The sequence below is a fragment of the Amycolatopsis keratiniphila subsp. keratiniphila genome (assembly GCF_001620365.2).
In the GTDB taxonomy this organism is placed as follows: Bacteria; Actinomycetota; Actinomycetes; order Mycobacteriales; family Pseudonocardiaceae; genus Amycolatopsis; species Amycolatopsis keratiniphila.
This window is the reverse complement of the sequence record NZ_LQMT02000013.1, coordinates 37,917-148,249: the sequence shown is the minus strand read 5'-3', so window position 1 is coordinate 148,249 and position 110,333 is coordinate 37,917. Positions and strand designations below refer to the sequence as shown.

At 69.6% G+C, this 110,333-nt stretch carries 112 protein-coding genes and 2 pseudogenes (1 of these 114 only partly in view); 54 read left to right on the top strand and 60 right to left on the bottom strand.

Features of this window, described 5'->3' with window-relative positions; all coding sequences use genetic code 11:
- The 7 genes from AVR91_RS14490 to AVR91_RS14460 all read left to right on the top strand — a co-directional run.
- Positions 1-970, top strand: partial view of a nitrate reductase subunit alpha gene (locus AVR91_RS14490; protein WP_083737560.1) — the 3' portion only. 2,696 nt of this gene lie to the left of the window's left edge; 970 of the gene's 3,666 nt are visible here — the last part of the coding sequence; its start codon lies off the left edge, out of view; it ends in the stop codon at positions 968-970.
- Positions 970-2,535 (top strand): nitrate reductase subunit beta, encoded by a 1,566-nt coding sequence (gene narH, locus AVR91_RS14485; RefSeq protein WP_063271102.1) that lies wholly within the window; start codon positions 970-972, stop codon positions 2,533-2,535. The genes AVR91_RS14490 and narH overlap by 1 nt, the downstream gene beginning before the upstream one ends.
- On the top strand, positions 2,532-3,143 hold the full coding sequence (gene narJ, locus AVR91_RS14480) for a nitrate reductase molybdenum cofactor assembly chaperone (protein ID WP_063271103.1): 612 nt from the start codon (positions 2,532-2,534) through the stop codon (positions 3,141-3,143). Before narH ends, narJ begins: the two co-directional genes overlap by 4 nt.
- The gene (gene narI / locus AVR91_RS14475; protein ID WP_063271104.1) at positions 3,140-3,865 is read left to right on the top strand and encodes a respiratory nitrate reductase subunit gamma; all 726 of its coding nucleotides are present in this window, start codon (positions 3,140-3,142) and stop codon (positions 3,863-3,865) included. Before narJ ends, narI begins: the two co-directional genes overlap by 4 nt.
- Positions 3,862-4,407, top strand: coding sequence for an HPP family protein (locus tag AVR91_RS14470; RefSeq protein ID WP_063271105.1), 546 nt, complete (start codon positions 3,862-3,864; stop codon positions 4,405-4,407). Before narI ends, AVR91_RS14470 begins: the two co-directional genes overlap by 4 nt.
- A 45-nt stretch (positions 4,408-4,452) precedes the next feature.
- Positions 4,453-4,980 (top strand): EF-hand domain-containing protein, encoded by a 528-nt coding sequence (locus AVR91_RS14465; RefSeq protein ID WP_172843485.1) that lies wholly within the window; start codon positions 4,453-4,455, stop codon positions 4,978-4,980.
- A gap of 87 nt (positions 4,981-5,067) precedes the next feature.
- A complete protein-coding gene (locus AVR91_RS14460) occupies positions 5,068-6,021 on the top strand; it encodes a hypothetical protein (protein ID WP_228709204.1) in 954 nt (317 codons plus the stop codon).
- On the opposite strand, the gene AVR91_RS14455 is transcribed toward AVR91_RS14460, so the two are convergent.
- Positions 5,951-6,586: a helix-turn-helix transcriptional regulator gene (locus AVR91_RS14455; RefSeq protein WP_063271106.1), complete on the bottom strand. Its 636-nt coding sequence runs from the start codon at positions 6,584-6,586 to the stop codon at positions 5,951-5,953. The two genes, AVR91_RS14460 and AVR91_RS14455, sit on opposite strands and share 71 nt — an antisense overlap.
- A 75-nt stretch (positions 6,587-6,661) precedes the next feature.
- Complete coding sequence (locus AVR91_RS14450; protein ID WP_063271236.1) at positions 6,662-6,913, bottom strand: hypothetical protein; 252 nt, start codon at positions 6,911-6,913, stop codon at positions 6,662-6,664.
- A gap of 277 nt (positions 6,914-7,190) precedes the next feature.
- On the opposite strand from AVR91_RS14450, the gene AVR91_RS14445 reads away from it, so the two are divergent.
- The 5 genes and pseudogenes from AVR91_RS14445 to AVR91_RS14425 all read left to right on the top strand — a co-directional run bounded on the left by AVR91_RS14445 (position 7,191) and on the right by AVR91_RS14425 (position 16,891).
- Positions 7,191-9,260 carry a BTAD domain-containing putative transcriptional regulator gene (locus tag AVR91_RS14445; RefSeq protein ID WP_063271107.1) on the top strand — a complete coding sequence of 690 codons (2,070 nt, stop codon included), beginning with the start codon at positions 7,191-7,193 and terminating at the stop codon, positions 9,258-9,260.
- A 60-nt stretch (positions 9,261-9,320) separates the two neighbouring features.
- Entirely contained in the window at positions 9,321-12,968 is a 3,648-nt protein-coding gene (locus tag AVR91_RS14440; RefSeq protein ID WP_063271108.1) for a BTAD domain-containing putative transcriptional regulator, read from the top strand.
- 20 nt (positions 12,969-12,988) lie between these two features.
- On the top strand, positions 12,989-14,248 hold the full coding sequence (locus tag AVR91_RS14435) for an ABC transporter substrate-binding protein (protein WP_063271109.1): 1,260 nt from the start codon (positions 12,989-12,991) through the stop codon (positions 14,246-14,248).
- 11 nt (positions 14,249-14,259) lie between these two features.
- Positions 14,260-15,609 carry a GH1 family beta-glucosidase gene (locus tag AVR91_RS14430; RefSeq protein WP_063271110.1) on the top strand — a complete coding sequence of 450 codons (1,350 nt, stop codon included), beginning with the start codon at positions 14,260-14,262 and terminating at the stop codon, positions 15,607-15,609.
- A gap of 65 nt (positions 15,610-15,674) precedes the next feature.
- Positions 15,675-16,891 (top strand): annotated as a pseudogene (locus AVR91_RS14425) (DUF222 domain-containing protein).
- A 492-nt stretch (positions 16,892-17,383) separates the two neighbouring features.
- On the opposite strand, the gene AVR91_RS14415 reads toward AVR91_RS14425, so the two are convergent.
- The 8 genes from AVR91_RS14415 to AVR91_RS14380 form a co-directional block, all read right to left on the bottom strand.
- The gene (locus AVR91_RS14415; RefSeq protein ID WP_063271238.1) at positions 17,384-18,211 is read right to left on the bottom strand and encodes a carbohydrate ABC transporter permease; all 828 of its coding nucleotides are present in this window, start codon (positions 18,209-18,211) and stop codon (positions 17,384-17,386) included.
- Between the two features lie 2 nt (positions 18,212-18,213).
- Entirely contained in the window at positions 18,214-19,107 is an 894-nt protein-coding gene (locus tag AVR91_RS14410; protein ID WP_083737558.1) for a carbohydrate ABC transporter permease, read from the bottom strand.
- Entirely contained in the window at positions 19,104-19,865 is a 762-nt protein-coding gene (locus AVR91_RS14405) for a DeoR/GlpR family DNA-binding transcription regulator (protein WP_016333429.1), read from the bottom strand. The genes AVR91_RS14410 and AVR91_RS14405 overlap by 4 nt, the downstream gene beginning before the upstream one ends.
- Positions 19,866-19,975: 110 nt before the next feature.
- A complete protein-coding gene (locus tag AVR91_RS14400; RefSeq protein WP_063271111.1) occupies positions 19,976-21,160 on the bottom strand; it encodes an RNA polymerase sigma factor in 1,185 nt (394 codons plus the stop codon).
- On the bottom strand, positions 21,157-21,516 hold the full coding sequence (locus AVR91_RS14395; protein WP_063271112.1) for a YciI family protein: 360 nt from the start codon (positions 21,514-21,516) through the stop codon (positions 21,157-21,159). The genes AVR91_RS14400 and AVR91_RS14395 overlap by 4 nt, the downstream gene beginning before the upstream one ends.
- A 31-nt stretch (positions 21,517-21,547) precedes the next feature.
- Complete coding sequence (gene glmS, locus AVR91_RS14390; RefSeq protein WP_063271113.1) at positions 21,548-23,368, bottom strand: glutamine--fructose-6-phosphate transaminase (isomerizing); 1,821 nt, start codon at positions 23,366-23,368, stop codon at positions 21,548-21,550.
- Positions 23,369-23,410: 42 nt separating this feature from the next.
- Positions 23,411-23,683, bottom strand: a complete 273-nt coding sequence (locus AVR91_RS14385; protein ID WP_063271114.1) for a hypothetical protein — start codon at positions 23,681-23,683, stop codon at positions 23,411-23,413.
- A gap of 58 nt (positions 23,684-23,741) precedes the next feature.
- Positions 23,742-24,818: a M20 family metallopeptidase gene (locus AVR91_RS14380; RefSeq protein WP_063271115.1), complete on the bottom strand. Its 1,077-nt coding sequence runs from the start codon at positions 24,816-24,818 to the stop codon at positions 23,742-23,744.
- 49 nt (positions 24,819-24,867) lie between these two features.
- Between AVR91_RS14380 and AVR91_RS14375 the strand changes: the two genes are divergently transcribed.
- Positions 24,868-26,055: a cytochrome P450 gene (locus AVR91_RS14375; RefSeq protein ID WP_063271116.1), complete on the top strand. Its 1,188-nt coding sequence runs from the start codon at positions 24,868-24,870 to the stop codon at positions 26,053-26,055.
- Between the two features lie 86 nt (positions 26,056-26,141).
- Entirely contained in the window at positions 26,142-26,951 is an 810-nt protein-coding gene (locus AVR91_RS14370; protein ID WP_063271117.1) for a hypothetical protein, read from the top strand.
- Here the strand turns inward: AVR91_RS14370 and AVR91_RS14365 are convergent.
- From AVR91_RS14365 to AVR91_RS14350, 4 genes are all read right to left on the bottom strand, one after another.
- Positions 26,938-27,702: a hypothetical protein gene (locus tag AVR91_RS14365; protein ID WP_063271118.1), complete on the bottom strand. Its 765-nt coding sequence runs from the start codon at positions 27,700-27,702 to the stop codon at positions 26,938-26,940. The two genes, AVR91_RS14370 and AVR91_RS14365, sit on opposite strands and share 14 nt — an antisense overlap.
- Positions 27,703-27,711: 9 nt before the next feature.
- Entirely contained in the window at positions 27,712-28,380 is a 669-nt protein-coding gene (locus AVR91_RS14360) for a papain-like cysteine protease family protein (RefSeq protein ID WP_063271119.1), read from the bottom strand.
- A 151-nt stretch (positions 28,381-28,531) separates the two neighbouring features.
- Positions 28,532-30,109 carry an adenylate/guanylate cyclase domain-containing protein gene (locus tag AVR91_RS14355; RefSeq protein WP_063271120.1) on the bottom strand — a complete coding sequence of 526 codons (1,578 nt, stop codon included), beginning with the start codon at positions 30,107-30,109 and terminating at the stop codon, positions 28,532-28,534.
- A 60-nt stretch (positions 30,110-30,169) separates the two neighbouring features.
- Entirely contained in the window at positions 30,170-30,973 is an 804-nt protein-coding gene (locus AVR91_RS14350; protein WP_063271239.1) for a class I SAM-dependent methyltransferase, read from the bottom strand.
- A gap of 87 nt (positions 30,974-31,060) precedes the next feature.
- Between AVR91_RS14350 and AVR91_RS14345 the strand changes: the two genes are divergently transcribed.
- Positions 31,061-31,522: a peroxiredoxin gene (locus AVR91_RS14345; RefSeq protein ID WP_038511067.1), complete on the top strand. Its 462-nt coding sequence runs from the start codon at positions 31,061-31,063 to the stop codon at positions 31,520-31,522.
- 91 nt (positions 31,523-31,613) lie between these two features.
- Here AVR91_RS14345 and AVR91_RS14340 read toward each other — a convergent pair whose 3' ends face one another.
- Complete coding sequence (locus AVR91_RS14340) at positions 31,614-32,306, bottom strand: MerR family transcriptional regulator (RefSeq protein WP_063271121.1); 693 nt, start codon at positions 32,304-32,306, stop codon at positions 31,614-31,616.
- An 80-nt stretch (positions 32,307-32,386) separates the two neighbouring features.
- On the opposite strand from AVR91_RS14340, the gene AVR91_RS14335 reads away from it, so the two are divergent.
- The 3 genes from AVR91_RS14335 to AVR91_RS14325 all read left to right on the top strand — a co-directional run bounded on the left by AVR91_RS14335 (position 32,387) and on the right by AVR91_RS14325 (position 34,935).
- On the top strand, positions 32,387-32,836 hold the full coding sequence (locus AVR91_RS14335; protein WP_063271122.1) for a DUF6194 family protein: 450 nt from the start codon (positions 32,387-32,389) through the stop codon (positions 32,834-32,836).
- Between the two features lie 18 nt (positions 32,837-32,854).
- Positions 32,855-33,589, top strand: coding sequence for a TioE family transcriptional regulator (locus AVR91_RS14330; RefSeq protein ID WP_063271123.1), 735 nt, complete (start codon positions 32,855-32,857; stop codon positions 33,587-33,589).
- A 188-nt stretch (positions 33,590-33,777) separates the two neighbouring features.
- Positions 33,778-34,935, top strand: coding sequence for a S1 family peptidase (locus AVR91_RS14325; RefSeq protein ID WP_063271124.1), 1,158 nt, complete (start codon positions 33,778-33,780; stop codon positions 34,933-34,935).
- 51 nt (positions 34,936-34,986) lie between these two features.
- On the opposite strand, the gene AVR91_RS14320 is transcribed toward AVR91_RS14325, so the two are convergent.
- Genes AVR91_RS14320 through AVR91_RS14305 form a run of 4 tightly spaced genes read right to left on the bottom strand, consistent with a single transcriptional unit; the run spans position 34,987 to position 37,510 of the window.
- Entirely contained in the window at positions 34,987-35,466 is a 480-nt protein-coding gene (locus AVR91_RS14320; RefSeq protein WP_063271240.1) for a DinB family protein, read from the bottom strand.
- Positions 35,467-35,503: 37 nt separating this feature from the next.
- Complete coding sequence (locus AVR91_RS14315) at positions 35,504-36,442, bottom strand: alpha/beta fold hydrolase (RefSeq protein ID WP_063271241.1); 939 nt, start codon at positions 36,440-36,442, stop codon at positions 35,504-35,506.
- A gap of 13 nt (positions 36,443-36,455) precedes the next feature.
- Positions 36,456-36,920: a DinB family protein gene (locus AVR91_RS14310; protein ID WP_063271125.1), complete on the bottom strand. Its 465-nt coding sequence runs from the start codon at positions 36,918-36,920 to the stop codon at positions 36,456-36,458.
- Positions 36,917-37,510, bottom strand: a complete 594-nt coding sequence (locus AVR91_RS14305) for a class I SAM-dependent methyltransferase (RefSeq protein ID WP_063271242.1) — start codon at positions 37,508-37,510, stop codon at positions 36,917-36,919. The genes AVR91_RS14310 and AVR91_RS14305 overlap by 4 nt, the downstream gene beginning before the upstream one ends.
- Positions 37,511-37,578: 68 nt before the next feature.
- Here AVR91_RS14305 and AVR91_RS14300 point away from each other — a divergent pair, with 68 nt between their 5' ends.
- A complete protein-coding gene (locus tag AVR91_RS14300) occupies positions 37,579-38,148 on the top strand; it encodes a helix-turn-helix domain-containing protein (protein ID WP_063271126.1) in 570 nt (189 codons plus the stop codon).
- Here the strand turns inward: AVR91_RS14300 and AVR91_RS14295 are convergent.
- On the bottom strand, positions 38,145-38,747 hold the full coding sequence (locus AVR91_RS14295; protein ID WP_063271127.1) for a response regulator transcription factor: 603 nt from the start codon (positions 38,745-38,747) through the stop codon (positions 38,145-38,147). The two genes, AVR91_RS14300 and AVR91_RS14295, sit on opposite strands and share 4 nt — an antisense overlap.
- Positions 38,744-39,847: a sensor histidine kinase gene (locus AVR91_RS14290; RefSeq protein ID WP_083737556.1), complete on the bottom strand. Its 1,104-nt coding sequence runs from the start codon at positions 39,845-39,847 to the stop codon at positions 38,744-38,746. Before AVR91_RS14290 ends, AVR91_RS14295 begins: the two co-directional genes overlap by 4 nt.
- 118 nt (positions 39,848-39,965) lie before the next feature.
- Between AVR91_RS14290 and AVR91_RS14285 the strand changes: the two genes are divergently transcribed.
- From AVR91_RS14285 to AVR91_RS14275, 3 genes are read left to right on the top strand one after another with little or no spacing between them, the layout of a single operon-like run.
- Complete coding sequence (locus AVR91_RS14285) at positions 39,966-40,841, top strand: ABC transporter ATP-binding protein (RefSeq protein WP_063271129.1); 876 nt, start codon at positions 39,966-39,968, stop codon at positions 40,839-40,841.
- Positions 40,842-40,855: 14 nt separating this feature from the next.
- Positions 40,856-41,575: an ABC transporter permease gene (locus AVR91_RS14280; RefSeq protein ID WP_063271130.1), complete on the top strand. Its 720-nt coding sequence runs from the start codon at positions 40,856-40,858 to the stop codon at positions 41,573-41,575.
- Positions 41,572-43,005 (top strand): alpha/beta hydrolase, encoded by a 1,434-nt coding sequence (locus tag AVR91_RS14275; RefSeq protein ID WP_063271131.1) that lies wholly within the window; start codon positions 41,572-41,574, stop codon positions 43,003-43,005. The genes AVR91_RS14280 and AVR91_RS14275 overlap by 4 nt, the downstream gene beginning before the upstream one ends.
- 7 nt (positions 43,006-43,012) lie before the next feature.
- Here the strand turns inward: AVR91_RS14275 and AVR91_RS14270 are convergent, their stop codons facing one another.
- The 6 genes from AVR91_RS14270 to AVR91_RS14245 form a co-directional block, all read right to left on the bottom strand.
- Positions 43,013-44,446 (bottom strand): alpha/beta hydrolase, encoded by a 1,434-nt coding sequence (locus AVR91_RS14270; protein ID WP_083737554.1) that lies wholly within the window; start codon positions 44,444-44,446, stop codon positions 43,013-43,015.
- Positions 44,447-44,701: 255 nt separating this feature from the next.
- A complete protein-coding gene (locus tag AVR91_RS14265; protein ID WP_076857347.1) occupies positions 44,702-45,955 on the bottom strand; it encodes an HNH endonuclease signature motif containing protein in 1,254 nt (417 codons plus the stop codon).
- Between the two features lie 224 nt (positions 45,956-46,179).
- Positions 46,180-46,968 carry an ABC transporter permease gene (locus AVR91_RS14260; protein WP_063271134.1) on the bottom strand — a complete coding sequence of 263 codons (789 nt, stop codon included), beginning with the start codon at positions 46,966-46,968 and terminating at the stop codon, positions 46,180-46,182.
- On the bottom strand, positions 46,965-47,915 hold the full coding sequence (locus AVR91_RS14255) for an ATP-binding cassette domain-containing protein (RefSeq protein ID WP_063271135.1): 951 nt from the start codon (positions 47,913-47,915) through the stop codon (positions 46,965-46,967). The genes AVR91_RS14260 and AVR91_RS14255 overlap by 4 nt, the downstream gene beginning before the upstream one ends.
- An 11-nt stretch (positions 47,916-47,926) precedes the next feature.
- Positions 47,927-48,772, bottom strand: a complete 846-nt coding sequence (locus AVR91_RS14250; protein WP_063271136.1) for a DUF4097 family beta strand repeat-containing protein — start codon at positions 48,770-48,772, stop codon at positions 47,927-47,929.
- Positions 48,773-48,823: 51 nt separating this feature from the next.
- On the bottom strand, positions 48,824-49,339 hold the full coding sequence (locus AVR91_RS14245; protein ID WP_043848046.1) for an Arc family DNA-binding protein: 516 nt from the start codon (positions 49,337-49,339) through the stop codon (positions 48,824-48,826).
- 348 nt (positions 49,340-49,687) lie between these two features.
- Between AVR91_RS14245 and AVR91_RS14240 the strand changes: the two genes are divergently transcribed.
- Positions 49,688-50,311: a helix-turn-helix transcriptional regulator gene (locus tag AVR91_RS14240; protein WP_063271137.1), complete on the top strand. Its 624-nt coding sequence runs from the start codon at positions 49,688-49,690 to the stop codon at positions 50,309-50,311.
- Between the two features lie 6 nt (positions 50,312-50,317).
- On the opposite strand, the gene AVR91_RS14235 is transcribed toward AVR91_RS14240, so the two are convergent.
- On the bottom strand, positions 50,318-50,962 hold the full coding sequence (locus tag AVR91_RS14235; protein ID WP_063271138.1) for a helix-turn-helix transcriptional regulator: 645 nt from the start codon (positions 50,960-50,962) through the stop codon (positions 50,318-50,320).
- Between the two features lie 93 nt (positions 50,963-51,055).
- Here AVR91_RS14235 and AVR91_RS14230 point away from each other — a divergent pair, with 93 nt between their 5' ends.
- The 3 genes from AVR91_RS14230 to AVR91_RS14220 all read left to right on the top strand — a co-directional run bounded on the left by AVR91_RS14230 (position 51,056) and on the right by AVR91_RS14220 (position 54,777).
- On the top strand, positions 51,056-53,311 hold the full coding sequence (locus tag AVR91_RS14230) for an ATP-binding protein (protein WP_063271139.1): 2,256 nt from the start codon (positions 51,056-51,058) through the stop codon (positions 53,309-53,311).
- On the top strand, positions 53,308-53,955 hold the full coding sequence (locus AVR91_RS14225; RefSeq protein WP_063271140.1) for a TetR/AcrR family transcriptional regulator: 648 nt from the start codon (positions 53,308-53,310) through the stop codon (positions 53,953-53,955). Before AVR91_RS14230 ends, AVR91_RS14225 begins: the two co-directional genes overlap by 4 nt.
- A gap of 156 nt (positions 53,956-54,111) precedes the next feature.
- Positions 54,112-54,777, top strand: coding sequence for a helix-turn-helix transcriptional regulator (locus AVR91_RS14220; RefSeq protein ID WP_063271141.1), 666 nt, complete (start codon positions 54,112-54,114; stop codon positions 54,775-54,777).
- 51 nt (positions 54,778-54,828) lie between these two features.
- Here AVR91_RS14220 and AVR91_RS14215 read toward each other — a convergent pair whose 3' ends face one another.
- The gene (locus AVR91_RS14215) at positions 54,829-55,410 is read right to left on the bottom strand and encodes a TetR/AcrR family transcriptional regulator (protein WP_063271142.1); all 582 of its coding nucleotides are present in this window, start codon (positions 55,408-55,410) and stop codon (positions 54,829-54,831) included.
- An 80-nt stretch (positions 55,411-55,490) separates the two neighbouring features.
- Here AVR91_RS14215 and AVR91_RS14210 point away from each other — a divergent pair, with 80 nt between their 5' ends.
- Positions 55,491-57,041, top strand: a complete 1,551-nt coding sequence (locus tag AVR91_RS14210; protein WP_063271143.1) for an MDR family MFS transporter — start codon at positions 55,491-55,493, stop codon at positions 57,039-57,041.
- Positions 57,038-57,499 carry a universal stress protein gene (locus AVR91_RS14205; protein ID WP_063271144.1) on the top strand — a complete coding sequence of 154 codons (462 nt, stop codon included), beginning with the start codon at positions 57,038-57,040 and terminating at the stop codon, positions 57,497-57,499. The genes AVR91_RS14210 and AVR91_RS14205 overlap by 4 nt, the downstream gene beginning before the upstream one ends.
- On the opposite strand, the gene AVR91_RS14200 is transcribed toward AVR91_RS14205, so the two are convergent.
- The gene (locus tag AVR91_RS14200; RefSeq protein ID WP_063271145.1) at positions 57,413-58,381 is read right to left on the bottom strand and encodes a DMT family transporter; all 969 of its coding nucleotides are present in this window, start codon (positions 58,379-58,381) and stop codon (positions 57,413-57,415) included. The genes AVR91_RS14205 and AVR91_RS14200 overlap by 87 nt on opposite strands.
- 72 nt (positions 58,382-58,453) lie before the next feature.
- Here AVR91_RS14200 and AVR91_RS14195 point away from each other — a divergent pair, with 72 nt between their 5' ends.
- Entirely contained in the window at positions 58,454-59,368 is a 915-nt protein-coding gene (locus AVR91_RS14195; protein ID WP_063271146.1) for a LysR family transcriptional regulator, read from the top strand.
- 211 nt (positions 59,369-59,579) lie between these two features.
- Here AVR91_RS14195 and AVR91_RS14190 read toward each other — a convergent pair whose 3' ends face one another.
- Together AVR91_RS14190 and AVR91_RS14185 are read right to left on the bottom strand one after the other, a co-directional pair.
- Positions 59,580-60,734, bottom strand: a complete 1,155-nt coding sequence (locus tag AVR91_RS14190) for a serine hydrolase domain-containing protein (protein ID WP_063823079.1) — start codon at positions 60,732-60,734, stop codon at positions 59,580-59,582.
- A 93-nt stretch (positions 60,735-60,827) separates the two neighbouring features.
- Entirely contained in the window at positions 60,828-61,187 is a 360-nt protein-coding gene (locus AVR91_RS14185; RefSeq protein WP_063271148.1) for a nitroreductase family deazaflavin-dependent oxidoreductase, read from the bottom strand.
- Positions 61,188-61,249: 62 nt separating this feature from the next.
- On the opposite strand from AVR91_RS14185, the gene AVR91_RS14180 reads away from it, so the two are divergent.
- Positions 61,250-61,891, top strand: coding sequence for a TetR/AcrR family transcriptional regulator (locus AVR91_RS14180; RefSeq protein WP_211282709.1), 642 nt, complete (start codon positions 61,250-61,252; stop codon positions 61,889-61,891).
- A gap of 1 nt (position 61,892) precedes the next feature.
- On the opposite strand, the gene AVR91_RS14175 is transcribed toward AVR91_RS14180, so the two are convergent.
- A complete protein-coding gene (locus AVR91_RS14175; RefSeq protein WP_063271243.1) occupies positions 61,893-62,528 on the bottom strand; it encodes a TetR/AcrR family transcriptional regulator in 636 nt (211 codons plus the stop codon).
- Positions 62,529-62,607: 79 nt separating this feature from the next.
- On the opposite strand from AVR91_RS14175, the gene AVR91_RS14170 reads away from it, so the two are divergent.
- On the top strand, positions 62,608-63,564 hold the full coding sequence (locus AVR91_RS14170; RefSeq protein ID WP_063271150.1) for a zinc-binding dehydrogenase: 957 nt from the start codon (positions 62,608-62,610) through the stop codon (positions 63,562-63,564).
- Between the two features lie 82 nt (positions 63,565-63,646).
- Positions 63,647-64,708 carry a hypothetical protein gene (locus tag AVR91_RS14165; protein WP_083737552.1) on the top strand — a complete coding sequence of 354 codons (1,062 nt, stop codon included), beginning with the start codon at positions 63,647-63,649 and terminating at the stop codon, positions 64,706-64,708.
- 13 nt (positions 64,709-64,721) lie between these two features.
- On the opposite strand, the gene AVR91_RS14160 is transcribed toward AVR91_RS14165, so the two are convergent.
- Positions 64,722-65,315: a TetR/AcrR family transcriptional regulator gene (locus AVR91_RS14160; RefSeq protein WP_063271152.1), complete on the bottom strand. Its 594-nt coding sequence runs from the start codon at positions 65,313-65,315 to the stop codon at positions 64,722-64,724.
- 72 nt (positions 65,316-65,387) lie between these two features.
- Between AVR91_RS14160 and AVR91_RS14155 the strand changes: the two genes are divergently transcribed.
- The 3 genes from AVR91_RS14155 to AVR91_RS14145 are packed head-to-tail and all read left to right on the top strand — an operon-like array spanning position 65,388 to position 68,871.
- Positions 65,388-66,224 (top strand): arylamine N-acetyltransferase family protein, encoded by an 837-nt coding sequence (locus tag AVR91_RS14155; RefSeq protein ID WP_063271153.1) that lies wholly within the window; start codon positions 65,388-65,390, stop codon positions 66,222-66,224.
- A 2-nt stretch (positions 66,225-66,226) separates the two neighbouring features.
- Positions 66,227-67,810, top strand: a complete 1,584-nt coding sequence (locus AVR91_RS14150) for a phytoene desaturase family protein (RefSeq protein WP_063271154.1) — start codon at positions 66,227-66,229, stop codon at positions 67,808-67,810.
- Positions 67,810-68,871 carry an NAD-dependent epimerase/dehydratase family protein gene (locus tag AVR91_RS14145; RefSeq protein WP_063271155.1) on the top strand — a complete coding sequence of 354 codons (1,062 nt, stop codon included), beginning with the start codon at positions 67,810-67,812 and terminating at the stop codon, positions 68,869-68,871. The genes AVR91_RS14150 and AVR91_RS14145 overlap by 1 nt, the downstream gene beginning before the upstream one ends.
- 158 nt (positions 68,872-69,029) lie before the next feature.
- Here the strand turns inward: AVR91_RS14145 and AVR91_RS14140 are convergent, their stop codons facing one another.
- Positions 69,030-69,473, bottom strand: coding sequence for an SRPBCC family protein (locus AVR91_RS14140; protein ID WP_063271156.1), 444 nt, complete (start codon positions 69,471-69,473; stop codon positions 69,030-69,032).
- Positions 69,474-69,675: 202 nt separating this feature from the next.
- On the opposite strand from AVR91_RS14140, the gene AVR91_RS14135 reads away from it, so the two are divergent.
- A complete protein-coding gene (locus tag AVR91_RS14135) occupies positions 69,676-70,062 on the top strand; it encodes a GntP family permease (RefSeq protein WP_228709203.1) in 387 nt (128 codons plus the stop codon).
- Positions 70,063-70,167: 105 nt separating this feature from the next.
- On the opposite strand, the gene AVR91_RS14130 is transcribed toward AVR91_RS14135, so the two are convergent.
- From AVR91_RS14130 to AVR91_RS14110, 5 genes are read right to left on the bottom strand one after another with little or no spacing between them, the layout of a single operon-like run.
- Positions 70,168-70,569, bottom strand: coding sequence for a hypothetical protein (locus AVR91_RS14130; RefSeq protein WP_063271157.1), 402 nt, complete (start codon positions 70,567-70,569; stop codon positions 70,168-70,170).
- Between the two features lie 20 nt (positions 70,570-70,589).
- Positions 70,590-73,511 (bottom strand): WXG100 family type VII secretion target, encoded by a 2,922-nt coding sequence (locus tag AVR91_RS14125; protein ID WP_063271158.1) that lies wholly within the window; start codon positions 73,509-73,511, stop codon positions 70,590-70,592.
- Positions 73,511-73,822, bottom strand: a complete 312-nt coding sequence (locus AVR91_RS14120; RefSeq protein WP_016333370.1) for a hypothetical protein — start codon at positions 73,820-73,822, stop codon at positions 73,511-73,513. The genes AVR91_RS14125 and AVR91_RS14120 overlap by 1 nt, the downstream gene beginning before the upstream one ends.
- A gap of 5 nt (positions 73,823-73,827) precedes the next feature.
- Positions 73,828-74,091, bottom strand: coding sequence for an acyl carrier protein (locus AVR91_RS14115; protein WP_016333369.1), 264 nt, complete (start codon positions 74,089-74,091; stop codon positions 73,828-73,830).
- Entirely contained in the window at positions 74,084-75,733 is a 1,650-nt protein-coding gene (locus tag AVR91_RS14110) for a fatty acyl-AMP ligase (protein ID WP_063271159.1), read from the bottom strand. Before AVR91_RS14110 ends, AVR91_RS14115 begins: the two co-directional genes overlap by 8 nt.
- 187 nt (positions 75,734-75,920) lie before the next feature.
- Here AVR91_RS14110 and AVR91_RS14105 point away from each other — a divergent pair, with 187 nt between their 5' ends.
- Positions 75,921-77,045: a S1 family peptidase gene (locus tag AVR91_RS14105; RefSeq protein ID WP_063271160.1), complete on the top strand. Its 1,125-nt coding sequence runs from the start codon at positions 75,921-75,923 to the stop codon at positions 77,043-77,045.
- A gap of 70 nt (positions 77,046-77,115) precedes the next feature.
- Here AVR91_RS14105 and AVR91_RS14100 read toward each other — a convergent pair whose 3' ends face one another.
- The 4 genes from AVR91_RS14100 to AVR91_RS14085 all read right to left on the bottom strand — a co-directional run bounded on the left by AVR91_RS14100 (position 77,116) and on the right by AVR91_RS14085 (position 79,634).
- Positions 77,116-77,817, bottom strand: coding sequence for a hypothetical protein (locus tag AVR91_RS14100; RefSeq protein ID WP_063271161.1), 702 nt, complete (start codon positions 77,815-77,817; stop codon positions 77,116-77,118).
- 22 nt (positions 77,818-77,839) lie between these two features.
- Positions 77,840-78,211, bottom strand: coding sequence for a hypothetical protein (locus tag AVR91_RS14095; RefSeq protein WP_037345225.1), 372 nt, complete (start codon positions 78,209-78,211; stop codon positions 77,840-77,842).
- 25 nt (positions 78,212-78,236) lie between these two features.
- On the bottom strand, positions 78,237-78,605 hold the full coding sequence (locus tag AVR91_RS14090; RefSeq protein ID WP_063271162.1) for a roadblock/LC7 domain-containing protein: 369 nt from the start codon (positions 78,603-78,605) through the stop codon (positions 78,237-78,239).
- 189 nt (positions 78,606-78,794) lie between these two features.
- Positions 78,795-79,634: a helix-turn-helix transcriptional regulator gene (locus AVR91_RS14085; protein WP_063271163.1), complete on the bottom strand. Its 840-nt coding sequence runs from the start codon at positions 79,632-79,634 to the stop codon at positions 78,795-78,797.
- A gap of 117 nt (positions 79,635-79,751) precedes the next feature.
- Between AVR91_RS14085 and AVR91_RS14080 the strand changes: the two genes are divergently transcribed.
- The gene (locus AVR91_RS14080; RefSeq protein ID WP_063271164.1) at positions 79,752-80,810 is read left to right on the top strand and encodes an aldo/keto reductase; all 1,059 of its coding nucleotides are present in this window, start codon (positions 79,752-79,754) and stop codon (positions 80,808-80,810) included.
- A gap of 12 nt (positions 80,811-80,822) precedes the next feature.
- Here AVR91_RS14080 and AVR91_RS14075 read toward each other — a convergent pair whose 3' ends face one another.
- On the bottom strand, positions 80,823-81,449 hold the full coding sequence (locus tag AVR91_RS14075) for a response regulator (protein WP_063271165.1): 627 nt from the start codon (positions 81,447-81,449) through the stop codon (positions 80,823-80,825).
- Complete coding sequence (locus AVR91_RS14070; RefSeq protein ID WP_063271166.1) at positions 81,446-82,615, bottom strand: sensor histidine kinase; 1,170 nt, start codon at positions 82,613-82,615, stop codon at positions 81,446-81,448. Before AVR91_RS14070 ends, AVR91_RS14075 begins: the two co-directional genes overlap by 4 nt.
- Before the next feature lie 186 nt (positions 82,616-82,801).
- Between AVR91_RS14070 and AVR91_RS14065 the strand changes: the two genes are divergently transcribed.
- The 4 genes from AVR91_RS14065 to sigJ all read left to right on the top strand — a co-directional run bounded on the left by AVR91_RS14065 (position 82,802) and on the right by sigJ (position 85,989).
- Positions 82,802-83,353, top strand: a complete 552-nt coding sequence (locus tag AVR91_RS14065; RefSeq protein WP_063271167.1) for a GlcG/HbpS family heme-binding protein — start codon at positions 82,802-82,804, stop codon at positions 83,351-83,353.
- 149 nt (positions 83,354-83,502) lie between these two features.
- Entirely contained in the window at positions 83,503-84,078 is a 576-nt protein-coding gene (locus tag AVR91_RS14060; RefSeq protein ID WP_063271168.1) for an ankyrin repeat domain-containing protein, read from the top strand.
- A gap of 96 nt (positions 84,079-84,174) precedes the next feature.
- Positions 84,175-84,984, top strand: a complete 810-nt coding sequence (locus AVR91_RS14055; protein WP_228709201.1) for an RNA ligase family protein — start codon at positions 84,175-84,177, stop codon at positions 84,982-84,984.
- 93 nt (positions 84,985-85,077) lie between these two features.
- Positions 85,078-85,989 (top strand): RNA polymerase sigma factor SigJ, encoded by a 912-nt coding sequence (sigJ, locus tag AVR91_RS14050; RefSeq protein WP_063271170.1) that lies wholly within the window; start codon positions 85,078-85,080, stop codon positions 85,987-85,989.
- A gap of 3 nt (positions 85,990-85,992) precedes the next feature.
- Here sigJ and AVR91_RS14045 read toward each other — a convergent pair whose 3' ends face one another.
- The 6 genes from AVR91_RS14045 to AVR91_RS14020 all read right to left on the bottom strand — a co-directional run bounded on the left by AVR91_RS14045 (position 85,993) and on the right by AVR91_RS14020 (position 91,015).
- On the bottom strand, positions 85,993-86,427 hold the full coding sequence (locus AVR91_RS14045; RefSeq protein ID WP_063271171.1) for an ester cyclase: 435 nt from the start codon (positions 86,425-86,427) through the stop codon (positions 85,993-85,995).
- On the bottom strand, positions 86,424-86,894 hold the full coding sequence (locus AVR91_RS14040; RefSeq protein WP_063271172.1) for a carboxymuconolactone decarboxylase family protein: 471 nt from the start codon (positions 86,892-86,894) through the stop codon (positions 86,424-86,426). The genes AVR91_RS14045 and AVR91_RS14040 overlap by 4 nt, the downstream gene beginning before the upstream one ends.
- Positions 86,895-86,968: 74 nt before the next feature.
- The gene (locus AVR91_RS14035; protein ID WP_063271244.1) at positions 86,969-88,276 is read right to left on the bottom strand and encodes an MFS transporter; all 1,308 of its coding nucleotides are present in this window, start codon (positions 88,274-88,276) and stop codon (positions 86,969-86,971) included.
- A 5-nt stretch (positions 88,277-88,281) separates the two neighbouring features.
- On the bottom strand, positions 88,282-89,430 hold the full coding sequence (gene dgoD, locus AVR91_RS14030; RefSeq protein WP_063271173.1) for a galactonate dehydratase: 1,149 nt from the start codon (positions 89,428-89,430) through the stop codon (positions 88,282-88,284).
- 11 nt (positions 89,431-89,441) lie between these two features.
- Positions 89,442-90,038 (bottom strand): 2-dehydro-3-deoxy-6-phosphogalactonate aldolase, encoded by a 597-nt coding sequence (locus tag AVR91_RS14025; RefSeq protein WP_063271174.1) that lies wholly within the window; start codon positions 90,036-90,038, stop codon positions 89,442-89,444.
- Positions 90,035-91,015 (bottom strand): 2-dehydro-3-deoxygalactonokinase, encoded by a 981-nt coding sequence (locus AVR91_RS14020; RefSeq protein WP_063271175.1) that lies wholly within the window; start codon positions 91,013-91,015, stop codon positions 90,035-90,037. Before AVR91_RS14020 ends, AVR91_RS14025 begins: the two co-directional genes overlap by 4 nt.
- 55 nt (positions 91,016-91,070) lie before the next feature.
- Between AVR91_RS14020 and AVR91_RS14015 the strand changes: the two genes are divergently transcribed.
- Positions 91,071-91,832: an IclR family transcriptional regulator gene (locus AVR91_RS14015; protein WP_063271176.1), complete on the top strand. Its 762-nt coding sequence runs from the start codon at positions 91,071-91,073 to the stop codon at positions 91,830-91,832.
- A 12-nt stretch (positions 91,833-91,844) separates the two neighbouring features.
- Here the strand turns inward: AVR91_RS14015 and AVR91_RS14010 are convergent, their stop codons facing one another.
- On the bottom strand, positions 91,845-93,008 hold the full coding sequence (locus AVR91_RS14010; RefSeq protein ID WP_063271177.1) for a TetR/AcrR family transcriptional regulator: 1,164 nt from the start codon (positions 93,006-93,008) through the stop codon (positions 91,845-91,847).
- Positions 93,009-93,164: 156 nt separating this feature from the next.
- Between AVR91_RS14010 and AVR91_RS14005 the strand changes: the two genes are divergently transcribed.
- The 3 genes from AVR91_RS14005 (at position 93,165) to AVR91_RS13995 (ending at position 97,084) form a co-directional block, all read left to right on the top strand.
- Positions 93,165-94,754, top strand: coding sequence for an AMP-binding protein (locus AVR91_RS14005; protein WP_063271178.1), 1,590 nt, complete (start codon positions 93,165-93,167; stop codon positions 94,752-94,754).
- Between the two features lie 8 nt (positions 94,755-94,762).
- Positions 94,763-95,953 carry an oxygenase MpaB family protein gene (locus tag AVR91_RS14000; protein ID WP_063271179.1) on the top strand — a complete coding sequence of 397 codons (1,191 nt, stop codon included), beginning with the start codon at positions 94,763-94,765 and terminating at the stop codon, positions 95,951-95,953.
- A 270-nt stretch (positions 95,954-96,223) separates the two neighbouring features.
- Entirely contained in the window at positions 96,224-97,084 is an 861-nt protein-coding gene (locus tag AVR91_RS13995) for a poly(ethylene terephthalate) hydrolase family protein (RefSeq protein WP_083737550.1), read from the top strand.
- Between the two features lie 27 nt (positions 97,085-97,111).
- On the opposite strand, the gene AVR91_RS44420 is transcribed toward AVR91_RS13995, so the two are convergent.
- Positions 97,112-99,391: an ATP-binding protein gene (locus tag AVR91_RS44420; RefSeq protein ID WP_063271181.1), complete on the bottom strand. Its 2,280-nt coding sequence runs from the start codon at positions 99,389-99,391 to the stop codon at positions 97,112-97,114.
- Between the two features lie 78 nt (positions 99,392-99,469).
- Here AVR91_RS44420 and AVR91_RS13985 point away from each other — a divergent pair, with 78 nt between their 5' ends.
- Positions 99,470-100,030 carry an RDD family protein gene (locus AVR91_RS13985; RefSeq protein ID WP_063271182.1) on the top strand — a complete coding sequence of 187 codons (561 nt, stop codon included), beginning with the start codon at positions 99,470-99,472 and terminating at the stop codon, positions 100,028-100,030.
- On the opposite strand, the gene AVR91_RS13980 is transcribed toward AVR91_RS13985, so the two are convergent.
- Entirely contained in the window at positions 99,976-100,440 is a 465-nt protein-coding gene (locus AVR91_RS13980; RefSeq protein ID WP_063271245.1) for a cupin domain-containing protein, read from the bottom strand. The two genes, AVR91_RS13985 and AVR91_RS13980, sit on opposite strands and share 55 nt — an antisense overlap.
- A gap of 79 nt (positions 100,441-100,519) precedes the next feature.
- Here AVR91_RS13980 and AVR91_RS13975 point away from each other — a divergent pair, with 79 nt between their 5' ends.
- Both AVR91_RS13975 and AVR91_RS13970 read left to right on the top strand, forming a co-directional pair.
- Positions 100,520-100,969, top strand: a complete 450-nt coding sequence (locus AVR91_RS13975; RefSeq protein ID WP_063271183.1) for a MarR family winged helix-turn-helix transcriptional regulator — start codon at positions 100,520-100,522, stop codon at positions 100,967-100,969.
- Between the two features lie 46 nt (positions 100,970-101,015).
- Positions 101,016-101,630, top strand: a complete 615-nt coding sequence (locus AVR91_RS13970; protein WP_063271184.1) for a carbonic anhydrase — start codon at positions 101,016-101,018, stop codon at positions 101,628-101,630.
- 3 nt (positions 101,631-101,633) lie between these two features.
- Here the strand turns inward: AVR91_RS13970 and chrA are convergent, their stop codons facing one another.
- The 3 genes from chrA to AVR91_RS13955 are packed head-to-tail and all read right to left on the bottom strand — an operon-like array spanning position 101,634 to position 103,938.
- Positions 101,634-102,800, bottom strand: a complete 1,167-nt coding sequence (chrA, locus tag AVR91_RS13965) for a chromate efflux transporter (protein WP_063271185.1) — start codon at positions 102,798-102,800, stop codon at positions 101,634-101,636.
- The gene (locus AVR91_RS13960; RefSeq protein WP_063271186.1) at positions 102,797-103,180 is read right to left on the bottom strand and encodes a VOC family protein; all 384 of its coding nucleotides are present in this window, start codon (positions 103,178-103,180) and stop codon (positions 102,797-102,799) included. Before AVR91_RS13960 ends, chrA begins: the two co-directional genes overlap by 4 nt.
- Positions 103,177-103,938, bottom strand: coding sequence for an arsenate reductase/protein-tyrosine-phosphatase family protein (locus AVR91_RS13955; RefSeq protein WP_083737570.1), 762 nt, complete (start codon positions 103,936-103,938; stop codon positions 103,177-103,179). Before AVR91_RS13955 ends, AVR91_RS13960 begins: the two co-directional genes overlap by 4 nt.
- 99 nt (positions 103,939-104,037) lie before the next feature.
- Here AVR91_RS13955 and AVR91_RS13950 point away from each other — a divergent pair, with 99 nt between their 5' ends.
- The 4 genes and pseudogenes from AVR91_RS13950 to AVR91_RS13940 all read left to right on the top strand — a co-directional run bounded on the left by AVR91_RS13950 (position 104,038) and on the right by AVR91_RS13940 (position 107,908).
- Positions 104,038-104,259: a three-helix bundle dimerization domain-containing protein gene (locus AVR91_RS13950; protein ID WP_063271188.1), complete on the top strand. Its 222-nt coding sequence runs from the start codon at positions 104,038-104,040 to the stop codon at positions 104,257-104,259.
- 90 nt (positions 104,260-104,349) lie between these two features.
- Positions 104,350-104,466 (top strand): annotated as a pseudogene (locus AVR91_RS42430) (DNA-binding response regulator); the annotation flags it as partial.
- A gap of 53 nt (positions 104,467-104,519) precedes the next feature.
- Complete coding sequence (locus AVR91_RS13945; RefSeq protein WP_063271189.1) at positions 104,520-106,820, top strand: phosphoketolase family protein; 2,301 nt, start codon at positions 104,520-104,522, stop codon at positions 106,818-106,820.
- Positions 106,817-107,908 (top strand): acetate/propionate family kinase, encoded by a 1,092-nt coding sequence (locus tag AVR91_RS13940; protein WP_228709200.1) that lies wholly within the window; start codon positions 106,817-106,819, stop codon positions 107,906-107,908. The genes AVR91_RS13945 and AVR91_RS13940 overlap by 4 nt, the downstream gene beginning before the upstream one ends.
- Here the strand turns inward: AVR91_RS13940 and AVR91_RS13935 are convergent.
- Positions 107,891-108,253 (bottom strand): DUF5313 family protein, encoded by a 363-nt coding sequence (locus AVR91_RS13935; RefSeq protein WP_063271191.1) that lies wholly within the window; start codon positions 108,251-108,253, stop codon positions 107,891-107,893. The genes AVR91_RS13940 and AVR91_RS13935 overlap by 18 nt on opposite strands.
- A gap of 6 nt (positions 108,254-108,259) precedes the next feature.
- Positions 108,260-109,180, bottom strand: a complete 921-nt coding sequence (locus AVR91_RS13930) for a LysR family transcriptional regulator (protein ID WP_063271192.1) — start codon at positions 109,178-109,180, stop codon at positions 108,260-108,262.
- 73 nt (positions 109,181-109,253) lie between these two features.
- On the opposite strand from AVR91_RS13930, the gene AVR91_RS13925 reads away from it, so the two are divergent.
- Positions 109,254-110,165, top strand: coding sequence for a DMT family transporter (locus tag AVR91_RS13925; RefSeq protein WP_063271193.1), 912 nt, complete (start codon positions 109,254-109,256; stop codon positions 110,163-110,165).
- The last annotated feature ends 168 nt before the right edge of the window (positions 110,166-110,333 follow it).

Genomic DNA, 110,333 nt, shown 5'->3' with positions numbered 1-110,333 from the left:
GCTGCTGGAGAAGCTGGGCGCCACCAGCAAGGGCATCACCTACGACGTCGGTGAGGAAGTGGACTGGCTACGCGCGAAGAACGGTGTCGCCATGGCAGGTGCCGCCCAGGGCCAGGCGTTGATCGACACCGACATCAAGGCGGCGGACGCCGTGCTCGCGCTGTCGGGCACCACCAATGGACGGCTGGCCACCCAAGGCTTCCGCGAGCTGGAAAAGCGGGTCGGCACCGAGCTGGCTCATCTTTCCGCCGAGCACGAAGGCAAGAAGATCACGTTCGCCGACACCCGGTCCCGTCCGGCGCCGGTGATCACCAGCCCGGAGTGGTCCGGGAGCGAGAGCGGCGGGCGGCGCTATTCGGCGTTCGTGATCAACGTCGAACACGGGAAACCGTGGCACACCCTGACCGGCCGTCAGCATTTCTTCCTCGACCACGACTGGATGCACGAACTCGGCGAGGCCCTGCCGGTGTACCGGCCGCCGCTGGGCGCACAGCACCTCTCCGGCGAGTCGGCCGAAGTCACCGTGCGCTATCTGACCCCGCACAGCAAATGGTCGATCCACTCGACCTACCAGGACAACCTGCACATGCTCACGCTTTCCCGTGGCGGGCAGGGGATCTGGATGAGCCCCGCGGACGCGGAGGCCATCGGCGCCCGCGACAACGACTGGATCGAAGCGGTGAACCGCAACGGCGTCGTGGTGGCCCGCGCGATCGTCTCCCATCGCATGCCGGCGGGCACCGTCTTCCTTTACCACGCCCAGGACCGGGCGGTGAACGTACCGCGCAGCGAGGCGACCGGGAAACGCGGCGGCACGCACAACTCGCTGACCCGGCTGCTGCTCAAACCCACCCATCTCATCGGCGGCTACGCCCAGCTCTCCTTCGGCTTCAACTACCTGGGCCCCACCGGCAACCAGCGCGACGAGGTCACCGTGATCCGCCGCCGTTCCCAGGAGGTGCGTTACTGATGCGGGTCATGGCACAGCTGGCCATGGTGATGAACCTGGACAAATGCATCGGCTGCCACACCTGTTCGGTGACCTGCAAACAGGCCTGGACGAACCGGGCAGGCACCGAGTACGCCTGGTTCAACAACGTGGAAACCCGGCCGGGGCAAGGATATCCGCGCCGCTACGAGGATCAGGAGCGCTGGAAGGGCGGCTGGGAACGGACGGCGAAGGGCAGGCTGCGGCTGCGCGCGGGCGGACGGCTGACCAAGCTCGCGAAACTGTTCGCCAACCCGGAACTGCCGGAGATCTCCGACTACTACGAGCCGTGGACCTACGACTACGCCACCCTGATCGAGGCGCCGCTGGGCGACGACGTCCCCACCGCCGCGCCCCGGTCGGCCATCACCGGCGAACCCGCCCAACCTTCCTGGGGGCCGAACTGGGACGACGATCTCGGCGGGTCCACCGAACACGGCGTCAAGGACCCGATCGCCGAAAAGCTGCGTGAGGAACTCGGCATCCGGATCAAATTCGAGTTCGAGCAGAGCTTCATGTTCTACCTGCCGAGGATCTGCGAGCACTGCCTCAACCCGTCCTGTGTGGCCAGCTGCCCGTCCGGCGCGATGTACAAACGCGCGGAGGACGGGATCGTGCTGGTCGACCAGGACCAGTGCCGCGGCTGGCGGATGTGCGTCACCGGCTGCCCGTACAAGAAGGTGTACTTCAACCACAAGACCGGCAAGGCCGAGAAGTGCACCTTCTGCTATCCCCGGGTGGAGGCCGGGCAGCCGACGGTGTGCGCCGAAACCTGCGTCGGGCGGCTGCGCTACATCGGTGTCCTGCTCTACGACGCCGACAAGGTCACCGCCGCCGCGTCCGTCGAGGACGAGCACGACCTCTACCCCGCGCAACTCGATCTGCTGCTCGACCCGCGCGATCCCGCCGTGATCCGGGCCGCCGAGGCGGCGGGCGTCCCGCACGACTGGCTCACCGCGGCCCGGCGTTCGCCGGTGTACCAGCTGATCCACGACTACCGGCTGGCCCTGCCGCTGCATCCGGAATACCGCACGATGCCGATGGTCTGGTACATCCCGCCGCTGTCGCCGGTGGTCGACGCGGTCAGCGGAAGCGGCCACGACGGCGAGCACCGCGACAACCTGTTCGGCGCCATCGACGCCCTGCGCATCCCGGTCGAGTACCTGGCCGAACTGTTCACCGCCGGGGACACGGCGCCGGTCCGGCGGTCGCTACGGCGGCTGGCCGCGATGCGGTCCTACATGCGGGCGGTGAACCTCGGCCAGGAGACCGACGAGGACATCCCCGCGTCCGTCGGCCTCACCGGTGAGCAGATCTTCGCCATGCACCGGCTGCTCGCGCTGGCCAAATACGACGAGCGGTACGTGATCCCCACCGCGGGCATCGGGCAGGCCCACGACCTGGAGGGCATCGCCACCCGGTGCAGCCTCGACGTCGACGGCGGACCGGGTATGGGCGGCGGCGAGTCCACTGTGGACCTGGTCAGCTGGGACGACGGTGCCCGGCCGGACGCGCTGTTCCCGACCTTGCGGGGGCAGAGCCGGTGAAACTCCTCCGCCCCCGTGCCACGCGGGATACCGCGGCCCTGCGTCAGATCGCCGGCTGGTGCCTGCAATATCCCGACGAGGCGGTCCTCGGCAAACTCGGTCTGCTGCGTGCCTGCCTCGACGAGACCACCGGCCCCGGCCACGACGAACTCGGCCGTACGCTGGCCCACCTCGAACAGGGCGATCCCGGCGGGCTGGCGTCGCATTACGTCGAGGTCTTCGACCGGAAGCCAAGGCGGACCCTGCATCTGAGCTGGTTCCTCGACGGCGACACCCGCCGCCGCGGCGAGACGCTGGCCGCCCTGCGCCGGTTCTACCGCACCCACGGGTTCGCGCCCGCCGAGAACGAGTTGCCGGACTTCCTGCCCGTGATCCTGGAATTCGCCGCCGCGGCGAGCCCCGGCGCGGCCACCCAGGTACTCACCCGCTTCCATCCCGCGCTGGAACTCCTGCACCGCAACATGTCCACTATGGACACTCCGTATCGCGACGCCGTCGCGGCGGTGCTGGCCACCCTGCCCGCCGTCCCCGCGCCGCTGCCCGCCGAACCGCCTGCCGAGCTGGTCGGCCTCGACCCCTTCCCGACCGGTGCCGGAGGTGGCCGATGAGTTCCGGACTGGACCTGTTGCTGTGGGGTGCCGCGCCCTACGCGTCGATCGTGTTGCTGGTGTTCGGCACCATCTGGCGCTACCGGCACGACAAGTTCGGCTGGACCACCCGGTCGAGCCAGCTCCACGAGGCCAAGCTCCTGCGCGTGGCCAGCCCGGTGTTCCATGTCGGGCTGCTGATGGTGATCGGGGGCCACGTGCTGGGCCTGCTCGTGCCGAAGGGCGTCACCGAATTCGCCGGACTCGACGAGCACGGCTACCACCTGGTCTCGCTCGGCATGGGCACCCTCGCCGGGCTGGTCGCGCTCGGCGGGCTCGGTCTGCTGCTGTGGCGGCGGATCCGGGTGCCGGCGGTGCGCGGCGCCACCTCGGTCAGCGACCGGTACATGTACGTGGTGCTCGTGCTGGTGATGCTCGCCGGGCTGGCGACCACCGTGGTCGACAACGGCGTCCGCGGCGGCTACGACTACCGCGAGACGGTCGCGCCCTGGTTCCGCGGCATCCTGACGTTCGATCCACGACCGGAACTGATGGCGTCGGCGCCGCTGGACTACCGGCTGCATGTCGCGCTGGGCATGGTGTTGTTCGCGCTGTGGCCGTTTTCCCGGCTGGTGCACGCTTTCAGCGCACCGGTGCGGTACCTGCTCCGCCCGTACGTGGTCTACCGGCACCGCGCCCCCGGCCGGGTCGGCACCCGCGACCCCCGCCGTGGCTGGGAATGACCCGGATCCGCCGCACCGCCTACGTCGCGCTGAGTTCGTTCGGCTGCATCGTGTTCATCGGGTTCTGCGCGATCCTGTCCGGCGCTCCCCTGCTGTTCCCTTCGCTCGGGCCCACCGCGTTCCTGGTGTTCACGAGCCCGCGGGCACCCGGGGCGAGCCCCCGCAACACGGTGCTCGGCCATCTGGCCGGGGTCCTGTCGGGCCTGGCCGGCCTCGCGGCCACCGGGCTGCTGTCCGCCGCCCCGGACCTGACGCATCCGTCGTGGGCCAGGATCGGGTCCGCCGCGATCGCGCTGGGGCTCACCTGTGCCGCGATGGCCGCGCTGGAGATCCCCCATCCGCCCGCCGGGGCCACCACCCTGATCATCGCGCTCGGGTTGCTGCACACGGCCCCGCAGATCGTCGCGGTGCTGGTGGGCGTGGGTCTCATCGCGTTGCTCGCCGTGGTGGTCAACAGGCTGTTCGGTGTGCCCTATCCCTGGTGGCGAATGCCCGCCGTGAGTGAGCGGCCGTCCCTCGATCGTGGCTCGCCGGGCCCCTGAATGGCCGCTGTTCCGCTACCGCGTCCGGTTCTATCGTTCGGACGCATGGCAAGCGACTTGCAGCGGCGCAAGGTGTCGGGCGTCTTCGCCGCGATGGACGTCGACGGCGACGGTTTCCTTGAGGAGCAGGACTTCCAGGCCCTGGCCGACCGCTGGGCGCGACGGCGCGGGCCGGGTGACGAACGCCGCCTGACCGGCATCATGCTGAGCTGGTGGACGACGTTGCTGGCGGCCTCGGATCTGAACCGCGACGACAAGGTCACCCTCGACGAAGTGCTGCTGGTGGTCGACAAGCTCCCGGACACGCCCGAGGCCGTGACCGCCACGGCCGACGCGATGTTCGAGGCGGTCGACGAGAATCGCGACGGCCTGATCTCCGCGGCGGAGTACCACCAGCTGATCGAGGTGTGGAACGGATGTCCCACCGACACCGACGCCACCTTCCCGCTGCTGGACTCCGACGGTGACGGGATGCTGTCGCGGGACGAGTTCGCCGCGCTGTGGCTGGAGTTCTGGGCGGGTGACGACGCGGAGGCGCCGGGCACGCTCGTCTTCGGCCCGCTGGCGGTCTGACGGCTTTCGGGCGGACCCCGCGTCCATACGGGCCGACCCCGGCCGCCCGGCACGTCGCCACCGTCCTGGCCGCTCAGGATGGCACGCGTGGAAGCCGACTCGATGGTCTCGCGCGCGATCGCGCTGTGCCTGCGGGACCGGTGGACGGAAGCGGCCGAACTGTTGGCGGAGAACGATTCCTGGCCGGGCGAGCTCTTCGGCGGACTGGCCGAGCTCTGGGACGGCCGTTCCGCGCGGTTCGGCGCGAATCTGACCGAGCGCGAGCGATGGCCGTCGAGGACGGTACCGCGATGCCTGGACGACCAGATCGCTTCGTACGTCGCCGCGTTGCTGGTGCTGGGCGAACGAGCACGCGCGGAAAAGCTGCTCGCCGACGAGGCCTTCCCCGAATCCCGTCTGCGGGACAGCGAACGTTCGCTGCTCGCGGCCATGCGCGGCCGGCCCGGTCCGGCGATCGACTTCGCGCACCGGAGCCTGGCCGACGGCTCTGGGCCCGGTTACGACATCGGGGCCTCCGCGATGCACCTGTCGACCGTGTCGGTCCTGCTGTCACAGGGACGGTCCACCGAGGCGCGGGAACTGCTGACCGCCGCCCGCGCCACGGCACCGGCGCTGGCGCATCTGCTCGACATCGCCGAAGCCCGCGTCGACCTCGCGGAGGGCGAAACCGACCGCGCCACCCGGCGCCTCCACGCGGCCACCCGCGGACTGGCCGTCGGCACGGACATCGCCTGGGCCGACCTCGCCGACCTCGCGTTGCAGAGGAACGACCGGGCGTCGGCGAAGCAGGCCCTCGACGCGCTGGAAGCGCTCGCCGCCGCGATGCCGACCGGACGGGTGTTGCTGCATCGGCATCTGGTCCGGGCCTGCCTCGGCGAGGAACCCGCCGACGAATGCCTCTGGCTGGCCCGCGAACGAGACCAGCCACTCGAACTGGCCCTCGTGGCCGGACGCCTGGCGAGCCGTGCGGCTAGATCACCCCGGCCCGGACCGCGTACGCCACGGCGTGCGGCCGGTTCTTCAGCTTCAGCCGTCCGGTGATGCCCTGGATGATGTGCTTGACGCTGCGTTCCGAGTAGCTTAGCTCACCGGCGATCTCGACGGTGTCCTTGCCCTCGGCCATCAGCCGCAGCACGTCGATCTCCCGCGTGGTGAGCCCGGCGGTGTTGACGCCCATCGGGTCGAGCACCTCGCGCTGCAGCCGTTCGACGTGTTTGAGCAGTTCACCGAGCAGGCTCGGCGGGAGCACCCCGCCGCCGGTGGCCGCCGCGCGGACCGCGTGCGCCAGCCGTTCGCCGGTCGTGGCCGAGCGCGGCAGCACCGCCACCACCCGGCATTCGATGGCGGGCACGAGCTCCGCCTCGCTGATCTGGCTCACCACGAGCACCACCGGCTTGCCGTCCTCGGCGGCGAGCCGTCGCAGCCAGAGCACGATCTCCGGCGTGAGCCATTCGGCGGCGAACACCAGTACGTCGGTCTCGGCGCGCCGGTCCCAGTCCCGGATGTCGATCCCCTGCTGCGTGCCCAGCTGGCTGGCCAGCCCCGCCGTCGTGATCGGGTCGGGCGCGTGCACCGCCACGGTGATCTGTCGGGTTTCCGTGTCCACTTCGTCCCCTCCGCTTGTCCGCGGCCCCAGTCGGATGGATGGGACACAGTCTGCGAAGGAGCTCTTCACGAATTCTCAACGAGGCGTGAAGGACTTCGTGGCCTGCTGAAACGCCTCGACGTACTTGGGGAGCTCGTCCAGCAGCTCGCGGAGCCTGCCCTCGGGGCCGGTGTAGTCCGGGTCGGCGAGGAGGGCGTAGCCGTAGGCCAGCGTCCGGCGAAGTTCGGCGACGCGGGCTTCCGCCTCGTCGGCGTCGAGGACCAGCCTGCCGTTCTGGGCGAGACTGAGCAGGACATCACCGGCGAACAGCTCCTGATCCTGGCTCACCGGCACAGCATGCACAGCCACGCATGTCCGCCACCAGCGCCGGAGCACACTTTGCCCCTGCGAACGCCCGGGTTTGCCCACTCGCCCGTCACCCGTCCGGGGCCGCGAAAACCACATGAACGGACATCCGACAGTCCATGTGCCGGCGAAATCCGGTCCTGGCCGGGCAAACCCACACGGTGAGTGTCCGATTGATTGCGAAACCCACATCGGCGCCACTAGGATTTTCGCCGAGCGGGACACTCTTTTCGGCGGTCGGACGCACAGGCGGCAGGTCATGGACGAGGTTTCCTCGCTGACGGTGCGGCTGCTGGGCGGTTCCCCCGCCTGCCACGGCGACGGCGAGATCGCGCTGGGTCCTGCCCAGCGCCAGGCGGTGTTCGCCACGCTCGCACTGCACGCCGGCCAGTTCGTCTCGCGCCGGGAGATCATCGACGCCGTCTGGGGCGAGCGGCCCCCGGACAGCGCAACCGGCATCGTGTACAACTACGTCTCCGCATTGCGCCGCGCACTGGAGCCGGCCGGCGAACCGCTCGTCGCCAGCCGCGCCGGCTACCGCCTCGACCTGCCGAAACACCAGGTCGACGTCCACGTCTTCGAAGCCGAGCTGGACCGTGCCCGCGCACACCGGCTCGAGGGCGCGCACGGGCGGGAGCTGGAGTCGCTGCGGTCCGCGCTCGGGCAGTGGCGGGGCTCCGCGCTCGACGGGATCCCCGGCCCGTTCGCCGAGACCCAGCGTGCCCGGCTGAACGAACTGCGCCTGAGCGCGCTCGAACGCCAGGCCGAGGTCGCGCTGCGGCTCGGCGAGCATCGCGACCTCGTGGACGAGCTCGCCGTGCTGGTCGAGCGGCATCCGCTGCGCGAAGGCCTGCACCGCGTGCTGATCACCGCCCTGTTCCGCTCGGGGCGGCAGGCCGAGGCCCTGGCCGCGTTCGACCGCGCCCGCGAGACGATCATCGAGCGGTCCGGCCTCGAACCCGGCCCGGACCTGCTGGACCTGCGGCGACGGATCTTGGCCGACGATCCGTCCTTGCACGGCAGGCCGGAACCTCCCCGACGGGCGCAGGCCGTCCCCGTCCGGCCGTCCGCTTTCGTCGGCCGCGAGTTCGAGCTCGGGCGGCTGCGACGGCACCTGTCCGCGCTGCTGGACGAAGGCCGCGGCGCGACGATCTGGGTGGACGGCGAAGCGGGCAGCGGCAAGAGCACCTTCCTGGCCGAGGCGCTGGCCACGGCGAGGAGCCGGACACGCTGGGTCGAGGCCGACGAGCTGAGCGGCGCGGTCCCGATGGGCATCGTCGCCGACTGTCTCGGCGGTGAGGCGCTCGACGATCTCGGCAAAACGGTCACCGAACTGTGCGAGGACGGGCCACAGGTGCTCGTCTTCGAAGACCTGCACTGGGCGGACGAAGAAAGCCTGCTCGCCTGGGAGCGGCTCCACCGGTTCACCGCGCATCTGCCGCTGCTGCTGATCGGCTCGGCGCGGCCGCTGCCCCGGCGCCGCACGCTCGACGTCCTCCGCTCGGAGTTCGACGGCGAGATCGTCCCGTTGCCGCCGTTCGACGGCCCGGCCGTCGCCGCGCTCGCCGAAGAGACCCTGGCCAGGGATCCGGGTGAGGACTTCCTCCGGTTCGCCGCCGAGTACACCGCCGGCAACCCCGGCTATCTACGCGAGCTGTTCGCCGAGTTCGCCGACGGCCACGAGCCGGACACCACGCCGCACGGCAGGCTCACCGCCGTGGTGGAGGACCATCTCGCCACGCTTTCCGTACCGGGCAAGCGAACGCTGAATTCAGCCGCGTTGCTCGGCTCGTCGTTCACTGTCGCGGACCTGGCGGGGGTCACCGGCCGCGAACCGCGATCGCTCACCGGAGCGGTGGAGGAGGCGCTCGCCGCGCACGTGCTCGAAGCCGACGGAGAACGTCTGCGATTCCGCGTCCCGCTCGTTCGAGCGGTGTTCGCCGCGAACACCCCGCCCGCCATCCGCGCCGTGCTGCACCAGGAGATCGCCACGACCATGGCGGACTCCGGCGCGCCCGCGGACCGTGTCGCCGAGCAGCTGCTCCAGGCGGGCGACGAGCTGACCGCGCCCTGGATCCCCCGCTGGGTGCTCGACAACGTCCGCGCGCTGTCCGCCGGGACCGCCGTCGAACTGCTCGATGTGCTTTCCCACCAACGGAATCTCACCGAGGAGCAGCACCAGGAGCTGACCGGCGAGCTCGCCGCGCTCCTGCTGCCCGAAGCGGACGCCGCGCCCTCCTGGCCCACCCAGCCCTGGTGCACGCCGCTGCACGCGCTCGCCCGGGTGCGCAACCCGACCGCGCCGAGGACGTCCGGTGGTGGCCACTAAGCTGCGGGGACACACCAGTGATCCGGCCACTTTCGCTGTAAGACGAGAAATGGAGCCGGCGTGACGAACGGGCTGCGCGTCGAGCTGCTCGGGCCGCCTCGTGCCTGGCTGGACGACGTCGAGCTGAAGCTCGGGCCCGCCCGCCAGCGCGCGGTCTTCGCCACCCTGGCGACGCGGCGTGGCCAGGCGATCTCCCTCGGCGAACTGATCTCCGACGTCTGGGGCGGGTCGGCGCCCGCCAGCGCCACCGGCAGCGTCCACACCTATGTCTCCGGCCTGCGCGGGGCGATCCGCAAGGCGGGCGGGGACGCGCACGAAATCCTGCGTTCGTCCGGATCGAGCTATTCGCTGAGGCTGGACGGTGAAGCGCTCGACGTCCACCGGTTCGAAAGGGACGTCGCGGCCGCCAGGGCGGCGCTCGCCGATCAGCGGGGCGCGGCCACGCGGCTCACCTCCGCGCTCGGTCTCTGGCGCGGCGAGGCCTACTCCGGCGTGCCCGGCCCGTTCGCCGAAGCGGAACGCGTCCGGCTCGCCGAACTCCAGCTCACCGCCGCCGAACTGCGTGCCACGGCCCTGCTCGGCACCGGCGATCACCGGGAAGTGGTGGCCGAGCTGACCGCACTGGTGCAGCGGCATCCGTTGCGCGAGTCCCTGCACGAGACGCTCATGCGCGCCCTGCACGCCGGCGGGCGCCAGATCGAAGCGCTCGGCGCGTACCGCGAGGCCAGGCGGATCCTCCGCGCCGAACTCGGCGTCGAACCCGGTGCCCCGCTGCGGGAGCTGCACCAGCGCATCCTCGACGGCAGCGAAAAACCCGTCACCGCACCGAAACCGGTTCCCGTCCGCGTCGTGCCGCCGCCGGTGGTCAAGGCGATCGAACGCGGCGGGCACGGCCACCTGCCCGGCCGTGCCCGGCAGGTGGAGCGGCTCGACGGCTTCGTCACCGACGTGCTCGCCGGTCGCGGCCGCCCGGTCTGGCTCGAAGGCGAACCGGGTATCGGCAAATCGGAACTGCTGATCGCCGGGCTGGCCGGCGCCGCGGCACGTGGCTGCCAGCTCGCCTGGACCGCGGCCGACGAGCTGCAGCAACGGTTCCCGCTGCAGGTGATCATGGAATGTCTCGGCGTGCACCACGGCGCGGCGGATCCGGCGAAGGCCAAGCTGGCCGGTGAGCTGCACGCCGAACCCGCGCACGGCGACTGGGGCCCGACCGACCCGATCTTGTCCACTGTGGACAAACTGCTCACGCTGGTCGACGAGACCTGCGCGGCGGGCCCGCTGGTGCTGGTGATCGACGACCTCCACTGGGCCGACGAGGCCAGTGTGCTGCTGTGGCAGCGGCTGGCCGCCGCCACCCGCCAGCTGCCGTTGCTGCTGGTCGCCGCCACACGCACCGGGCACGGCCGCCGGGATCTCGCCCAGCTGCGTCGCGGGGTCGAAGCGAGGGACGGCGAGATCATGCCGGTCGAGGTGCTGACCGACGACGACATCGCCGCCGTGTTCGAGGCGATCCTGGCGGCGAAGCTCGGGCCGAGCCTGCGCCCGCTGGTCCGGCGCGCGGCCGGGAATCCGCTCTACGCCAGGGAAGTCGCGCACGACCTGGTCCGGAGCGGCACGGTGCGGATCACGGCGGGCCTGGCCGAGGTGACGCTGGGCGGCACCGAGAACGCGCCGCGTTCGCTGCTGGCGGCGGTGGCCAGGACGCTGGAGACCCTCGACCAGGCCACGACCGGGATCCTGCGCACCGCCTCCCTTCTGGGCGCGGAGTTCGCCGTCGAGGACATCGCCACGCTGGCGGGCAAGAGCCCGCTCGAGGTGCTGCAGGAACTGGAGCCCGCCATCACCGCGGGCGTCATCGAGTACGCCGGTGACAAACTCGCCTTCCATCATCCGTTCCAGCGGCAGGCGCTCTACGGCGCCATCGACGAACCGGCTCGTGCCGAGCTGCACCGGCGCGCCGCCGAATCGCTCGCGCGGGCGGGCGCGCCGGTCAAACGGGTCGCCGAGCAACTGGCCGCCGGGCCGGTGCCGTTCGACCCGTGGCTGGCGGGCTGGCTCACCGCGAACCACGTCGCGGTGTCCAACCGCGCCCCGCATATCGCGGCCGATCTGCTGCGCGGCGCGCTCGACAGCGCGGTGCCCACCCGTGAGCAACGGGAGACGCTGATCGCCGCACTGGTGCGCGTGTTGTTCCGGCTCGAACTCACCCCCGAGGCCGAAGCCGAGGAGGCGGTGAAGACCGTCGTGGACAAGGCGGATCTGGCGCAGATGCGGCATTTCCTGGCCGCGCTGCGCTATCGACGGGGCGACACTCCCGGCGCGATCGAGGCACTCGGCGACACCGCGGACGACCCGTCGATCCCGGAACTGTGGCGTACCAGTACACGGACGCTGCTCGCCAACTTCCGCCGCGGAGACCTGTCCGATCTCGACGAGACCGAACGGATCGCGCGGGGCCTGCACGCCGAGGCGGCCGAAGCGGGCGAGCGCTACCCCGCCGCGCACGCGCAGCAGACGTTGTGGCTGGTGCACTCGATCCGCCGGGAGCACGACCGGGCGCTGACCGCGATCGACGCCGCGCTGGAGACCGCCGGCCACGAGGCCGATCTGGCGACGCTGCGGTTCGATCTGCTCGACAACCGGCTCTTCACCCTGCAGAACCTCGACCGGCTCGGCGAGGCCGACGCCACGCTGCACGCCGGCTACGAGACCGCGGCGCGGCACGGACTGCCGACCGGCCCGCAGGTCTCGGCGGCCGTGCACTACTACTGGACGGGGCGCTGGGACGAGGCACTGGCCGAACTCGATTCGGTCACCGAGGACGGCCCGGCGATCACGTTCTACGGCGTGCGCGAGCCGGGTGCCGCCGCCCTGTTGCTGCACGGGGTCGCCGCGCTCATCGCGGGCCATCGCGACGAACGCGTCGCCGTCCGCGCCCATCTGGAAGCGGCCGAGGCGCATTCGCCGTCGAACTCGTCCGAACGCGAGAGCTGCGACTTCTACCTGGCGGCACTGGCGATGGCCGCCGAACAACGCGGCGAACTCGACGACGCGTTACGCCTGATCGCGCCGGTGCTGCGCCCCGATTACGCCCGGATGATGCTGCGCCACCAGTGGCTTCCCGACGTCGTCCGTGTCGCGCTCGCCGCCGGGAACGACGCCGTCGCGGACGAAGCGCTCGCCGTCTGCGCCGAGGAGGCGAGCCAGGAGACCGTGCCCGCCAGGGCCACCGCCGCCGCCCTGCGGTGCCGGGCGCTGATCGACGGCGATCCCGACGGCATGCGCGCCGCGGCCGATCACTACCGCGAGGTCCGCCGTCCCATCGAACTCGCGGCCGCCCTGGAGGACGCCGCCGAACTGCTCGGCCGCGCCGGGTACCTCGAAGAGGCCACCCGCTCGCTCACCGAGGCGTGCGAAGTGCTCGGGCGGGTCGGCGCCACGTGGAGCATCCGCCGCGCGGAAAGCAGGCTGCGGCGCTACGGCGTCCTGAGCCGCGCGGAACGAGGCCCCCGGCACAGCGCGGCACTGTCGCCGCTGGAACTGCGGGTCGCGCGGCTGGTGGCGGCGAAACTGTCCAACCCGGAGATCGCCGCGGAGCTGAGCCTCCCGAGGCGGACGGTGCAGTCGCTGGTGTCCAGGGTGCTGACCAAACTGCACGCCGATTCCCGCCTGACCGTCGGCGACCAGCTGCCGAGACGACTCGCGTGACCGCACGACCGAGGAGAACCATGACCCGCGTATTGGCCGGATTGACGGCACTCGTGCTGCTGCTCAGCGGCTGTTCGGGCACGCCTGAAGCCGGCGGCCCGATCAAGCTCACCGTCGCCACCTTCGGCGAGTTCGGGTACGAAAGACTCTTCGACGACTACGAAAAGGCCCACCCGGGCATCACCGTCGAAGGCCGGGTCGCCGACTTCGAGACGCATCACCGGCAGCTCGCCACCGGGCTCGGCGCCGGACGCGGCAGTGCCGACGTCGTGGCGATCGAAGAGCAGTACCTCCCCAAGTTCCGCCAGTCGACGGACAAGTTCAGCGATCTGTCCGAGTTCGGCGCGCAGGGCCTCCGCGAGCACTGGCCTGCCTGGAAATGGGACCAGGGCACCGCCGAGGGCGGGAAGTTCGTGATGGGCCTCGGCACCGACATGGGCAGTCTCGCCCTCTGCTACCGCCGTGACCTGTTCGCGAACGCCGGCCTGCCGACCGACCGCGACCAGGTGGCCGCACTGTGGCCGACCTGGGAGAAGTTCGCCGAAACCGGGGAACGGTTCAGCGCCAAGGCGCCGGACGGCGTCAAGTTCGCCGACTCGGCGGGCACCGTCTACACGGCGATGCTCAACCAGGCGCAGGAGAACTACTTCTCCAAGGACGACAAGTTCATCGCCGACACGAATCCCAACGTGCGCAAGGCCTTCGAGCTGGCCGGCGGGATGGCGCTGAAGAAGGAGACGGCGGCGGTCACCACCTTCACGCAGCCGTGGACGGTGGCGATCAAGCAGAGCCGGTTCGCCGCCATCACCTGCCCCGCCTGGATGCTCACGCAGATCCAGGAGGCGGGCGGCCCGGAGCTGGCCGGGAAATGGGACGTCACCTCGGTTCCGGGCAAGGCGGGCAACTGGGGCGGCTCGTTCCTGACCGTCCCGAAGCAGGGCGCGCACCGCAAGGAGGCCTACGACCTCGCCGTCTGGCTCACCGCGCCCGAACAGCAGAAGCGGATCTTCCTGGAGAGCGGTTTGCTGCCGAGCGCGCTGGGCGCCTACCAGGACAGTGCCGTGCTTTCCCACACCAGCCCGTATTTCAGCGGTGCGCCGATCGGCAAGATCTTCGCCGCGTCCGCCGAGGCCTTGCGGCCGAACTACCGCGGGCTGCGCGATGGTGAGGTGCGGCCGGTGTACGGGCACGCGCTCGGCCGCGTCGAAGAGGGGAAGCAATCGCTCGACGAGGCCTGGAACCAGGCCGCCACCGAAGGCCGCGCCGCGGCCGCCAACTGAGCGGGGACGGCGTGACACGGGGGTTTCCGGCCGGGTTCCGATGGGGCACGGCCACGGCGGCATACCAGATCGAGGGCTCGACGACGGCGGACGGCCGAGGACCGTCCATTTGGGACACTTTCACCGCGAGATCCGGTCTGGCCACGGGCGACCCGGCTTGCGACCACTACCGGCGCTACCGCGAGGACGTCCGCCTGCTGAGCGAACTCGGCGTGCCGTATTACCGGTTCTCCGTCGCGTGGTCGCGGGTCATGCCGGACGGCCGCACGGTCGAGCCACGCGGGCTCGCCTTCTACGATCGTCTCGTCGACACGTTGCTGGACCACGGGATCACCCCGATGGTGACGCTCTACCACTGGGACCTACCCGAGGCACTGCAAGCGGAAGGCGGCTGGCCGAATCGCGCGCTCGCGGACCTTTTCGCCGACTACGCGCTGACCGTCCACAAAGTACTCGGTGATCGGGTGCGGCAATGGACCACGATCAACGAGCCGTTCTGCGCCGCCTTCATCGGCTACGGCAACGGCGACCACGCGCCAGGGATTCGAAACGAAGGCGCTGCACTGGTCGCCGGACACAACCTCCTCTTGGCGCACGGCAAGGCGACACAGGCGTTGCGGTCCGAAGGCGGCGACCAGGAGGTGTCCATCGTACTCAACTTCGCCCCGGTGCTGACCGATGTGGACGACGCCTCGCACCACGAGGCGGCACGCAAATTCGACTTCCTGCACAACAGGTTCTTCCTCGATCCGTTGCTGGGCCGCGGCTATCCGCCTGAGCTGCTTGCGGACCTGGCCCATGTCGGCACACTGGAACCGGCGATCGCCGACGGTGATCTGGAGATCATCGCGCAGCCGCTGGACGTCCTGGGCGTCAACTACTACGCGCCCGCCCGCGCGGTCCCACTCGACGACCCCGAGACCGACAGCAACTGCCCTCTACCGGGCCTGCGCGGAATGGACGTCCAGCCGCCGCGCGGCGAGCTGACCTCGCTCGGCTGGGAGCAGCGACCGGAGTGCTTCACCGAACTTTTGCTGTGGCTGCACGAACATTGTGGCGGACTGCCGCTCGTGATCGCCGAGAACGGCGCGGCCTTCGAGGACGAAGTCGTCGAAGGCCGCGTACACGACGAGAAGCGCGTACGGTACTTCGCCGAACACCTCGCCGCCGTGCACGCCGCTATCGAGCGCGGCGCCGACGTCCGCGGCTACATGGCCTGGTCGCTGCTCGACAACTTCGAGTGGGCCATGGGGTACACGCAACGGTTCGGGCTCGTGCACGTCGACTTCGAGACCCAGGAGCGGGTACTCAAGGACAGTGCCCTGTTCTATGCGGATGTGGTGGCGCGCAACGGTCTTTAGCAGCTGTTGCCGAAACTGTCGGTGGTCGGTCGTATGTTCTGAGTGTGGACACACTCAACGCCACTGTGGCGCTACTCAAGGAAATCACCTCGTCGGAAGCTCTTCGGGAGGTCAATGCTTCACTGGATACGTTGGGGGACAACGATGCTGTGGATGCCGCTGTCGCAGCTACGGAAGGCATCGCACGCCTGGAGGCTGTCCGGTTCCGCGCCTTGGGCCGGTTGAGCCGGCATCGTGATGGCGCCTCCAGTGTGACGCAGGAGGTCGCGTTGGCTTTGTCCGTTGTGGACGGACACGCTGCCGGGCTGGTCTCCACCGCCGAGGCGTTGACCACCCGACTGCCCCGCACGCTGGGTCTCCTGGATGCCGGGAAGGTGGGTGGTTTCGGGGCGATGAAAGTCGCTGCGGCCACTGCCTGGCTCTCCGACGAGGACGCCCGCGCGGTGGATGCGGTTCTGGAGGGCCGTCTGCCGGACCGGAACTCCGACCAGATCCGGAAAGCGGCTAGTCATGCGGCGATGATGGCCGACCGCGACGGCGCCTCCCGCCGTACCGAACGGAACCGAAGCGGACGTCGCTTGACGGTACGCCACGGCGACACCGGAGTGGCCTCCATCGAAGTCGAAGACGGCCCCGTGGAGAAGGTCGCCGCCGCCTACACCCGCATCGACCGCGAAGCCCGCGCCCTGCGGGCCAGCGGGGAGACACGCACCCTGGATCAGCTTCGTGCCGACGTCGCCCTCGACCTCCTGCTGGGCGGGCAGGGCGGAAAGACCGAACGATCCGAGGTGTTCCTCTACATGGACCTGAATACTTACCTCGGGCTGAATGACGATCCCGCCGAGATGGCGGGGCATGGCCACATCCCGGCGTCACTGGCCCGGGAGATCGCCGGCGGACCGAACACGGTGCTGCGACGGATCATCACGGATCCGTTGTCGGGACAGGTCCTCGACCTCGGCCGGGACCGCTACCGGCCCACCGCCGGTCTGGGCGAGTTCGTTCGGGTGCGGGATCGTGAGTGCCGAAGACCCGGCTGCCACCGCGTCGCCCAGGCCTGCGACCTCGACCATTCACTGCCCTGGCAATCGGCGGCCACACCGCCGATACCGAGCTCATCGATCTGTGTCGCCGTGACCATCGTTTGAAGGACGAACCCGGCTGGAACTACCGGCTGGATTCCGATGGAACTCTCACCATCACCACGCCCACGGGACAGAGCTACGACAGTCCGCCACCACCGCTGCACGAACCCCGCGCCGAAGAACCACCACCGTTCTGACCCGTCGCCGGAAAACGGCGACAGCACGGGACGGCACCTCCACGCACCGACTGGCTCCCTCTGTTCTCAACATCGCTGAAAACTGCCGACAGCACCGAGTACGCGACCGAGATTGGCCACGTCGCCGAAAAACGACCACGGCGCCGCGATCCCCGACGCGTTCTCTTCCTGAGCCATCGCCGAAAAGCGACTACATCCACACGAGCTCACACCAGAAGCTCCCCCGCGCGGCGGAACGACGCCTCCCGGCAACCACGATCGACACTCTCCCGGTTGCCGAAAAATGACCACGGCACCAGACCGCACGTCAACGCCCCGACTTCCTCAACGTCGCCGAAATACGGCATGGCCCGCCGCCCAAGACGAGCGAGCCCCCAGCCGTCGCCGAAAAACGACCACAATGCCGTACACCACCACCCTGCGACCCCAGACGCCGCTGCCAAGCCCCCGTCGGTCTCCGTTGCCGAAACCCGGCAACCAAGAAACCAAGCCTCAAGCCCGCGGAGCACCCCGCATAACCCCGTCGACCACCTTCCGCGCCAGCACGATGAACAGCACGATCACCGGCAGCACCCCGATGGTCGCCGCGGTCAGCATCAGCGAGTAATCCGTGAAGTACCCACTGGCCAGCCGCGACAACGCCACCTGGACGGTCGGGTGCGCGTTCGGGTCGAGCACGATCAGGGGCCAGAAGAAGTCGTTCCACGCGGTCATGAACGTCAGCATCCCGAGCACCGCGGCCTGCGGGCGGATGGCGGGCATCGCGACGTTCCAGAACAACCGCGCCGTCGAGCAGCCGTCGACGCGTCCGGCGTCCAGCAGTTCGCCCGGGATCGCCTCTTCGCACGCCTGCCGCATCCAGAACACGCTGAACGCGCCGACCAGTCCCGGCACGATCACCGCCTCCAGCCGTCCGTACCAGCCGAGTTCGCCGACCACCAGGTACAGCGGGATGACACCGAGCTGCGCGGGCACCATGGCGGTGCCGATGACGACCAGGAACAGCGAGTCGCGGCCGGGGAAACGCAGCCGCGCGAAGGCGAATCCGGCCATGCTGGAGAGCAGCACGTTCGAGACGGTCACCGTGCCGGCGACGATCAGCGAGTTCTGCATCGCCAGCCAGAAGTCGACGGTTCCGAACACCCGCTCGACGTTCTCGAACAGGTTGCCGCCGGGCACCAGCGGCGGAGTCGTCTCCCCGAGGGCCGAATTGTCCTTCGAGGACACCACGAACGACCAGTACAGCGGGAAGATCGACGCGACGACGACGGCCAGCAGCAGGCCGTAGACGACGAAACCGGTCCGTTCTCTCGCCGCCACGGTCACTCACCGCCCCGCATCCGGCGCACGAGCGAGAAGTTGACCAGCGCGAACACGGCCGAGAGCAGGAACAGCAACCACGCGATGGCCGCCGCGTATCCGGCGTCGAACTCGCCGAACCCCTTCTCGTACAAGTACATGGCCAGCGTCTGGAACTGGCGGTCGGCGCCGCCGGTGCCGTTGACGCCGGTTTCGTCGAGCAGCTGCGGCTCGGCGAACAGCTGCAACCCGCCGATGGTCGAGACGACGACGGTGAAGGCGATGGTCGGGCGGATCGCGGGCACCGTGATCGACCAGAAGCTCCGCCAGCGCGAGGCACCGTCGAGCATCGCGGCGTCGTAACGCTCCTGCGGAACGGACTGCATGGCCGCGAGGTAGAGCAGCGCGTTGTAACCGGTCCAGCGCCACATCACCATCGCGCTCACCGCGACGTGCGACGCGAACCGGTCCGACCGCCAGTCCACCGGATCGATCCCCACCAGGCCCAGCACCCAGTTCACGACGCCGTAGTCCTCGGCGAACAGCTGGCTGAACACCAGCGCCACCGCGACCACCGAGACGACGTTGGGCAACAGCACACTGGCCCGCCACAGCGTCCGCGCCCGCAAGGGACGGTCGAGCAGCGCGGCGAGCCCGAGCGCGGCGAACAGTTGCGGGACGGTCGAAAGGACGAAGATGCTGACCGTGTTGAAGAGCGCGTTGTAGAAATGCGGATCCTGGAGCAGGACACCGAAGTTGCCGAGCCCGGCGAACCCGGTGTCACCGTTGACCAGATGCCAGTGGTGCAGCGCCACCCACGCGGTGTAGAGCAGCGGGAAAAGACCGAACACGCCGAAGAGGACGTAGAACGGCGCTGTCATCAGGTATCCGGCGAGCCGCTCGCCCGTACGCTTCAAACGATGATCACCTTGACGCCCGCCCGGCCGATCTCGTCGAGTTCCCGCGGTTCGGCGCCGCGGTCGGTGATCAGGGTGTCGACATCGCAGAGGTCCCCGAACCGGGCGAAGTGGTCGTCGCCGATCTTGGTGTGATCGGCCAGCAGCACCGTCCGCCGCGCGGACGCGATGGCCGCGCGCTTCACCATCGCCTCGGCGGTGTCCGGGGTGGTGAGCCCCCGCTCGACGGAAAGACCGCTGGTACTGAGGAAAGCGACCTCGACGTAGGTGTCCTTGAGCGCGTCGAGCGCCCAGCCGTCGACCGACGCCATGGTGTGGCCGCGCAGCCTTCCGCCGACCACCATCAGCGTGACGCCGGGCCGGTTCGCGAGCGCGCACGCGTTCGGCAGCGAAGGGGTGACCACGGTCAGTTCGCGATCCGAGGGGACGAGGTTCGCCAGCCTGCCCACCGTGGTGCCCGCGTCCAACAGGATCGCGCCCCCGTCGGGGATCTGCTCCAGCGCCGCGGCGGCGATACGGTCCTTCTCCGCGGACATCACCGCGTCGCGGGCGTCGAGCCCCGGCTCGATACCCTGCCGTTCGACGGGGATCGCGCCGCCGTGCACCCGTCGCACCACTCCGCTGCGTTCCAGCGCCGTCAGATCACGGCGGACGGTCTCGCTGGTGATCTCGAAGGCCGCCGCGAGCGTCGCCACGTCGACACGGCCGTTCCGCCTGGCCTGCTTGAGGATGGCGCGCTGCCGCTCTTCGGCGTACAACGGTCACCTCCTGCCGTGGCGGACGAGCGGTCATGGCGACAATAGTTGCTTTCCCACCGGTCCGACAACGGAACCCCCTCCGTCCATTGAGGACAGAGTGTTGCCCGAAACTACGACAGGACTGCCCGCTTGGCCCGCAGGAATGCCCGTTCGGTGTCGTTGGCGGCCAAGGCGATCGCCTCGTCGTAGGCGGCGACGGCTTCCGCGGTCCGGCCCAGACGGGACAGCAGATTCGCCCGTGTGGCGGGCAGATGGTGATACCCCGGCAGGTCCAGTTCCTCGATACCGGCCAGCGCGGCGGCCGGGCCGTGCACCTCGGCGACGGCGACCGCGCGGTTGAGCGCCACGACCGGCGACGGGGCGAGCCGCCACAGCTGGTCGTAGAGCGCCAGCACCTGCGCCCAGTCGGTCGCTTCGCCGTCCGTGTGCACGGCGTTGATCGCGGCCTGCACCTGATACGGACCGGGCCGGTCGAGACGCAGGCATCGCCGCACCAGTTCGTGGCCTTCGGCGATCAGTTCCCGGTTCCACAACGACCGGTCCTGCTCCGCCAGCACCACCAGCTCACCGGAAGGCCCCACGCGCGCCGGCCGCCGCGCTTCGGTGAGCAGGAGCAGCGCCAGCAGCCCGGTCACCTCCGGCTCGCCGGGCATCAGCTCGTGGAGCGCCCTCGCGAGCCGGATCGCCTCCAGGCAGAGGTCCGTCCGCAGCAGCTCACCCGAGGTGGACGTGTACCCCTCGTTGAACACGAGATAGAGCACGGTGAGGACGGAGTCCAGCCGCTCGGGAAGTTCGCCGTCACCCGGCACCCGGTACGGGATGCCCGCGTCGCGGATCTTCTTCTTCGCGCGGACGATCCGCTGGGAGACGGTCGTTTCCGGGACGAGGTACGCCCGCGCGATCTCCCCCACCTCCAGCCCGCCGAGCAGGCGCAGGGTGAGCGCCGCCCGCGCGGGCGGGGAAAGCGCCGGATGGCAGCAGGTGAAGATCATGCGGAGCTGGTCGTCGCGGACCGGCCCCACGTCCCGCGGCTCGTCCGGCGTCTGCAGGAGCAACGCCTGGGCGTGCCGTGCCTCGCGAGTGGATTCCCGGCGCAGGCGGTCGATCGCGCGGTTGCGGGCGGTGGTCACGATCCACCCGCCCGGATTGGGCGGCGTCTTGTCCCACTTTTCCACCGCGGTCGCGAACGCGTCCTGAACCGCCTCCTCGGCGAGCGTGATGTCGCCGAGGAGGCGCGTCAGGGTGGCCACGCACCGGCCGTACTCCGCCCGGTAGATCCCGTCGAAATCCGTCACTGCCGGAGCGACGGGTCGCCGAACGGCCGCACCTCGATCGGCTGCCCGCAGGCCAGCGCGCACTTCCGCGCCCACGCGAGCGCCTGGTCGAGGTCCTCGACCTCGATCACCCAGAATCCGCCGAGCTGTTCCTTCGTCTCGGCGAACGGGCCGTCGGTGATCGTGGTCGTGCCGCCGCCGGGCCGGACGACCGTGGAGACGTCCGAATGCTCGAGCCCGCCGACGAAGACCCACGACCCGGCGGCCTTCATCTCGTCGGTGACCTTGCCCGTCCTGGCGAGCATGGCCCGGACCTCGTCCTCGGGCGCGTCCCGCTCGCTTTCGTCGAGCTGGACGGCGAGCAGGTACTGCCCCATCGCGGACTCCCTCGATCGCTGAGGCCGGAAATCATTCCACGGTGACGGACTTCGCCAGGTTCCGGGGCTTGTCGATGTCGTGGCCGAGGAGCAGCGCGGCGTGGTAGGCCAGCAGCTGCAGCGGGATCGTGAGCAGGATCGGGTCGAGCTCCGGCTCCGAACGCGGCACCACGAACTTCGGCACGTCGAGGTCGCCGAAGTCCACGTCGTCGTGCGTGATCGCCAAGACCTGCCCCTTGCGCGCCTTGATCTGCTGCATCGCGGCCAGGTTGCGGTCGGCGAGGTCGTCGGACGGCACGATCGCGACCGTCGGCAGCTCCTCGTCGATCAGCGCGAGCGGGCCGTGCTTGAGTTCCGAGGTCTGGTAGGCCTCCGCGTGCCGGTACGAGATCTCCTTGAACTTCTGCGCGCCCTCCCGCGCCACCGGGAAGCCCCGGACCCGGCCGATGAAGAACAGGCTGCGCGCGTCCGCGCAGATCTTGGCCTGTTCGGCGATCTGCGCTTCGTTCTCGACGATGGCCGCGACCTGCTTCGGCAGCGCCCGCAACGCCGCGACGATGCGCTGCCCGTCCGCGTTGGACAGGTCGCGGACGCGGCCGAGGGCCAGCGCGATCATCGCGAAGCCGACGGCCATGTTGGTGAGCGCCTTGGTCGAAGCGACCGCGATCTCCGGGCCGGCGTGCAGGTACAGGCCACCGTCGCAGGCCCGCGCGATCGTCGAACCGACGACGTTCACCAGGCCGACCACCCGGCCGCCCTTGCGCTTGACCTCTTCGACGGCGAACGCGGTGTCCGCGGTCTCGCCGGACTGGCTGACCGCGATGTAGAGGGTGTCCGCCTCGATGATGGGGTTGCGGTAGCGGAATTCGGACGCAGCCTCCGCGTCGGCCGGGACCCGCGCCAGGTCCTCGATCATGGTGGCGCCGATCTGGCCCGCGTAGTACGCCGAGCCGCAGCCGAGGATCTTCACCCGCGCGAAGCCGCGCAGATCACGGGGAGTCAGGTTCAGACCGTCCAAACGGGACACTCCGAACCGGTCGTCGAGACGGCCCCGGATCATGCGCTCCAGGCATTCCGGCTGCTCCTGGATCTCCTTGTACATGTAGTGCTGATGCCCGCCGAGGTCGAGGTCGTCGGCCTGGATGTCGATCGCGGTCGCGGCCTTGCCGGTGTCGCTCTCGTCGACGGTGAAGGTGCGGTAGCCGGTGGCCGAGACGCTGGCGAACTCGCCGTCGTCGAGGTGCACCACCTGCGAGGTGTGCCGGACCAGCGCGGACAGGTCGCTGGCGACGAACATCTCCCGGTCGCCGACGCCGATGATCAGCGGCGACCCGTTCCGCGCGACCACGACGCGGTCGGGGTGCTCGGTGTCGGTCACGGCGATCGCGTAGGTGCCGGTGACGCGGGAGACGGCCTCGACGACCGCGTCTTCCAGCGTCTTCGCACCCGAGCGCGCGATCAGGTGGGCGAGCACCTCGGTGTCGGTCTCCGACGACAGCGTCACCCCCGCCTGGGTGAGCTGCTCCCGCAGCGCGTCGGCGTTGTCGATGATCCCGTTGTGCACCACGGAGATCCGGCCGTCTTCGGAGACGTGCGGATGGGCGTTCGCCTCGGTCGCCGGACCGTGCGTCGCCCACCTCGTGTGCCCGATGCCGACCTTGCCCGCGAGCCGCTTGGGCAGCGCGGCCGTCAGGTTCCGCACCCGCCCCACGATCCGGTGCACCTGGGCGCCCTTACCGCCGAGGACCGAGATCCCGGCCGAGTCGTAGCCGCGGTACTCCAGCCGCGTCAGCCCCTCGATCAGGATCGGAGCGGCGTTCTGGCCGCCGATGTAGCCGACGATTCCGCACATGACGAGTCAACCTCACAAAAGAAAACGGACGGGCGTGGTCCGTCAGCCGTAGATGATGCGGCGCAGTTGCCGCTCGGACAGGTCGGGAGGCGCGACGAGACGGCGGCTCAGCTCGCCGGCGATCAGGGGGAAGATCTCGGGGTTCTTCCGGCCCTCCGCCTGCAACCGGGCATGCCGCGACCGGACGTACTGCTCGGCGGGCTGCCGGTAGAACGCCAGGACGTCTTCGACGACACGGGCGGCGATGGCCGTCGACAAACCTGTCGACAAGGCCACCTGCTCGACGATGTCCGCGTCCTCCACGGAGCTCATCATGCACATCCGGCTTCCGAAACGCCAGTTCTTGCCCGAAATCGGGCAAGAACTGGGTTACTCACTGGCCGCAGATCGCCTTCACCAGCTCGGTGACCAGTTCCGCTCGCTCCACCATCGACTCGACCAGCAGGTACTCGTGGTCGGCGTGGGCGCCGCCGCCGACGGCACCGAGCCCGTCGAGGGTCGGCACGCCGATCGCGGCCGTGAGGTTGCCGTCACTCCCGCCGCCGACGGCCACCCCGGCGACCCCGGGCAGGAGCCGTTCCGCGACGGCGAAGAGGCCGGCGGCGGCCGACTCGGGCATCGGCGGCCGATGGATCCCGCCACGCACCTCGACTTTCGCCCCATCGAGACGCGGCGTGAGCGCGGCGAATCCGGCTTCGACCCGCGCCTTCTCCTCGGCGGACTCGACCCGGACATCGACCACGACGGTCGCGGACGCGGGCACGACGTTGCTCGCCGTTCCCGCCGAAGCGACCGTCGGGGTGACGCTGGTGCCGACCTCCGGCCGATCGAGCGCGGCGATCGCCAGCACCTGATGCGCGGCTTCGGTCAGCGCGTTCACGCCGGACTCGGGTTCGAGGCCGGCGTGCGACGCCCGGCCGGTGATGACGACCTCGAACGTGCCGCAGCCCTTGCGGCCGATCTTGAGACCGCCGCCGTCGGCCGCGCCTTCGAAGACGAGCACCGCGCCGCACGCGCGGGCGCGGTCTTCGATGAGCGCCCGGGATGCGTGAGAGCCCGTTTCCTCGTCGGACGTCACGAGGATCTCGACCCCGGAAAGATCGTCGAGCGCGGCCAGGCCGTGGATCGCCTGCACCAGTCCGCCGAGCATGTCGAACACCCCCGGCCCGGTCACCCGGCCGTCGGTCACGGCGAACGGGCGGCGCGCCAGGGTGCCGATCGGGAACACGGTGTCGTGGTGCCCCAGGATCAGCACGCGGGGTTCACCGCCGCCGGACCAGCGGACGTGCGGTCCCGCGGCACTCGCCACCAGGGTCGCCGTCCCACCGAGGCGGGTCTCGACGAGAGCGGCCACCGCCTCGGCCGACGCCGTCAAGGCCTCGATGTCCCCGGAAGGCGACTCGATCTCGACGAGGGTCCGGAGGTCTTCGATCATCGCGTCGGCAGTCATGCGAACACTTTCGCCTATGCCCCGGCGCGGCCGCACCTAGGATCGGGTCATGCTCGAGAACCTGCTCACGCCGGAGACCAGGACCGATCCGTACCCGTTCTACCGTCAGGTCTTCGACCGCGGCCCGGTTCTCGCGGCCGCCGACGGGTTCTTCGTGGTGAGCGGGTTCGAAGAGGCGTCCGCCCTGCTCAAGAATCCCGCGTTCGGCCATGGGGAGCCGGAGGTGCTGCCGGATCCGCACGAGAACGAGCCGGTGGACGAGCAGGGCCGGGTGGTCCGGTCGTTCCTCGCGCTCGACCCGCCCGATCACACGCGGCTTCGGCGGCTGGTCTCCAAGGCGTTCACGCCGAGAATGATCGAGCAGCTCGCCCCGAGGATCGAGGAGCTGGCGAAGGAACTCGTGGCGAAAGCGCTCGAAATGGGCGAATTCGACCTGATGACCGAGATCGCGAAGCCGCTGCCGGTCGTCGTCATCAGCGAGATGCTCGGGGTTCCCCTCGCCGACCGCGAGCGTTTCGAGGGGTGGTCGCACGCCATGGGACGCGCACTCGACCCGTCCTTCCTGATCGCGAAAGAGACCGTCGCGGCGGCGGTCGCGGCCCGGCGCGAGTTCGTCGCCTACTTCCGTGAGCTGGCGAAGGAACGACGGAAGCGGCCGACCGGCGACCTGTTCTCCGATCTGGTGTCGGTCTCCGACGAGGGCGACCGGCTCAGCGAAGGCGAACTGGTGATCACCGCGATGCTCCTGCTGGTCGCCGGGCACGAGACGACGACCAACCTGATCGGCAACGGGATCCTCGCGCTGCTGAACCATCCCGAGCAGCACCGGAAACTGACCGAGGACCGCTCGAAGATCCCGAACGCGGTCGAGGAGATGCTCCGGTACGACTCCCCCGTCCAGCTCACGACACGGCTCGCCCTGCGGGACACGACGATCGGTGACGAGTCCGTCGGCGAAGGCGCCCAGGCGGTCGTCCTGCTGGGAGCGGCCAACCGCGACCCGCGCACGCACGAGAACCCGGACCGTTTCGACGTGGATCGCCCCTCGCCGAGGCATCTCGCGCTGGGACAGGGCATCCACTTCTGTCTCGGCGCCCCGCTCGCGCGGATGGAGGGCCGGACCCTGTTCGAGGCGCTGCTCGGCGCCGGCCGCGCCTTCCACCGGACCGCCGATCCGGTCTGGGTGAAACAGGTGACACTGCGCGGCCTCGAAAGCCTGCGGCTCGAATTCGCCTGAAAGTCCGGTTTTCGACCTTAGGCGGTTGCCGACCGGCGCCGGACTGCGCATGCTTTGCGCCAATTCCGGCGTCGGCGGGGGTGCCCATGTACCAGGAACGCGAGGTCAGATCCGGCCCATTCCATCGCGCGCTCTCCGAGGCGGTGGAACATCGCGGCCTTTCCCTTTCCCGCATCCGCGCGCTCGAAGCGGTTCTGGGCCTGCCACCGGACAGCCTCGTCGTCCTGATCGGCCCGCAGCGGCGGTCACCCGGCGACGACCGCAGGCCCTCCGTGGCCGAACTGCGGCAGAGCTGGGCCGAGACCTGTTCATTGCTGGACGAGCTGAGCGCGTCGCCCGGCGCCGAAGGCAACGCGAAGCTCGACGTCGTGACCGTCGTCGACGTGCTCACCATGTCCGGCGAAGGACGGATCTCGGAGATCACCTCCACCATGGTGGTACGGGCGCGGGAGTCCGGCGCGGACGGTTTCGTGGTGACCCACCAGGACGAGCCCGGCACCGATATGGAGGCCACGACGGTCTTCGCCACCGACGGCTGCCGAAGAGGCAGAGTGCGCCGAAGCGCCACATCGCCGGGGATGGTGTTCGAGCTCCTCTTCGATCGCGGCCTGGCCGAAGGGGAAACGCACACCTTCGCGTTCACGTTGCGGCTGGCCGCGTCGGTCCGTTCGACCTGTTTCCATCGGACGGTGCGGTCACGCATGTCGGCGTACCTGCTCCGCATGCGTTTCGACGGCGGCGCGCTCCCCGCGCGGTGCGTCAAAACCGTGCGGGAGCGCGAAGAACTCGCCCCCGTGGTCAGCGAGCCGCTGCATCCCGGTCCGGGTGCGACGGTCAGCGCCTACTTCGAGGAGCTCGACGTCGGCATCGCGGGGATCGACCTCATCTGGGAGTGAGACGGCGCCGCCACCACACCGCGACCAGCACGGCACCCACGCCTGCCGTGATCAAACCGGCCACGATGGCGACGGGGATCCCGGTGTCGGCAGGCGGGGGCGCCTGCTGCGTGAAGCCGATCCCGCCGCCGCGCTGGTAGTCCGATCCTGGCAGCTTGTCGGCATAACGACCATGTACTTCCCTTTGGTACTCGGAAAGCGGGACGAACTTCCCCACCGGTGACTGAGGCAGGCTCGCCTGCAGCAGCACCACACCATCGGGCCCCCATTCGTACCAGCCGTTGATCTGGGGCTCGTTGAGCAGGACCGCGCCGGGCTTCAGCCGCGCGCTCAGGGCCTCTTCGTCGTTCCCGGAGAACACGCTCGCCGCCACCCACTTCCCCGGTCCCTCCGGCATCGCCTGCACCGTGGCCGTCTGCCCGGAATCCGCGGTGGCCGTCACGGCGACGGATCTGAGCACGCCCGCCGGTGCCCCCTCGACACCCCGGACGAAGTCGGGATTGAGGGTGTAGACCGGGATTCCCTTCTCCCCCATGGTGATCCGTTCCGGTTCGATGTGGTCGACCTGCCGGAAGTTCGATCTCGCGAGTCCGATCGCGTCCGGCTGCCCGGCGACACGCACGGCCGCCGCGAGGTCGCCGTCCGAGGGCGGGACGACGCTCTCGCTCGCCGAGGCGGGCGGCGTGGCGGACAGCAGCGTCGCGACGGCCACCGCGAGACAACCGGCGAACTTCCGGCAGATCGTGGTCATGTCCGCGCCTCAGCCCTTCCGGATGTTGACGATGGTGTCGTTCCAGCGGAACTGGCCGTTGCTGCGGTACTGGTTGTAGTTCCAGGTCTGGTAGCGCTGGTAGGTGGGCCACGGGTCGCCGACCATGATCGACTGGTTCGCCGAGTCGTAGCCGTAGATCACCTCGGCGTGGCCGCCGCCGGAGGTCCAGTAGATACCCGTCAGGTTCAGGATCCCGGCGTCGATCTGGCCGACGACCGAGCTGAAGCCGATCGGGCCGCCCGCGTCCTGCGCGGAGAAGCCGGTGCCGCGGAAACCGCGGACGATCTCGTAGATCTGGGCGGGCTGGTTCGGGCAGTACCCGGCCGAGGTTCCCTTGCCCGCGGCGCAGAACTGGGCCTGGGTGGCGGTGCCGCCCATGGACCGCTCGATACTCGAACCGTCCGCGGCCCAGCACCATTGGTCGTACTGCTGCACCTGCTGGGTGTAGTTCAGCTGCTTGGACGCGGCCGTCGCGGCGACCGTCATCGCGTTCCCGGCCACCGGCGCGATCTCCCGCACCTGAGTGTGGGTCTCGGTCTTGATCAGGCCGCTGGGCCGGTCCCCGTCTCCGGACTGCGCCAACGCGGTGGCGGGCAGCATGCTCAGCGCGAAGACGGCGGCTCCGGTCGCCAGCACGGCCCTCGAAAGGCTCTTCACAGATGTCTCCTTCGACACGGGGATGGGGAGATCACCGTGCGCCGCCCCGGCTTCGGGAACAACGCCCTCACCAGGCGCGAAGGAGCTCCTGTGATCGTTCACGGCCCGCTACCGGCGGAGTACGAGCCGCCGCGCAAGATTCACGGCGCCTTCACAAAGGCCGTGAATCCGCCACGGGTGTCGCGAGCGTGGTGGGCCTGGACCGGCCCCGCAAGGTGACGTCCTCCGTCGCCTTCCACTGCGCGGCCTCGGCTTCGGCGGCCGACTCGATCGCCGTCCACGACGCGAGCAGCCGGGCCTCGACGTTCTTCGCCAGCTCGGTGAGCCTGGCCGCTTCGTTCACCGGATCGCCGATCACCGTGTACTCGAACCGCCGCGGGTCGCCGACGTTCCCGGCGACCACCTCACCCGTCGCCACACCGATCCCGGCCGGGCATTCCGGCACCTCCTCGGCCAGCCTGCGCGCGATCGCCCGTCCGGCGGAAAGCGCGAGGGTCGCGTGGTCCTCCAGCCGCACCGGCGCGCCGAAGATCGCGAGCGCGGCGTCGCCGACGAACTTGTTGACCAGACCGTGGTTGCGGTCGATCTCGTCGACCACCACCGCGAAGAACCGGTTGAGCAGGCCGACGACCTCCTCGGGCGGGCGGCTCGCGGCCAGCGCGGTCGAGCCGATCAGGTCGACGAACAGCACCGACACCGTCCGCACCGTGCCACCGAGTTCGGCCGACGTGCGCATCGCCTCGCTCGCGACGTCCTCGCCGACATGCCTGCCGAACAGGTCCCGCAAACGTTCGCGTTCGGCCAGGCCGACGGCCATCCCGTTGAAACCCGCTTGCAGCAGACCGAGTTCGGTGCCGTCGTAGACCGGGATCTCCACGGTGAAGTCACCGGCCCGGACCCGGCCCAGCGCGTGCTGCACCGACCGGATCGGGTTCACCACGGCGCGCGCGGTGAACACCGTCACCAGCAGCCCGAAGACCAGCACCACCAGCCCGAGGGCGATCACCGAGATGGCGAGCTTCGTCGTCGACACGTCGCCGCGCGCCCACGCCAGCACCGCCGTGACCACCAGCCCCGCCACCGGCACCCCGGTGCCGAGGCACCAGAACAGCAGCATCCGCAGGTTCACGCCGCCGCTGAGCGGCCGCGACGGCAAGGTGCCGGACAACGCCAGCGCCGCGTACGGCCGCAGGATGAATTCCCCGGCCAGGTAGGCGATCGCGCAGACGACCACCCCCGCGAACGCGACGACGAGCAGTTCGGTGAGCACGACCCTCGGCTGCACCAGCGCGGCCAGCACGCCGAACACCACGGTCGCGATTCCCCACAACACCGCCTGGACCAGCGTCAGGCGCAAGGGAACCCGAAGGCTCGACACGCGTTCGTCGTCGGTCGGCGTCCGGCCCTCGGCCGCCCACCGCAACGTCCGCAGCGCGCCGCGGGTGCCCCACAGCGCACCCACGACCACGGCGGAGACCACGTAGACCGGTACCGCGATCGCGGTCACCCGGATGAGGTCACCGGACATCCCGGGAGCGGGCATGAGCAGCGCCGCCAGCCCGACCACGACCAGCGCGCCGATGACGTTGGTCGCGATCAGCGTCCCGGTGAGCAATCCCTGGACGCGACGGCGCAACACGGCCGGGTCCTGGTCGAGCGGACCGAGCAGCCAGGAGCCGAACGGCCCTTGCCCGCGGCCCCGAACAGAGGAGTCGTTGTCTGATCGCACCCGTGTCCCGCCGTTCACCCCGGTTTGAGTGAACGACTGTACACCGAAGGGCCGTCGCCGTCAGCGAACGGTGCCGGAGCCGATCAGCGTGGTGGCGTCGAGTTCGGTCACCCCTTCGGCGCGCAGGGACTCGAGATAGCGCTCGCGCACCCGCTCGACGACGCCGGGCTCCAGATCGGCGAGCAGTCCCCGGAACCCGGAGCCGATGACGACCAGCCAGGCGATCTCCGGTGTCATGGTCAGCCGCAGTTCGTTGACCACGACGTCCACATCGGACAGATTCCGCCCGGAAAGCCACTCGGTATAAGAGCCGGCCTGGTCTATGCGATCGATCAGGCCCGGTTCGCGCTCCGGCGGCGGCGCGGACCCGGTCACCGCCGCGACCGCGCGGCCGAGATGACGGCCCGCGGCCACCATGGACCCGCCGCGCCAGATCGTGAACACCGCCCGGCCGCCGGACCGGGTCCTGGCGATCAGCCGTTCGGTCCCGACCGTCATGTCGGGGAAGAAGAAGATGCCGAGCGCGGACTGCACGACGTCGTAGCCGCCGGTGTCCCACGCCGTCGCGTCGGCTTCGTGCGCGCGCAACTGCGGCAAGCCGGCCGAAAGACGGCGCAGCTCGCCGATCATCGGACCGGAGAGGTCGATGGCGTCCACCACCCCCTCGGCGCCGACCGCGTGCGCCGCCGGAATCGCCGAAGCCCCGGTGCCGCAGCAGGCGTCGAGGACACGGTCTCCCTCGGCGAGCCCGGCGGCCGCCACCGTGGCCGCACCGATCGGCTCCCACAGATACCGCCCGAGCGCGGCGAAATCGGCGGCGGCCGCGTCGAAGGCGCGCCGGGTTCCCACTTTGCGAGAGGACATGCCGCGACGATAGCCGTTTCGCACCTCGGCCACGGACGAGTTCGCGCCGAGACCGATCCGGCGCGCCCGCGGCTCCGAATACCGGATATGGATCAAGGAGACCTCGTCCCGGACTTCACCCTGCCCGACGACACCGGCCAGGACCGCACGCTGTCGGAGTTCCTGTCCACCGGCCCGGTCGTGCTGTTCTTCTACCCCGCCGCGATGACCGGGGGCTGCACGGCCGAGAGCTGCCACTTCCGCGATCTTGCCGCGGAGTTCCGCGAGGTCGGCGCCCACCGCGTCGGGATCAGCCCTGACGGGATCACCAAGCAGCGGGAATTCTCCACCCTGCACGGCTTCGACTACCCACTTCTGTCCGATGTGGACGGAGAAGTCGCCAAACTCTTCGGCGTCTGGCGCCGGTTCAGCCCGCTGCACGCCAAGCGGCGCACCTTCGTGATCGACACCGATCGCCGGATCCTCGCGGTGATCAAGAGCGAGCTGAAATTCGACGTCCACGCCGACAAGGCGCTCACGACCCTGCGGGAACGGACTCCCCGCACCTGACCCTGTCTCGGGCCACGGCCGACGTTGCGAAAGCCACTTTCGCAACCTTCAACGTTGCGAAAGTGGCTTTCGCAACCCCAGCGGCGATGGCCTAACCGTCCTCGCCACTCACGAGGCGGGACAGCGCGGCCGTGCCGTCGAAAAGCGCCCGCGAGCGGGCCGTGATCCCGGCGTCCCTGGCGGAAAGCGCGGCAGCGACGTCCTCCAGCCGCCGGGATCGCCGCAGTTCCGGCATCAGCGCGCGCAGGGGCGCCACGCGGTAGCCGGCCAGCCGCAGCTGATGCACGATCCGCGCGTCCCGCACCTGGGACGGCGTGTACCGCCGCGTCCCCCGCTGATCGCGGCCGGGCACGACGAGCCGTTCCGTGTCCCAATGCCGCAGGGTCGACGGGCGCACGCCGAGCGCCGACGCGAGTTCGGAGACGCTCATCGAGTCCGAGCCGCGCACGTCTTCGATCGGTTCGTCGGAGATCACCCGCACGGCTTCCCTGGCGTCCCGGAGGTCCGCGCGTTCGGCGTCGAGCCCCGCGTGGGCAGCGTCCAGGCGCGCGAGGACTTCGGGGAGCGGATCCCGGTGCACGGCGCGGACGATCTTCTTGGCCTCGACCGGCCCCACGGCGGCGGCGAGCGCGCGGTAGGCCAGCGCGGACCGAAGATGAACCTCGCCGTAGCTCCGGTAACCCGAAGCCGTCCTCGACGCCGCCGGGAGCACACCGTCACGTTCGAGGTTGCGCACCTGCTGGACGGAGTAGCCCGCCACGCGCGCTACCTCCGCCGTACGCATCGATTTGAGACTTGACACCTTCACTCCGTCGGAAACGCACTCAAACCCTCCATAAGCACTTTAATGCCACGCTTGAGCACATGACCATCGAAGAGATCATCGGCCTCGTCTCGGGCCTCGACGGCGTCCTGACCCTCACCCCGGGACCGGGCGACGAGTGGCCGGAGCTCAGCTGGGGCGACGCGTTCTTCTACTACTCCCCCGACGGCGTCGTCCCGACCAACGTCCAGCCCTTCGCGACGATCGTGACCAAGAACTACCCCGGCGACGAGACCTCGCGGCTGGACCGCCCGGACACGTTCCGCGTGAACATCCACGCCGGCAAGAAGGAGTTCGCCCGCGGTCTCGGCCAGAACCCCGACGACACCGACACCCTGATCGCCCACCCCGTGTACGGGAACGCGGGCTGGCTGGCGGTCGTGAACCCGGCGTCGAACACCGAAACGGCCACCCGCGAGCTGCTCGAGACGGCCTATCGGCTGGCCCGTGCCCGTTACGAGCGGCGGGCGGAGTCCTCGCGCGACCGGTAGAGCGAATATCGTGGGGCGGTGGGCCGGAACCTTCGAACCCGTGAGCGGCTCAGGCCGGTCGACCTCGCGCGCGAGCACGGCCTGTCCGCTCAGGCGGTCCGCAATTACGAGGCGGACGGCATCCTCCCCGCCGCCGAACGCGGCCCGCAGGGCTATCGCACGTACACGCCACTGCACGCGCAAGCCCTGCGCGCGTTCCTCGCCCTCGTGCCGGGACACGGCCACGCGACCGCGGCGTCGATCATGCGGGCGGTCAATCAGGACGAGGTCGAGGAGGCGCTCCGGCTCGTCGACGAAAGCCACGCGCAGCTGCTCGACGACCGCCGCACCCTCCAGGCCGTCACGGCCGCGCTCCGCGATCTCGAACCCGTGCCGCAGGAGCGGGGTGAGGTATTCGTCGGCCCGCTGTCCCGGAAACTCGGCGTCCGGCCCGCGACCTTGCGCGAGTGGGAACGCGCGGGCCTTCTCCGCCCCGAACGCGATCCGAGGACGGGTTACCGCGTCTACAACGCGGCCGACGTACGCGACGCGAAGCTGACCCATCAGCTCAGGCGGGGCGGCTACCTCCTGGAGCGGATCGCGCCGGTGCTCGACCAGGTCCGCTCGGCGGGCGGGGTCGTTCCGCTCGAGTCGACACTGAGCGACTGGCACGCCCGGCTCGCGGCGCGGGGGCGCGCCCTGCTCTCCGGTGCCGCCGCGCTGGACGCCTACCTCGCTGACACTTTTGGGACGATGACACTCCCACGCAATTGAATAAGCAGGCAATTCGCGTTTTCCGCATACGAAAGTAGGTCCGTGATCACGGATCCTACTTTCGGCGCTACGACATGCCGTGCGGGCGCTCGTACTGTGCGTCACGTCGAGATGAACCGCCCGGTCCCCTGCGCTTTCCGAACATATTCCGGCGGTTCGTCGTTCCCTCCTTATCGAAGGAAATTCGCATGCGAATTCGCGGACCCGTCATGCTCACCCTGTTCAGCGTCTGTGCCGGAATCGGCGCGCTCGCCGTCCCGGCGACCGCCGCGCCGGTCACCGCCTACGACCAGACGATGCTCGAGACGCTCGCAGCCCAGCTCAAGGTCAGCCCGCTTCAGGCCGCCCAGAAGCTGGACCACGAGAAGAACCTGATCGCCTCGCTGGACAACGTCAGAAACCGTGGCCTCCACACCGACGGCGCGTACTTCGACAACGCGGGCGCCCTCGTGGTGAACGCCGACGCCGGTTCCGCGAAGGAGCTTCGTTCGGCCGGGCTGACCCCGCGCACCGGTGCCCGCGGCGAGAACGCGCTGAACGCCCTGTCCGCCAAGGTCGGCACGGTGATCGGCAAGGACGTCACCCAGGTGCAGTCCTGGGGTCCGGAACTCGCGGCCGACCAGGTCGTCGTCACCGTGCAGCCGGGTGCCGACAGCGCCCTCGTCCGACGGCTCACCGCCATCCCGGGTGTCGCGGTCCAGACCGGTGTCGCCAACGGGAACACCACGCAGGCCGACGTCATCCCCGGCCAGATCATGGACCTCGTTCCCGGCACCAACTGCTCGCTCGGCTTCCCCGGCACCACCAGCAGCGGCAACAACGTGATGCTCACCGCCGGGCACTGTGTCGAAGGCAACCCGGACATCCTGAACCGCAGCGGCGTCCACATCGGCCGCGGCGTGGCCACCCAGTTCCCGTCGGCCGACATGGGCCTGATGGACATCGACGCCGAGGACACCGGCCGCGGCTACGTGGACACCCGTATGGGCACCACGGTGCGGATCACCGGCAGCTCGAAGGCGCCGGTCGGCACCACGCTGTGCAAGGCGGGCAACACCACCGGCTGGACCTGCGGCAAGATCACCGCGTACAACCAGACCGTGCGCTACAGCGGCGAAAGCGTCGCCACCACCGGGCTCGCGAAGTCGACCGTCTGCACCGAGGGCGGTGACAGCGGCGGCGCCTACATCGCGGGCAACACCGCGCAGGGCATGACCTCCGGCGGCCCCGCCGACGGCCACGACTGCGGTTGGAACCAGGGTGCCAACGCCACCGGTTCGTACTCCTACTACCAGCCCGTCGTGGACGCGGCGAACAAGTACGGCGTCACGCTGACCCGTTCCTGACGAACGAAACGACGATGCCGGGGAGCCACCGCTCCCCGGCATCGTCGTTCGCTAGGAACTCAGGATCTGCTCGCGCAGGATGTCGGCGTGGCCGCCGTGCTGGGCGAGTTCCCGCAGCATGTGCAGGTACACCCAGCGCAGCGGGAGCGGGCCGCGCCGGTTCCCGTGGAGCAGGTCGTCCAGGTCGAGGGCCGCTGCCGCCTTACGGGACACCTCGCAGGCTTCGCGGTACGCCTGCCGCACGGAGGCGATCGTGTCCTCCTCGGTGAGGACGAACGATTCGTCGGGCGTCTCGGGGAGGCCGAGCTCGGTCCGCGGCCGGCAGGTGATGCCTTCGACGAACCACACCTTTTCCACGAAGGTCGCGTGCTTCACCAGGCCGAGCAGGGTCGTGCGGGACGGGACGAGCGACCGGCGGGCCTGCTCCTCGGTCAACCCTTCCAAGGACTCGTCGAGAACACGGCGGTGCTCGTCGAGGAAGACCTCGAACTGCTCGCGGAACGGATGGTTGAGCACTTCCAGCGTGGACATGCGCGAAGCATCGCAAAGGTTCTCGATCTCGGGCAAACTACTTCAGGAAGCCGATCAGTTCGGCGCTCACGAACGCCGGATTCTCCTCGGCGAGCCAATGTCCCGCCTTCGGCACCTCGACCGCGCGGGCCAGGTTCGCGACGCGGGGCGCCAAAGTGGCCTTCTGCGGTTCGAGCAGTCCCTCGGCGGTCATCAGCAGAGTCGGGGTGGTGATGGGTTTCGCGCCGGCGTTCGCGGTCGCGTCCTGTCCGAGCGTCCGGTAGAGCTCGAAGCCACCGTGCAGGACCTCCGGCTTGGTGTAGGTGCGGGCGTACTCGTCGATCTCCGCGTCGTCGAACGGCGGCGGCGCGCCGGGGCCGCCGAAGGCCGTCCCCGAGTAGGCGACCTGGGGATAGAACAGGGACAGGTACTCGCGCACGTCGTCGCCCACGACGGCCTCGGGGACCGTCTTCTGCGAGTGGAACGCGATGTGCCAGCTCAAGTTCCGGTACGCGGTCGCGTCGAGCGCGGGCCCCGGCAGCGGCAGGTCGAGATAGGCGAGCTTCGTGAGATCGCCGGGGAATTGCGCGGCGTACTGGAAGGCGACAGCGGCGCCGAGGTCGTGACCGGCGATCCGGGCGTCGCGCAGGCCCAGCCGGCCGGCGACGAGACCGTGGACGTAGCGGGCGAGGGTCGCCTTGTCGTAACTGGGCGGTGAGCCGTCGCTGTCGCCGAGACCGGGCAGGTCGAGGGCGTACACCGTGAAATGTTCGGCCAGCGCGGGCATGACCCGGTGCCAGCCGTACCAGGTCTGCGGCCAGCCGTGCAGCAGGACGAGCGGGGCGCCCTTGCCGCCGGTGACGTAATGCATCTTCACCCCGTCGACGTCGGCGAACTCGTGCCGGAAGCCAGGGGGTGGCGCGGCGGCGGCCGGAGGTGAACCGCAGGCCGTCAGCAGGACGAGGGCCGCGACGAACGCGGCGGCTCGGTGGAACATGGGGATCTCCGTTTCAGCGCCCGGTGGCGCCATCGATCAGTTCGCGCAGGATGTCGGCGTGTCCCGCGTGCCGCGCGGTTTCCTCGATCAGGTGGGTCAGGGTCCAGCGCCGTGATCCCCGGCGGGGTCCCGGCGCGGCGAGGTCGTCCCAGTAGGCGATCTCGTCGTTCGCCTCGGCGACGGTTTCCCGGTAGGCGGCCAGAATCGACGCCGTCGTGTCGTCCGGGCCCGGGTGGAACGACGCCTTCCAATCGGTGACGCGGTGGCCGAGCAGCCAATGCCGTTCCACCTGGGTCAGGTGCTTGACCAGGCCCAGCAGGTTCGTGCCGGACGGCACGCCGGGAGTGCGGGCACGATCCTCCGGCACGCCTTCGGCCTTGGCCATGACGGCGGCGCGGAGATAGTCGAGGAACCCGGTGAGCACTTCCTTTTCCCCGGGGCCGGTCGACGGCGGTCCGGCGTCGCGTTTCCGGCTCATCGCCCGGCCCGCCGGAGGATCAGGATGTGGTCGACGACCGTCGCGGTCCGGCCCGCCGGACCGGTGGCCAGACGTTCGGCCGCCTCCGCTCGGTCGATCGACCAGACCGTTGGGTCGAGGCCCAGCTCGGCCGCAACCTCGCCGGGGGTGGCGAATTCGGCGTCCTGATCCCATGACCACGGCGCGGCGGAACCGTGGTCGACGACGACCAGCCGCCCGCCGGGATTCACCGAGCCCGCGGCGGTGCGCAGCACCCGCGCCCGGTCCAGTTCGAAGGGCGTGTGGAAGTACTGCGCGGACACCAGATCGAAGGTGCCCTCGGGGAAGTCTTCGGCGAGGTCGACGCGGAGCGCCGTGATCGCCTCACGGCGTGCCTGGAGCGAGCGCACGGCCGCTCCGGAGATGTCGACCGCGGTCACGCGCCAGCCTCGGGCGGCCAGCCACAGCGCGTCTCCCCCGGCTCCGCAGCCGAGGTCGAGCGCGGTGCCCGGGGTCAGCGGGCCCGCGATCTCGGCCAGTCTCGCGTTCACCTTCGGCGTTCCGGCCGCCCGCCGTTCGTGGAGTTCGTCCCAGAATTTCGTAGCGCTCATGATCGCCACCTTCGCCGCCAGGCCGCCGGTTTGGCACGAAAACTTGCCGACCTGGCAAGATCGAGGGCATGGACGAGACGGACGAGGTGCTCGACGCGGTCGGCCCCCGGCTGCGCGCGCTGCGCAAACACCGCGGCCTGACCCTCGCCGAGCTGTCGGCGGCGACCGGGATCTCGGAAAGCACCTTGTCACGACTGGAAAGCGGCGGGCGGCGGCCGACGCTGGAACTGCTGCTCCCGCTCGCCCGGGTGCACGGCGTACCGCTCGACGATCTCGTCGGCGCTCCCCGGACCGGTGATCCGAGGATCCATCTCCAGCCGATCCACCGCCACGGCATGACGTTCCTGCCGCTCACCCGGCGCGCGGGCGGGGTGCAGGCGTTCAAGATGCTCATCCCCGGCCGGGACACGCCGGCGGAGCCCACGCCGCAGACCCACGGCGGCTACGAATGGGTGTATGTCCTCAATGGACGGTTGCGGCTGGTGGTCGGCGACCGTGACCTGGTCCTCCCGCCGGGCGAGGCCGCCGAATTCGACACCGCGCTGCCGCATTGGCTCGGCTCGGCCGACGGGCACGCCGTGGAAACCCTCGTCCTGTTCGGGCCGCAGGGCGAACGCGCGCACGTACGGGCGCGTTAAAGCCAGTCGTGCTCGCGGGCGTACCTGGCGGCCTCGTGCCGGGTCTGCGTCTGGGTCTTCTGCATGGCGTTCGAGAGGTAGTTCCGCACGGTGCCCTGCGCGAGATGGAGCCGTCCGGCGATCTCGGCGACCGAATAGCCCTCGCCGGTCACCCGCAACACCTCCAGCTCCCGCTCGGTGAGCGGACAGTCGTCGACGACGGCGAGCGCGGAGACGTCCGGGTCGATCCAGCGTTTGCCCTGGTGCAGCGTGTCGATGACGAACGTGATGTGCGACGGGTCGGCGGCCTTGCTGACGAAACCCTGGACGCCGAGCTTGAGGGCCTTGCGGAGCACACCCGGTTTCGCGTGCCGGGTAAGCATGAGGATGACCTGGCCCGGCCTGGTACGCCGGATCTCCGCGACCGCGCCGAGTCCGTCCACGCCGGGCATTTCGAGGTCGATGACGAGGACGTCGGGCTCGTGCCGCAAGGTGGCCTCGACGGCTTCTTCGCCGTTCTCCGCCTCGGCCAGGACGGTGATCTCGCCTTCGAGCGGGAGCAACGCGGCCATCGCCTTGCGCAGCAGGGCTTCGTCGTCGGCGAGCACCACCGTGGTCATCGTTCCTCCAGGGCCGGGAAGGACGCCGCCGTCACGAACCGCCCGTCTTCCTGTTCCACCGTCAGCTCACCGCCGTCGGCGACCACGCGTTGTTCGAGCGCGGCCAGCCCGCGCAGTTCGGGCAGCGGCGTTCGCTGGGCGCCGTCGTTGACGATACTGATGCTCCATTCCGACAGGGTGATCCGCACGCGGGTCGCCTGCGCGTGGCGCAGGATGTTGGTCGTGGTCTCGCGCAGGACCTGGCCGAGCAGCCTGCCCGCCGCCGGATCGACGTCCGCCTCCCGGTCGACGCGCACGCGGATCCCCGCTGCCTCGAAAAGGTTCCTCGCGTTCTCCAGTTCGGCGGAGAGGTTGAGCCGGCGCTGGGCGTAGGCGAGTTCCTTCGTCTGGGTGATCGTGTCGGCCACGAGCGCGTGGATCTCCCCCAGCTCCTGTTTGGCCCGCTCGGCGTCGATGTCCACCAGCTTCCTGGCCAGCGCGGTCTTGAGCTTCACCACGTGCAGCGTGTGGCCCTGGATGTCGTGCAGATCGCTGGCGAACCGGACGCGTTCCCTGATCACGGCCAGCTCCGCTTCCCGTTCGCGTGACTCCTCGAGTTCCTTGACGACGTCGTAGAACCGCTTGTTGGGGAACATCAGGCCGAGCACGACGGCGGTGATCGCGGCGGGCACGAACACGAAGCTGACCAGCTCACCGGACACATCCTCGTGCGAGACCAGCAGTCTCAGCGCGCCCACCGCGGCGATGTACACGACGAGCGCGACGGCCGCCGCGATCCGGTGGCGTGGCAGTTGCGGGACGACCAGGGAGCCGACGAGGAAGACGCCGAAGAACGCCGAACTGCCGCCGACGAGCAGCACCGAGAACGGCCACACGGCCGCCGTGATCACCAGGCACGGGATCGCGACCCGCAGGACTTCGCCCGCCGCCCAGCGCACGAAGGCGACCAACGCCGCCAGCACCCCCACGCTCAGGACCACCGCGTGCCACCAGGTCCGCGAGTCCGAGGCGACCACGATCACCCCGCCGACGACGAGCAGCGGGACGAACATCGTGAGGTTCAGCTTGCGCAGCTGTCCCTTCGCCTGCTCGGTGTCCACATCAGACATGAGTCCAGTATCGGCGCTCCGGCGGCGGGACGACAGTGACACCACGTCATGGTTTCCTCGTGACGTGGCCGCACTGGCCGGGCCGCGTCCCGGCGGGTGAGATCGAGGTATGACAGCGATCGACGTTGACCGTCTGAACGTGAAATACGGCGACTTCCACGCCGTGAAGGATCTGTCCTTCCAGGTCCGGCAAGGCGAGTTCTACGCCCTGCTGGGCACGAACGGGGCCGGGAAGACCTCGACCTTGGAAACCCTGGAAGGACACCGGAATCCGACGTCGGGCACCGTCCGGGTGCTCGGGAAGAGCCCGCGGGACCGCGCCGCCGTCCGCCCCAAGATGGGGGTCATGTTGCAGGAGAGCGGTTTCTCACCGGATCTGACGGTGAAGGAATCGATTCGCCTGATCGGGGCCCTGACCCGGCGCACGGACCGGCTCGAACGCGTGCTCGGCATCGTCGGCCTGACCCCCAAAGCGGACACGAAGGTGTCGCAGCTTTCCGGTGGCGAGAAGCGGCGGCTCGATTTCGCGACCGCGGTGTACGGCTCGCCGCGGCTGGTGTTCCTGGACGAGCCCACCACCGGCCTCGACATCCAGTCGCGGGACGCGCTGTGGGACGCGGTCGACAACCTGCGTGAGGACGGTTCGACGATCGTGCTCACCACGCATTACCTGGAGGAGGCACAGCAGCGCGCCGACCGCATCGGCCTGATGCACCGGGGCACGTTCCACCGGGAGGGCACGGTCGCCGAACTGACGCGGACGCTGCCGTCGGTGATCCGGTTCTCGCTTCCGCCGTCGGCCCCGGCGCTGCCGTTGCAGGGCAAACGCGAACACGACGGAAGGTTCGTCATCGAGACCTTCGGCCTGCAGAAGGACCTCCACACCCTGCTCCGGTGGGCCCAGGACCACGCGATCGAGCTACCGGACCTCGAAGCCGGACCGACCCGGCTCGACGACGTCTTCCGCGCCATCGAAAACGACTGAAGGACTGAGTTGTCATGCTCTCGATAGCCCGCAGCGAATTGATCCAGATCTTCCGGAACCGGTCGGTCCTGATCACCAGTTTCGTGATGCCCCTCGCGATCTCCGCGTTCTTCGTCTACCAGCACGAGGTCTTCGCCGAGATCGGCAGTCTCGGCTACATCGCGGCGATCGTGATGTTCACCGTCTGCGCGTTCGGTCTCTACACCAGCGCGGTGACCACGCTGGCCTCCCGACGGCAGAACCTGTTCCTGAAGCGACTGCGCTCCACCGCGGCCGGCGACGCGTCCATCCTGGCCGGGCTGGTGCTGCCGGTCACCGTCATCTCACTCGTCCAGGTGGCCGTGATCATGACCGTGCTGGGCGTGGTCACGGACACGCCCGCCAACGTCGGCCTGCTGGTGGCGGCGGTGCTGGCCAGCGTCGCCATGATGATCGGCCTCGGCCTGGCCACCGCGGGTCTGACCAACTCCCCCGAACACGCGCAGGTGACCACCCTGCCGGTCAGCCTCGGCGTGATCGCCGTGGCCAGCTGGGTCGGCATCTCCGGCACCGACGAGCTGACACTGCTCAAACGGCTGCTGCCCGGCGGCTCGGCCACCGAACTCGCCGTCGACGCATGGAACGGCGGCGTGGCTCTCACCGATTCGCTGCTCCTGCTCGCTCCGACCCTCGCTTGGGTCGTCGTCGCCGTCGTCCTCGCGACGCGGCTCTTCCGCTGGGAGCCGCGCCGATGACCGTCCGAAGTGGAGCGAAACTCATACCTGTCCTGGTCGCCGTATTGGTGACCGCGGCCACCCCGGCGATCGCGTCGGCGGCACCGCCGCCGAAATGGGGGCCGTGCCCCGAAGAGGCGGCCGGCCTCGGTCTGGAATGCGGCACCATCCAGGTCCCGCTGGACTACCGGAATCCGGACGGGAAGACCATCGAGATCGCGATCTCGCGCCTGGCGAGCACGCGGCCGGAGAAGCGCCGCGGTGTGCTGCTGACCAACACCGGTGGCCCCGGCGGCGAAGGGCTCGCCTATCCCGCCACCCTCGAGAAGCTGAACATCCCGCAGGAGGTGCTGGACGGTTACGACGTCATCGGGATGGACCCGCGAGGTGTCCACAACAGCACCCCGGTGACCTGCGGACTGTCGCCCGCCGAGCATCCGACCAACATCCCGAGGTACGCGCGGAACTCGGCCGACGTCACGACCGAGGCCCAGCGGGTCGCCGCCGTCGCCGCGAAATGCGGTTCCTCCGCCACCGCGCCGCTCCTTCCGTACATGACCACCGCCAACACCGCCCGCGACATGGACCGCGTGCGCGAGGCGCTCGGCGAGCGGAAGGTGAACTACTTCGGCATCTCGTACGGCACCTACCTCGGCTCGGTGTACACGTCGTTGTTCCCCGAGCGCAGTGACCGGTTCCTGATCGACAGCGCGACCGGCCCCGGCGGCTGGGACGCGTCCTTCTCGCGGCTGTTCGGGCGAGGCGTCGAAGACCGCTTCCCGGACTTCGCCAAGTTCGCCGCTTCGAAGCCCGAGTACGGCTTGGGCAGGACTCCGGCACAGGTGACGGCGAAGTACTTCGAGCTGGCCGCGCGGCTGGACAGGACACCGAGCCCGGACGGCTACAACGGCCAGGTGTTCCGTCATGTCACGTTCGCCGATCTCTACTACGACAAGAGCCTGCCGCATCTGGCGGAGACGTGGCGCGCGCTCGACACCGGGAAACCCGTGCCGACTTCGGCCGTCGCGGGCTATCCGTCGGACAACTACATCGCGAGCCAGCTCCACGTGATCTGCAACGACTCCGACTGGCCGGAGGACGTCGGCACCTATCGGCGCAACGTCGCGATCGACCGGTTCCGGCACCCGCTGTTCGGCGCGGCGGCCGCGAACGTGACGCCGTGCGCTTTCTGGCCGTCCGAGCCGATCGAACCGCCGGTGAAGATCACCGATCGTGGCCCGTCGAACGTGCTGATCGTGCAGAACCTCCGCGACCCGGCGACACCGCTGGCGGGGGCGCGGAAGCTGCGGGAGGCCTTCGGCGAGCGCGCCAGGATGGTCACCGTCGACCAAGGCGGTCATCTGGCGTACCTGTTCAAGGACAACAAGTGCGCGAACGACCTCGCGACGGAGTTCCTGGTGCGCGGGACGCGGCACGATTTCGCCTGCTGATCCGGTGTCACGGGCGGCAGGTCCGGTCGGCGGGGAGCCGTCCGCTCAGCAGGTAGTCCCGCACCGCCGCGTCGACACACGCGTCACCCTTCAAGAACACGGAATGGCGGTAGGCGCCTTCCACCGTCACCAGACTCGATCCGGCGAGCGCCCTGCGCATGGCGAGCTGTCCCGCGTAGGGCGTCGCCGGGTCGCCGGTCGAGCCGAGGAGCAGCGCCGGTGCGGTGTTGTGGATCCGGGTGGCGGGTTCGGCGGGAGCCACGGGCCAGAACGCGCACGGGGTGATGTTGCGGGCCAGCGGGCCGAAGAGGGGTTCGGCGGCGCGATGCTGCTGGATGTCCCGGTAGTAGGTCATCGGATCGCGGTCGGCCGCGCGATCGGCGCAGACGACCGGTGTCCCGGCCCGGTCGGTCGCGGAGCCGGAACCCGTCGTCAAGCCGTCGAGAAGCGCGCTCAACGCGGGCGACGGCGTGGTGGGCAGACCCGCCGCGGCGGCTCGGAGAGTCCGCACGGTGGCGGTGAACTCGGCCTGTGAAGCGGGCCTGTCGTCATAGAGGTGCGCGAAGAACACATAGGGCACGGTGTGACCGTCCACTGTGTACTTCCCGACCGCGAACGGCCTCCGCTCGGCCGAGCGCGCGACGTCCCGCACGGTCGCCAGGACCTCGTCGGCGGTCTCTCCCAGGCCTTGGGCGGTCCGTGCCCAGTTCCGCAGCGCGGCGTCGAGCGACGGCGCGGTCGGGCGGAGCAGGCCGGGCCCGTACGCCTCGGGATCCACCGCCGAGTCGAGCACGAACCGGTCGGCCCGCGAGCCGAACATCTGGAGGTACACCGCGCCGAGGTACGTCCCGTAGGAGGCGCCGATGTAGGAGATCTTCCGCTCGCCGAGTGCCTCGCGGACCAGGTCCATGTCCCGTGCGGTGTTGCGGGTCGACGCTGCCCGCAACAACGCCGGGTCGTTGCCCGCACAACCGCGCGCCAGTTCTTTCGCGAGGGCCACGCTCTCGCCGAACGTCTTCAGATCGGGCCCGGCCGAGCGGGTGAACGTGTCGGTCTTCCAGTCGCACCGCAACGGCGAACTGCGCCCGACGAACCGGGGATCCATGCCGACGAGGTCGTACCGCGCGGCGATCTCCGGCATCAGCGCGCCCGCCAGGACCAGTTCCCTCGCGGGACCGCCCGGCCCTCCGGGGTTGAGCAGCACCACGCCGCGGCGGCGCGCGGGATCGGTGGCCTTCATCCGCGCCAACGCGAGGGTGATCCGGCGCCCGTGCGGACGGCGGTAGTCGACCGGTACGGCGACGTCGCCGCACTGCGCACCCGCCTTGTCCAGCTCGACGCCCACGCTGTCACCGGGACCGGTCGCGCAACCGTGCCAGGTGATCGACGGGGCCGCGGCGGCGGTCGCCGGTGCCAACGCGGCGGTGACGAGCAGTGCCACCAGGACTGCTGTTCTCCTTGGCAACGCGAACTCCCTTATGTCGAAGGAAAACTCCTCGGGTGCAGGTTAGGGAGCCGGCTCGTGCGGGGGCGTCCGTCTGCGGTCGGAGGTGCCTAGCCCGCTGGGGGGCTTTTCTTGCGGCAGGTCCTGACGTTCGCGACCGACTGTGTGGATTTCGGTGCGTTGGATGACCCGAAATCCACACGGTCATGCCGAGGCGCCCGTCGCCTGGGTGGCTGGCGGGCTCCTCGGGGCCTAGAGGTGATGCAGGGTGTTACGTCGGGGATGTCGGAGCGGATCCCGGTACTGGGGTGGGATGAACTCCGGTAACCCATCGGCCGCCATGCGTACTTCCCAGTCACCGTGGTGGATCAGCCGGTGGTGGAAGCCGCAGAGCAGCACGAGATTCCGGAGGTCGGTGGGCCCGCCGTCTGCCCAGTGGTGAATGTGGTGGGCGTGGCAGTTCTTGGGTTTTCGGTGACAGCCGGGGAACGCACAACCACCGTCGCGGATGTTCAACGCGCGCCTCTGGCCGGGTGTGACGAACCGTCTCAGGCGCCCCATATCCAGCGGTTCACCCGAGCCGCTCATCACCACCGGCAACATCAGGCAGTCACAGGCGGCGAGCCGGGCTTCCCGCGCGGTCATCGTCCCCACGAAGTCCAGGCACGCGGTGCCGAGACCGGATTTGAGTTCCTCCAGTCCGATGGTGACGTGTACCAAGGTCCGGTAGCCGCTGGTTCCCGGCTGATCGGGGCAGGCGATGGCCAGGTCGAGGAGTTCGGCCCAGGCGTCTCCCATGCGTTCGCATTTCATCCGCAGATCCGCCTGGCCGAACTCGTCCACCGGCCGTGGCTGGGCGTGTGCTTCCAGGGCGGCGGCGGTGCGGGCCCCGGTCTCGTCGTCGAGGAGGCCGGTGAGTTTCCAGAAGCCGTCTTTGCGGCGCTCCAGGGTGATTTCCCGGCGCGGCTCTTTGGGTTCAGGGTCTTTGGGTTCGTTGCCGTCTGGGTTCAGCCAGCCCAGCAGTTTCGCCTCAGCCTCGGAGAGCTGGCGGGGACCGGCGTTCGGGGCAAGCTCGGCCAGGATCTTCTCCGCAGTCTCCCGATCCTCAGCGGAGGTGTCGGCGGGGAGCCTTTTCAAGATCTCCAGGATCTGATCGATCCGTTCGTCCCCGACCAACCCCTGAGCGGCAACGGCGGCGGTGGCAGGAGCAACGGGCGGAACCTCGGTGCCATCCAGAGCGAGGGTGGGGTTCAGGGCGAGAGCCCGCTTCACCACCGCGCCCGCTTCACCGCGCGACAACCCCGCGAGCTCCGCGAACCAGCTCGCCGTGCTGCCATGCCCGTACAAGTCTTTCGCGCCCCGATTCTCGATCTCTGCCAGAAACTGCCCCAACCCGGCAGTGGCCATGCGAATCGCCTGCAAGAACTGCTGCACGCCTTGGGCAAGCTCCAGTTTGCCGGCGCGCCACAGCTCCTGCGGCAGTTCGGGGAGAAAGGTCTCGGACACTTCTCCATAATACCGCAACACGTCGAACACGTGTTCGTAATTTTCAGCAACAAGCCAACTCGCGTCGACAACACTGACGGGTGAAACAGTCACTAACGCCGAGTCACCCTGAGCGACTCGCATTTAGCCGACTAAACGCGAAAGCACCCATCGCATTTAGTCGGCTAAATGCGCCCCGGACCGAAGAAACCCGGCCCGGGGCGACCCCCAGTATCACCCCAAGATCAGCGGTCACGTTCCTTGGCGAACAAGGACTTCGACCACCCATACCCGACCGCCGAGAGCAGAACGCACCAGCCGACCGCGAGCCAGCCGCTACTGCCGATCGGAGTCCCGAGCAGCAGGCCGCGAATGGTCTCGATGACCGGAGTGAACGGCTGGTAGTCGGCGAACCAGCGCAGCCAAGCGGGCATCGAATCCGTGGGCACGAAGCCACTGCCGAGAAACGGCAGCAACATGAAGATCATGGGCGTGTTGCTCGCCGTTTCCACGCTCTTGGCCGCCAGGCCCAGCGCCACCGAAAGCCAGGTGAGCGCGATGGTCAGCAGCAACAGCACGCCGACGACGGCGAACCATTCGCCGACACCCGCCGTCGGGGAGAAGCCGATGAGCAGTGTGACCCCGAAGACCACGGCGAGCGCGAACGCCGTTTGGATGAGCGCGCCGACGACGTGCCCGGTCAGCACCGAGGCCTTGCTGATCGCCATCGTGCGGAACCGCGCGATGATGCCCTCGGTCATGTCCGTCGCCACCGAGATCGCGGTGCCGAGGGCTGCGCTGCACACGGCGACGAGCAGGATGGCGGGCGTGACGTAGCCGACGTACTCGGCTCTGCCGCCTCCGCCGCCGAGACCGTTCCCTAGCGTGCCACCGAAAACGTAGACGAACAGCAGCAGGAACACGATCGGCTGGCCGATCAGCATGAGGGTGAGCGACGGATACCGTTGCATATGCCGGATGTTGCGGCGCAGCATGGTCGTCGAGTCGCGCACCGAAAGGGCAAGGGTGCTCATCGGGCCATCTCCTTGGTCGCTTCGGTCCGGTGACCGGTGAGGCTGAGGAACACGTCGTCGAGGTCCGGCGTGTGCACGGTGAGGCTGTCGACGGCGACGGCCTCGTCGTCGAGCCGGTCCAGGACGGCGCGCAGGGCGGCGACGGTGCCGTCGGTCGGCACGCGGAGCGCAAGGGCTTCTTCGTCCGAAGTGGACACTCGAAGCACGCGGGTCGCGTCACGCAACGAGACCGCGTCGGGGAACTTCAGTTGCATGTGCCCGCCGGGCACTCGCCGCTTCAGTTCGTCGGGCGTGCCGAGTGCGACGATCCGGCCGCCGTCGAGTACGGCGACCCGGTCGGCGAGCTGATCCGCCTCCTCCAGATATTGGGTGGTGAGGAAGATCGTCACGCCACCGTCGACGAGGTCACGGATGATCTGCCACATCGTGCGGCGGCTGCGTGGGTCGAGGCCGGTGGTCGGTTCGTCGAGGAAGATGACCTTGGGGTCACCGATCAGGGTCATCGCCAGGTCGAGTTTGCGGCGCATACCACCCGAGAAGGTGGACGGCGTCTTCTTCGCGGCATCGGTCAGCTCGAAGCGTTCCAGGAGTTCAGCGGCGCGCCTGCGGCCCTCGCGGCGCGGCAGATGGTGCAGATCCGCCATCAGAAACAGGTTCTCCTCGCCGGTGAGCAGATTGTCCACCGCGGAGAACTGTCCGGTGAGCCCGATCGAGGCACGGACACCGTCCGGGTCGGCGGCGAGATCGGCTCCGGCGATGGTCGCGCCGCCGGCGTCCGGAGTGACCAAAGTGGACAGGATGTTGACCGTGGTGGTCTTGCCGGCGCCGTTGGGGCCGAGCAGCGAGAAAACCGTGCCCGCCGGGACATGCAGGTCGATACCGTCCAGGACGACCTTGTCGCCGTAGGACTTGCGCAGTCCCGTCGCGGAAATGGCCGGGTTTCGCATGAGGATTCCCTTCAGGAACGGTGGACGAGGATGTCGCCGACGGAGGTGCCGGCGTGGACTTCGACCTTGTCGGTCGTTTCGCCGGGCGCGGTGGCGGCGGTCATGTCGTTGACGACGCGGCCGAAGCCGGTGTTCACGTCGAGCCAGGCGGCACTGCCCTCACGGATGCCGATCTCGACGTCCCCCAGCGACGTTTCGAGCGTGAGCGTGCCCCTGACCGCGTCGAGCACGCGGACGGAACCGTTGGCGGTCTTGGCTTCGACGCCGTTTTCGGCCTTGTCGACAGTGATGTCGCCGTTGGCCGAGCGGAGGCGGATCGAGCCAGTGGCGGCCCCGATGGTGGTGGGCCCGTTGGAGTTCTTGACCACCGCGGTGCCGTCGATCGCGCCGACGTGCACGCGGCCGGAGCTCGTGCTGATGTCGGCGTTGCCGTCGGCGTGCTCGACGACGATGTTCCCGGACGCGGTGTGCAGTTTCAGCTCACCGGCCCGGTCCAGCCGGATGTGCCCGGTGCCGGATTTGTAGCGGCAGGCGCCGATCCGCCCGGTCGCGGTCAGGTCGCCGAGGCCGGTGCTCCCCTGCACCCGGGAGCCGGCGGGCAGTTCGATGGTCACGTCGATCGACCTCGTCCGCCTGGAGAAGTCGAGCAGGCGCATCTTCGGTGCGCGGACGGTCAAGGTGCCGCCGGAGAATTCGACGACGGTGCGCTCCGCGGCGTCGACGTCGGATTCGTTGTCCTTGTCGAGCGGGGCGACTTCGACGACCGTGTCGGCGCGGTCGCCGGCGACGATCCGGACGTTGCCGACGACCGGATCGAGGTCCGCGAGAATGGGTTCCGGAGTGGCGAAAGAAGGCATGGTCGTCCCCTCAGAGGTGGTGTGATCGGTGTTTGTGCCGGTCTAGGAGGTCTAGCTGACCCAGCCGGTGTAGCGCTGAGCGCCGCGATGGCCGCTCGTCGGAGCGGGCGGCGTGGCCCACTCCGACGGCTGCAACGCCGCGGACGCGGCTCGCACGAGCCACGCGTTGACCGAACGGCCTTGCGCGGCCGCGGCCTCCTCCACGCGGGTCTTGAGGTTTTCCGGGAGCCGGAAGTTGATCCGGGCCGTGGCCCCTTCCTCGTCCGGTACCGGCGGCTCCGGCGCGGCAGGCGGGGCAGGCGCTGCGGGGGCGGCCTGGTCGACCGCGGGAAGCGTGACGGCGAAGCTGGCTTCCCCGGCACGCAGCCGGACCTCGACCGAACCCGGCGCGAGGTCACGGGTGATCTCGTCCGACGCGGCGGACAACGCGTCCAGCAGCGCGAGACGAATGGCCGACGCGAGCGGCGCGGTCAGGCGTTCGGCGAGCGCGCTCGCCTCGGCTCCCCCCGCCTCGGCGGCGACGGCGAGTTCCCGGCGAACGTTGTCCACAAAGGGCGTCAAATCCATGACGCCATCATGGCACCACGATGGCGCCAATGCAAGGCCACTTTGGCGCCACATGGCGCCAAAGTGGCGTCCGTGCAGGTCAACGCCAGTTTTGCCCCTTTGGCCAGTCTCGGCTGGCGGGGAAAGCAGGACACGGCGGAACGCGTTGCCGGGGTCGTTCAGGCCGGGCGAGAATCGCCACGAGCCGCGCGGAAAGGAAGCGACCCGCCGTCGAGTGTGGGGGTCACCCGAGGCGGGCCGCTACCCGGTTCCCACCGTACAAGAGGTCCGTCCGCGTATGCGGGCAACGCTTTTTGTCCTTGCGGCCCTTGACAAATCGAAGATCCACAGTGGACGGAAGACGGACACATGCGAGCAATTCGGGTGAGTGTCTGCGCCCTGGACCCCATCACGAAGGCCGGCCTGGTCGATCTACTCGGGACACGCGCGTCCGTGGTGGTGACCGAGGGCCGGGCACGGGCCGAAACCGATGTCGTCGTCGCCGCTTTCGACCGGCTTTCGGCCGACGCGGTCACCGCGTTGCGTGCCGTCGCCGCGGAATTCGGCAAGCCGATCGTGCTGGTGACCGATCGGATCGAGGAGGGCGGCCTCACGGCGGCGGTGCTGTGCAAGGTGGTCGCGATCCTGCCGAGGTCGGCGATGACCGACTCCCGGGTGGCCGACAGCGTCCGCGCCGCCGCGTCGCACGCCGTGGACCCACCGCGGGATCTCCTCGGCAGGCTCGCCGACCACGCCGAGCGGCTCCACCGGGAGATGCTCGCGCCGAACGGTCCGGCGGGCGCCGCGCTCTCCTCGCGGGAGATCGACGTCCTCCGACTGATGGCCGACGGGTTCGACACCCAGGAGATCGCGGCCGAACTCGCCTATTCGGAACGAACGGTGAAGAACGTCATCTACGCGGTCACCGATCGGCTGAGGCTCCGGAACCGGTCGCACGCGGTGGCCTACGCGATCCGGGAAGGGGTCATCTGAGAGCGCTCAGATGAGACCTTCGCGGAGCGCGTACGCCACGACGTGGGTGCGGTTGCGCAGATTGAACCGGCTGAGCAGGCCGTGCAGGATGTTCTTCACCGTCCGGTCGGAGTAGGCCACCCGCCGGGCGATCTCGCCGGTGTCGAATCCCTCCGCCAGCAACCGGAGCACCTCGGTCTCGCGGGGCGACAGACCGCTGAGCGTGAGCTCGCGCGGTTTGAGGACTTCCTTGTGCAGCCGCGACATCCCGTGCAGGAGACGGCCGAGCTGATCGGCGGGCAGATCGCCCCGGCCGGCGTGGGCGTCGGCGACCGCGCGCAGCAACCGTCCCGGCGTCGCCTCGGAGCGCGCGACGACGACGGCGAGCCCGCGCTCCACCGCGGCCCACAGCTCGGCCTGGTTGGGGTGATCGGCCACCAGCACCAGCCGGGCCGGTCCGGCCGGGATACGCCGCGGGTCGTCGCCCGCGACCGCGACGAGGACGTCGGCCTTCGCCGGGTCTTCGCGCAAGGTGATGCCGGGGCCGCCGCCGAGCGCGCTGCGCAACCCCGCCAGGACGAGCGGATCACCGGCGTGCACGGCGACCCGGATCTCCCGCCGCTCCCCGGTCCGGACGACCGGCCGGACGGGCGTCGTCATGATCGTCGACATGCCTTCCAGGTAACCGGCCCCGGAGAAGGCGGGACAAGCGGAAGCAGGGGGCAGCTTTCCGCCAGCGCAAGCCTGCCGGTTGAATGGACCGCGGTGGAGGCGAACGAGACGCGGTCGGTGTTCGGCAAGCTCCTGCTCGAACACCGGCGGGCCGCGGGATGGACGCAGGAGCGGCTGGCCGAGACCTCCGGGATCAGTGTCCGCGCCCTGCGCGAGCTGGAGCGCGGCCGCGCGCGGGCCGCCCAGCAACGCTCCGCCGAGGTGCTGGCCGACGCGCTCGGCCTGACCGGCGGTGACCGTGAATTCTTCCTGACCGTCGCGAAACAGGGGCGGCGCCGCAATCCGGCGCTGGCCGCCCAGGTCGCGGCGACCTGCGCGCTGCCCGCGCCCACCGCGGATCTGTCCGGCCGCGAAAGCGAGCTGCAACAGCTTTCCGCGAAGATCGCCGAGGGCGGTGGCGTGGTCGCGATCGTCGGACAGGCCGGGGTCGGGAAGACCGCGCTCGCGGTGACCGCGGCGGATCTGTGGCGCGCGGAGTTCCCGGACGGGGGCTACGCGGTGGATCTGCGCGGGATGGACGAGGAACCGTTGAGCGCCCGGGCCGCGCTCGACCGGCTGCTGCGCGCGATGGACGTCGCGCCGGGACAGGTGCCCGCCTCCGAAGCCGACCGGTCGGCGTTGCTGCGGATGCTGCTCGACGGACGGAAGGTCCTGCTGCTGCTCGACAACGCCTCGGACGAGGCGCAGATCCGCCCGCTGCTGGTCGCCGGGCCCGGCTCACTCACCCTGATCACCTGCCGCCGCACGCTCGCCGGTCTGGAAGGCGCCCGTTGGCTGGGGCTCGAACCGCTGTCGGACGACGGCGCGACCGGCCTGCTCGCCAAGATCATCGGCGCCGACCGGATCCGCGCGGAGCCCGCCGCCGCCCGCGAGCTCGTCGAACTGTGCGGGTATCTGCCGCTCGCGGTCCGGATCGCGGGCAACCGGCTCGCCACCCGGCCGCGGTGGTCGCTCGCCCAGCTCGCCGACCGGCTGCGCGACGAAAGCACCCGGCTGCGCGCGCTCGCGGCGGGTGACCTGCAACTGCGCTCGGCTTTCGATCTGTCGTATCGCGCGGTCTCGGCCGAGGCACGACGGCTGTTCCGCCGTCTGGCGACCGTCCCAGGCTCCGACTTCGGCCTGGAGCTCGCGATCGTCGTCTCCGGCGCGGCCCCCGCCGACGTCCGGGATCATCTCGACGAACTCGTCGACGCCAGCCTCCTTCAGACGACGGCGGAACCGGAACGCCATCAGTTCCACGACCTGATCCGCCTGTTCGCGGAGGAACGGTTCGAGGCGGAGGAGGACGCCGCGGCGCGCGAACTCGTGCTCGCCCATCTGCTCGGCAAGGCGGCCGAAGCGGCCAGGTTGTTCTATCCCAAGGCATCCGAGACCGGCCGGTTCTCCTCGCGGGAGGAGGCCGCCCGCTGGCTGGACGTCGAAGGCGGGAACTGGGTCGCCGCGCATCGGCTGGGGGCGCGGCGGGGGCGGCATCAGGAGGTCCGCGACCTCGCGATCGCGCTGCACTGGTACTCCGACGGACGGAGTGCCCAGCAGCCGTGGTGGGAGATCTTCTCGCTCGGCGCGGCCGCGGCGAGCGAGCTCGGCGACGCCGCGGCCGAGGCGAAACTGCTCAACTTCGTCGGCTGGGCCGCCAGTATCTGTCTCGGTGACGACAAGGAGGCCGTGGCGCGGCATCGCCGCGCGCTGGACATCGCCGTCCGGATCGGCGATCAGGTCGAGCACACCTGGGCGTGCATCTACCTCGGCCAGGTGCTGCGGCTGACCGGGCAGGGCGACGAAGCGTTCGAGTTCGCGAAGCGCGGGTACGAGCTGGCGCACGAACTGCCGTTCTGGGACGGGCAAACCACGGCGCGGAACATGTACGGGCGCGCGCTGCTCAACGCCGGACGGCATACCGAGGCGCTCGCCGTGCACCGGGCCGTGCTCTCCGACGCCGAGCGGCTGGCGGGCGACACGTACCCCGATTTCCATCGGCTGCTGAAGACCCTGACCGTGCGCGCCATCGGCGACGTGCTCGGCGATCTCGCCGAATGGCGGGAAGCGGCGAGCCAGTACCGCACCAGCCGGTGGCTCGCGTGGGAAGGCGGTTTCGGCGGCCTGGAGGTCGTCAGCGCGATCCGCGAGGGGCGTGCGTGGCGGGAGGCAGGCGCCTTCGACGAGGCGAGGGAATGCCTGACGCTGGCCGTGGAACTCTCCCCCGGGCCGTCGTTCGCCGCGTGGCGGGAACAGGCTTCGGCCGAATTGGCGCTGCTACCCTTCGGGCCGACGGAGCGGGAGGGCCGATGACCAACGCGGACGGGCAGAGCCCGCGGGAGCGCTATCGCGACCAGGTGCGCGCGGAGATCAAGCAGCACGCTTGGGAGCAGATCGCCACCGCCGGGGTGCCCGCGTTGTCGCTCAACGCGATCGCCAAACAGGTGGGGATGAGCGGTCCCGCCCTGTACCGGTATTTCGCCAGCCGCGACGACCTCGTCACCGCGCTCATCCGCGACGCGTACCGGAGCCTCGCCGACACCGTCCGGGCGGCGTTCGACGGCGGTGCCGACTTGGCCGGCCTCGCCGTCACCATCCGGGACTGGGCCCGGAGCGACCCGCAACGCTACTTCCTCATCTACGGCACGCCCGTCCCCGGCTACCACGCGCCCGACGACACCACCGCCATTTCGAGCGAGGTCATGGCCGTGCTGATCGAAGCGTGCCGCGCGATCACCGTGGACGGCCCGGAAACCCCGTTCGACGAACATCTGGACAGTCACCGCGACTGGGCGGGCGACGATCCGGCCCCGTCCGCGACCCTCCACCGCGCGCTCGCCTTCTGGACCCGCCTGCACGGGGTGCTCTCGCTCGAACTCGCCGGCCATTTCACCGGAATGAAATTCGACCCCGATCTGTTGATCTCGGACGAACTGGACGACCTCACGAACCGGTGACCGGCCGATCGCCGTCGCAGTGAACCTTTCCCGCCTCTCGGGCGTCTTGCGTTGTGACGTTGCCGCGATTGACATGCAACGTTGTAACGTTATAGCTTCTAAGTACCGCAAGAGCTACTAACATAGTTGTCCGGGCGCTTCGGGGGGACTTCGAGCATGATTCACGGGGAGAAGATCAACAGGAGGACCGAGCGCGTCAGAGTCGCCGTGCACGCCCCGGATCTGCTGGCCGGGCTGGGCACGACGAGCATCCTCGGCGCCGACGAGCGGCTGGACGTGCTGCCCGACACCGACCTCGGGGCAGCCGAGGTCGTCGTGACCGTCGGCGACTCGATCGGCGACGGGGTTTTCGCCTTCCTGCGCCAGGTTCGCGCCGCGTCGACCCTCCCGGCACCACCGAGATGCGTGATCGTCACCGACCACTTCCCGGTCCAGGTCCTGATGACGGCCATCGAATGCGGCATGGCCGCCCTGCTGCCGCGACGCGATCTCGACGGCGAGCATCTCGTGCGCACGATCCTCGCGGTCAGCCAGGGCGCGGGCGCGTTGCCGCCTCGGCTGCAGGGCAGCCTGCTCTCCCAGCTCGAACGGATCCAGGAGGACCTGCTGGTCCCCAACGGTCTCGCGTTGTCCGGGCTGTCCGACCGGGAACGCGAAGTGCTCCGCCTGCTGGCCGACGGCCACGGCACGGAGGAGATCGCGGCCAAACTCGCCTATTCGGAGAGCACGGTGAAGAACGTCCTCCACCGGGTGATGTCGCGATACGGCCTGCACAACCGTACGCATGCCGTCGCCTTCGCGCTGCGCACCGGCTCGATCTGACGAAGCGTCCGAAGTGGACGAATTCTCCGCCGGGACCGCGTACGCCCTCGGTCACCGCAGCTGAACGCGGCCCAGCAATCGATCGACCAGTTCGGGCAGCGGCTGTTCCTCGGGGCCTTCCAGCCACAACACGTTCCCCGTCCGGAGCGCGGCGAGGAAGGTCGCCGCGGTGAGCCTGGCCAGCTCCTGGTCGAGACCGTGCCCCCTGGCGAGCAGTACCTCGATCAGGTCGCGTTCGAGGGCGAACTGGTCGCCCGCCTGCCGCGCGAGCAGCGACGGATGCCGCCGCAACAACCGCAGCTGCGCCACCCACTCGCGGTCGGGGACGGGATGCGCCCGGTACAGCTCCCGGCACGCCGCGCGCAGCGCCTGCCAGGGCTTCTCGCCGGGCGGCCTGCCTTCGACCAGTGACACCAGGAGCCCGGTGCGCTCGCGGTCGGCGTGCAGGATCGCGTCCTCTTTGTTCGCGAAGTAGTTCGAAAACGTCCGCCGGGACACGCCCACCGCGTCGGCGATGTCCTCGACGGTCACACCGTCGAGACCGTGCTCCATCGCCAGCCGGAGCGCGGCCTCGTGCAGCGACTGCCGCGTCGCCGCCTTCTTGCGGGTGCGGAGCGTGTCGAGGGTGTCCACCAGGACAGCGTAGCGTCGGGAATAAAGTTCCCACTGTGCAAGTTTGCACAATGAGCAACAAAGTCGCTCGAAAGGATGCCATGAAGACCGAGGCACCGTCAGAGGCGATGGGACACCGCCAGGTGCTCGAATCGCTGTCCGGTCTGCTGCTCGCGCTGCTCGTGGCGATGATCAGCTCGACGGTCGTGTCGACCGCCCTGCCCTTGATCATCGGCTCGCTGAACGGCACGCAGACGCAGTACACGTGGGTGGTCACCGCCACCCTGCTGGCGGCGACCGCCACCACGCCGATCTGGGGCAAACTCGCCGACCTGTTCAACAAGAAGACGCTGGTGCAGATCGCGATCGTGATCTTCGTGATCGGCTCGACGATCAGCGGGTTCAGCCAGAACACCGGACAGCTGATCGCCGCCCGCGCGTTCCAGGGCATCGGCGTCGGCGGCCTGCAGGCCTTGGTCCAGGTCGTGATCGCGGCGATCATCCCGCCGCGTGAACGCGGCCGCTACAACGGTTACCTCGGGGCGGTCATGGCGGTCGCCACGGTCGGCGGACCGCTGCTCGGCGGCCTGATCGTGGACGTGCCGTGGCTCGGCTGGCGCTGGTGCTTCTTCGTCGGCGTGCCGATCGCGGTGGCGGCGTTCATCGTGCTGCAGCGGACCCTGAAGCTGGAGACAGTGCGCCGGGAGAACGTCCAGGTCGACTACCTCGGCGCCGGGCTCATCGCCGCGGGCGTGAGTGTGCTGCTGATCTGGGTCTCGTTCGTGGGCAACGGCTTCGGCTGGCTGTCCTGGCAGACGGCCGTCATGGTGGCGGGCGGCGTCGTGCTCCTCGTCCTCGCCGTGCTGGTGGAACGGAAGGTCCGCGAACCGGTCGTCCCGCTGCACATCATCACGCAGCGCACCCCGGCGCTGGCGATCGTCGCGAGTCTCGCGGTCGGGATGGCGATGTTCGGCGGTGCGGTGTTCCTCGGCCAGTACTTCCAGGTCGGCCGCGGCTACTCCCCCACCGAAGCCGGTCTGCTGACCATTCCGCTGATGGGCGGCGTGCTCGTCTCCTCGACCGTGTCCGGACGCCTGATCAGCCGCACCGGACGGCTGAAGCCGTACATCGTGGCCGGCACGATCACCCTGGTGATCGGCTTCCTCGGGCTGGGCACCGTCGACCACGCCTCACCGTTGTGGCTGGTGGGCATCGCGATGGCGGTGGTCGGCGTCGGGGTCGGCATGACGATGCAGAACCTCGTCCTCGCCGTGCAGAACACCGTGCCGCTGCGGGATCTGGGCGCGGCCAGCGCTTCGGTCACGTTCTTCCGGTCGCTCGGCGGCACCATCGGTGTCTCGGTGCTGGGCGCGGTGCTCGCGAACCGGGTCACCGCCGATCTGTCCACCGCGCTGCACGTGCCGGCGGGTCAGGCGTCGACGGGCAGCGTCAGCGCGCTGAACCTCAAGGCGCTGCCGCCGGAGGTCCAGACGATCGTGCACACCGTGTACGGCGACGCGACCGCGCACATCTTCCTGATCTCCGCGGCGGTGGGCGTCGTCGGGGTGATCGCGGCACTGCTGCTCAAGCCGCTCACCCTGCGCACCACGCTCGACGTGGAGACGGAGCCGGAAGTCCCGGTCGCGCGATGAACGGGGCCTTCGAGTCCACTGTGGAGCGTTTCGGCCCGCCCCGGCACCACACGGGGCGGGCCATCCTGGCCGGCGTCGACGGCTCCGACACGGCGATGCGGGCGGCCGCCTTCGCCTTCGGCATGGCCCGGCGCGAGGGCGGCAGGCTGATCGTCGCCTTCGTCTGCCGTCCGGCGCTCGGCCCCGCGGTCGCGGCGTCGGTGGAACTCGACACGGCGGCACAGCTCTACGAAGAGCTCCGTGAGCAGATCCGCGCGGCGGCAGAAGAGCTGGAAGTGCCGGTCAGTTTCCTGAAGATGTTCGGCGATCCGTACACCGCGCTCCGCGACACCGCCGACCGCAGCCAGGTCGACACCGTCGTGGTCGGCGCCTCACAGCAGGCCGGCCACCGGTTCGCGGGGTCGGTCGCGACCAAGCTCATCCGGACCGGGCACTGGCCGGTGCTGGTCGTTCCCTGACGACCGGCCAGCGAGGAACGACACGGCCCCCACCGCCGCGACGACGAGCGCACAGCCGGCCAGCTGCAGCGGTGTCGGCCACTGGCCGAGCAGCGCGGCCCCGAACAGGATCGCGGCGGCGGGTTGCAGCATCAGCACGGCGGACCCGCCACTCGCGGGCAGCGCGGACAGCGCGCGCCCGATCAGGAGCCAGCCGAGCACCTGCCCGGTCACGGCCAGCACGAACAGCCAGAGCAACGCCGACACCGGCGGCGTGGCGTCGAGGTTCCCGGCGAACAGGCCCGAAAGCCCGCCCACGCTCGCCGAAGCCGCGGTCGCGGTGGCGAGCATCGTCGTGCGGCCGCCGCCGTCGGTTCCGGCGCGGCGCAACAGGATCAGGTACCCGGCGTAGGCCACGCCCGCCAGCACCGCCATGACGGTGCCGTACCAGGGATCGCTGCCCGCGGCACCGCCGTCCGCCAGTCCCCCGGCCAGTGCCGTACCCGCCAGCATCACCGGGATGGACAGCCAGAACGCGCGCGGCGGCCGTTCGCCGAACCACCGCAACCCGGCCAGCGGGACGAGGACCACCTGGACGTTCACCAGCGCCGTGGCGACCCCCGCGCCGACGGAAAGGATGGCCTCGCTCCAGAGCACCATGTCGATCCCGAGCAGGACACCGGCCAGCACGTGCCGCCGTCGCGCGGCCGGGGACGGACGTCGTCCTCGTTCACGGGATCGCGCCAGGATCACCAGGATCGGCAACGCGAACAGGCAGCGGAAGAACGTCGCCGTCGTCGAGCTGACGCCGGACAGCGCGACGAGCGGGGCGGACAGGGCGATCGCGAGGGCTCCGAGCACTCCTTGTACCCGCGGATCGATGAGGATTCGGTTGTGCCGCATGTCTTCGATTCGATCGCACGACGACCGCGAGGACCAGCGAGATCCTCTTACCCCGAGGGTTAAGCTCGGCTAATGAGTGGCGATCTGTCCAATGTGGAACGGCTGCGGATGCTGCACGCGGTGTGGCGCCGGGGATCGCTCGCCGCGGCGGCGGAGCTGCTGCACGTGACGCCGTCGGCGATCTCCCAGCAGCTGACCAAACTGGAACGGGAGGCGGGCACCGGGCTGCTCGTACGGCACGGGCGCGGCGTGCGGCTCACCCCGGCGGGGCTGCTGCTGGCGCAGCGTTCGGACCGGGTGCTCGCCGAACTCCGCGCCGCCCGTGCCGATCTGGACTCCCTGACCGGCGAGACGACCGGCGTCGTCGAAATCGGCGCCATTCCCTCCGGGGTGCACACGTTCATCACGCCAGCGCTCACCGGCCTGGCCGTCCGCCATCCTGGTATCGAGGCGCGGCTGCACGAGGTCGAACCCGAAGTGGCCCTTCCCGCACTGGCCGACGGCGTGTTCGACGTCGTGGTGGTCGAAAGCTGGGAGAACCTGCCGCTCACCCGGCCGCCCGCCACCCGCTGGACCGAACTGCGCGACGACTCGGCGATGATCGTGCTCCCGGCCGGACATCCGCTGGCGGGCTCGGATTCGGTGCGCGCCGAAGATCTCGCGGACGAGATCTGGGTCGCGTGGGCGCGCCCGACCCTGGCGAACGCCTGGATCCGCCAGACCCTGCGCGAACGCGGGATCGAGCCGATCGTGCGGCATACCGTCAGCGGTTTCGGCACGCAGTTCGCCGTCGTCGCCGGGCTGGGCGCGGTCACGCTGGTGCCGAGCATGGCCACCACGATCGCGCCGCCGACCGTGGTGTGCGCCCCGCTCGAACCGGCCCTGCACCGGCAGCTCTACGCCGTGCAGCCGCAGGGGGAAACGCGGCCCGCGGTCGCGGAATGCGTCGAGGCGCTGGTGGAGGCCGCGAGATCCTGGGGCTCGTGAGTGTCGCGTGACCGGTGGGACAACGCCGAGGGGTTGCGAAAGCCACTTTCGCAACGTTGAAGGTTGCGAAAGTGGCTTTCGCAACCTCGGCCGCGGCCGGGCCCGGTGGCGCCCTGGCGATCATGTCGCGAAAGCCACTTTCGAGACATCTGACGTCCCGAAAGTGGCTTCCGCGACACACCTCCACAACCTTCGCCGACCGTTAGCCAGGTCAGCGGCCGCAGAGCGCGTGGTCGATCACCGGCTCGATCGGATGCACCTCCGGCAGCGGCGCGCCGGGGTTGTACGGCGTGAGCGTGTTCAGCGAGACCATCACGCTGCGCTTGCCGTCCTCGGTCACGCCGTTCCCCGTCAGATAGCCGGGCAGCGCACCGCCGTGACCCCAGTAAGCGCCGCAGGAGCTGGTCGTCTTCTGGAGGCCGAGGCCGTACTCGCCGAGCCCCGCCGCGGGCACGGTCTTCTTCATTTCGGCCAGCAGCGCGGGTTCGAGCACCTTGCCGCCCAGCAGCGCCCGCAGGAACTTGTTGCCGTCCTCGGTGGTGCTGTTGATCGAGCCGTCCGCTCCCCCGCCGATCGACGGATTCATCAGCGTCACGTCCACCCGCCGTCCGAGCTGCGGCGGGTTCGAGCCCTCGACGACGAACCGGTCGTAGCCCCGCGCGTGCGGCGCCGGGATGAACGGCGACGTGTGGGGCAGGGTGGTCTCGCGCAGGTCCAGCGGACGGACGATCCGGTCGATGATCGCCTGCCGCCAGTCCCGGCCGGTGACCTTCTCGGTCACCAGTCCGGCGAGCACGTAGTTGGTGTTGGAGTAGCCCCAGCTCGTCCCCGGCGCGAACTCCGGCGGCTTGCCGACCGCCAGTTTCACCGCATCGGACGCGCTGAGCTCGTCGAACCGGTGACGCAGGAAGCCCTTCTCGGTGAAGAGGTCGAGTTCCGCCATGTAGTCGTGCAGGCCGCTGGTGTGCTGCAGCAGCTGCCGGATGGTGATGGCCTTGCCGTCGTTGCCGTTCCCGCTCACCATCCCGGGCAGCCACCGGTCCACGGTGTCCTCCAGGGAAAGCCGTCCCTCACCGACGAGCTGGAGCATCGTCGCGGACAGGAAGGTCTTGCTGAAACTGGCGATCCGGAAGTGGCCGTTCCACGGCATCGGGGTCCGGGTCCGCAGATCGCCGTGACCGCTGCGCACCTTGACGCTTCCCTTGTCCGTGCTCACTTCCACGAGCGCACCGGGCGAACCGTTCGCCACCAGCGTGTCGGCGTCGCGCTGCAGGGTCCGGTGCAGCGATGGCGCCGCGGACGCGACGGCCGGGGAAACGAGCGTTGCCGCGCAGAGTACGGCGATGACCACTGAAGTTCGTTTCATACCGGCAAAACTACGAAGCCGCGGGCCCGCCGGGCATCGGCTTGGAGGACGATGTCGCCTCCCTCCCTGGTACTAATGGAGCACAGGGGATCCTCAGGGTTTGAGGTCCATCCGGAGGAACACGGCGAGGCGGAGGAACTTCGGCGGCCGGGTCACGCCGTCGGGGAATTCGTCCGCCCCGACGAGCCTGGGGCCGACGAGATCCACTTCCCGCCCGTCGATCCGGAGCCGCGCTTCGCCCGCGGCCATGATGTTGCGCACCCAGTCCGCGTCCGGGCCGTACACCGGCACGAACAGGTAGCCGCCGTCGACGGGATGCGCGTCGAGCGGCGTGTGGCGGGTCTTTCCCGAGGTACGACCGGCGTGGATCAGCACCGGGTACTTCCCGCCGGCGATCGCACGGGGGTTGAAGACCCGTTTGTTGACGTGTCCCCACCATCTCGGCATCGGCATCGCGCTCTCCTTTCGATGACCTTACACCCGTAAGGCTGGCTTACACCTGTAAGGTTGTCAACGTGCCGCCTCGCCGATCACTGACCAGGGAACGTGTCCTGGAAGCCGCGATCGAAGTCGCCGACCGCGGCGGCGTGGAGGCGATGACGATGCGCCGCGTCGCGCAGCACCTCGGCGTCGAGGCCATGTCGCTGTACCACCACGTGCCGAACAAGGACGCGATCCTCGACGGCGTCGTCGACGCGGTGTTCGCGGCGATCGAGCTGCCCGGCACCGAAACCGGGGACTGGCGCGAGGCGATCCGCGTACGCGCTTCGTCCGCACGCGCGGTGCTGTCGCGGCACAGCTGGGCACTCGGTCTCGTGGACTCCCGCCGGAATCCCGGTCCGGCGACGTTGCGCCACCACGACGCGGTCTTGGGCGTGCTTCGGCGGGCGGGCTTCACGCTCCCGATGGCGGTGCACGCCGTCTCGCTCATCGACAGCTATATCGGCGGTTTCGTGCTGCAGGAAGCGAATCTCCCGGCGAGCGAGGAGGTCGCGGAGGTGGCGGACGACATCCTGGAACACCTGCCGCCGGGCGAATTCCCCTATCTGGCCGAGGTGATCACCGGCCACGCCCAGCAGCCGGGCTACGACCACAGGAGCGAATTCGACTACGGCCTCGACCTCATCCTGGAAGGTCTCGAAGCCCGCCGGAAATGACTCAGCGGGTCAAACCCGGCATCGCGAGGGCCAGCCGCGCCACCGGCGGCAGCGGCGACGGCTCGGGCACGGCCCGGAAGGCCTGGATCGCGAGCGCGGCGAACCGCCGGGACGCCGCGACCTGCGCGGTGGCCGAAGCAGCCTGGATCCCGTTGTTGGCCATGAGCATGAGGATCAGATCGTCGAGGACGAAGTCGGGACGCAGTTTCCCGGTGTCCTTGGCCCGGCCCGCCAGCTCGGCGATCGCTTTGAGCGCGTAGTCGCGGTCCGCGGTGAAGTCCACCGCCTTCGGAAAGGCCGAGACGAAAGCTGCCGTGAAACCACGGTCGCGCGAGTGCAGTTCGCAGATCTTCTCGATCACGGAACAGAAGCCGCGCCACGGATCCGGGTCGGCGAGCCCGTCGTCGACGACGGCGTGACAGGCGCGCATCTGCTCGGCGAAGGCCTCCGTCGCCAGGATCTCCTTGGTCGGGAAATGGCGATACAGCGTGGCGGGGCCGACTCCGGCGCGGCGCGCGACTTCCCGCAGCGGCACGTTCAGCCCTTCGGTGGCGAACAGCGCGCGGGCCGCTTCGAGGATGCGTTCGCGGTTGTCCAGGGCGTCGGAGCGCGGGATCCGAGGCAATCGATCGGTCACCACTCTCACTTTAGCCAAAACGGACGGGGGCGTCCGTTAACGTCCGCCGTATCAGTGACCGACGACCAGGAGACGAAAGATGCGCGCAGTCGAGATCCGGACGTTCGGCGGCCCCGAGGGCCTCGCCGTGATCGATCTCCCCTCCCCCGTCCCCGCCGAGGGAGAAGTGCTGATCGGCGTGGAAGCGATCGGCGTCGGCGGCGTCGACACCGTGATCCGGAGCGGCGCCCTCGCCGGTTTCGGTTTCCGGGAGGGGCACATCCCCGGCAACGAGGTCGCGGGCACCGTCACCGCGGTCGGCGGCGGCGTCGATCCGGCCTGGGTCGGGCGGCGCGTCTGGGCGTTCACCGGCGAAAGCGGGGGCTACGTCGAACAGGTCGCCATTCCGGCCGGGAAGGTTCTGCCCCTCCCCGAAAACCTGCCCGCGGCCGACGCGGTGGCGCTCGGGACCTCGGGCATGGTGGCGCGTTTCGCGCTCGCCCACGCCCATTTCGCGGCGGGTGAATCGGTGCTGGTGCGCGGAGCGGCGGGCAGCATCGGGATCATGGCCGTGCAGCTCGCCGCGAGCGGAGGCGCGAGCGCCGTGGCGGTGACGACGTCGTCGGCCGGACGCGGCGACCGCCTGCGCGAACTGGGCGCGACCCACGTCCTCGATCGTTCCGGCGCGGGCGACGGCCCGGCGGGTTACGACGTGATCATCGACATCGTGTCCGGTGTGGACATGCCGTCCTTCTTCGACCGGCTGAACCCGAACGGCCGTCTGGTCGTCGTCGGCGTGGTCGCGGGAATGCCGCCGTCGGACTTCGGCACGAAGCTCATGGCGTCGTTCCGGAAGTCCCTGTCGTTCGCCGCCTTCAGCGCGGACTCGATCCCCGAGCCGGATCGGCTGGCGGCGAGTGCGGACCAGTTCGCCGCGGCGGCGCGCGGTGAACTGCGTTCCGTGGTGCACGAGCTGCTGCCGCTCGAGAAAGCCGTTCTGGCGCACCGGAAGATGGACGACGGCGAGGTGTTCGGCAGGATAGTGCTGATCCCGTAGGCAGGTCCATTGTGGAGCGCCCTGTCACCCGGTCAGTGCAAGTTTCCCCATCGCGTGCGCACTCGCACTAGGCTGCCCACTCGTGCCCGATCCGATGCCAGAGGGACCCGGCTTCACGGCGGTCGGCCTGCGGCCGCTCTCCGAAGGCGAGGGCACCGGCGCGTACTGCGTGAACGACGCGGGGACGATCGTGGGCGAGTCGGGTTCGCGTCCGGTCTGGTGGGACGGCGACGGCGCGCCCACTCCCCTCCCGGTCCTCGACGGCTGTTCCGGCGGCCGCGCGGTCAGCGTCAACGCCGCGGGGTTCGCCGTGGGCTCGCTCTACGTCGGCGAGCATCTCCGGCCGGTGTGCTGGCTGCCCGGCGGCGGGGTGCGCGCGCTCGAACTCCCCGACGGCGCGATCTCCGGCACGGCCTGCCGGGTGAACGCTCGCGGATCGGTGCTGGGCAACGTGATGTGGCCGGGCTACCGCTGGCGGGCGCTGCGCTGGGGACCCGGCGGCGAGGCGGTCGAACTCGGCGCCCTTCCCGGCGACGGCGAGACACAGGGGCACGACCTGAACGGACTGGACGAAGTCGTCGGTTCGGCCAAGAACGGCACGGGCACCCGGACGGCGGTGCGCTGGACGTCCGCCGGGAAGATCGGCAAACTGCCGCCGCCGCGCCGCGCGACGGCGTGTGGGATCACCGACTCCGGCGCCATTCTCGGCGACGGGGTGGTGTGGAACCGCGACGGCGGCACAGTCCTGCTGACCGGTGAACCGGAATTCGCCGCGGGACAGGTCGTCCGGATCAGCGGGCGGGGGGCCGCGATCGGCTGGGGCGTGACCCCGGACCGGCGGAGCACCTGCGCGCGCTGGGATCCCAGCGGACGTCCCACCGTGCTCCGGCCCTTGCCGTCGGACGACGCCAGCACGTGTTTCGACATCGACGACGCCGGGACGGTCGTCGGCGAATCCGCCGGGCAGGGCACGGTGCGCCCGGTCCGCTGGGACGCGGACGCGACACCGCTCCCGCTTCCGTCGCCTCGCGGGCTCACGGCGATCGTGGCCCAGCACATCAACGCCGGCGGCACCGTCATCACCGGCTACGGCTTCGCCGCGGACAGTTCCACTTATCGCGGGATCGCCTGGCACCGCTCGTGAAGGCGACGGCTCGTCACGCTGTCGCGAGGTCGATGGCGCGCCGCATCGCCTCGTCGAGCGGGGTCCCGAGCCGGAGGGACGTCAGTCCTGCGGCGAAGATCGCACCGGTGACCGCACCGACCATGGCCGCCGCGTCGATCTCGTCGAGCTCGCCGTCGCAGGCGCGACACAGGGCGCTCGAAAGCCGCTGCTGAGCGTCGAACGCGCGCTGCAGCATCGTCGCGCGCAACGACGGCACCGACGTGATCAGCTCCAGGCGGATCCGTTCCGGCTCACCCGCCGGATCACGGAGCCCGGCCCCCGCCTCGGCCAGCATCCGGAGCATCGCCCGCCGCAGAAGCCGGGCCGGCGGCTCGCCCGCCTCACGCGCCGTGAACACGTCCAGCCCCGTGTCCAGGATGCGCGAGCCGTCTTCGGTGAGGACGAGGTCCTCCTTCGTGGCGAAGTGATTGAAGAACGTCGCGGGTGACACCTCGGCGGCCCCGGCGATCTCGGCGGTGGTCGTCTTGTCGTAACCCTGCCGCTCGAAGAGCCGGTACGCGGTTTCGATCAACATCTTCCGAGTGCGCTGTTTCTTCCGCTCGCGCAAGCCCGCCGGTTCGGTCATGACGCCAGCATACTGGATGGACTCTAAAAGTAGAGCTACTCTAATTTTAGAGTCACTGAAAGGAGAGGCACCATGACCATCGACGCGTTCCTCGACCGGCTGGAGTACCGCGAGCCCGTCCGGCCCGATCCAGCCACCTTGCGGAACCTGCACCGCGCCTGGCGGCTGCGAGTCCCCTACGAGAATCTCGACGTCCAGCTCGGCAGGCCGATCCTGCTCACCCCGGACGCGTTGACCGACAAGTTCGCGCGCCGAGGCCGTGGCGGCCTCTGCTACGAAATGAACGGAGCGCTCGCGCTCTTGCTGAAGGCGGCCGGATTCGCGGTGACCATCGTGGAGGCCGCCGTCCTGCGCTCGACGCGTGGCGAAGGTCAATGGGGCAACCACATCGCCCTGCTGATCGACGTCGACGGCGAGTCCTGGCTCGCCGACACCGGGATCGGGGACGCGTTCCTCGAGCCGCTCCCCTTGCGGGAAGGCACGCACCGGCAAGGAGGACTGCCGTTCCGGATGGAACGTCTCGACGGCGGGACCTGGCGGATGCACCACCATCCCGGCGGCACGATCGACTCCTTCGACTTCCGCATCGCGCCCCGTGAGCTCGCCGAGTTCGCCGAACGCGCCGGGACCAGGTCACCGGACTCCGTGTTCGCGAAGGTGCTCGTGGCGCAACATCATCGCGACGGCCGCGAGCTCGCTCTTCGCGCGCGTACGGTCAAGCGCGGCGACGGAGACCGCCACACCCTGTCCTCTCTCGACGAATTCGCCGAGACCTTGCGGGAATTCCGGGTGCCGCTGGAGGACATCGGCGCCGGCGAGCTGGCCGCCCTGTGGGCCAGGACCGAGGAACAGCACGAGACCTGGCTGGCCGTTCAGGGATTGAACCCGCGCGTCCGGGGTATGCCCTGATCATGGAAGTCGACGCCGTCGTGGTCGGGTCGGGGCCGAACGGCCTGGTCGCGGCCAACCTGCTGGCCGACGCGGGCTGGGAGACGCTGGTCATCGAGGCGACGCCGAAGCCCGGCGGCGCGGTCCGCACCGAAGAACTCACCGCGCCGGGCTTCCGGAACGACGTCTACAGCGCCTTCTACCCGCTCGGAGCGGCGTCACGGGTGCTCACCGGGCTGGGCCTCGAGGATCATGGCCTGCGGTGGCGGCACGCACCGGCGGTGCTGGCGCATGTGCTGCCCGACGACCGGTACGTCCTGCAGTCCCGCGACCTCGAACGCACCGCGCGCTCCGTCGCGGAGTTCGACGAACGCGACGCGGACAACCTGCGGGCCGAACACGCGAGCTGGCAGCGCCTGCGCGAGCCGCTGCTGGACGCGATCGTGCGGCCCTTTCCGCCGGTGCGGCCGGGGGCACGGCTGCTCAAGACGCTCGGCACCGCGGAGTCGCTCCGGCTGGCGAGGATGCTGACGCTGACCGCCCGCGGCCTTGGCAAGGAGAAATTCGACGGTGAGGGCGCGCGGCTGCTGCTCGCGGGCAACGCCATGCACACCGACCTCGGTCCGGACCAGGCCGGCAGCGGCGTGTTCGGCTGGCTGCTGACCATGCTCGGCCAGGACGTCGGGTTCCCGGTCCCGGAAGGCGGGGCGGGGCGGCTGACCGACGCGCTGGTGAACCGCCTGACCGCCAAGGGTGGCGAGATCGTCTGCGGCACGCCGGTCACCGAAGTGACCCTCTCGGCCGGCCGGGCGGTGGGTGTCCGCGACGCGGACGGACGGCGGGTCCGCGCCCGCCGGGCCGTGCTCGCCGACGTCCCCGCTCCGGTGCTGTACCGGGACCTCGTCGGCGCCGAGCATCTGCCCGCGCGGCTGGTGTCGGATCTGGACCGGTTCGTCTGGGACGACGCCACGATCAAGGTGGACTGGGCGTTGTCCTCACCCATTCCTTGGAACGCGAGCGAAGTCGGGCAGGCGGGGACCGTCCACATCGGAGCTGACCTCGACGGGCTCGCCGGGATCGCGAACGATCTCGCCTGCGGGCGGGTGCCCAGTGATCCGTTCCTGCTGCTCGGGCAGATGACCACCGCCGACCCGACCCGTTCCCCCGCCGGTACCGAATCGGCCTGGGCCTACACCCATGTGCCGAGAGGCGAAACCTGGCCGGACTCCCGGTTGCGGCGCCACGCCGACCGGATGGAAGAGGTCATCGAGAAGCACGCGCCCGGTTTCCGCAGCCTGATCGCGGGCCGCGCCATCGCCGGACCCGCCCAGTTGCAGGAAGGGAATCACAGCCTGGTGGAAGGCTCGATCAACGCCGGGACCGCGGCGATCCAGCAGCAGCTCTTCTTCCGGCCCGTCCCCGGTCTCGGCCGGGCCGACACCCCGATCGACCGGCTCTTCCTGGCCTCCGCGTCGGCGCATCCCGGCGGGGCGGTGCACGGTGCGCCCGGCTCGAACGCCGCCAGGGCCGCCCTCGCCAGGGACGGCTGGGCCGGTTCCGTCTACCGGGCGACGGTGCGTGCCGCGCATCGCGCCGTCTATCGCTGATGAAGATCGTCGTGACCGGCGCGAGCGGGAACATCGGGACCGCCTTGCTCCGGAATCTGAGCGGAGAAGGCCACGACCTGATCGGAGTGGCACGCCACTGCCCCGATACGACCGTCGCGCCGTACTCGTCGGCCCGCTGGGTTCAGCAGGACATCGGCGCGAACGACGCCTGGGACGAGCTGACCGGGCTCTTCCGCGGCGCGGACGCGGTCGTGCACCTCGCCTGGGCGATCCATCCGCGCGCGGACGATCCGGCCATGCGCCGCACCAACATGGCGGGCAGCGCGAACGTCCTGCGCGCGGCCGCCGACGCCGGCGTGGAGCACATCGTCTGCGCGTCTTCGGTCGCCGCCTACACCCCGGCCGACCGCTGGCACGAGGTCGACGAGGACTGGCCCTGCGGCGGGCTCGCCGAAAGTGCCTACAGCGTGGGAAAAGCGGCCTTCGAGACGCAGTTGGACGAGTTCTGCCGTCGTTACCCGGACATCGGGGTGGCCAGGATCCGCCCATGCGGCGTCGTCCAGCCGGACGCGGCGGCCGAGTTCTCCGGCTGGCTGCTCAGCCCGCTGGCGCCGCCGTTGCCGCTCGGCGGCGATTGGCTCCCGGTGCCCTTGTGGCCGGGACTGCGGATGCAGGTGGTGCACGCCGACGATGTGGCGCGAGCGATCCGGGCGATCCTCGACCGGCGCGCGACCGGGGCGTTCAACCTCGCCGGTGAGCCGGTGCTGAAAAGCCGCGACCTCGCACGGCTGGCCGGCGGGATCAGGATCCCGGTACCACTGAAGCTGCTGACCTCGCTGGCTTGGCCGAGCTGGCGCCTGGGGCTGCAACCGCTGCATCCGTCCTGGTTGCGTCTGGCCGATCGAGCGTCCCTTGTGGACACTAGACGCGCGCGGGAGGAACTCGGCTGGCGGCCGCGGCACGATCCGGCGGCCACGATCACCGAACTCCTCGCCGCCATCCGCGCCGGGCGCCGCGGCGGCAGCCGCCCCCTCGACCCGCCGCGCGACCGGATCCGGCTCGGGCGGCCGAGCCACCAGGACCAATCGGCCGGCCAGTGAGGGACGGTGGCGTGTTGCGAAAGTGGCTTTCGCAACGGTGACTGAAGTGGTCGCCCGCTCCGACGCAGGCTCGATGCGCCCCCATAGCCTGGTCACACGTTGCGAAAGCCACTTTCGCAACGTTAGAAGTTGGGAAAGTGGCTTTCACAACACCGATCTCAGACCGCGGCACGCCCCTTGGCGAGATCCGCGAGACGTCGCAGGGATTCGCGGTTCCGCGGGACCAGGAAGAGCGCCTGCGCCGCCTCCGGCAGCACCCGGCCCGGCCCGCGGGTCGCGTGCTCGGACATCAGGACCTCCGTGGTCCCCGGCTCGGCTTCCCGCAGTTCCAGCCGGATCCGGGCGGTGCCGAACGGCCAGGCGCGCGCCTCGAGTTCCAGCAGGCGTGGCGGATCGGCGACGAGCACCTTGGTCACGTCGTCGAGCAGTACGGGCCAGGACCCGACGCGGTGATGGATCCGGGTTCCCCGCGCCGGCCAGCCCTCGTCCACGTCACGGATATGGGAGGCGCCCACCACCCAGGCCGCGTAGGTCCACCCATCGGCGAGCACCTCGAACACGCGCTCAGGAGAAGTGTCTACCGTCATCTTCACGTCGACCATGAACCATCCCGCCCTGCATCCGGCCAGCCTCGCCTAACCCGAGCCGGATACCCTGCGGCGGCAAGGGCAAACCCGGACGAGCTCAGCCCACCCGGTCCAGCACTGCCCGCGTGTACCCGCCGGTGTCGGCCGTGCCGCCGAGGTCGGCGGTGCGGACGCCGTCGGCCAGCGCGCCGAAGGCGGCGGCCAGAAGCGGGTGCCGATGGTGTTCGCGGTCTCCCTGTCGACCGTGTTCACGTCGATCTACTCCGACGTGGTCCTGGTGCTCACCGCGCCGCTCGCCCGGCGCGCCCTTCCCTCGGCCGAAGTCAACGCGGCCGTCGGCAAGGCGCTGGCGCTGGCCGGCCCCATCCTCGTGCTGTCCGGGCTTTCCGGCTCGGTCGCCGAAGTGATCGGCAAATCGGGCCTGCACATCGCGATGGGATCCATCTCGATCTCCGCGATCACCGCGGCGGGCATCCTCGCGCCGATCGCGGGCTCACTCGGCGTCCCGGTGGTGCTGGTCGCCCTCGCCGCCTGTTCCGGCGCGCTGTTCCTCCCTCACGTGAGCAGCAACTTCTTCTGGATGTCCCAGTCCCTGCTCGGCTGAGCACCCGGGGCACGTTCAAGACGCACACCGTCGCCATGTCACTGGCATCGGTGATCTCGCTCCCGATCGTGCTGGTGCTCGGCCTCGTCGTCTGACGGCACGAAGTCAGTCACGCCAACGGTTGTTGAGGAAGGCGTCGTCCTCGTCGTCGGCCGGTGCCGGGCGGGCGCGAGGAGCACGCCGGGGCGTGTCCCGTCCGGCGGGGACGGGAGGCGGCTCCGAGCCGAACGGAGCCGCCATGTCCACGGAGTCGTCTTCGAACGCCGACGTGTTGCCCGGCTGCGCGTGCGACCGGTCGGTGCTCCAACCGGACTTCGTCTTGCGCTGCCCCAATTCCCGCCGATGCTCGACGTACCGCTGGGCGGTCTGGACCTGTTTGGTCATGAACTCCTGCGAGCTGGCCTTGATCTCGTCGGCGCGCTGATCCCGCAGTGCCCGGCGCTCCGACTGCTCGCGGACGAGACCGTCCAGGGTCGCCCTCATGGCGGCGGTGTCCTCGGCGCTCATCTGTTCTCCCCTGCCCCGGCTCACCGCTTGCGGGTGACCGACTGATCCTCATCGTCCAGCAACGACCCGGTGATCCGGCCGGTGGGTTCGTTGATCCGGTCGAACACCTCGCCCTCGATCCGGTACGCGCGGTTGGTCCGTTCCTGGTCGCCGCCCTGGCCGCCCGCACCGCCGGCCCCCATGCCCATCGGGGGCATCGCGCCGCCGAACGACTGGCCCGTCGTGCCGCTCATCGGAGCGGACGGGGCACTCGCGGCCACGTGCTGCGGCTGCTGTGTCCCGCCACCGGTGTGCACGCCCTCGGTCAGCGGCTGGCCGGCCGCCGGGCTCGCGGATTCGAAGGGCATCGACGGTGCCGACGCACCTCCACCGCCGAAACCGCCGCCACCGGAACCTCCGACGTCGCCCCCGCGGATCCCGTCGGGGACTGTCCCGCCGCCACCCTCATGCGGGGTGGACGCCGGCTTGGAGTCGGGCTGCACCGTCCCGGTGACGGGAGTCGACGGATGCGACGCCTTGTCCGTGGCCGGTTTGTCCTCGCCGAGGGTGTACGTGGTCGGCTTGCCGGTGCCGTCGTCGACGGTGACGACCGTCGGCCCGGACGGACCGTCGGGTCGCTCGGCGGTGATCTTCACATCGCCGTCCTGGATGTGGATCTTGCCGTCCGGCCCCGGACGATGGACGCCGTCCTTGTCCGGCTTCCCGTCGTCCGAGCCGGGAGTGGAGCCCAGCTTGGAGTCGTCGCCGTCGCCGGTCCAGTCGAGCTTGAAGTCCTTGGCGGGCCCGGAGCCGTCCCCGATCTTGATCTCCATCTCGCCGTCTTTGTCCGGCTCGGTCATCTCGAAGGTCTTGTCGCCCTGCTTGACCTTGAGAGTCTCGCGCTCGCCGTCCTCGGCCTTGTCGCCGTCCTCACCGGGTTTGTCACCGGCCAGCTTGTCGCCGCCTTCACCGGGCAGCTCTTCGCCGAGCTTGTCCAAGGCTTCCGAAGCCTTCTTCTTCGCCTCGTCCGCGGACTTCTCGGCATCCTTCGAGTCGCTGTCCTTGGCATCGCCGTCGCCCATGCCGCCAGGGGCGTCACCCAGCTTGTCCAGCGCGTCGGAGGCCTGCTTCTTCGCTTCTTCAGTGGCCTTCTCGGCCGCGGCCTTGGCATCGGCCGCCGCGTCCGTGTTGCCACCGCCGCCGGGACCACCGCCGCCCGGACCGGAACCGCCGAGATCGCCACCGGTCGGACCGTCGCCGAGTTTGCCCAGCGCCTCGGAAGCCTGCTTCTTCGCGTTCTCGGCGGCGGCCGCCGCCTGCTTCTTCGCCTCTTCGGCGGCGGCCTTCTGCTCGTCGCCGTTCGACGGCGGCGGGACCGAGCCCGAAGGCGACGTCTGGTCCTTCTTCTCGTCCGGTCCACCGCCCGGACCGCCGCCGGGCGATCCTCCGCTCTCGGGGATGTTCACGTCCGGGACCGGCGGGGGCTTCTGCGCCGACGGGCCGGTGCCACCACCCGGACCGGAACCACCCGATCCGGGACCGCCGCCCATGCCACCCTCCGCACCGCCGCCCGGCCCACCACCGGTGCCGCCGGTGAAGTCCGGGCCCTTGCCCGAACCACCAGGCCCGCCACCGGTCTCACCGCCGGGTCCACCGGTCCCCGAACCACCGGGGCCACCGCCGGAACCACCCTGGCCACCGGTGAAGTCCGGCCCTTGGCCGCCGGGTCCGCCGCCAGTTCCGCCAGGCCCACCGCCCGTGCCACCGGGTCCGCCCGCACCGCCCGCGCCGCCCTTGTCGCCCGCGCCTTCGAACTCGTTCTTGACCTTGCCCATCACCTTGTCGAGTTCGTCGTAGGCCTGGTTGACGAAATCCTTGGTGTCCTTGCAGGACTTGACGAAGCCCTCGTAGATGATGGTCCACATCTCGGGGATGAACTGCCGCTGGATCCACTGCTTGGCGAGGTTCTGGCCCTGCTTCTTGAACTCGTCGTCGTCGCAGCAGCCGTCGTTGTTCAACTGCTGGACCAGGTTGGAGCCGAAGTTGACGTCCATCCAGCCCGCGATCGCGCCGAGGTCCTCCTTGCCGCTCTTCTCACCGGCGGCGATGGCGACGACCTTCTGCGCCATCGGGAAGTCCGCCTTGCCGACGATCTCCTTGTAGAGATCGATGACCGTGTCGGCCTTTCCCTTGCACAGCTTGAACACCGTCGCGCTGGTGTGCAGCGTCGCTTCGCTCGCGTTGTTCAGCGTCTGCGAGAGTTTCGTGGCCTTGGGGAGGATCTTCTCGTTGTAGTTGTCCGACGAGGCGTCCGCGGCCTTGCCGGTCCACGTCCCGTAGAGGGTGTTCAGCTGCGAACCGGTGTCGTCGATGGTCTTCTGGACGGTCTTCGAGCCGGTCTTGAAGTGGGCGGCGTCGTCGACGAAGTTCTTGAAGTTGATGCCGCGCTGCTCGTCGAACGGCTTCTTGATGTCCTTCTCGAAATCGAGCGCGCGGGTGGTGCCCCGGCAGTCTTCCGGGAGCTTCCCCAGCAGGGAGCCGAAGGTTTCGAAGACCTTGAGCGCCGGTGCGGCGGCGTCGAAGATCTCGTCCGACGTCTTGGTCCCCGCTCCCTCGGCGGTGGGTTCCTTGGTGTCGTCGAGTTTCTTGTTGCCCTCGTCGACGGCCTTCGTCTCCGCCTTCCGGTTGAAGCTGGCCTGATCGCCCGCGCCCTTCGCGCTGTTGTAGACCTTGTCGAGGTCGTCGTCGTAGGGCAGGAACGGAAGGGCGTTGTAGGACGCCGCGTACCTCTCGGCTTCCTTGCGCTTCTGCTTGATCTCCTCCGGCTCCTGGTCCGCCGTCCACGGCGGGGGCGCCGGATGCGTCCGCATCCACGAGCCGATGAGCTTGGTCTTCTGCTCGGCGGGAACGGCCGGGTCGTCGAGGACGGCCTTGACGTCGGTCCAGGTGGTCTTGGTCGCCACTAGCGCATCCCCGTCTTGGTGATCTTGTTCTTCTGCTCGTCCTCGTTGGTGCCGTACGCGGTGCCCGCGGTGCCGAGGTTCGTGCCGAACGAGCCGAGCGTGGTGCTGTACCCCTGGACCGAGGCCCACAACGCCGCCACCCCGTCGGTGTACTTCTTCGCGTGGTCGCCGTGCGCCTGGCCGAAACCGGCCGCGTTCACCGGAGTGCTCGACAGATCCGGATTGTCTTCGAGCAACTGCTCCGTCAGCTTTCCGATGTTCTTCGACGCCGATGAAAGCGCATCGGTCGCCGCGGTGAAGCCCCCGCTCATTCTTTTCAGCGCCTTTCGTCGGATCCGTCGGCTTTACCGCCGAGTGCCTCTTCGAGCACTTCGGCCACCGACCCGATGTCGGTGAACCGGTCCAGCTGGTCCAGATCGATCCTCACATCGTGGTAGATCTCCAGCGCCGACAGGAGTCTTATCCGTCCCTTGGAGTCGATACCCAGCTCTTCGAGCGGCGCGTCGGACTCGATTTCGGCGGGATCAAGCCGAAAAGTCTCACTGACGACCTTCACGACCTCCGCGCGGTGATCACCCACGGGGCCGACTATAACGCGCCCTCGCCGCGGCTCGCGCGACCTTGCCACTGGAAGTGCGCGGAAGGTCACCGGAGGGAACCAGACGGACAGATCGCAACGTCAGATCATGTTCCCGTGAAACGGCGCGCAATACCACTCTCGTCACTTCTTTGACATCCTCGTCGGCGTTCTTTGCCCATTCGGCTACCAACATCGCCCCTTCGCCCCTTTCGTCCGAGACACCGAATGCGGCGACGCGGTCGCGGCGGATCGCCGGATGCGCTTCACCCGCCACCGCTTCGATGTCCTGCGGGTGGAAATTGCGGCCGTCGATGACGATGAGGTCCTTGAGCCTGCCGGTGATGTAGAGGTCGCCGCGGTGGAAAACGCCGAGGTCACCCGTACGCAGCCAACCATCGACGCCGTCGAGTTCGCCCCCGAACGCGGCGGCGTCACCACGGCCCCAGTATCCCGACGCGACGTTCGGCCCGTGGATCCAGATCTCCCCGACGACACCGTCAGGCCGTGCCACGCCTTCGCCGACGATCCGGACCCGTTGGCCGAGCGGGCGCCCGACCGAGACGAGTTCCTGGCCGTCCGGCACCTCGATCGCCTGGCCCTGCGCCAGGGATTCCCTGTCGAATACCGCGCTGCGCGGCCCTTCCGCGCCCGCGCTCGCGACGTACACAGTGGCCTCGGCCAGACCGTAGGACGGACGGTGCGCTTCGGCGCGGAATCCTCGCGGCCCGAAGGTTTCCAGGAAGCGCGCGACCGTCCGCGGCCGGACCGGCTCGGCGCCGTTGAGCGCGACCCGGACGTCGGAGAGATCGAGGTCTTCCCCCGCTTCGTCGGCGGCTTCGACGGCCAGGTCGAACGCGAAGTTCGGCGCGGCGGTGAACACGGCCGGGTGATCGGCGAGCTGTCGCAGCCAGCGCACGGGGCGATGCACGAATTCGGCGGGCGACATGAACACCGATCGCGCTCCCGCGTGGACCGGCAGGCACAGCAGCTGGATCAGGCCCATGTCATGGAAGAACGGGATCCAGCCGGCGCAGGTCGTGCCCTCGTCGACGGCGTAGGCCCGGCTCGCCTGCCAGCAGGCGGCGGCCACCGCCCGATGCGGGATCACGGCACCGGCGGGCTCGCGGGTCGACCCGGACGTGTACTGCAGATACGCGGGGCTTTCCGGCGAGACGGGGAGCGGATCGATCCCCGGCCCGGAGAGTTCGTCCACCACGATCAGGTGATCCGGCTCGCCGGCTTCGCGCACTTTCGCGACGGCGGCCGAAGAAGTCAGCCAAACCCTTGCGCCGCAGTCCGCCAGCACCCCGGTGAGCCTGCCTCGCTGGGAAGCGCTGCCCGGCGCCATCAACGGGACGGCCACCAGCCCGGCGGCCAGCGCACCGAAGAAGGCCAGAGGGTAATTGAGGTCCTGGCCGGTGAGCACGGCGACGCGATCACCCGGCCGTGTGACCAGGCGCAGCGCGCCCGCGACCACTCGCACCCGGGCGGCGAACTCCGTCCAGGTGACCGTGCTGTCCACACCGGCACTGTGGTCCTGGTGCGTGAACAGGGGACGCGGGTCGGCCTCACGGGCGAACAGCCGCTCGACGATCGAGGTGCGCAGCACCTGCTCCGGCACATCCTCCGGCGACGCGGTCATGTCCCGCAACGTACTGGAACCGGCGCGAGAGCGCGCGGAGGGCCCATTCGATCGACTGTCCTAAGTAGACGACATTCGCTCTTGGGAATTCCGGACAGAAGACCGGACATTCCTCGCTCTTTCCCCGGCCGCGGCCCCACACTCGGCGGGCAGTGTGTTTCTTTCCCCCGGCCTTGGAGGAGTAACCATGCGTCGAAGAATCGCCCTGGCACTCGGCGGCGCCGCCGTCCTGACCGCGAGTCTCACTTCCGCCGCCCTCGCCCCGGTCGCGCAGGCGTCCCCCGGATTGCTCGCCGCGATGCAGCGGGACCTGGGACTCACCGCCGCGCAGGCCTCGACCCGGCTCACCCAGGAAATGACCGCCTCGCGGGTGCTGCCCGACGCGCAGCGGGCCGCCGGCGCGGCGTTCGGCGGCGCCTGGTTCGATCCGGCGCGAGGCACACTCGTCGTCGGCGTGACCGATCCTGCGGCGGCGTCCGCCGTCCGGGCGGCAGGCGCCGAACCCACCGCGGTCGCGGTCAGCGCGGCGCGGCTCGACGCGGCCAAGGCCGAAATCGACTCGTCGGCCAAGACCCGGCCCGCCCCCGCCGCCGTCAGCGGCTGGCGCGCCGATCCGCGCAGCGGCAGCGTCGTGGTCGCGCTGCGACCGGGCGCACACGGCTCCGACGTCGACGACTTCCTGGCCAGGGCAAGGAAATCCGGTCCGGTCACGGTGGTCACCGCGCCCAAGGCCGAGCCGTTCGCCGCCGGCACCGTCGGCGGCGACCCGTACTACATCAACGGGAACACCCGCTGCTCGATCGGGTTCAGCGTCCACGGCGGATTCGTCAGCGCCGGCCACTGCGGCGGCACCGGCAGTTCGGTCGTCGGCTGGGACGGCTCGGCGATGGGCAGCTTCGCTGGATCTTCCTTCCCCGGCAACGATTACGCGTTCATCCGGATCGGCAACGGCTGGTGGACCGCACCGGTCGTCCTCGGCTGGGGCACCGTGAGCGACGCGCTCGTCCGGGGTTCGTGGGTCGCGCCGGTCGGCACGTCGGTGTGCAGGTCCGGCTCGACTACGCACTGGCACTGCGGCACCGTCCTGGGGCACAACGAGACGGTCAACTACTCGCAGGGCGCCGTCCACCAGATGACCCGCACCAACGTCTGCGCCGAACCCGGCGACTCGGGCGGCTCCTTCATCACCGGTGACCAGGCGCAGGGAGTCACCTCCGGTGGCTGGGGCAACTGCGGTTCCGGCGGGGAGACCTGGTTTCAGCCGGTGAACGAGATCCTGCAGAACTACGGTCTGTCGCTCGTCACCGCCTGACGTAGGACGTGAAGGCCTCCTTCACTACCTTCAGGGTAGGTAGGGAGGCCTTCACGGACACGCGATCGGCCTACCGCCAGTGCCTCGGCGGGAGTTGCACCTCGACTCCCATGATCGTCGCGGCCGACCTGCGGCGAAGCCACCGACCCCGGGGCCTGACGCCGATCAAGTCACCGGTGAAGGCCTCGCGCTGCGCAAGTGTCACCGCGTGCCAGCGCATCTTGAACACCGGCCGGACCGGTGCGATGAACGGCCGGACCGGCTCGTGGGCGCGAGCGAACGCGGCCTCGAAGTCCCGGACGGGCACGTACCCCAGTTCCAGGTCGATCAGTGGCTCCGGTCCCCCGGCCCGATGACGGCATCGCGCGAGGATCCGCGCGAACTCGTCCACCGCGAGCCGCACGGCACCGGGCACCTGGTTCTGCCAGCGGCCGAGGAACGGCGCGTTGATCGCCCCCGCCGTCAGCTCGTCCGGCAGCACGATCACCGCCCGGACCGCGGTTCCGGCGAACTCCATGTGCAGCCGCGTCCACCTGCCGTCGGTGTCGAGGAAGAACCGCGGTGGCGGCATCCCGGCATCGACCTGCCGGATCCGCTCTTTCACCGCGACGAACGGTTCGGTGTCGACGGCGCGGCGGCCGTCCGGCAGCACGAACACGAATTCGAGCCGATGGCCGATGAGCTTCAACCCCGCCGGGAACAACGAGCCGAGACCGCCGATGAGCGCCGAGCCGGCGACGAGTGCGTGGTGACTGGACGCGACTCCGGTCATCGCCGGCTTCCCCCGTTCGTCTTCAGACCTGCAACTCCGTCTCGACGCGCTTGAGATAGTGCCGGGCCAGCGCGAGATTCGCCTGGTCCCGGTCCAGCACCAGGTACAGGAAGAGGGAACTCCTGGCGTTCACGGAATCCAGCAGCCGGATCAGATGGTATTGGCGGTGCAACGTGATGAGGATGTCCTCGATACTGTCGTTGAGCGACAGCGCGGACATGACCCGCATCTTCGATCTGACGACATCGGTGTTACCCGCCGCCGCGACCTCGAGATTGAGCCAATCACCTCCCCCACTGGTGCCGAGCGACATCCCGCTGTCGTAATCGACCAGCGCGACACCGACCGCTCCGGCGATCGACATGCATTCCTTGAGCGCGTTTTCGATGTTCATCCAACTCACTTTCCTGGTTTGCCGGCTAAGCGGCCAGTATCGAGCTGATCCTGTCGATGACGGGACGGCATTCGAAAAGAAGGCGGCCGACATTCAACCGCTTGTCCCCCATGATGACCATGAGTGCCATCCGGTCGATGGCGTAAACGGCCATGTAGCCGTCACTGCTGAACACGACGGTCTGCCGGAGGGTGCCCTTGCCCGTCACTTCGGCCGCCTGGCGCGCGATCCCGAGATTCGCGGCGGCGAGCGCGGAAACCTCCGCGGGGTCGATGTCCTTCGCCGCGTCGGCGACGATCGGTATTCCGTCGACAGCGGCTATCACCGTGTCGGTCACTCCGGCGACATTTTCCCGCAGGGTCCGCAATTCGGCGATCAGTGCGTCGAAATCCACTACCCGTACTCTCTTTTGAAAGGTTTTTCGACCGCGATGGACCGTACCACCGAAATCAGCGGTCACCTATGCGTCGGACAGCCCTTTTACAGGCATCACGCGATCGGCTCAAACACCTTCCGTGTACACACCAGGTCATGGGTTTCTTCGTACCGTCGACACCTGAAATCGGCGCGGTACGCGAATCGCCTACCGCCGTGGGAGGGCGAACAACCGGTCCAGCGCGGAGCGGCTTTCCTCGGTCATGGCGCGGTAGATCACCAGTCTCTGGTCCTGATCCTCGAGCGGCGTGAGCACCTCGTAGTCCAGTTCGACCACACCCGCCTCGGGATGCCGCATCACCTTGCGCCCGCGGCCGTTGACCTTGACGTCACGTTTCGCCCACAGCCGCGCGAATTCCTCGTCGGCGGTGAATTCGGTGATCAGCTCGGTCAGGGCCTGATCGTCCGGATGCGCGGCCCAGGCGGCGCGCAGATGGGCGATGCCTTCCCGCACGACACGTTCACGATCCGCGTAGAACTCGCGGATCTCGGGATGCTTGAGGCACAACCACATCGCGTTTCGCTGGGCAGGCGGCAAGGCGCCGAAATCCACCAGCAGTCTCGCCATTTCGTCGTTCCAGGCCAGGATGTCGTAGCGGTGGTTCAACACCATGACGGGCAGCGGCGACAGATCCGCGACCAGCCGGGCCAGCGGCGGAGCCGCGGTGGTGGCGAGCTTGTCGGCGTTGCGGGGACGCTGCCTGGCCAGATCGAAGAGGTAGGCGCGTTCGTCGGGAGCCAAGCGCAACGCCTTGGCGAGCGCCTCCACGACATCGGCCGAGGGCCGAAGCCCACGCGCCTGCTCCAGCCGCACGATGTAGTCGACGCTGACCGCCGCCAGCTCGGCGAGCTCTTCGCGGCGCAGCCCCGGGGTCCGCCGGGACCGGCGGCGTGACGGCAGGCCGAATTCCTCCGGGTCCAGGCGTTCACGCCGGGTCCTCAGGAATGCGGCCAGCTCCTGTGTCGTGTCCACGGTCGAGGTCGTCATGCCCCGTCCAACAGCCAGGGTGGGACCCGTGTTCCCAGGAAGAGTCCTCCCTTATCCCCACCTCGCGGCGATCGCAGACTCGGCTTCGACAACGGAACACGAGCACAGGAGGACCCGATGTCGCTCACCCTCGACACCTATCGGCTGTTGGGCCGGTCCGGGCTGCGGGTTTCCCCGCTGGCACTGGGCGCGGCGACCTTCGGCACGGACTGGGGCTGGGGAGCCGAGCAGGACGAGGCACGCAAGCTGTTCGACCGCTACATCGAACGCGGCGGCAACTTCATCGACACCGCCAACACCTACACGAACGGCAGCTCCGAGCGGCTGCTCGGCGAATTCGCCCGCGACCGTCGCGAAAGCCTCGTATTGGCGACGAAGTACACGACCCTGCGCCGCCCCGGCGATCCGAATTCCGGCGGCGGCCAGCGCAAGAGCCTGTTCGCGTCGGTGGAAGCCAGTCTGCGGCGACTGGGCACGGACTACATCGATCTGCTTTACCTGCACGTATGGGATTTCACGACGCCGGTCGAGGAGATCCTCCGCGGGATGGACGATCTGGTCCGGCAGGGCAAGGTCCTGTACGTCGGGATCTCCAACACCCCGGCCTGGGAGGTGTCGCGGATGCAGGCGATCGCCGACCTGCGCGGCTGGTCGCCACTGATCGCGCTGCAGATCGAGTACAACCTGATCGAGCGCACCGGGGAACGTGACCTGATCCCCATGGCCCGCGAGATGGGCCTGGGCGTGGTCCCGTGGTCGCCGCTGGCCGGCGGGGTGCTCACCGGGAAGTACAGCCGAGCCGACATGTCCGCGACGCCGTCCGAAGACGGCACCCGCAAGGACTTCAACCTCGCCTTGGGCACACTCACCGAGCGCAACTTCGCCATCGTGGACGTCGTGAAGGAGGTCGCCGCCGAACTCGGCCGCACCCCCGCCCAGATCGGGCTGGCATGGACCCTGCGGAACCCGGGTGTGACGGCTCCGATCATCGGCGCCCGCACCACCGGGCAGCTGGAGGACAACCTCGGCGCGCTGGATGTCGAGTTCACCGCCTCGCAGTTGGCTCGCCTCGATGAGGCCTCCGCGATCGAACTCGGCTACCCGCACGAGCTTCTCGCCAGGGAATCGATCCTCGCGCTGACCCGGGGCGACATGACGATCGAACCACGCCGCTGATCCTCGTCACGGTCAGTTGCGGATGATCCTCCGTTCCGTGGCGACGGCCACCGCACCGGCACGGCTGTCGACGCCGAGTTTGTCGTAGATGTGGACGAGGTGTGTCTTCACCGTGGCTTCGGAGATGAACAGGCGCGCGGCGATCTGCCGGTTGATCAACCCTTCCGCCACCAATTGCACGATCTCGGTCTCACGAGGGCTCAGCGCGGGTGCCGGGGCCCGCATGGCCCCGAAGAGCCGGGCCGCGACCTGCGGCGCCAGAGCGGTCTCTCCACGCGCGGCCGCGTGAATGCCCTTGAAGAGATCCTCGGGCGGCCCCGCCTTGAGCAGGTAGCCGGTGGCCCCGGCGGCCACCGCCCTGGTGATGTCCAGTTCGGCGTCGTAGGTGGTGAGCACCAGCACCTTCGGCGGATCCGGCAGGGCGGTCAGCCGTTCGGTGGCGCTCACGCCGTCCGGGCCATCGCCGAGCTGCAGGTCCATCAGCACGACGTCCGGCTTCCGGGCGGACGCGAACCGCACGGCCTCCTCGGCGCTCGCGCACTCGCCGATCACCTCGAAGCCGGGCTCGCCGGCCAGCAACGCGGCGATACCCGCCCGTACCACCGGATGGTCGTCGACGATCAGCACCTGGACGGTCATCGAACCTCCCTGATGGGCACCGCGACGGCGAGCGCGGTGCCCTCTCCCGGTGCGCTCTCGACGACCATCTCACCACCGAGTTCGGCGACCCGCTCACCGATCATCCGCAACCCGTTCCCCCGCAAGCCGCTCGCACGGGTCGAATCCGGGGCGAAGCCGACACCGTCGTCCCGGATGTCGAGGACGACCTTGTCGGCCAGATAGGTCAGCGTGACGGCGGCCTTCGTCGCCCTGGCGTGCTCGCTGACATTCGCCAACGCACTCTGCGCGACCCGGAGCAGACATGCCTCGACCTCGGGCTCCAGGGGATGCGGATCCCCGCTGATCTCGAAGCGCACCGGGTGCGTGACGGCGAACCCGACCTGCTCGGCGAGCGCCCGCAGGGTCTCGTCGAGGTCGGTGCTCTCCAGCCGCGGCGATCCGAGGCCTTTGACGAACCGGCGCGCTTCGTCGAGGTTGTCCCCCGCCGCTTCGACGGCACGGGACACGTGGGCCTTGGCCAGTTCCGGATCCGTTTCCCACGACCGCTGCGCCGCTTGCAGCAGTATCCGCAGACTGGAAAGCCCCTGCGCGAGGACGTCGTGGATCTCTCGTGCCAATCGCTCCCGTTCCTCCACCATTCCGGCCACTCGCTGGCTCTCGGCGAGGTCGATCCTGGTGCGCAGGAGCTCCCCGACGGTCTGGCCCAGTTCGAGCCGGTCCCGGTCGAGTTGCAGGAACGTCATCGTGGCCATCAGCGCGACCGCGATGGGCGCGAGCACGATGCTCGGATCGAATCCGTCCGCGATCCTCAGCTGGGCGAGGATGGTCGCGACGGTGAGGAGCACGACCACCGCGATCATCATCCGCGGGCGCAGCATCTGCAGGCAGACGAAGAACAAGGGCACGGCGCACCAAGCGAAACTCGGCGCGGCCACCACCAGCGCCAGCCAGACCGCGATCACCGCCGTCAGCCACACCGGACGCCACCGGTCGAGCGCCTCCCAGCTCAGCACACCCGCCACGTAGACCAGCGCGAGCGCGCCGGTGAGCACGAGGATCAGCGGGGTGGCACCGCTCAATCCGTGCCCCGCGACGAACCGGGCCACGGACGCGGCGAGCAGCAGGAAGAACCCGGCGTGCATCGCGGCGTTCAGCCCGGTGGTCTCGCCCAGATGCGGTTTCATTCCGGCCCTCCCTTCCTCGCCGATGATCGTATGCGGGGAGGCGGGGTGCTCCGCATCAATCGTTCGGTTGATGCCCGCACCGACCGCTCGGCGCCCGATCGATATCCGCTCGCCCGATTCGCCGCGGCCCGCCAGGCGGGAAAGTCGAGGGAGAACGAAACACCCCCTCACCGCAAAGGAAATCCGATGAACGCCAAGCTTCCCCGCACTCGTCTCGTCCTGGGCATGACGGCCGGCCTCGCGACCGTCGCGCTGGCCACCGGCGTGGGCGCGGCGCAGGCACAGCAGGACCGCAAACCGCAGCAGCCCGCCGCAGCGCAGGCCGTCGTGCAGACCAGCGTGCTCGGCGTCGACGCCGCGACCCGTGCCGCGCAGGCCGCGCTGGACGCCGCAGAGAAGGAGGGCCAGCGGATCACCGTCGCCGTGATCGACCGGTCGGGAGACGTCCGCGTCCTGCTCAAGGGCGATGGCGCCGGGCCGCAGACCGAAGAGTCCGCCAAGCGGAAAGCCTTCACCGCGGTCTCCTTCGGGCAGCCGACCTCCGCGCTGGCCAAGAACGCCCAGAGCGACGGTCCGACCATCCGCGACATCCCGGGCACGCTCTTCCTCGGCGGCGGTGTGCCGGTCGCCGCGAACGGCGGCCCGATCGCCGGGATCGGCGTCGGCGGCGCGCCCAGCGGCGACCTCGACGAGAAGTTCGCCACCGCCGGCCTGCGCGCCATCGGGGAACTTCGCTGATGATCGGTGAGCGGGCGATCGTGGCTCTGCTCGCCGCCCTCGTGCTCGGTGCCTGCTCCCCGCAGGCACCGAGCGCACCACCCCCGACGGCACAGGGCACCCCTACCACGCCACCCGCTTCGTCCCAGCCGCCCCGACAAGGAGTCCCCGTGAGCCAACTCTTCGAAGCCGACCCGAACCGGGTCCGGCAGGCCATCGAAGCCGGCGCCGACCTGGAGACCCGTGACGATCGCGGCCGGACCCCGCTGCTCGTCGCCGTCACCGAAGACCGGCTCGAGGTGGCCGAGATCCTCGTCAAGGCGGGCGCCGACCCGAACGCGCTCGACGGGCGGCACGACACACCGTGGCTGGTCACCGGGGTCACCGGCAGTGTCCCGATGGCGAAGCTGCTGCTCCAGGCCAAGCCGGACCTGACCATCACCAACCGGTACGGCGGCGTCTCGCTGATCCCCGCCTCCGAACGCGGGCACGCCGAGTACGTGCGGCTGGTGGCCGGCAGTGGGATCGACGTCGACCACGTGAACGACCTCGGCTGGACCGCGCTGCTGGAGGCGGTCGTCCTCGGCGACGGCGGGCCGCGTCACCAGGAAGTGGTCCGCGCCCTCGTCGCCGCGGGCGCCGACGTGAACCTCGCCGACAAGCAGGGCGTCACTCCCCTCGCCCACGCCCGGGCCAAGGGACAGACGGCCGTCGCCCGGATCCTCGGCGAAGCCGGGGCGCACTGACTCCGGAGGGACAGTCCGCGAACAAGGCCCTGACCTCGTCATTATTTTCTGTTATGCCAATTGACACAAGGCCCCAGGGCTGGCTACGGTTCGGCCGTGGAGCAGGCACGAGGACGGGGCAGGCCGCGCAAGGACCCAGCGGCACTGGCCCGATGGACGCCTCCTGAAGGGTGGTCACGGCTGGTCGCGTGGATCTCCCCTGAGGAAAAGAAGGCGCTGAAGCACGTGGCCGTCGAAGCCGACGTTTCCGTGGCGGAGCTGATACGGGCGCTCGCCGGCGGGCTGACCGCCGGTGTCGTCAGTGCAGAGGAACTCATCGGGCACGTCGTGAAAGGCAAGACAGTCATGGAGAAGATCCCCACGCTTTTCGAGCGAGACGAGCGCTTCCACGTCGTCGACAGGCCACGTGCCGAGTGCGCCTGGGTATTCGACGGCGCCGGGGTGGGAACCGAGAAACTCGACGGCACCAACGTCCGGCTGACCGTGCGCTCGGGACAGCTGGTCCGGGTCGAGCGGCGCCGCAACCCGAGCAAGGCGCAGAAGCAGCAGGGCATCGTGGACGGCTGGTACGTGGACACCGACAGCGAATCCGCCGACGACAAGTGGATCCTCGCGGCGGCGGGGAACACCGATGTGTCCGGGTGGCCCGATGGGGAGCATCCGAGCGAGGCGCTCGGCCCTCGTATCCAAGGCAATCCCCTCGGTCTGGAAGAGCACCGGTGCGTCCCGTTCGATCTCCAGGCGCCGTCGTTGCCCGAGGTACCGCGCAGCTACCACGAACTGCGGGACTTCCTCGAAACGCTGGACAGCCGGTTCTCGCCCGGGCACGTGGCGGAGGGCGTCGTCTTCCACCATCCAGACGGACGCCGGGCCAAGATCAAGCGCAAGGACTTCCCCGCGCGGTGACGGCCTAGCCCACCGGCGCCGGAGGTGACCTCACATCCGGCGCCGGTGTCTCGTCGTACCCGGGACACCACACGCGACCAGGGGGCGGAACCCATGAACGAACCAACGCTCGACCCGGGACTCAAGGCGATCGTGAGTGAGCGGCGTCAGCTGATCGGGCTCGCGTATCGCCTGATCGGTTCCCTTTCCGAGGCCGAGGACGTGGTGCAGGAGACCTACACCCGTTGGTACGCCTTGTCCCCCGCGCAGCGGGAAGCGATCGAGTCCCCGGGAGCCTGGCTGACGACGGTCGCCAGCCGGATCTGCCTGGACCTCCTCGGGTCGGCACGCGCGCGGAGGGAACGCTACGTCGGCGAGTGGCTTCCCGAGCCGCTGCCGGGACACGTCGAGTGGGCGACGGGGCGGCCGCCCGCCGTCGACCCGGCCGATCGGATCACTCTCGACGAGTCGATCAACATGGCGTTCCTCGTCGTGCTCGAGTCGCTGACCCCGGCCGAGCGGGTCGCGTTCGTCCTGCACGACGTGTTCCGTTACGCCTTCGCCGAGGTCGCGGAGATCGTCGGCCGCAGCCCGGCCGCCTGCCGCCAGCTGGCGTCCTCGGCACGCCGCCGTATCCGTGCGACGCGCGTCGCGCCTGCCCCGGTCGCCACGCAGGCCGATCTCGTCAGGGAATTCAAGAAAGCTTGGGAGGCCAAGGACATCCAAGCCCTCATCGGTCTGCTCGATCCCGACGTGAAGGCGGCCAGCGACGGCGGTGGCGTCGTCAGGGCGGCGCTGCATCCGTTCGAAGGGAGCGACGAAGTCGCTTCCTATCTCATCACGTTGGCGCAGTGGACGTCCGGACTCGATCTGGTGGAGCGGGACGTCAACGGTCTGCCCGGCCTCGTGCTCGAACAGGCAGGACAGACCGTCGCCGTCTTCGCGTTCCACGTCTCCGGAGACCGCATCCAGCACATCTGGGGGATGCGGAATCCGGAGAAGCTCCGTCCCTGGTCCGGAGCCTGACCGCTACGCCGCGAGGGCGCCGAGTTGCCGCAGCTGGGTGAGCACGTCCACCACACCCCAGATCTCGGCGACCCGCCCTCCGGCGAAGCGGAGGATGAAGATCTCGTTGTAGGAAACCGTCTTCCCGGTGGCGGGCAGTCCTCGGTACTCGCCTTGGTGGGTACCGGTGACGACGTTCCGGCAGACGATCCTGTCCCCGTCGGCGAGCACGTCCTCGGCCGTGACCCGCACGTCGGGGAACGCACGGAGCAGCACCGTCCACACTTGTTTCAGTGCCTGCGCCCCGGTCGTCTCCATCGGCACCGGTGCGTGGAACACCACGTCCGGCGCGACGACCTCGTCGATCGTCTTCTCGATGAGGGCCAAGTCGCCGGTGTTGGTCGCCTCGTGGAAGCGGCTGAACGCCGCCCGGTTGCGTGCCGTCTCGGTGACGGTCATGCGAACTGCCCCGCCCGGTAGTCGCCACCGGGGTTCTGGACGATGGCGTTCACCCGGTTGAAGGCGTTGATCAGCGAGATCACCCCCACCAGCGCGGCGAGCTGGTCCTCGTCGAAATGCTTGGCGGCGTTCGCCCACGCCTCATCGGTGACTACGCCGCCGTCGGCCATACGGCAGGCCTGCTCGGTCACCTCCAGCGCGGCACGCTCGGCCTCACTGAAGACGGACGCCTCACGCCAGACGGCGACCAGGTTGATCCGCACGTCCGTTTCGCCCGCGGCGGCGGCTTCCTTGGTGTGGATGTCCAGGCATACCGCGCAGCCGTTGATCTGGCTCGCGCGCATCCGGACCAGCTCCTGGATCGTGAGCGGCAGGGGCGAGTCGGCCAGCCCCCTTCCTGCCGAGATCAGGGGCCTCATGAATTTTCCGCCGACCGGGTTGGCGAAGTAGTCGAGCCGCGCGTTCATCGCGTTCTCCTTGCGGTAGTGGATGTTTCTGCCCTACCGACGACGCGGCCGCGTGAAATGTGAGGTGTGGCCCGTCACACCCGCGCGGATTCCGCCGGTATCCGCGCGGCCACGCGCTCGACCTTTCCGACCAGGAAGACGTAGGACAGGATCCCGGCGACCGTGATCACGGTCATGTAGGCGAAACCGGGCGCGAAACTGTCGTCGGTGACGATCAGGCCGATGACGATCGGCGTGGCGATCGACGACAGGTTCCCGATGAAGTTGAACATCCCGCCGGTCAGCCCGAGCAACCGCCGCGGCGCCAGCGCGGAGACCAGCGACCAGGTGATCGAGGCGAGCCCGTTGCCGAAGAAGGCGATGGACAGGATCACGATGACCATCGCGGTCGAGTCGGTGAACCCGGCCATGACCATCACGGTGCTCAGCAGCAGCCCGGCGATGATCGGGCCCTTCCGCGCCACCCCGAGCGAAGCGCCGCGCCGCACCAGGAAGTCCGACAGGACACCGGAAACCAGCACACCGACCAAAGCCGCGATGAACGGGAGCGACGCCAGGAAGCCGGACTTGATGTAGTCCATTTCCCGGTATTCGACGAGATACGTCGGGAACCAGGTGAGGAAGAACCAGAGCGTGGACGTCAGGCAGAACTGTCCGAAGTAGATCCCCCACAGCTTCCGGCTGCCCAGCACGGTCGCCAGATCCGCACGCGTAATCCGCGCCCGCTCCGGTCGTTCGCGCGGCAGGTCCACCAGGCCGCCGCCGGAGCTGATCAGCTCCACCTCGGCCTCGTTGGCCCGCGAGTCACGCGGTTCGCGGTACTTCGCGTACCAGAGCACGGCCCAGAGGATGCCGACCAGACCGGTGGCGATGAACACCCAGTGCCACGAAAGCACGGTCTGCAACCAGGACAGCACGGGCGTCAGGAGGGCGAGGCCGATGAACTGGCCCGAGGTGTAGAAGCCGATCGCCGTGGCGCGTTCGCGTTCCGGGAACCAGACGGTCGCGATCTTGCTGTTGATCGGATAGGCGGGCGCCTCGAAGACGCCGACCATCAGCCGCAACGCGATCAGCGCCACGAACCCGCCGATGATCCCCATGAAGAACGTCGCGAGCGACCACAGGATCAGGCAGGCCGGATAGAGCAGCCGCGGCGGGATCTTGTCGACGAGCCAGCCGCCGGGCAGTTGCAGCGCGGCGTAGGTCCAGCCGAAGGCCGACAGGAGGATGCCCTGTTCCGCTTTGGACAGATCGAGTTCGCCTGCGATTGCGGGCATCGCGATCGACAGGTTCGACCGGTCGAGATAGTTGATGACGACGGTGATGAACAGCATCACCGCGATGAGCACCCGGAACCTGGTGGGACGCACGGCAGTGGTCATCACGCTCACCATTCCGCGAAGGAGCCGTCGGCGTGCCGCCACACCGGATTCCGCCAGCGATGGCCCTCGGCCGCCCGTTCGGCGACGTACTCCTCGTTGATCTCGATGCCCAGCCCCGGCCCGCGGGGGATGACGACCTGTCCCCCGTCGTAGGCGAACACCGACGGATCCGCCAGGTAGTCGAGGAGGTCGTTGCTCGTGTTGTAGTGGATGCCGAGGCTCTGCTCCTGGATCGTCGCGTTGTAGCAGCCCGCGTCGATCTGCAGGCAGGCCGCCAGCGCGATCGGGCCGAGCGGGCAGTGCAGCGCCAGGCCGACGTCGTACGCCTCGGCCATGTGCGCGATCTTGCGTGCCTCGGTGATGCCGCCGCAGTGCGACGGGTCCGGCTGGATGATGTCGACGGCGCCCGACGCCAGCACGGTCTTGAAATCCCACCGCGAGAACAGCCGCTCGCCGAGCGCGATCGGGATCGGCGAGTTGCGGAGGACGTCGGCGAATCCGTCGACGTGCTCGGAAAGCACCGGTTCCTCGACGAACATCAGCCGGTAAGGCTCCAGTTCGCGCAGCAGGACCTTGGCCATCGGCTTGTGCACGCGGCCGTGGAAGTCAACCCCGATACCGATGTTCGGTCCCACCGCCCGGCGCACCGCGTCCACATTGGCCACGCAGCGGTCGACCTTGTCCCAGGTGTCCAGATAGGACAGTTCCTCGGTCCCGTTCATCTTCACCGCGCTGAACCCGCGGTCCACCACCTCGCGGGCGGCGCGGGCGGTCTCGGCCGGACGGTCGCCGCCGATCCACGAGTACACCTTGATCGCCTCGCGCACCCGGCCGCCGAGCAGTTCGTGCACGGGGACGCCGAGCGCCTTGCCCTTGATGTCCCACAGGGCCTGGTCGATCCCGGCCAGTGCGCTCATGTGGAGACCGCCGCCCCGATAGAACCCGCCGCGGTACAGCACGGTCCACAGATCCTCGATCTGCGAGGGGTCTTTGCCGATCAGGTAGTCGGAGAGCTCCTCGACGGTCGCGGCCACCGAAGCGGCCCGGCCCTCGAGGACCGGTTCGCCCCAGCCGGTGACACCCTCGTCCGTTTCGATCTTCAGGAACGACCAGCGCGGCGGCACCTGATATGTCGTCATTGACACGATCTTCATGGTTCTTTTTCCTATTCCTGGTGCCAGATCTCGGAAAGTGCGCGGGCACGGACGCCGACCGCGTCGGCGGTGTCACCCGGCCGGTAGAGGCAGGAACCCAGCCCCGCCCCGGCCGCCCCGGCGGCGGCCCAGGCCGCCAGGTTCGTTTCGTCGACCCCGCCGACCGGCAGCAGTCCGGCTTCGCGCGGCAGCACGGCGCGCCACGCCTTCATGCCCCCGATCCCGACCGCGTCGGCGGGGAACAGCTTGAGATATCGGGCGCCCGCGGCCAGCGCGGTGAACGCCTCGGTCGGTGTGGCGACCCCGGGGTACGGCGTCATCCCCTCGGCCACGGCGGCGGAGATCACTGCGGGATCGGTGTTGGGCGCCACGATCAGCCGCGCCCCGGCCGCCTTCGCCCGGCCGACGTCTTCGGTGGTGAGCACGGTGCCCGCGCCGATCTCGCACCGGTCCCCGAACGCGTCGGCGAGCAGGCGGACGCTCGCGAACGGTTCCGGCGAGTTCAGTGGCACCTCGATGGCGGGGAATCCGGCGTCGACGAGCGCCCGGCCGACGCCGACGACCTCGGCCGGGGTCACCCCGCGCAGGATCGCGATCAATCCGGTCACGGTTTCAGTGTCCTTTCGAGACGGTCTTCGAGCAGTCCGGCGGCCGTCGCGATCCGCCACAGCCCTCGGGCGGTGACCTCTTCGGACAGCACGGTGGCCTCCACTCCCCTGTCGGCGAGGGCGGTGGCGTAGCGACGGCAGAGTTCGTCCGCGCCGCACAGCACCACGCGGGTGTCGTTGTCACGCAACAGATGCGAGACCTCGTCGGCGATCAGGACACCGGAGAGGTAGTCGGGCAGCGACGCCGGTTTTAGGACGCCGTCGAGCACGAGCGGGCGGGCACCGAACGCCTCCGTGGCGAGCCCGCGCGAACGCCGTCCCGCGGCCAGTCCCCGGGAGAAGGCCTCGTCGTCGGCGACCGGATCGGCGGCCGTGCGGGCGAGGATGCCGTGTGTGATCAGCAATCCGTACAGTTCGCCGGTCATCGCGGTGGTGAAGCCGGTGACGATCCCGTCCTCGACGCGGACCCATTTGCTGTGCGTGCCGGGGAGTACCACGGTGAGCGGTCCGCCGGGACCGCCGAGCGTTTCGAGTACGCCGACCAACTGGGTTTCCTCGCCGCGGATCACGTCGCCGGGGTGCGCACCGGACGGGATCCGCAGTCCCGGCACGAGATGGAGCACGCCGCCGCGGTGGGACACCGGGACGAGGGACGGGAAGTCGAGGCTCGCCGGGACGGTGCGGTAGCCGGAGTCGGCCCAGCCCTGCGCGCTGCCCACCATGCCGGCGGCGAGGGCGGGCAGCCCGGGGACTTCCGTGAGCCAGTCTCCGCAGGTCTTCCGGAAGGCGGACTCGTAGGCGGCCTCCCTGGCTCGCGGGTCATCGAGGTCCACGTCCTCGGTCGTGGTCAGCAGTCCACGCCCGGCGCTGCGGGCGGCCAGGATCCCGCCGTCCGCGCCGAGCAGCCAGGCACGCTGACCGGAGGTTCCCCAGTCGAGCGCGATCAAGGCGGGTTCGGTGTCGGTCACGAGCGACATCGTGCGGTCGCGTTCCCGATAATGCGATCGCCGTCCCTATATGTAGGATTCCGGTATGTCCGACACGGCACCGCCCGGCACCCAGACCCTCGCCCGCGGCCTCGCGCTGATCCGCGCGGTCGCCGGCGGCGAGACCGACCTCCGCGGGCTGGTCGAGGACACCGGGCTGGGCCGCAGCACCGCGCACCGGCTGGTCCAGCTGCTGGTCAGCGAGGGATACCTGCGCAGTGGACGGGACGGTTACGCGCTCGGGCCCACCTTGATCGAGCTGGGTTTCCAGGCACTGCACGGCAGTCCGCTGCCGGTGGTCGCCCGGCCGGTGCTGGAGGAGCTGGCGGAGCAGTTGCGCGACACGGTGCATCTGGCCGTCCGCGACGGGGATTCGGTGCTGTACCTGGACAAGCTGCCCGGCTCACGGGGTGCGGAGATGCGCTCGCGGATCGGGCACCGGATGCCGTTGACCCGCACCGGTGTCGGTATGGCGCTGCTGCTGGACTCCGCGCCGGAATGGCGGGACCTCTACCTGGCCGAGACACCCGTGGAACCCGGCAGGGTGCGCCCGGAGGACGTCGACGCGTTCCTGGCGCGCATGCGCGAGTACGCGGAGTCCGGGGTGGCGATGGACCTGGAGGACAACGAACCGGGGATCCGCTGTGTCGCGGCGCCGATCCGGGACGCCACCGGCGCGATCGCCGGGGCCATCAGCGTTTCGGCGACCCGGCCGTACATGCCCGCCGCCCGGATGCGCGGCCTGAACCGCGTCGTCGGCCGCGCGGCCCGGCAGGTCTCGGCAGGCCTCGGCCACCGCGAGCCCTGAGCCGTCGGCGCGTCAGATCCCCAACGCTCCGACGAGCAAGGCGCTGACGGCGTCACGGTTGGCGGGGACGTCCTCCCAGCGCAACCTCCGTCCCGCTTCGACCACCACCCCGAAACCGGCGTGCACGAGCACCCTCGCCTGACGTTGGTCGAGTTCCGGCCGCGCCGACCGCAAATGCCGTTCCCAGACGGCGATGTGCTCGCGCTGCGCGCCGACCAAAGGACGCTGCAGGGCCGCGGGCAGACCCGCGAGTTCGGCGTTGGCGACGCTGGTGAGCGCGGTGTGCTCGAAGCTGTAGGCCACGTAGGTCCGCGCCAGCGCGAGCAGCGCCTCGCTCGGGCCGTCGACGTCGCGAAGGTTCTGCTCCACCGCCTGGGCCAGGATTCCCGCGGCCTGCAGACAGGCGGCGGCGAGAATGTCGGCCTTGCCGGGGAAATACCGGTAGAGCGCGGACGGCACCAGCCCGACGGCTTCGGCGATCCGGCCGTTCGTGACGTTGGCGAATCCGTCCCGTTCGAACAGCGGGATGGCCGCCTCGATGATCTCCGAACGCCGGGTGCGGGGCTCCGTGCCGGACGGCAGCTCGACGGCGTGCGTGCCAGGGACGCCCGTCGTCGGATCGGTCGCGGCCACGCGCAGAGCGGACTCGACCAGTACCTCTTCGACCCGGCGCTGGGCGATCGAGGTGCGGTGCATCGTGATCGACCCGATCACGCCGAGGGCGGCCACCGCCCGCAAGCCCTCGTCGGGAAGCGGGTACTCGCGCCGCACCGCCTCGGCCACCCGGTCCACGACCTGCCCGAACTTCAGCGCGAGCGACTGCCGGTCCGCACGTTCGAGGTACCGGGATTCCCAGCGGTACAGGCCACTCGACGCGCGATGGACGACCGTCCCCTGCGTGACGGCGGCGAGCACGTCCGCCAGCGGGGCGCCGGGCGCCACCTCGTCGAGCGTGGCGACGAGCCGATCGGCCATGACGTTCGCACACGCGGCGAACAACGCGTACTTGTTCGGGAAGTGCCGGTACAGGGCCGCCGCGGTGATTCCCACGTCGGCGGCGATCTCCTCCATCGACGCCGCGTGGTAGCCGTGCTCGCTGAAGATCCGCCCGGCCGCGTCGACGATCTGCTGCTTGCGGTTGCGCGGCCGGGTGGCCGCGCGCGGGGACAGGACCATGCGGGAAGTCAACCACGAACCGGATCACCACCAGGGGGAACGGAGTGCACGGTCGGCGTCGCGATGTGATTTTCGATTAACTTATCGCTTCTCAACCGGCCACTTGGCAGGCATACTGGCCTCGCGACCAGTCCCGCTCCGACACTGAGGATGGCCATGTCGACCGCTTCGGCTCCCGCCTCGTCCTTCCGGCACCACTGGATGGCGCACGCGGCCACGCACGCGATGATGCGACCGGGCAAGCCCGCGCTGCGGTACCTCGGCGAGACGACCACCTGGGCGGACCTGTCGCGACGGTCGTTGAGCCTGGCCGCCGGCCTCGCCGCCCGCGGTGTGACCGAAGGCGATCGCGTGGCGACGCTGACCTTGAACCACCCGTGGTTCGTGGAGACCGTGTTCGCGGCGAACAGCCTGGGCGCCATGGCCGTCCCGCTCAGTTTCCGGCTCGCGCCGGCGGAGCTCGACCACATCCTGGCCGACTGCACGCCGTCCGCCGTCGTCGTCGACGCGCGGTTGCTCCCCCTGCTCGACGCCGCGCCGAACGCCGCTTCGATTCCGACGGTGCTCGTCATCGGCGAGCCGGACGACGCCGACGGCCGCACGGAGTACGAGGAATTCCTGACCGCGCGCGAACCGCTGGAACTGCCCGACGTCAGCGAGGAATCGACGGCGCTGATCATGTACACCTCGGGCACCACCGGCACACCGAAAGGGGTGATGCTGTCCCATCAGAACCTGCAGATGCAGGCGCTCACCTGCATCCGGGCGATGAAGATCTTCGACGACACCGACGTCGCCTTCCTGACCGCGCCCTTCTTCCACATCGCCGGACTGGGTTCGATCGTGGCGAACTTCCTGGTCGGCGGGGTGGTCGTGATCCACCCGCTGGGCGCCTTCGATCCGCGCGCGGTGCTCGACGCCTACGAGCGCGAGGGCGCCACCGTGGTGTTCAACGTCCCCCAGCAATGGGATCTGATCTGCGCCCAGCCGGACATCGCCGAACGGGAGCTGAAACTGCGGATCATCAGCTGGGGCGCGGCTCCCGCGTCGAAGGCGACGCTGCTCGCCATGGCCGAGAAGTTCCCCGCCGCCCTGAACGTGGCCGTGTTCGGCCAGACCGAGACCTCACCGATCACCTGCGTGCTCAGCGGCGAGGACTCGATGCGCAAACTCGGCTCGGTCGGCAAACCGATCCCGACCCTCCAATACCGCGTCGTGGACGACGAAATGAACGACGTCGCGCCGGGCGAAGTGGGCGAGATCGTCTACCGCGGCCCCATGGTGACCAAGGGCTACTGGCGGAAACCGCGCGAGACCGCGGAAGCCTTCGCCGGCGGCTGGTTCCATTCCGGCGATCTGGTCTCACAGGACGAAGACGGTTTCATCTGGGTGGTCGACCGCAAAAAGGACATGATCATCAGCGGCGGCGAGAACATCTACTGCGCCGAACTGGAGAACGCGATTTCCGCGCATCCGTCGGTGCGGGAGGTCGCCGTGATCGGACGGCCCGACGAACGCTGGGGGCAGGTGCCGGTCGCCTTCATCGCCGCGACGGATACCGAACCGTCCTTGGCCGAACTGGTCGAATTCCTCGACGGCAGGCTCGCGTCGTTCAAATTGCCCAAGGATCTCGTGGTGCTTCCCGAACTCCCGCGCAACGCGGGCGGGAAAGTGGTCAAGGGTGCGCTTCGCGACCTGGACGGAAAAACGATCGAATCACTCATCGGAACCTACCAAGGAAGTTAGGTAAGTAAATGAGCGATCTCAGCAGGAGGAATGTCCTGTCCCTCGGCGTCGCGCTGGGCCTGGTGGGCGCGGCGAGCGTCGCCCCCGCCTGGGGCGCGACTCAGACCGGTTCCGCGGCCGACCCCTGGTGGGTCTGGGACGACGAGATCGACCGCATCATGGCGGGGATCCTCGAAGCGGGCCAGGTGCCCGCGGTCAACACCGCGATGCGGTCATGGGTGGACAACAACGACCCGCTCCCCGGCGGACTGCCCGCCGATCTGGCTGGCTACCTCCAGCGCGTCAACCGGTTGCCGTCCTGGGCCGACCCCGCGAAACTGCGCCGCGCGGCCGATTTCAACCGGCGCAAGGACACCTATCTGTTCATGTTGTACGGGCTCGGCAGCGGCATCATGAGCACGGTCATCCCGCGTGAGGCCAAATCGGTCTACTGGTCCGCGGGCGGGGCCGACATGCAGGACCGTGCGGCCAAGACGTTCACCTTCGGCTACGACCTGAGCGACCTGAACGCCTTCGAGCCCGACGGCCAGTTCGTGGTCACCGCCAACAAGACGCGGCTGGTGCACGCCGCGGTGCGGCATCTGCTGCCGCAGTCACCGTACTGGAAGGCCGTCGCGGACGAGCGGATCCCGATCAGCAACGGCGACATCCTGGTCACCTTCCACAGTCTCGGCACCTACGTGCGCCGGAAGCTGCGCGAATGGAAGGTCCCGATGTCGGCCGCCGACGAGGACGCCTTCCTCCACATGTGGCAGGTCGCCATCCACCTGCTCGGCGTGCGGGAGGAGTTCATCCCGAAGACGTGGGCGGCCGCGGAGGCGCAGTCGGCGCAAGTGCTCACCCCGATCCTTTCCCCTTCGCACGAAGGAAAAGAGCTCGCGGAAGACCTGCTGGGGCTGACCGCGCAGGTCGACCTGGGCGTCACCAGGGGCTTCCTGAACGAATTCGTGCGGTACGTGCTGAGCGACGCGATCGGCGACTGGCTCGGGTTGCGCCGCGATTACGCGTCCGCGACCCTCATCCGCACCGCGTGGCCCGCCTACATCGCGTTCCGCGAGGGGCTCATCCCGATCATGCCCGCCGGGTTCTACATGTTCGACCAGATGGTGCGGGCGCTGGCGATGTTGTTCCTCAACAAGGGAACTTCACCGACCACGACGCTGATCACCATCCCCACGGGGAACCGGTCGGGCACCTGACCGCTTTGCCGCGCGAAGGCTTCCGCCGAGTACGTGAAGGCCCCCTTCATTGCGTCTAGCGCAGTGAAGGGGGCCTTCACGTACTTGCGGCCGCCGGTGAGCGGGCGAGCGAATACCGATCCACCGTCACCATTCCCGAACCTGAAATCCGCCCCCATGTGACAGTTTTTCATTTCTCAGTAGTTTCCACGACGCGCGCCCCGCCGGGCTCCCGCTATATCTGGGAAACCGTTCCGGCTCCGGAACGGTTCTTCCGAGAGGACATGCGCGATGAAGCGTGGATCACGATGGGGCGCCGCTGTGCTCAGTGCGGTGACCGCACTGCTCGTGGCGGCGGCACCGGCTGAAGCCGAAGAGAATCCCTATGCCCGGGGCCCGGCTCCGACGAACGCCAGTATCGAGGCGGACCGCGGATCGTTCCAGACCGCCACCGAGAAGGTCCCCGCCGGACAGGGTTTCGGCGGCGGGACGATCCATTACCCGACCGACACCGGCCAGGGCACCTTCGGCGCGATCGCGATCGCGCCCGGCTTCTTCGAAACGGAGAGCGCGATCGCCTGGTACGGCCCGCGCTTGGCCTCCCAGGGATTCGTCGTCATCACGTTCTCCACCAAGAGCACCTGGGACACCCCGGACCTCCGGTCCGATCAGCTGCTCGCGGCTCTGCGCTACGTGACGGACAAGAGTCAGGCCAAGGACCGTGTCGACCCGGGCAGGCTCGCCGTCATGGGCCATTCGATGGGCGGCGGCGGGTCGTTGATCGCCGCGCAGAAAGCCCCCACGCTGAAGGCCGCCATCCCGCTGACGGGCTGGAATCCGAACACGGTGTTCTCCGACCTGAAGGTCCCCACGTTCGTCGTCAGTGCCCAGAACGATTTCATCGCCCCGGACGGCTCGCATTCCCGGCCGTTCTACCAAAGCCTTCCCGAATCCCTGGACAAGGCGTACCTGCTGCTGGCCGGCGCCGGTCACATGGCGCCGACGAAGCCGAACGTGACCATCGCGAAGTACAGCCTTTCGTGGCTGAAACGCTTCGTCGACGAAGACACCAGGTACGACCAGTTCCTGTGCCCGCTCCCGGCGAACGACCCGAAGATCGCCGTGTACCGGGGAACCTGCCCGCTCGGCTGACACTCGCGGCCGCTGTGACCCCCGGGGTCACAGCGGTCCGCGGCCGGCCTGCTCGACCCAGACGGCCAGCTGGGTCCGGTTGGCGAAGTCGAGTTTGTGCGAGATGTGCTGCAGATGCGTCTCGACCGTGCGCCGGGCGATGACCAGTCTCGCCGCGATGTCCCGGTTGCTCAGCCCGGCCGCGACCAGCCGCGCGATCTCCGACTCACGCGGCGTCAGCGGCGGGAGGTCGGCGGGTTCACCGGCGGAAAGGGCCCCGGGGCCGGCCAGGGCGTCGTGCGGGTTCCGTCGTCGTCCGTCGGCGAAGGCCAAGTCGAACCTCTTGGCCCCCAAGGCATTCCTGGTGGCTTCGTGGAAGGTTCGGTGGGTCGCGGTGACGGCCACGTCGGGCTCGGCGTTGCAGCGCTCCCAGAGCGTGGCCGCGGTCCCGAACAGTTCCGCCGCGTGGACCCACTCCTCGCGCCTCGCCGACACCCAGGCGAGACCGTCCAGCCGGTAAGCCGCGGACATCATGTCCGACGTACGGAGGTCGATCTCCAGCGCGGAGCGGATGAACCGCTCGCCGTCGTCGAGAACGCCGCCGAAGCAGACTTCGACGACTCCCAGCCCGTACAGGGCCATGGAGCGATACCGGTACTCCCCCGCCTCCTCGCACAGACGGAGCATCGAGCCCAGCAGCTCCCGGGCACCCGGCAGGTCACCTCGGTAGGCCAGTGCGACCCCTTGGATGAACATGGGATGCATCTGGCGGCGCACGTCGCCTCGCTCACCGAACAGCCGCACGGCCTCCGCCGCGCGGACCATGGTGTTCGGTTCCGCGGACAGCATCCTCACGAAAGCACACGCATGGGCGATGTAAGGAGCGGCTTCGTCGTCCCCGATCGCCTCGGCGGTGGCCAGCCGCTGCCGCGCGCCCGGCAGATCCGCGTGCAGCGCGGCGCAAAGGGCGCCGACGGCCAGGCCGCGGGCCCGCCCCCGGGTCTCCGGCGGCATCGTCTCGAGCGCGCGATCGATCCAGTCGCGCAGTTCCCAGGCGGCGCCGCGGGCCACCCAGTACTCGATCACGCCGATGGCCATCCCCAACGCCGCCGCGCCTTCGCCGGGGGTGCGGAGCGACCACGACAGCGCCTCGCGGATGTCGGCGTGCGCCGCCGTCAAGCGCTCGTACACCTCCTCCTGTCCCGGCCCGAACCACGTGGCGCCTGCTTGGTCGATCAGCCGGGCGTAGTGGTCACGATGCTTCCTCGCCACGGCGAACTCGTCACCGGATTCGGCGAGCCGGTGCCCGCCGAATTCGCGGAGCAGCCGGAGCATCCGATAGTGGACCCGGTCCGTGCCGTCGATGCGGGCCAGCACCGATTTGTCGACCAACCCGTCCACCGCGTCGAGCACGGCCAGCGAGTCCAGCCCGCCGTCTTCGGCGCAAACGCTCTCGACGGCGGACAGGTCGAACTGCCCGGCGAACACCGAACAGCGCGCCCAGACGATCCGCTCGGTCTCGGTGCACAGGGAGTGGCTCCACTCGATGGTGGCGCGCAGGGTCCGATGCCGCTCGACCGGCATCCGGAGGCCGGTGGCCAGTACCTCCGAGCTCTTCTCGACGCGGTCCGCGATCTGCGACGGCGACAGGGCCCGGATCCTGGCCGCGGCGAGTTCGATCGCCAACGGCAGGCCGTCGAGCCGTCGGCAGAGGCGGACGACGTCCGCGACGTTGCTCTCGGTGACCTCGAACGCGGGCAGCACGCCGGCGGCACGCTCCGCGAACAGCCGCACGGCACCGAACGTGAGCGCCTCTCCCGGTGCCTCGACCTCTTCGCCGGGCACCGCCAGGGGCGGGATCGCCAGCACGTGTTCCCCGGCCAGTCCCAGCGAGCAGCGGCTGGTGGCCAGGACGACGAGGTCCTGGCAGTCCCGCAGCAACGCCGTCACCAGGTCCGCGCTGCCGTCGAGGACATGTTCGCAGTTGTCCAGCAGCAGCAACGACCGTCGTGTCCGCAGGTACGAAACGACGGCCTCAAGGTCGGTGTGTCCCGCCGTGTCGTGCAGGCCCAAGGCGTCGGCGACCGTGCGCGCGACGAGACGTTCATCCCGCAGTTCACCCAGCCCGGCGACCGCGACTCCGCCGGGGAAGGCCCGGGTGAGCGAGCTGGCCACCTGCGCGGCCAACCGGGTCTTGCCCACACCACCCGCTCCGGTCAAGGTGACCAGACGGCCCGTGCCGAGCAGCCGGCGCACCTCGTCCTCGTCGTCCGCACGGCTGACGTAGCTCGTCAGGGGCCGCCGCCCGACCTCGCTGTCGTTCGTCATGATCCCCCCATCGAAGCATGCTCGCCGGACGATGTGGGCTGTTCGCACCACAGCCTGGGGTTTCACGCACAATGCCCTATGACCGGTGGGCTGGACATCGCCAAGGAGCAAGTCGAACGAGCCTTCGGGCCGAAGGTCGCGAGACGGCTCGGCGCGTTCGACGACGGGACGCTGTACGTCTCGGCGGGTGGGTGGGCGGAGCTGGCGGCCTGGCTCGTGGATTTCGTCGTCTACCTGCTGTGCGCGGGGATCGGTTTCGTCGTGTTCGCGGTCGCCACCCGGAACAGCGCGATCCCCGACAGTGCGCCCTTGCTCACCCTGCTCGGCCTGCTGATCGGCGTTCCGGTGCTCTACGGCCTGTTCTTCGGCAACGGCCGTGTTCTCGGTGCCGCGCTCACCGGCACCCGGCTCGTCCGGGTCAAGGACGGCGGGCGGATCGGCGCGTCGGCCTGCTGGGCCATGTTCGTGCGGACGGTGCTGTTCCCCCTTCTTCTCGTCGCGATGGTGCTTTCCGGTTCGGGCGGCGTCGGCTCGGTCCGGCGGCTCAGCATCGACGACGAGGCCACCCGGCGGGTGCGCGAGCGTTACGGCGTGTCCCATTCGGGCGCGTCGACGAAGTGCACGTCGTACCGCTCGTGAAGGCGCTCGACCTCTTCCGGTGCGACGTTCCCGCGCAGGATCTCGGGCAGGATCCGGAAATAGCCGAACCGGTCGACGCCGGGCGCCAGCGTGATGAGGACGTCCGCGCCGAGCTCCGGCGGCGCGGCGAACGCGTGCCGGACGCCCGGCGGGATCACCACGTACCCACCGCGCTCGACCGTGATCGTTTCGTCGCCCACCAGCATCCGCAGCGCCCCGTCGAGCACGTAGAACGCCTCCGCGGATTTCCGGTGATAGTGCGGTTTCGTCCCGGGCTCGCCGGGGCGTAGCGACAACCGGTTCGCACCGAGCAGCCCACCGGTGTGCTCGCCGTCGGCCAGCAGCCGCAACGCGGGCCGCTCGACGACCTCCGCGTCCTTCTCCCGCATCACCCAGGCTTCGTTCGTCATCTTGGTCCCCATCTAGTTGAAGTCTTCAACCAAAGCTAGACCGAAGTAGTTGAAGACGTCAACTGTTACTGTGTGCGCCGTGACCGACTGGCTCGACCCGGACCAGCAGCGCGACTGGCGGGCGTTCATCGAAGGATCCGTGCGGTTCGTGGACCTGCTCGACCGGCGGTTACGTGACGAGCACGGGCTTTCGCTGGCCGAGTTCGAACTCCTGGTACGGCTTTCCGAAGCCACCGGCCGGTCGATGCGCATGGCGGACCTCGCGAAATCCGCGTACTACTCGCGCAGCCGCCTTTCGCACCGCATCAACGGGTTGGAGGCCCGCGGCCTGGTGCAGCGGGAATCGACGGCCGACGACGGCCGCGGCGTGCGGGCCAGGCTCACCGACAAGGGATACGAGACCTTGCGCCGCGCGGCGCCGGACAACCTCCGCACCGTCCGAGAACACTTCGTGGACGTGATCGACCCGGAAGACCTCCAGGCGGTCGGCCGTGCCATGCGTGCCGTCTCCGGCAGGCTCGATCAGTGACGCGGCCCACCTGCCGGAGCCGGTGGCAGCCGGTAATGTCCGCTCCATGAGCGACGCGCCGACCCCTTCCGAGGCCTTCGACCTTTTGCTCGCCGGTAACCGGCGTTTCGTGGCCGGCACTCCGGAGCACCCGAACCAGGATGCCGTCCGCCGCACGGAAACCGCCCCCGAGCAGAGCCCCTTCGCGGTCCTTTTCGGCTGCTCCGACTCACGGCTGGCCGCCGAGATCATCTTCGACCGCGGTCTCGGCGACCTGTTCGTCGTCCGCACCGCGGGCCATGTCGCCGGTTCGGAGGTGCTGGGCAGCATCGAGTACGCCGTCAGCATCCTCGACTGCCCCTTGGTCGTCGTCCTCGGTCACGACTCCTGCGGTGCCGTCGCCGCGACCCGCGAAGCGCTGAAGGACGGGCTCGGCACCAACGGCTTCGTCCGCGATGTCATCGAACGGGTCACCCCGAGCGTCCTCGCGGCCCGCGCCGCCGGGCTCACCAGCAACGACGACATCATCGACGAGCACATCCGCCACACCGTCGACCTCCTGGTCGACCGCTCCCGGCTGCTCGCCGAGCAGATCGACGCCGGGAAGACCGCCGTCGTCGGGCTGTCCTACCACCTGTCCGACGGCAACGCGCGGGTCGTCACCACCCGGGGACTGGGCTGAACCTCAGCTCGGCAGGAGCGCTCCGGCGAGCGCGAGCACGGTTCCGGCCGCCGCCGCGGCCAGGATCGTGGTCACCACTCCGCGCCGGAACACGAACAGCAGGACCCCGGCACCGGCGAGCACGGCGTACTGCCAACCCTGGGTCAGGCTGAGCGCGAGCGGGATCGCCGAGCCGAGGATGGCGCCCACCGCGGCCGGACCGGCGCCGTCGAGGAACGCCCGGACGTTCGGGTTACCGCGCAGCCGGTCGAAATGCTTGGCACCGAACAGGATGAACAGGAACGACGGCGCGAAGGCGACCAGCGAGGCCAGTAGGCCGCCGGCGAGCCCGGCCGCGGCGTAGCCGACGACGGCGACGGTCTGCACCACCGGGCCGGGGGTGACCTGGCCGAGCGCGACCGCGTTCAGGAACTCGCCCGCGGTCATCCAGTGGTAGGTGTTCACCGCGTCGTCCTGCATGAGCGGGATGATCACGAAACCGCCGCCGTAGGACAGCATCCCGACCTTGAGCGCCACCCATGCGACGGACGCGAACACACCCGCGCCCGCGACCGCGGCGGCCCAGGATTGGGCGGGGACTGCGAACAACGCGGCACTGGACTCGCCGCGGCGTGCGCGGTTCACGGTCAGTTCGGCCACGCCGCAGCCCAGCAGGACGAGCACCAGCCACGGGCCGAGCAGGGCGGCCGACACGACACCCGCCAGGACGTACAGGGCCCAGCGCACGCGGCCCGTCGAGGCCGCGCGTCGCCAGCCTGCCGGGATCAGGCCGACCCCGGCGTGCACCGCGACGGCGGCGACCGCCGCACCCGCGCCCGCACCGGCCCCGCGCACCCAGGCGGGCGGGGAACCCGTGAGGAACAGCGCGGCCAGCGCCAGGATCACGATCAGGCCGGGCACGATGAACGCCGCACCCCCGACGAGCGCCCCCGCCCGGCCGCGTACCCGCCACGCGGTGAAGATCGCGAGCTGCGTCGACGCCGGGCCGGGAAGCAGGTTGCACGCGGCGATCGCGTCCTCGAACTCCTGATCCGACAACCACTTCCGACGCTGCACGCACAATGTGCGCAGCAGGGCGATGTGCGTGGGCGGCCCGCCGAACCCGATGCAGCCGATCCGGCCCCATTCCCGCAGGACGGTGCCCAGGCTCGGCTCGAGGTGCGGCGTCAACGGGCCGCGGGCTGGAACAGTTCGACCGGGTTGCCCGCCGGGTCGTCGAACACGATCTGGCGGCCACCCGGCCCGGTCACGACGTCACTGCGGAACGGGACGCCGTTTTCGCGCAGCCTCGCGACTTCGGCGTCGATGTCGTCGACGATGAGATGGATACGGTTCCACCCACCCGGCACCGGTTTCGTGCCGTCCGGCATCACGCGCCCGGCCGAACTCGCCGGACCGCTGAGCAGCAGCCGGAGATTCCCGCGCACCACGTCGGCGAACGCGGGCAGCACGCTGGATCGCACGGTGAAACCCAGGTGCCCGGTGTAGAACTCGACGGCGGCCGCGACGTCGTCGACCAGGTAACGCACACTCACCAAATCCGAAGTCATGTCCTGTTCACCTCATCATCGCGATACTTCACGCCGAACCGGGCGGCCAGGAACCCGATCCTGCGGTCCAGTTCGTCGGCGAGCCGACGGAAAGCCGGATAGCTCTCGGGTTCCTTGGCCGGATCCGGCAGGCTCCAGTGGACGACGCGCGGATGTCCGGGGAACTCCGGGCAGACCTCGCGGACCCGGTCGCAAAGGCTGATCACCCAATGGAATCGCCTGCGCCGGTGATCGTCCACATGGGACGGTTCGTGGGTCAGGGCGATGCCGCGCTCGGCGAGGACGCGTACGGCGTCGGGATGCAACGGTTTCGGATGGCTGCCCGCGCTGGACACCTCGACCCTCGAACCGGCCCGGTGGCGCAGCAGCGCCTCCGCCATCGGCGACCGCCCGCTGTTCCCGGTGCACACGAACAGCACCTTGAGCCGGGGCTCGGCCCGCTTCACGTCCATCACGATCGGTGCCAGGGCGGGATGCAGCGAACTTCCCGCCTCGGTGAGCGCGTCCGCGCACCGCTCCAGATCGAGGTGGTAGTAGGTGTCCCGGCCGTCGAAGCTGCTCCTCCGCGCCGTGACCAGCTCCGCGGCCCGCAGCTTGCGCAGGTGATAGGACACCAGGTTCTGTGGCTGCCCGACCAGGTCGACCAGCTCCCGCACGCGACGGTCGCCGTGCGACAACTCGCGCAGCAGCCGCCAGCGCAGCGGATCGCTCGCCAGCCGTACGAACGGCGGCGGATCGGCCGTCTCGAAGGTCGCCACCGTCGGAAGATACATCAACTCAGGTTGATATATCTAGACCTCGGCGCCAGGAGCCCGTTATCGTCACTGGGTGCCGTCTCCCGAGAACGTGGAGTTGTCATGACCGCAGATCCGCCGCACCTGCCGCCCAGCGACGAGAACCTCGAGAAACTGGTCGATACGCTGACCGAGCGCTTCCCCGCCGGCCGCGAAGAGGTCGGAGCGATCGTCCACCGGAACTTCACCGAACTCAGTTCCCATGCCCCGGTGGACGCCTACCTGCTCCAATTGACCGAAGGAAAGGCCGCGGACGAACTCCGCGCTCGTTACCCGGCGCACTGAAGCCGAGACAGAGCCGGCGCCGTGCCGGGTTGCGGACGTCACGCGACTGTGCCGGACGCCTTCCCTGTGCGACGGGAACGCGAAAGCGCCAGCCCGCTCAGAGCCGCGAAGACGCACATCAATCGCGCCATGGCCGAACTCCACGCCCGCGACCGCGCGCAACTCGTCGTGCTCGCCTACGAATCAGGCCTGGTCGCACCGGGTTAGCCGTCCCGGGTCGCCGGGTACCCGTCGGAAAACCCCCTCGGAAAGGAGGACCGGTGCCTGGCGGAACAGAAGTCGGGACGCTCCGGCGGTACCGGCGGGCGTGCGACTACCTCGCCGCGGCGATGATCCATCTCAAGGACAACGTCCTGCTCCGTGAGCCGCTACGGCCGGAACACCTGAAACCCAGGCCGCTCGGGCACTGGGGCACCTGCCCCGGCCTGACCCTCGTGTACGCCGGGCTGAATCGCCTCGTCTCCGAAACCGGGCAACGGACCCTGCTGATCACCGGCCCCGGCCATGGCGCGCCCGCCATCCACGCCAACCTGTGGTTGGAGGGGACCCACGCCGAATACGATCCCCGGCTGTCGCTCGACGAACGCGGGCTCGCGGATTTGGTCGCACGGTTCTCCTGGCCCGGCGGCTTCCCCAGCCACCTCTCCCCCGAGGTTCCCGGCGTCATCCACGAGGGCGGGGAACTCGGTTACGCCCTCGCCACGGCATTCGGTGCCGCGTTCGATGATCCGGACCTGCTGGTCGCCTGCGTGATCGGTGACGGCGAAGCCGAGACGGGGCCGACCGCCGCCGCGTGGCACAGCCCCAAATTCAGCGGCCCGGGTGACGGCAGGGTGTTGCCCATCCTGCATCTCAACGGCTACAAGATCGCGTCACCGACAATCTATGAAGCGATGTCCGACGACGAACTCGTCGCCTATTTCACCGGCTGCGGCTGGCATCCGACCGTCGTGGACGTCCGCGGCACCGACGATCCGGACACGCCACTGGCCGAAGCGCTGGCCCGGGCACACGAACACGACACGGGCCAGCCGCCGATGATCGTCCTGCGGAACACCAAGGGGGCGGGCCTGCCGTCGGCCACGCCGGACGGGACTCCGCTCGAAGGCACCTTCCACGCCCATCAGGTCCCCCTGTCCGGCGCCGCCGACGATCCGCGTGAGCTCGCCGAACTCGAACGCTGGCTGCGGTCCTATCGGCCGGACGAACTCTTCGACGAGAACGGGGTCCCGGCCGCGGACATCCTCACGGTCCCACCCGCTCCCGAGTTGCGGCTCGGCCGCGTCCCGCAGGCCAACGGCGGCCTGCTGCGCCGCGACCTGCCCCTTCCCGAGGTGGCGAAGTATTCCGTGGCCGTCGACGAACCCGGCGCCACCGACGCCGGCGCCACCGAAGTGCTGGCCGAGTGGCTGGCGGAGATCGTCCGGCGCGCGCCGGACACGTTCCGCGTCGTCTGCCCGGACGAACTGGAGTCCAACAAGCTGGGCGCGCTGCTCGAAGCGACGCCGCGGCAATTCGACCGAGAGGTCTCGGGGTACACCGAACACCTCGGCCCCCGCGGCCGCGTGCACGAAGTGCTTTCCGAGCATCTGTGCCAAGGCTGGCTGCAGGGCTACCTGCTCACCGGACGGCACGGCCTGTTCCCCTGTTACGAAGCCTTCGTGTCCATTGTGGACAGCATGGTGAACCAGTACGCCAAATTCCTCAAGATGTCCGGCGAGGTCGGCTGGCGCGCGCCGGTGGCGAGCCTGAACTACCTGCTCACCAGCGACGGCTGGCGGCAGGAGCACAACGGCTACAGCCATCAGGGGCCCGGGTTCATCAACCAGATGCTGACCAAGAAGGCCACCACGTCCCGGATCTATCTCCCGCCGGACGCGAACACGCTGCTGGAGACGATGCATCGCTGTCTCGGCTCGACCGGGCTGATCAACGTCGTCGTCGCCGGAAAACAGAGCGGCCCGCAATGGCTGTCACCCGACGAGGCCCGGGCGCACTGCCGCGCGGGCGCAGGCGTGTGGTCGTGGGCGGGCAACACCGAAGATGCGGCCGACGTCGTCCTCGCTTGTGCAGGCACGACTCCCACCGTGGAAACCCTCGCCGCGGCTCGGTTGCTGCGGGAAACGGCGCCGGAACTGCGGGTGCGCGTGGTGAACGTGGTCGATCTGCTCTCCCTCTGCCCACCGGGACGGCATCCGAACGGGATGTCCGATGAGGCGTTCGGGGACTGCTTCGGCGATCGGACACCCGTGGTGTTCGCCTTCCACGGCTACCCGTCCGCGGTGCACGAGGTGCTGCACGGACGCCCGCGGACCGACCGCTTCCATGTCCACGGTTATCTGGAGGAAGGCACCACGACCACACCGTTCGACCTGCTCGCGAGCAACCGGATGACCCGTCACGACCTCGCCGCCGACGCCGTCCGCCGGGCGGCGGGCTGGGCGTCGGCAGGCGGGGACCTCGCCCGCGAACTGTTGCGGCGGCGGGACTCCATACTGCGACAGTCCTATCAGGACGGTGAAGATCCGGACGAGATCACCGGCTGGCGGTGGCACCCGTGAAGATACTGACCGTCAATCCCGGATCGGGCAGTCTGCGGCTGCACGTGGTCGACGGCGAGGACGTCGCCGACTCGGCGGAGATCGGGAAACCACCGGCGGACGCCACCGAAGACGTGCGGTCGTTCGTCAAGGACGTGCGGGTGGACGCGGTCGCGCACCGGCTCGTGCACGGCGGGGCGGCGCTCGTCGCGCCCGCCGTGGTGGATTCCCGGGTCCGCGAGGCGATCACGAAGGCGAAATCACTGGCACCGGAACACGTTCCGAACACGGAAGCCCTTCTGGAGTTGCTGACCGGACTGCTGCCGGACGTGCCGCACGTCGTCTGCCCGGACACCGCCTTCCATCAGGGTCTGCCCGAGGTCGCCCGGACGTATCCGTTGCCCGCCCGCTGGCGTGAACGCTGGGACCTGCGCCGGTACGGGTTCCACGGGCACTCGTTCGCGTGGGCGGTCCGGCGCGCCGGCGAGCTGCTCGACCGCCCGCCGGACGGGCTCGGCCTCCTCGTGGCGCATCTGTCCGGTGGCAGCTCGGTGTGCGCGGTCTCCGGCGGGCGCAGCGTCGACACGTCGATGGGCTTCACCCCGCTCGAAGGCGCGATGATGGCGAAACGGTCCGGCAGCGTCGATCCCGGCATGCTGTTGTGGCTCCTGCGGGAAGGGCATGTCGGCTTGGAGGAACTCGAAGACGGGCTCTATCACCACTCGGGGCTGCTCGGGTTGTCCGGTACCTCGGACGACACCCGGGAGCTGGTCCGGGCCAGTCGTTCCGGTGACGCCGGGGCCAGGTTCACCATGGCGGTGTTCGAACATCGCGTCCGCCGCGAACTCGCGGCCGTCGCGGCGAGCCTCGACCGTGTGGACGCGCTGGTGTTCACCGGCGACATCGGCTGGGACCAGCCCGAAGTCGCCGAGGCCGTCGCGCGTGGTCTCGGAGTGCTCGGAATACAGGGCGATCTGTCCACCGACCGCTCACAGGACGCGATCATCAGCGGCCGGGACGCGCGGATACCGGTGCTGACGGTGCGGTCACGGGAGGAACTGTCCCTGGCCGCGGCGGCCGCCACCGTGACGTCACGGCCAGCTACCTGAGCCTCCCCGGGCGGCCCTGGCCGCTTTTCCGGTGCCACGCGGGAAACCGTGTTTGCCGAGCCGGACCTCGGCCAGCTCGTCCGCGCTGGTCATCGTGAAGAACAGAGCCAAGAACAGGCTCAGCATCAACGCGCCCAGCACCGCGGGCACGGGCAGCGGGGTGAGCGTCACCAGGAGCACGAACGCGATCGCGAGCCACGGCAACGCCTCGAAACAGATCCGGAGGGCGAACCTCAGCAGCCACGTACGCGAGGTCGCGTCGTACAGCACCCACTCGCGGTATCGCTCCGGCAGCCGGCGTCCGTAGACGTATTGCACCCACCGGATCGGCCCCGGCCTGTCCATCGCGCATCACCTCCCGTCCAGGAGGGGTACCCGGTTCACCGCTTCCTGACGCGAGACCAGCGCGGCCAGCAGGGCACGGATCGGCGGGCCCTGGTCGTCGGTACGCCAGGCGACGCGGATTTCCCGGTGCAGCACCGGGCGGGTGCGGACGAAGCGGACGCCGTCCGGGGTGGGCCGCTGCGCCATCTTGGGGACGAGCGCGACGGTGAGCCCGGCGGCGACCAGCGCGAGCTGGGTGGGGTACTCGGCGACGGCGAACCGGATGTCCGGCTCGGCGCCGAGTCCGCGCATGGTCTGCGTGAGCGCCACGTGGGCTTCCGTGCCCGCCGGGCAGCAGGTCCAGGCCTGCCCGGCGAGATCGGCGAGATCGACGACGGACCGGCCGGCGAGCGGATGATCCGCGGCGAGGGCGACCTCGGCCGGTTCCCGGACGAGCGTGCGCACGGCGACTCCCGCGGGCAGGAGCGGCGGCCGGACCTCCCAGCTTTCCATCAGCAGCACCGTGAGCTCGTCGGTGAGCAGCCGGGGAAGCAGGTCGACCACCTCGCCGTCGCGCAGGGACACCGTGAGCCGTGGCCGGTTCGCGACCAGTTCGGCCAGCACGTCCGGCAGCAGCTCCCGGATCGCGCTGCCGACGGCCCCGATCCGCAGGGGGCCGGCTACTTCCCGGTCCAGCGCGGCGAGATCGGCTTCGGCCGCGGCGACCTGGGCGAGCACCCGTGCCGCGTGCTCGGCCAGCACCTGGCCCGCGCGGGTGAGCCGGATTCCGCGACCAGCGGGCTCGAGCAGCGGATGCCCGGTCTCCTTCTCCAGCTTGTTCAGCTGCTGCGACACGCCGGACGGCGTGACGTGCAGGATTTCCGCGGCTCGGGCGACGGATCCGTACTTCGCGACCGACGCGAGCGCTTGCAGCCGACCCAGGTTCATGAAGCGATGCTACCGATTTCCCCGTAGGAACATTCACTTCTGCTATGTGACCGGACTCGGCATAGTGAGCGTCATGAGTGTTCAGGCGCCCGACCGGCACCGGACGGCCGCGCTGCGGATCAGCGGAGGCGCGGCGTGCACCTCGGTGTCGGCCGGGTTCGCGAAACTGTCCGGCGCGAGCCCGGGCACCACCGCGTTCCTGCGCTGCGCCATCGCGCTGACGGTGCTGGTCCCGCTGTCGGTCCGGGAATGGCGGCGGATCGGACCGCGGCCGTGGCGGCTGGTGCGTTTCGACCTGGCGGCGGGGGCGCTGCTCGGCATCGATTACGTCTTTTGGGTGGCCAGCATCCAGGACGTCGGCGCGTCGATCTCCACGGTGCTGCTCAACATCCAGGTGGTGGTGTTCCCGCTGCTCACCTGGCTGTTCCTGGGATCGGCCCCGTCCAGGCGGTTCCTCGCGCTCGCGCCGGTCATGCTGATCGGCGTGACCATGGCGGCCGGCGTGATCGGCCAGGCCGAGCCGGGCACGGATCCGGTCGGTGGCATCGTTTTCGGCACCATCGCGGGTATCGCCTACGCGGGGTACCTGTTCTTCATGCGGCAAGGCAGCGGCCAAGGCCATGTCGTGTTCCCGGTGTGCGCTTCCACCGTGGCGGCGTGTGCTGCGGCGGTCGTGGTCGGCAGTGTGTGGACGGGGATCGACCTGGACCTCGACCTGGCCGCGTGGCTGTGGCTGATCGCGCTCGCGCTGGTCGGGCAGGTGCTCGCCTGGCTCCTCATCGCGGGAGCCCTTTCCCAGCTGGCGCCTCAGGTGAGCGCTTCGCTGCTGTTGCTGCACCCGGTTCTGGCCGTCGTTTTCGGTGTGTTCGCCCTGCACGAACGGCCGACTGTCACGCAGCTGGGCGGATGCCTGCTGGTCGTCGTCAGTGTTTGGGCGGTGAGCCGGACTCCGCGGCGGGACCGTGTTTCCGCCGCCGGCGCGTGACGGCTTCACCCCCTTCCTTGCGCCTGGCGCAAGGAAGGGGGCCTTCATGTACTCGGGAGGGGCCTTCACGCGTGGTCGCTGTGACTGCTGTGGTTGCTGGGGCACCTGCGGTGATCCTCCGGGTCCGTGAAGGCCTCCTTGAGGGACTCTGGGTCCCTCAAGGAGGCC

What these genes read in the sequence shown, in the direction of transcription:
- narH (WP_063271102.1), top strand. Translation starts at nt 970, where the DNA reads ATGCGGGTCATGGCACAGCTGGCCATGGTGATGAACCTGGACAAATGC.
- narI (WP_063271104.1), top strand. Translation starts at nt 3,140, where the DNA reads ATGAGTTCCGGACTGGACCTGTTGCTGTGGGGTGCCGCGCCCTACGCG.
- AVR91_RS14470 (WP_063271105.1), top strand. Translation starts at nt 3,862, where the DNA reads ATGACCCGGATCCGCCGCACCGCCTACGTCGCGCTGAGTTCGTTCGGC.
- AVR91_RS14465 (WP_172843485.1), top strand. Translation starts at nt 4,453, where the DNA reads ATGGCAAGCGACTTGCAGCGGCGCAAGGTGTCGGGCGTCTTCGCCGCG.
- AVR91_RS14445 (WP_063271107.1), top strand. Translation starts at nt 7,191, where the DNA reads ATGGACGAGGTTTCCTCGCTGACGGTGCGGCTGCTGGGCGGTTCCCCC.
- AVR91_RS14435 (WP_063271109.1), top strand. Translation starts at nt 12,989, where the DNA reads ATGACCCGCGTATTGGCCGGATTGACGGCACTCGTGCTGCTGCTCAGC.
- AVR91_RS14395 (WP_063271112.1), bottom strand. Translation starts at nt 21,516, where the DNA reads ATGGGGCAGTACCTGCTCGCCGTCCAGCTCGACGAAAGCGAGCGGGAC.
- glmS (WP_063271113.1), bottom strand. Translation starts at nt 23,368, where the DNA reads ATGTGCGGAATCGTCGGCTACATCGGCGGCCAGAACGCCGCTCCGATC.
- AVR91_RS14385 (WP_063271114.1), bottom strand. Translation starts at nt 23,683, where the DNA reads ATGATGAGCTCCGTGGAGGACGCGGACATCGTCGAGCAGGTGGCCTTG.
- AVR91_RS14380 (WP_063271115.1), bottom strand. Translation starts at nt 24,818, where the DNA reads ATGACTGCCGACGCGATGATCGAAGACCTCCGGACCCTCGTCGAGATC.
- AVR91_RS14375 (WP_063271116.1), top strand. Translation starts at nt 24,868, where the DNA reads ATGCTCGAGAACCTGCTCACGCCGGAGACCAGGACCGATCCGTACCCG.
- AVR91_RS14370 (WP_063271117.1), top strand. Translation starts at nt 26,142, where the DNA reads ATGTACCAGGAACGCGAGGTCAGATCCGGCCCATTCCATCGCGCGCTC.
- AVR91_RS14365 (WP_063271118.1), bottom strand. Translation starts at nt 27,702, where the DNA reads ATGACCACGATCTGCCGGAAGTTCGCCGGTTGTCTCGCGGTGGCCGTC.
- AVR91_RS14350 (WP_063271239.1), bottom strand. Translation starts at nt 30,973, where the DNA reads ATGTCCTCTCGCAAAGTGGGAACCCGGCGCGCCTTCGACGCGGCCGCC.
- AVR91_RS14345 (WP_038511067.1), top strand. Translation starts at nt 31,061, where the DNA reads ATGGATCAAGGAGACCTCGTCCCGGACTTCACCCTGCCCGACGACACC.
- AVR91_RS14340 (WP_063271121.1), bottom strand. Translation starts at nt 32,306, where the DNA reads ATGCGTACGGCGGAGGTAGCGCGCGTGGCGGGCTACTCCGTCCAGCAG.
- AVR91_RS14335 (WP_063271122.1), top strand. Translation starts at nt 32,387, where the DNA reads ATGACCATCGAAGAGATCATCGGCCTCGTCTCGGGCCTCGACGGCGTC.
- AVR91_RS14325 (WP_063271124.1), top strand. Translation starts at nt 33,778, where the DNA reads ATGCGAATTCGCGGACCCGTCATGCTCACCCTGTTCAGCGTCTGTGCC.
- AVR91_RS14320 (WP_063271240.1), bottom strand. Translation starts at nt 35,466, where the DNA reads ATGTCCACGCTGGAAGTGCTCAACCATCCGTTCCGCGAGCAGTTCGAG.
- AVR91_RS14315 (WP_063271241.1), bottom strand. Translation starts at nt 36,442, where the DNA reads ATGTTCCACCGAGCCGCCGCGTTCGTCGCGGCCCTCGTCCTGCTGACG.
- AVR91_RS14310 (WP_063271125.1), bottom strand. Translation starts at nt 36,920, where the DNA reads ATGAGCCGGAAACGCGACGCCGGACCGCCGTCGACCGGCCCCGGGGAA.
- AVR91_RS14305 (WP_063271242.1), bottom strand. Translation starts at nt 37,510, where the DNA reads ATGAGCGCTACGAAATTCTGGGACGAACTCCACGAACGGCGGGCGGCC.
- AVR91_RS14300 (WP_063271126.1), top strand. Translation starts at nt 37,579, where the DNA reads ATGGACGAGACGGACGAGGTGCTCGACGCGGTCGGCCCCCGGCTGCGC.
- AVR91_RS14295 (WP_063271127.1), bottom strand. Translation starts at nt 38,747, where the DNA reads ATGACCACGGTGGTGCTCGCCGACGACGAAGCCCTGCTGCGCAAGGCG.
- AVR91_RS14285 (WP_063271129.1), top strand. Translation starts at nt 39,966, where the DNA reads ATGACAGCGATCGACGTTGACCGTCTGAACGTGAAATACGGCGACTTC.
- AVR91_RS14280 (WP_063271130.1), top strand. Translation starts at nt 40,856, where the DNA reads ATGCTCTCGATAGCCCGCAGCGAATTGATCCAGATCTTCCGGAACCGG.
- AVR91_RS14275 (WP_063271131.1), top strand. Translation starts at nt 41,572, where the DNA reads ATGACCGTCCGAAGTGGAGCGAAACTCATACCTGTCCTGGTCGCCGTA.
- AVR91_RS14260 (WP_063271134.1), bottom strand. Translation starts at nt 46,968, where the DNA reads ATGAGCACCCTTGCCCTTTCGGTGCGCGACTCGACGACCATGCTGCGC.
- AVR91_RS14255 (WP_063271135.1), bottom strand. Translation starts at nt 47,915, where the DNA reads ATGCGAAACCCGGCCATTTCCGCGACGGGACTGCGCAAGTCCTACGGC.
- AVR91_RS14250 (WP_063271136.1), bottom strand. Translation starts at nt 48,772, where the DNA reads ATGCCTTCTTTCGCCACTCCGGAACCCATTCTCGCGGACCTCGATCCG.
- AVR91_RS14245 (WP_043848046.1), bottom strand. Translation starts at nt 49,339, where the DNA reads ATGGATTTGACGCCCTTTGTGGACAACGTTCGCCGGGAACTCGCCGTC.
- AVR91_RS14240 (WP_063271137.1), top strand. Translation starts at nt 49,688, where the DNA reads ATGCGAGCAATTCGGGTGAGTGTCTGCGCCCTGGACCCCATCACGAAG.
- AVR91_RS14235 (WP_063271138.1), bottom strand. Translation starts at nt 50,962, where the DNA reads ATGTCGACGATCATGACGACGCCCGTCCGGCCGGTCGTCCGGACCGGG.
- AVR91_RS14225 (WP_063271140.1), top strand. Translation starts at nt 53,308, where the DNA reads ATGACCAACGCGGACGGGCAGAGCCCGCGGGAGCGCTATCGCGACCAG.
- AVR91_RS14220 (WP_063271141.1), top strand. Translation starts at nt 54,112, where the DNA reads ATGATTCACGGGGAGAAGATCAACAGGAGGACCGAGCGCGTCAGAGTC.
- AVR91_RS14210 (WP_063271143.1), top strand. Translation starts at nt 55,491, where the DNA reads ATGAAGACCGAGGCACCGTCAGAGGCGATGGGACACCGCCAGGTGCTC.
- AVR91_RS14205 (WP_063271144.1), top strand. Translation starts at nt 57,038, where the DNA reads ATGAACGGGGCCTTCGAGTCCACTGTGGAGCGTTTCGGCCCGCCCCGG.
- AVR91_RS14200 (WP_063271145.1), bottom strand. Translation starts at nt 58,381, where the DNA reads ATGCGGCACAACCGAATCCTCATCGATCCGCGGGTACAAGGAGTGCTC.
- AVR91_RS14195 (WP_063271146.1), top strand. Translation starts at nt 58,454, where the DNA reads ATGAGTGGCGATCTGTCCAATGTGGAACGGCTGCGGATGCTGCACGCG.
- AVR91_RS14190 (WP_063823079.1), bottom strand. Translation starts at nt 60,734, where the DNA reads ATGAAACGAACTTCAGTGGTCATCGCCGTACTCTGCGCGGCAACGCTC.
- AVR91_RS14185 (WP_063271148.1), bottom strand. Translation starts at nt 61,187, where the DNA reads ATGCCGATGCCGAGATGGTGGGGACACGTCAACAAACGGGTCTTCAAC.
- AVR91_RS14170 (WP_063271150.1), top strand. Translation starts at nt 62,608, where the DNA reads ATGCGCGCAGTCGAGATCCGGACGTTCGGCGGCCCCGAGGGCCTCGCC.
- AVR91_RS14160 (WP_063271152.1), bottom strand. Translation starts at nt 65,315, where the DNA reads ATGACCGAACCGGCGGGCTTGCGCGAGCGGAAGAAACAGCGCACTCGG.
- AVR91_RS14155 (WP_063271153.1), top strand. Translation starts at nt 65,388, where the DNA reads ATGACCATCGACGCGTTCCTCGACCGGCTGGAGTACCGCGAGCCCGTC.
- AVR91_RS14150 (WP_063271154.1), top strand. Translation starts at nt 66,227, where the DNA reads ATGGAAGTCGACGCCGTCGTGGTCGGGTCGGGGCCGAACGGCCTGGTC.
- AVR91_RS14145 (WP_063271155.1), top strand. Translation starts at nt 67,810, where the DNA reads ATGAAGATCGTCGTGACCGGCGCGAGCGGGAACATCGGGACCGCCTTG.
- AVR91_RS14140 (WP_063271156.1), bottom strand. Translation starts at nt 69,473, where the DNA reads ATGGTCGACGTGAAGATGACGGTAGACACTTCTCCTGAGCGCGTGTTC.
- AVR91_RS14135 (WP_228709203.1), top strand. Translation starts at nt 69,676, where the DNA reads ATGGTGTTCGCGGTCTCCCTGTCGACCGTGTTCACGTCGATCTACTCC.
- AVR91_RS14130 (WP_063271157.1), bottom strand. Translation starts at nt 70,569, where the DNA reads ATGAGCGCCGAGGACACCGCCGCCATGAGGGCGACCCTGGACGGTCTC.
- AVR91_RS14120 (WP_016333370.1), bottom strand. Translation starts at nt 73,822, where the DNA reads ATGAGCGGGGGCTTCACCGCGGCGACCGATGCGCTTTCATCGGCGTCG.
- AVR91_RS14110 (WP_063271159.1), bottom strand. Translation starts at nt 75,733, where the DNA reads ATGACCGCGTCGCCGGAGGATGTGCCGGAGCAGGTGCTGCGCACCTCG.
- AVR91_RS14105 (WP_063271160.1), top strand. Translation starts at nt 75,921, where the DNA reads ATGCGTCGAAGAATCGCCCTGGCACTCGGCGGCGCCGCCGTCCTGACC.
- AVR91_RS14100 (WP_063271161.1), bottom strand. Translation starts at nt 77,817, where the DNA reads ATGACCGGAGTCGCGTCCAGTCACCACGCACTCGTCGCCGGCTCGGCG.
- AVR91_RS14095 (WP_037345225.1), bottom strand. Translation starts at nt 78,211, where the DNA reads ATGAACATCGAAAACGCGCTCAAGGAATGCATGTCGATCGCCGGAGCG.
- AVR91_RS14085 (WP_063271163.1), bottom strand. Translation starts at nt 79,634, where the DNA reads ATGACGACCTCGACCGTGGACACGACACAGGAGCTGGCCGCATTCCTG.
- AVR91_RS14080 (WP_063271164.1), top strand. Translation starts at nt 79,752, where the DNA reads ATGTCGCTCACCCTCGACACCTATCGGCTGTTGGGCCGGTCCGGGCTG.
- AVR91_RS14075 (WP_063271165.1), bottom strand. Translation starts at nt 81,449, where the DNA reads ATGACCGTCCAGGTGCTGATCGTCGACGACCATCCGGTGGTACGGGCG.
- AVR91_RS14070 (WP_063271166.1), bottom strand. Translation starts at nt 82,615, where the DNA reads ATGAAACCGCATCTGGGCGAGACCACCGGGCTGAACGCCGCGATGCAC.
- AVR91_RS14065 (WP_063271167.1), top strand. Translation starts at nt 82,802, where the DNA reads ATGAACGCCAAGCTTCCCCGCACTCGTCTCGTCCTGGGCATGACGGCC.
- sigJ (WP_063271170.1), top strand. Translation starts at nt 85,078, where the DNA reads ATGAACGAACCAACGCTCGACCCGGGACTCAAGGCGATCGTGAGTGAG.
- AVR91_RS14045 (WP_063271171.1), bottom strand. Translation starts at nt 86,427, where the DNA reads ATGACCGTCACCGAGACGGCACGCAACCGGGCGGCGTTCAGCCGCTTC.
- AVR91_RS14040 (WP_063271172.1), bottom strand. Translation starts at nt 86,894, where the DNA reads ATGAACGCGCGGCTCGACTACTTCGCCAACCCGGTCGGCGGAAAATTC.
- AVR91_RS14035 (WP_063271244.1), bottom strand. Translation starts at nt 88,276, where the DNA reads ATGACCACTGCCGTGCGTCCCACCAGGTTCCGGGTGCTCATCGCGGTG.
- dgoD (WP_063271173.1), bottom strand. Translation starts at nt 89,430, where the DNA reads ATGAAGATCGTGTCAATGACGACATATCAGGTGCCGCCGCGCTGGTCG.
- AVR91_RS14020 (WP_063271175.1), bottom strand. Translation starts at nt 91,015, where the DNA reads ATGTCGCTCGTGACCGACACCGAACCCGCCTTGATCGCGCTCGACTGG.
- AVR91_RS14015 (WP_063271176.1), top strand. Translation starts at nt 91,071, where the DNA reads ATGTCCGACACGGCACCGCCCGGCACCCAGACCCTCGCCCGCGGCCTC.
- AVR91_RS14010 (WP_063271177.1), bottom strand. Translation starts at nt 93,008, where the DNA reads ATGGTCCTGTCCCCGCGCGCGGCCACCCGGCCGCGCAACCGCAAGCAG.
- AVR91_RS14005 (WP_063271178.1), top strand. Translation starts at nt 93,165, where the DNA reads ATGTCGACCGCTTCGGCTCCCGCCTCGTCCTTCCGGCACCACTGGATG.
- AVR91_RS14000 (WP_063271179.1), top strand. Translation starts at nt 94,763, where the DNA reads ATGAGCGATCTCAGCAGGAGGAATGTCCTGTCCCTCGGCGTCGCGCTG.
- AVR91_RS13995 (WP_083737550.1), top strand. Translation starts at nt 96,224, where the DNA reads ATGAAGCGTGGATCACGATGGGGCGCCGCTGTGCTCAGTGCGGTGACC.
- AVR91_RS44420 (WP_063271181.1), bottom strand. Translation starts at nt 99,391, where the DNA reads ATGACGAACGACAGCGAGGTCGGGCGGCGGCCCCTGACGAGCTACGTC.
- AVR91_RS13985 (WP_063271182.1), top strand. Translation starts at nt 99,470, where the DNA reads ATGACCGGTGGGCTGGACATCGCCAAGGAGCAAGTCGAACGAGCCTTC.
- AVR91_RS13980 (WP_063271245.1), bottom strand. Translation starts at nt 100,440, where the DNA reads ATGACGAACGAAGCCTGGGTGATGCGGGAGAAGGACGCGGAGGTCGTC.
- AVR91_RS13970 (WP_063271184.1), top strand. Translation starts at nt 101,016, where the DNA reads ATGAGCGACGCGCCGACCCCTTCCGAGGCCTTCGACCTTTTGCTCGCC.
- AVR91_RS13960 (WP_063271186.1), bottom strand. Translation starts at nt 103,180, where the DNA reads ATGACTTCGGATTTGGTGAGTGTGCGTTACCTGGTCGACGACGTCGCG.
- AVR91_RS13950 (WP_063271188.1), top strand. Translation starts at nt 104,038, where the DNA reads ATGACCGCAGATCCGCCGCACCTGCCGCCCAGCGACGAGAACCTCGAG.
- AVR91_RS13935 (WP_063271191.1), bottom strand. Translation starts at nt 108,253, where the DNA reads ATGGACAGGCCGGGGCCGATCCGGTGGGTGCAATACGTCTACGGACGC.
- AVR91_RS13930 (WP_063271192.1), bottom strand. Translation starts at nt 109,180, where the DNA reads ATGAACCTGGGTCGGCTGCAAGCGCTCGCGTCGGTCGCGAAGTACGGA.
- AVR91_RS13925 (WP_063271193.1), top strand. Translation starts at nt 109,254, where the DNA reads ATGAGTGTTCAGGCGCCCGACCGGCACCGGACGGCCGCGCTGCGGATC.